Annotated in this window: 101 protein-coding genes, 1 tRNA gene, 1 other RNA gene and 2 pseudogenes (1 of these 105 running past the window's edge); 49 read left to right on the top strand and 56 right to left on the bottom strand. The window is 33.9% G+C overall.

The window, feature by feature from the left end:
- The 9 genes from FEZ18_RS12195 to FEZ18_RS12235 form a co-directional block, all read right to left on the bottom strand.
- A protein-coding gene (locus tag FEZ18_RS12195) for a TolC family protein (RefSeq protein WP_317164440.1) crosses the window boundary here: on the bottom strand, window positions 1-848 show its 5' portion. Its footprint begins 475 nt before the window's first position; only the first 848 of its 1323 coding nucleotides appear in the window; the start codon lies at window positions 846-848; its stop codon lies off the left edge, out of view.
- The gene (locus FEZ18_RS12200) at window positions 832-4014 is read right to left on the bottom strand and encodes an efflux RND transporter permease subunit (protein WP_153268573.1); all 3183 of its coding nucleotides are present in this window, start codon (window positions 4012-4014) and stop codon (window positions 832-834) included. Before FEZ18_RS12200 ends, FEZ18_RS12195 begins: the two co-directional genes overlap by 17 nt.
- 3 nt (window positions 4015-4017) lie before the next feature.
- Window positions 4018-5133: an efflux RND transporter periplasmic adaptor subunit gene (locus FEZ18_RS12205; protein ID WP_153268574.1), complete on the bottom strand. Its 1116-nt coding sequence runs from the start codon at window positions 5131-5133 to the stop codon at window positions 4018-4020.
- Between the two features lie 10 nt (window positions 5134-5143).
- Window positions 5144-5608: a MarR family winged helix-turn-helix transcriptional regulator gene (locus tag FEZ18_RS12210; protein ID WP_153268575.1), complete on the bottom strand. Its 465-nt coding sequence runs from the start codon at window positions 5606-5608 to the stop codon at window positions 5144-5146.
- Between the two features lie 436 nt (window positions 5609-6044).
- The gene (locus tag FEZ18_RS12215) at window positions 6045-7085 is read right to left on the bottom strand and encodes a hypothetical protein (protein ID WP_153268576.1); all 1041 of its coding nucleotides are present in this window, start codon (window positions 7083-7085) and stop codon (window positions 6045-6047) included.
- A 10-nt stretch (window positions 7086-7095) separates the two neighbouring features.
- Entirely contained in the window at window positions 7096-8103 is a 1008-nt protein-coding gene (locus tag FEZ18_RS12220; protein WP_153268577.1) for a hypothetical protein, read from the bottom strand.
- A gap of 7 nt (window positions 8104-8110) precedes the next feature.
- A complete protein-coding gene (locus FEZ18_RS12225) occupies window positions 8111-9184 on the bottom strand; it encodes a hypothetical protein (RefSeq protein ID WP_153268578.1) in 1074 nt (357 codons plus the stop codon).
- A 3-nt stretch (window positions 9185-9187) separates the two neighbouring features.
- Window positions 9188-10228, bottom strand: coding sequence for a hypothetical protein (locus FEZ18_RS12230; RefSeq protein WP_153268579.1), 1041 nt, complete (start codon window positions 10226-10228; stop codon window positions 9188-9190).
- A 169-nt stretch (window positions 10229-10397) separates the two neighbouring features.
- Window positions 10398-10883 (bottom strand): hypothetical protein, encoded by a 486-nt coding sequence (locus FEZ18_RS12235; protein ID WP_153268580.1) that lies wholly within the window; start codon window positions 10881-10883, stop codon window positions 10398-10400.
- 329 nt (window positions 10884-11212) lie between these two features.
- Here FEZ18_RS12235 and FEZ18_RS12240 point away from each other — a divergent pair, with 329 nt between their 5' ends.
- Window positions 11213-12961 carry a tetratricopeptide repeat protein gene (locus FEZ18_RS12240; protein WP_153268581.1) on the top strand — a complete coding sequence of 583 codons (1749 nt, stop codon included), beginning with the start codon at window positions 11213-11215 and terminating at the stop codon, window positions 12959-12961.
- Between the two features lie 5 nt (window positions 12962-12966).
- The gene (locus FEZ18_RS12245; protein ID WP_153268582.1) at window positions 12967-13701 is read left to right on the top strand and encodes a LytR/AlgR family response regulator transcription factor; all 735 of its coding nucleotides are present in this window, start codon (window positions 12967-12969) and stop codon (window positions 13699-13701) included.
- A 39-nt stretch (window positions 13702-13740) separates the two neighbouring features.
- Here the strand turns inward: FEZ18_RS12245 and FEZ18_RS12250 are convergent, their stop codons facing one another.
- Window positions 13741-15813 carry a hypothetical protein gene (locus FEZ18_RS12250; protein ID WP_153268583.1) on the bottom strand — a complete coding sequence of 691 codons (2073 nt, stop codon included), beginning with the start codon at window positions 15811-15813 and terminating at the stop codon, window positions 13741-13743.
- Between the two features lie 620 nt (window positions 15814-16433).
- Between FEZ18_RS12250 and FEZ18_RS12255 the strand changes: the two genes are divergently transcribed.
- From FEZ18_RS12255 to FEZ18_RS12270, 4 genes are all read left to right on the top strand, one after another.
- Window positions 16434-16507: transfer RNA gene (locus tag FEZ18_RS12255), tRNA-Arg, on the top strand.
- A gap of 166 nt (window positions 16508-16673) precedes the next feature.
- Window positions 16674-16781: a hypothetical protein gene (locus FEZ18_RS14735; protein WP_317164464.1), complete on the top strand. Its 108-nt coding sequence runs from the start codon at window positions 16674-16676 to the stop codon at window positions 16779-16781.
- Window positions 16782-16923: 142 nt separating this feature from the next.
- Window positions 16924-17592, top strand: coding sequence for a hypothetical protein (locus FEZ18_RS12265; RefSeq protein ID WP_153268584.1), 669 nt, complete (start codon window positions 16924-16926; stop codon window positions 17590-17592).
- A 7-nt stretch (window positions 17593-17599) separates the two neighbouring features.
- A complete protein-coding gene (locus tag FEZ18_RS12270) occupies window positions 17600-18001 on the top strand; it encodes a hypothetical protein (protein WP_153268585.1) in 402 nt (133 codons plus the stop codon).
- A gap of 355 nt (window positions 18002-18356) precedes the next feature.
- Here the strand turns inward: FEZ18_RS12270 and FEZ18_RS15000 are convergent.
- Window positions 18357-19489: pseudogene (locus FEZ18_RS15000) on the bottom strand (IS91 family transposase).
- A gap of 2 nt (window positions 19490-19491) precedes the next feature.
- Window positions 19492-20094, bottom strand: a complete 603-nt coding sequence (locus FEZ18_RS12280) for a tyrosine-type recombinase/integrase (RefSeq protein WP_228122749.1) — start codon at window positions 20092-20094, stop codon at window positions 19492-19494.
- 540 nt (window positions 20095-20634) lie between these two features.
- Here FEZ18_RS12280 and FEZ18_RS12285 point away from each other — a divergent pair.
- On the top strand, window positions 20635-21531 hold the full coding sequence (locus FEZ18_RS12285; protein ID WP_153268586.1) for a hypothetical protein: 897 nt from the start codon (window positions 20635-20637) through the stop codon (window positions 21529-21531).
- Between the two features lie 287 nt (window positions 21532-21818).
- Here the strand turns inward: FEZ18_RS12285 and FEZ18_RS12290 are convergent.
- Window positions 21819-22951 (bottom strand): annotated as a pseudogene (locus tag FEZ18_RS12290) (IS91 family transposase).
- Between the two features lie 2 nt (window positions 22952-22953).
- Entirely contained in the window at window positions 22954-23556 is a 603-nt protein-coding gene (locus FEZ18_RS12295) for a tyrosine-type recombinase/integrase (RefSeq protein ID WP_228122749.1), read from the bottom strand.
- A 1221-nt stretch (window positions 23557-24777) separates the two neighbouring features.
- Between FEZ18_RS12295 and FEZ18_RS12300 the strand changes: the two genes are divergently transcribed.
- The 7 genes from FEZ18_RS12300 (at window position 24778) to FEZ18_RS12330 (ending at window position 32028) form a co-directional block, all read left to right on the top strand.
- On the top strand, window positions 24778-25068 hold the full coding sequence (locus tag FEZ18_RS12300) for a helix-turn-helix domain-containing protein (protein WP_153268587.1): 291 nt from the start codon (window positions 24778-24780) through the stop codon (window positions 25066-25068).
- Window positions 25049-25912, top strand: a complete 864-nt coding sequence (locus FEZ18_RS12305; RefSeq protein ID WP_153268588.1) for a reverse transcriptase family protein — start codon at window positions 25049-25051, stop codon at window positions 25910-25912. The genes FEZ18_RS12300 and FEZ18_RS12305 overlap by 20 nt, the downstream gene beginning before the upstream one ends.
- Before the next feature lie 363 nt (window positions 25913-26275).
- Entirely contained in the window at window positions 26276-26506 is a 231-nt protein-coding gene (locus tag FEZ18_RS12310; RefSeq protein ID WP_153268589.1) for a hypothetical protein, read from the top strand.
- A 5-nt stretch (window positions 26507-26511) separates the two neighbouring features.
- On the top strand, window positions 26512-28188 hold the full coding sequence (locus FEZ18_RS12315; protein ID WP_153268590.1) for a hypothetical protein: 1677 nt from the start codon (window positions 26512-26514) through the stop codon (window positions 28186-28188).
- Window positions 28189-28193: 5 nt separating this feature from the next.
- The gene (locus tag FEZ18_RS12320) at window positions 28194-29033 is read left to right on the top strand and encodes a hypothetical protein (protein WP_153268591.1); all 840 of its coding nucleotides are present in this window, start codon (window positions 28194-28196) and stop codon (window positions 29031-29033) included.
- Between the two features lie 3 nt (window positions 29034-29036).
- Window positions 29037-30452, top strand: a complete 1416-nt coding sequence (locus FEZ18_RS12325; RefSeq protein WP_153268592.1) for a DUF6339 family protein — start codon at window positions 29037-29039, stop codon at window positions 30450-30452.
- A gap of 1012 nt (window positions 30453-31464) precedes the next feature.
- A complete protein-coding gene (locus tag FEZ18_RS12330; protein WP_153268593.1) occupies window positions 31465-32028 on the top strand; it encodes a hypothetical protein in 564 nt (187 codons plus the stop codon).
- Window positions 32029-32222: 194 nt separating this feature from the next.
- On the opposite strand, the gene hemG is transcribed toward FEZ18_RS12330, so the two are convergent.
- The 4 genes from hemG to FEZ18_RS12350 form a co-directional block, all read right to left on the bottom strand.
- Complete coding sequence (gene hemG, locus FEZ18_RS12335) at window positions 32223-32786, bottom strand: menaquinone-dependent protoporphyrinogen IX dehydrogenase (protein ID WP_153268594.1); 564 nt, start codon at window positions 32784-32786, stop codon at window positions 32223-32225.
- 104 nt (window positions 32787-32890) lie between these two features.
- Window positions 32891-33544, bottom strand: coding sequence for a peptide-methionine (S)-S-oxide reductase MsrA (gene msrA, locus FEZ18_RS12340; protein WP_153268595.1), 654 nt, complete (start codon window positions 33542-33544; stop codon window positions 32891-32893).
- A 352-nt stretch (window positions 33545-33896) separates the two neighbouring features.
- Window positions 33897-34676, bottom strand: a complete 780-nt coding sequence (locus FEZ18_RS12345) for a zinc ribbon domain-containing protein (protein WP_153268596.1) — start codon at window positions 34674-34676, stop codon at window positions 33897-33899.
- Window positions 34677-34679: 3 nt separating this feature from the next.
- Entirely contained in the window at window positions 34680-35774 is a 1095-nt protein-coding gene (locus FEZ18_RS12350) for a Nif3-like dinuclear metal center hexameric protein (RefSeq protein WP_153268597.1), read from the bottom strand.
- A gap of 54 nt (window positions 35775-35828) precedes the next feature.
- Here FEZ18_RS12350 and lpxK point away from each other — a divergent pair, with 54 nt between their 5' ends.
- On the top strand, window positions 35829-36836 hold the full coding sequence (gene lpxK, locus FEZ18_RS12355; protein WP_153268598.1) for a tetraacyldisaccharide 4'-kinase: 1008 nt from the start codon (window positions 35829-35831) through the stop codon (window positions 36834-36836).
- On the opposite strand, the gene FEZ18_RS12360 is transcribed toward lpxK, so the two are convergent.
- The 9 genes from FEZ18_RS12360 to FEZ18_RS12400 all read right to left on the bottom strand — a co-directional run bounded on the left by FEZ18_RS12360 (window position 36823) and on the right by FEZ18_RS12400 (window position 46321).
- On the bottom strand, window positions 36823-39006 hold the full coding sequence (locus FEZ18_RS12360; protein ID WP_228122752.1) for an ATP-binding protein: 2184 nt from the start codon (window positions 39004-39006) through the stop codon (window positions 36823-36825). The genes lpxK and FEZ18_RS12360 overlap by 14 nt on opposite strands.
- A gap of 102 nt (window positions 39007-39108) precedes the next feature.
- Window positions 39109-40107, bottom strand: coding sequence for a type I glyceraldehyde-3-phosphate dehydrogenase (gene gap / locus FEZ18_RS12365; protein ID WP_153268600.1), 999 nt, complete (start codon window positions 40105-40107; stop codon window positions 39109-39111).
- Between the two features lie 2 nt (window positions 40108-40109).
- Window positions 40110-40988, bottom strand: coding sequence for a lipoyl synthase (lipA, locus tag FEZ18_RS12370; RefSeq protein WP_153268601.1), 879 nt, complete (start codon window positions 40986-40988; stop codon window positions 40110-40112).
- Window positions 40989-41218: 230 nt separating this feature from the next.
- Window positions 41219-41770, bottom strand: a complete 552-nt coding sequence (locus FEZ18_RS12375) for an RNA polymerase sigma factor (protein ID WP_153268602.1) — start codon at window positions 41768-41770, stop codon at window positions 41219-41221.
- Between the two features lie 296 nt (window positions 41771-42066).
- Window positions 42067-42270 carry a membrane or secreted protein gene (locus FEZ18_RS12380; protein ID WP_153268603.1) on the bottom strand — a complete coding sequence of 68 codons (204 nt, stop codon included), beginning with the start codon at window positions 42268-42270 and terminating at the stop codon, window positions 42067-42069.
- Between the two features lie 444 nt (window positions 42271-42714).
- A complete protein-coding gene (locus FEZ18_RS12385; RefSeq protein WP_153268604.1) occupies window positions 42715-43509 on the bottom strand; it encodes an anti-sigma factor in 795 nt (264 codons plus the stop codon).
- 11 nt (window positions 43510-43520) lie between these two features.
- Window positions 43521-44051, bottom strand: a complete 531-nt coding sequence (locus FEZ18_RS12390) for an RNA polymerase sigma factor (protein ID WP_153268605.1) — start codon at window positions 44049-44051, stop codon at window positions 43521-43523.
- A 66-nt stretch (window positions 44052-44117) separates the two neighbouring features.
- Window positions 44118-45131 carry a UDP-N-acetylmuramate dehydrogenase gene (murB, locus tag FEZ18_RS12395; protein ID WP_153268606.1) on the bottom strand — a complete coding sequence of 338 codons (1014 nt, stop codon included), beginning with the start codon at window positions 45129-45131 and terminating at the stop codon, window positions 44118-44120.
- Window positions 45131-46321: a pyridoxal phosphate-dependent aminotransferase gene (locus FEZ18_RS12400; RefSeq protein WP_153268607.1), complete on the bottom strand. Its 1191-nt coding sequence runs from the start codon at window positions 46319-46321 to the stop codon at window positions 45131-45133. Before FEZ18_RS12400 ends, murB begins: the two co-directional genes overlap by 1 nt.
- A 113-nt stretch (window positions 46322-46434) precedes the next feature.
- On the opposite strand from FEZ18_RS12400, the gene FEZ18_RS12405 reads away from it, so the two are divergent.
- Window positions 46435-47772 (top strand): aspartyl protease family protein, encoded by a 1338-nt coding sequence (locus tag FEZ18_RS12405; RefSeq protein WP_153268608.1) that lies wholly within the window; start codon window positions 46435-46437, stop codon window positions 47770-47772.
- A gap of 58 nt (window positions 47773-47830) precedes the next feature.
- Here FEZ18_RS12405 and FEZ18_RS12410 read toward each other — a convergent pair whose 3' ends face one another.
- A complete protein-coding gene (locus FEZ18_RS12410; RefSeq protein WP_153268609.1) occupies window positions 47831-48214 on the bottom strand; it encodes a DUF1573 domain-containing protein in 384 nt (127 codons plus the stop codon).
- 235 nt (window positions 48215-48449) lie between these two features.
- On the opposite strand from FEZ18_RS12410, the gene FEZ18_RS12415 reads away from it, so the two are divergent.
- Window positions 48450-51083, top strand: a complete 2634-nt coding sequence (locus tag FEZ18_RS12415; RefSeq protein ID WP_153268610.1) for a valine--tRNA ligase — start codon at window positions 48450-48452, stop codon at window positions 51081-51083.
- Between the two features lie 278 nt (window positions 51084-51361).
- On the opposite strand, the gene FEZ18_RS12420 is transcribed toward FEZ18_RS12415, so the two are convergent.
- The 7 genes from FEZ18_RS12420 to rsfS all read right to left on the bottom strand — a co-directional run bounded on the left by FEZ18_RS12420 (window position 51362) and on the right by rsfS (window position 57080).
- On the bottom strand, window positions 51362-52102 hold the full coding sequence (locus FEZ18_RS12420) for a YoaK family protein (protein WP_153268611.1): 741 nt from the start codon (window positions 52100-52102) through the stop codon (window positions 51362-51364).
- A 122-nt stretch (window positions 52103-52224) separates the two neighbouring features.
- On the bottom strand, window positions 52225-52491 hold the full coding sequence (locus tag FEZ18_RS12425) for an acyl-CoA-binding protein (protein WP_153268612.1): 267 nt from the start codon (window positions 52489-52491) through the stop codon (window positions 52225-52227).
- Window positions 52484-53140 (bottom strand): phosphatidylserine decarboxylase family protein, encoded by a 657-nt coding sequence (locus FEZ18_RS12430; RefSeq protein WP_153268613.1) that lies wholly within the window; start codon window positions 53138-53140, stop codon window positions 52484-52486. Before FEZ18_RS12430 ends, FEZ18_RS12425 begins: the two co-directional genes overlap by 8 nt.
- A complete protein-coding gene (locus tag FEZ18_RS12435; protein ID WP_153268614.1) occupies window positions 53130-53951 on the bottom strand; it encodes a phosphatidate cytidylyltransferase in 822 nt (273 codons plus the stop codon). The genes FEZ18_RS12430 and FEZ18_RS12435 overlap by 11 nt, the downstream gene beginning before the upstream one ends.
- 6 nt (window positions 53952-53957) lie before the next feature.
- On the bottom strand, window positions 53958-54566 hold the full coding sequence (locus FEZ18_RS12440; RefSeq protein ID WP_153268615.1) for an LUD domain-containing protein: 609 nt from the start codon (window positions 54564-54566) through the stop codon (window positions 53958-53960).
- 129 nt (window positions 54567-54695) lie between these two features.
- On the bottom strand, window positions 54696-56702 hold the full coding sequence (ftsH, locus tag FEZ18_RS12445) for an ATP-dependent zinc metalloprotease FtsH (protein WP_153268616.1): 2007 nt from the start codon (window positions 56700-56702) through the stop codon (window positions 54696-54698).
- Window positions 56703-56708: 6 nt separating this feature from the next.
- The gene (rsfS, locus tag FEZ18_RS12450) at window positions 56709-57080 is read right to left on the bottom strand and encodes a ribosome silencing factor (protein WP_153268617.1); all 372 of its coding nucleotides are present in this window, start codon (window positions 57078-57080) and stop codon (window positions 56709-56711) included.
- 93 nt (window positions 57081-57173) lie between these two features.
- Between rsfS and FEZ18_RS12455 the strand changes: the two genes are divergently transcribed.
- Window positions 57174-57902: a biotin--[acetyl-CoA-carboxylase] ligase gene (locus tag FEZ18_RS12455; protein WP_153268618.1), complete on the top strand. Its 729-nt coding sequence runs from the start codon at window positions 57174-57176 to the stop codon at window positions 57900-57902.
- On the opposite strand, the gene FEZ18_RS12460 is transcribed toward FEZ18_RS12455, so the two are convergent.
- The gene (locus FEZ18_RS12460) at window positions 57899-58294 is read right to left on the bottom strand and encodes an SRPBCC family protein (protein WP_153268619.1); all 396 of its coding nucleotides are present in this window, start codon (window positions 58292-58294) and stop codon (window positions 57899-57901) included. The two genes, FEZ18_RS12455 and FEZ18_RS12460, sit on opposite strands and share 4 nt — an antisense overlap.
- A gap of 74 nt (window positions 58295-58368) precedes the next feature.
- A complete protein-coding gene (gene pyrE / locus FEZ18_RS12465; protein WP_153268620.1) occupies window positions 58369-59013 on the bottom strand; it encodes an orotate phosphoribosyltransferase in 645 nt (214 codons plus the stop codon).
- Between the two features lie 128 nt (window positions 59014-59141).
- Here pyrE and FEZ18_RS12470 point away from each other — a divergent pair, with 128 nt between their 5' ends.
- Entirely contained in the window at window positions 59142-59723 is a 582-nt protein-coding gene (locus tag FEZ18_RS12470; RefSeq protein WP_153268621.1) for an NUDIX hydrolase, read from the top strand.
- Window positions 59724-59819: 96 nt separating this feature from the next.
- Here FEZ18_RS12470 and yajC read toward each other — a convergent pair whose 3' ends face one another.
- From yajC to nusB, 3 genes are all read right to left on the bottom strand, one after another.
- Complete coding sequence (yajC, locus tag FEZ18_RS12475; protein WP_153268622.1) at window positions 59820-60116, bottom strand: preprotein translocase subunit YajC; 297 nt, start codon at window positions 60114-60116, stop codon at window positions 59820-59822.
- Between the two features lie 110 nt (window positions 60117-60226).
- Complete coding sequence (locus tag FEZ18_RS12480) at window positions 60227-60700, bottom strand: DUF1573 domain-containing protein (protein ID WP_153268623.1); 474 nt, start codon at window positions 60698-60700, stop codon at window positions 60227-60229.
- An 80-nt stretch (window positions 60701-60780) separates the two neighbouring features.
- Entirely contained in the window at window positions 60781-61725 is a 945-nt protein-coding gene (gene nusB, locus FEZ18_RS12485; protein ID WP_228122932.1) for a transcription antitermination factor NusB, read from the bottom strand.
- Window positions 61726-61993: 268 nt separating this feature from the next.
- On the opposite strand from nusB, the gene FEZ18_RS12490 reads away from it, so the two are divergent.
- The 4 genes from FEZ18_RS12490 (at window position 61994) to FEZ18_RS12505 (ending at window position 67559) form a co-directional block, all read left to right on the top strand.
- A complete protein-coding gene (locus FEZ18_RS12490) occupies window positions 61994-63757 on the top strand; it encodes an ABC transporter ATP-binding protein (RefSeq protein ID WP_153268625.1) in 1764 nt (587 codons plus the stop codon).
- Between the two features lie 158 nt (window positions 63758-63915).
- A complete protein-coding gene (locus FEZ18_RS12495; protein ID WP_153268626.1) occupies window positions 63916-64299 on the top strand; it encodes a PUR family DNA/RNA-binding protein in 384 nt (127 codons plus the stop codon).
- Window positions 64300-64380: 81 nt separating this feature from the next.
- Window positions 64381-66885, top strand: a complete 2505-nt coding sequence (locus FEZ18_RS12500) for a M14 family metallopeptidase (RefSeq protein WP_153268627.1) — start codon at window positions 64381-64383, stop codon at window positions 66883-66885.
- 116 nt (window positions 66886-67001) lie between these two features.
- Window positions 67002-67559 carry a thioredoxin family protein gene (locus FEZ18_RS12505; RefSeq protein ID WP_153268628.1) on the top strand — a complete coding sequence of 186 codons (558 nt, stop codon included), beginning with the start codon at window positions 67002-67004 and terminating at the stop codon, window positions 67557-67559.
- Between the two features lie 216 nt (window positions 67560-67775).
- On the opposite strand, the gene FEZ18_RS12510 is transcribed toward FEZ18_RS12505, so the two are convergent.
- From FEZ18_RS12510 to FEZ18_RS12520, 3 genes are all read right to left on the bottom strand, one after another.
- Window positions 67776-69131, bottom strand: coding sequence for a transposase (locus FEZ18_RS12510; RefSeq protein ID WP_153266853.1), 1356 nt, complete (start codon window positions 69129-69131; stop codon window positions 67776-67778).
- A gap of 223 nt (window positions 69132-69354) precedes the next feature.
- A complete protein-coding gene (locus tag FEZ18_RS12515; protein ID WP_153268629.1) occupies window positions 69355-69774 on the bottom strand; it encodes a hypothetical protein in 420 nt (139 codons plus the stop codon).
- A gap of 114 nt (window positions 69775-69888) precedes the next feature.
- Window positions 69889-71517 carry an acyl-CoA carboxylase subunit beta gene (locus tag FEZ18_RS12520; protein WP_153268630.1) on the bottom strand — a complete coding sequence of 543 codons (1629 nt, stop codon included), beginning with the start codon at window positions 71515-71517 and terminating at the stop codon, window positions 69889-69891.
- 591 nt (window positions 71518-72108) lie between these two features.
- Here FEZ18_RS12520 and FEZ18_RS12525 point away from each other — a divergent pair.
- The 12 genes from FEZ18_RS12525 (at window position 72109) to FEZ18_RS12580 (ending at window position 85421) form a co-directional block, all read left to right on the top strand.
- A complete protein-coding gene (locus tag FEZ18_RS12525) occupies window positions 72109-72639 on the top strand; it encodes an NADPH-dependent FMN reductase (protein WP_153268631.1) in 531 nt (176 codons plus the stop codon).
- Window positions 72640-72870: 231 nt separating this feature from the next.
- Window positions 72871-73053: a CAL67264 family membrane protein gene (locus tag FEZ18_RS12530; protein WP_153268632.1), complete on the top strand. Its 183-nt coding sequence runs from the start codon at window positions 72871-72873 to the stop codon at window positions 73051-73053.
- Between the two features lie 50 nt (window positions 73054-73103).
- Window positions 73104-74795: an energy-dependent translational throttle protein EttA gene (gene ettA / locus FEZ18_RS12535; protein WP_153268633.1), complete on the top strand. Its 1692-nt coding sequence runs from the start codon at window positions 73104-73106 to the stop codon at window positions 74793-74795.
- Between the two features lie 367 nt (window positions 74796-75162).
- Window positions 75163-77616 carry an endopeptidase La gene (lon, locus tag FEZ18_RS12540; protein WP_153268634.1) on the top strand — a complete coding sequence of 818 codons (2454 nt, stop codon included), beginning with the start codon at window positions 75163-75165 and terminating at the stop codon, window positions 77614-77616.
- A gap of 248 nt (window positions 77617-77864) precedes the next feature.
- A complete protein-coding gene (cmk, locus tag FEZ18_RS12545; RefSeq protein ID WP_153268635.1) occupies window positions 77865-78560 on the top strand; it encodes a (d)CMP kinase in 696 nt (231 codons plus the stop codon).
- 435 nt (window positions 78561-78995) lie between these two features.
- Window positions 78996-80828, top strand: coding sequence for a 30S ribosomal protein S1 (gene rpsA / locus FEZ18_RS12550; protein ID WP_153268636.1), 1833 nt, complete (start codon window positions 78996-78998; stop codon window positions 80826-80828).
- A gap of 304 nt (window positions 80829-81132) precedes the next feature.
- Entirely contained in the window at window positions 81133-81672 is a 540-nt protein-coding gene (gene pyrR / locus FEZ18_RS12555; protein ID WP_153268637.1) for a bifunctional pyr operon transcriptional regulator/uracil phosphoribosyltransferase PyrR, read from the top strand.
- A 66-nt stretch (window positions 81673-81738) separates the two neighbouring features.
- On the top strand, window positions 81739-82668 hold the full coding sequence (locus FEZ18_RS12560) for an aspartate carbamoyltransferase catalytic subunit (RefSeq protein ID WP_153268638.1): 930 nt from the start codon (window positions 81739-81741) through the stop codon (window positions 82666-82668).
- Between the two features lie 3 nt (window positions 82669-82671).
- Complete coding sequence (locus tag FEZ18_RS12565) at window positions 82672-83004, top strand: ribonuclease Z (RefSeq protein ID WP_153268639.1); 333 nt, start codon at window positions 82672-82674, stop codon at window positions 83002-83004.
- Window positions 83005-83072: 68 nt separating this feature from the next.
- On the top strand, window positions 83073-83978 hold the full coding sequence (locus FEZ18_RS12570) for a ribonuclease Z (protein ID WP_153268640.1): 906 nt from the start codon (window positions 83073-83075) through the stop codon (window positions 83976-83978).
- 130 nt (window positions 83979-84108) lie between these two features.
- Window positions 84109-84756, top strand: a complete 648-nt coding sequence (gene pdxH, locus FEZ18_RS12575; RefSeq protein ID WP_153268641.1) for a pyridoxamine 5'-phosphate oxidase — start codon at window positions 84109-84111, stop codon at window positions 84754-84756.
- Between the two features lie 170 nt (window positions 84757-84926).
- The gene (locus FEZ18_RS12580; protein WP_153268642.1) at window positions 84927-85421 is read left to right on the top strand and encodes a CAP domain-containing protein; all 495 of its coding nucleotides are present in this window, start codon (window positions 84927-84929) and stop codon (window positions 85419-85421) included.
- 208 nt (window positions 85422-85629) lie between these two features.
- On the opposite strand, the gene FEZ18_RS12585 is transcribed toward FEZ18_RS12580, so the two are convergent.
- Genes FEZ18_RS12585 through FEZ18_RS12600 form a run of 4 tightly spaced genes read right to left on the bottom strand, consistent with a single transcriptional unit; the run spans window position 85630 to window position 92385 of the window.
- Complete coding sequence (locus FEZ18_RS12585; RefSeq protein ID WP_153268643.1) at window positions 85630-87546, bottom strand: OmpA family protein; 1917 nt, start codon at window positions 87544-87546, stop codon at window positions 85630-85632.
- An 18-nt stretch (window positions 87547-87564) separates the two neighbouring features.
- Window positions 87565-88494, bottom strand: coding sequence for a type IX secretion system membrane protein PorP/SprF (locus FEZ18_RS12590; protein WP_153268644.1), 930 nt, complete (start codon window positions 88492-88494; stop codon window positions 87565-87567).
- Between the two features lie 11 nt (window positions 88495-88505).
- Window positions 88506-91844, bottom strand: a complete 3339-nt coding sequence (locus FEZ18_RS12595) for a gliding motility-associated C-terminal domain-containing protein (protein WP_153268645.1) — start codon at window positions 91842-91844, stop codon at window positions 88506-88508.
- A gap of 31 nt (window positions 91845-91875) precedes the next feature.
- Window positions 91876-92385, bottom strand: a complete 510-nt coding sequence (locus FEZ18_RS12600; protein WP_153268646.1) for a hypothetical protein — start codon at window positions 92383-92385, stop codon at window positions 91876-91878.
- 378 nt (window positions 92386-92763) lie between these two features.
- Here FEZ18_RS12600 and FEZ18_RS12605 point away from each other — a divergent pair, with 378 nt between their 5' ends.
- The 4 genes from FEZ18_RS12605 (at window position 92764) to FEZ18_RS12620 (ending at window position 97893) form a co-directional block, all read left to right on the top strand.
- Window positions 92764-93249, top strand: coding sequence for a SixA phosphatase family protein (locus FEZ18_RS12605; RefSeq protein WP_153268647.1), 486 nt, complete (start codon window positions 92764-92766; stop codon window positions 93247-93249).
- Between the two features lie 83 nt (window positions 93250-93332).
- Complete coding sequence (gene ppk1 / locus FEZ18_RS12610; protein WP_153268648.1) at window positions 93333-95396, top strand: polyphosphate kinase 1; 2064 nt, start codon at window positions 93333-93335, stop codon at window positions 95394-95396.
- A gap of 1 nt (window position 95397) precedes the next feature.
- Window positions 95398-96303 (top strand): Ppx/GppA phosphatase family protein, encoded by a 906-nt coding sequence (locus FEZ18_RS12615; protein WP_153268649.1) that lies wholly within the window; start codon window positions 95398-95400, stop codon window positions 96301-96303.
- Between the two features lie 234 nt (window positions 96304-96537).
- The gene (locus FEZ18_RS12620) at window positions 96538-97893 is read left to right on the top strand and encodes a transposase (RefSeq protein WP_153266853.1); all 1356 of its coding nucleotides are present in this window, start codon (window positions 96538-96540) and stop codon (window positions 97891-97893) included.
- A gap of 283 nt (window positions 97894-98176) precedes the next feature.
- Here the strand turns inward: FEZ18_RS12620 and FEZ18_RS12625 are convergent, their stop codons facing one another.
- Window positions 98177-98758 carry a tRNA-(ms[2]io[6]A)-hydroxylase gene (locus tag FEZ18_RS12625; protein WP_153268650.1) on the bottom strand — a complete coding sequence of 194 codons (582 nt, stop codon included), beginning with the start codon at window positions 98756-98758 and terminating at the stop codon, window positions 98177-98179.
- A 589-nt stretch (window positions 98759-99347) separates the two neighbouring features.
- The gene (gene dnaX / locus FEZ18_RS12630) at window positions 99348-101081 is read right to left on the bottom strand and encodes a DNA polymerase III subunit gamma/tau (protein ID WP_153268651.1); all 1734 of its coding nucleotides are present in this window, start codon (window positions 101079-101081) and stop codon (window positions 99348-99350) included.
- Between the two features lie 468 nt (window positions 101082-101549).
- Here dnaX and rnpB point away from each other — a divergent pair.
- Window positions 101550-101875: RNase P RNA component class A (rnpB, locus tag FEZ18_RS12635), an RNA gene on the top strand.
- A 47-nt stretch (window positions 101876-101922) separates the two neighbouring features.
- Here rnpB and FEZ18_RS12640 read toward each other — a convergent pair.
- The 4 genes from FEZ18_RS12640 to FEZ18_RS12655 form a co-directional block, all read right to left on the bottom strand.
- Window positions 101923-102441, bottom strand: coding sequence for a hypothetical protein (locus FEZ18_RS12640; RefSeq protein WP_153268652.1), 519 nt, complete (start codon window positions 102439-102441; stop codon window positions 101923-101925).
- Window positions 102442-102608: 167 nt separating this feature from the next.
- Entirely contained in the window at window positions 102609-103148 is a 540-nt protein-coding gene (locus FEZ18_RS12645; protein WP_153268653.1) for an RsmD family RNA methyltransferase, read from the bottom strand.
- Complete coding sequence (locus tag FEZ18_RS12650; RefSeq protein ID WP_410505153.1) at window positions 103148-103975, bottom strand: DUF3822 family protein; 828 nt, start codon at window positions 103973-103975, stop codon at window positions 103148-103150. The genes FEZ18_RS12645 and FEZ18_RS12650 overlap by 1 nt, the downstream gene beginning before the upstream one ends.
- Entirely contained in the window at window positions 103959-104696 is a 738-nt protein-coding gene (locus FEZ18_RS12655; protein ID WP_410505119.1) for a hypothetical protein, read from the bottom strand. The genes FEZ18_RS12650 and FEZ18_RS12655 overlap by 17 nt, the downstream gene beginning before the upstream one ends.
- Before the next feature lie 131 nt (window positions 104697-104827).
- On the opposite strand from FEZ18_RS12655, the gene FEZ18_RS12660 reads away from it, so the two are divergent.
- From FEZ18_RS12660 to FEZ18_RS12700, 9 genes are all read left to right on the top strand, one after another.
- Window positions 104828-106252 (top strand): ATP-dependent RecD-like DNA helicase, encoded by a 1425-nt coding sequence (locus tag FEZ18_RS12660; RefSeq protein WP_153268655.1) that lies wholly within the window; start codon window positions 104828-104830, stop codon window positions 106250-106252.
- 107 nt (window positions 106253-106359) lie between these two features.
- Window positions 106360-107088: a 3-deoxy-manno-octulosonate cytidylyltransferase gene (gene kdsB, locus FEZ18_RS12665; RefSeq protein ID WP_153268656.1), complete on the top strand. Its 729-nt coding sequence runs from the start codon at window positions 106360-106362 to the stop codon at window positions 107086-107088.
- Entirely contained in the window at window positions 107079-107786 is a 708-nt protein-coding gene (locus FEZ18_RS12670) for an HAD family hydrolase (RefSeq protein WP_153268657.1), read from the top strand. Before kdsB ends, FEZ18_RS12670 begins: the two co-directional genes overlap by 10 nt.
- A gap of 79 nt (window positions 107787-107865) precedes the next feature.
- Entirely contained in the window at window positions 107866-108948 is a 1083-nt protein-coding gene (locus tag FEZ18_RS12675) for an iron-containing alcohol dehydrogenase family protein (protein WP_194269478.1), read from the top strand.
- 1 nt (window position 108949) lies between these two features.
- Complete coding sequence (locus tag FEZ18_RS12680; RefSeq protein ID WP_153268658.1) at window positions 108950-109498, top strand: 1-acyl-sn-glycerol-3-phosphate acyltransferase; 549 nt, start codon at window positions 108950-108952, stop codon at window positions 109496-109498.
- A 487-nt stretch (window positions 109499-109985) separates the two neighbouring features.
- Window positions 109986-110495, top strand: a complete 510-nt coding sequence (locus tag FEZ18_RS12685) for a hypothetical protein (RefSeq protein ID WP_153268659.1) — start codon at window positions 109986-109988, stop codon at window positions 110493-110495.
- Between the two features lie 83 nt (window positions 110496-110578).
- Complete coding sequence (locus FEZ18_RS12690) at window positions 110579-111052, top strand: hypothetical protein (RefSeq protein ID WP_153268660.1); 474 nt, start codon at window positions 110579-110581, stop codon at window positions 111050-111052.
- A gap of 7 nt (window positions 111053-111059) precedes the next feature.
- Complete coding sequence (locus FEZ18_RS12695; RefSeq protein ID WP_153268661.1) at window positions 111060-111770, top strand: hypothetical protein; 711 nt, start codon at window positions 111060-111062, stop codon at window positions 111768-111770.
- Window positions 111763-112581 carry a sensor histidine kinase gene (locus tag FEZ18_RS12700; protein WP_153268662.1) on the top strand — a complete coding sequence of 273 codons (819 nt, stop codon included), beginning with the start codon at window positions 111763-111765 and terminating at the stop codon, window positions 112579-112581. Before FEZ18_RS12695 ends, FEZ18_RS12700 begins: the two co-directional genes overlap by 8 nt.
- Before the next feature lie 40 nt (window positions 112582-112621).
- On the opposite strand, the gene FEZ18_RS12705 is transcribed toward FEZ18_RS12700, so the two are convergent.
- From FEZ18_RS12705 to FEZ18_RS12715, 3 genes are all read right to left on the bottom strand, one after another.
- Window positions 112622-113320 (bottom strand): RluA family pseudouridine synthase, encoded by a 699-nt coding sequence (locus tag FEZ18_RS12705; protein WP_153268663.1) that lies wholly within the window; start codon window positions 113318-113320, stop codon window positions 112622-112624.
- Between the two features lie 6 nt (window positions 113321-113326).
- Complete coding sequence (gene panB, locus FEZ18_RS12710; protein ID WP_153268664.1) at window positions 113327-114145, bottom strand: 3-methyl-2-oxobutanoate hydroxymethyltransferase; 819 nt, start codon at window positions 114143-114145, stop codon at window positions 113327-113329.
- A 299-nt stretch (window positions 114146-114444) separates the two neighbouring features.
- The gene (locus tag FEZ18_RS12715; protein WP_153268665.1) at window positions 114445-115302 is read right to left on the bottom strand and encodes a DUF5694 domain-containing protein; all 858 of its coding nucleotides are present in this window, start codon (window positions 115300-115302) and stop codon (window positions 114445-114447) included.
- Window positions 115303-115343 lie beyond the last annotated feature (41 nt).

Genomic DNA, 115343 nt, shown 5'->3' on the forward strand with positions numbered 1-115343 from the left:
GCTGTTGGTAAATAACCTGCTTTATTTGCTTTTATGTTAAATTCGCTAATTGCAATGTTTTTTTTGTTCTGCTGAAGGATGACATTGTTTTCTTTTGCTTTTTCAAGTAAGGCTTCATAAGACATAAGCGTTATAAATTCAACATCGGTTTCAACCGAATAATCAATATTTTTTTGAACACCTAAAATAATATTCAAGTCTCTTTTTGAGTTAGCAAACAATTGTCTTGAATTAATAAGACTGATGCTATCGTTATTAACATCTACTTCTGCATTGAGCAGTTCTAATCTGTCCGATTGACCGTATTCGTATTGATATTGCGCTCTTTTTAATCTTTGTTTTGAAATCTTCAATGCCTCTTGAAGGTTCTTGGTGTTTTCTGATAATCTGGCAATTTGAAAATACACACTAAATAACTGCAAGTACATATTTTCTATGGTTTCCCTGGCTTGTAATTCTGATAAATTATACGTTTCCTTTAATTGCTTGTAATTGTATTTTCTCCCCAAACCATCAAAAATGGTATAATTTACATTAACCGACGCATTATAGGTTTTGGTTACAGCACCGTTTACATTGGTAATAGTGCCATCTTGTCTTTCAATTTCTTGGTTACTATTATTGTAGTTGGCCCCAGCGTTGGTGGATAGCGTTGGCAAATGTCTAGAATTGTATATGCTGGAGTTGTTTTTTGCTATCGCCAAGTTATTGTTAGCAATTTTTACACCGTAATTATTTTCTAAAGCAATTTGTAATGCTTCTTTTTTAGTCAATATAGTTTGAGCATTAGCTTGTATTGCAACTAAAACAAGCAGTGCGGTTATTATGTTTTTAATGTAAATCATCATGTTTGTATTTTGATTCAATAATGGCTCTTTCTACTTCTTCTTTGGTGATATTTTTACCTGTCATCATCCACTTAATAAATACTTTAAACGTATTCGAAACAGAGAGTAAAAGAGGTAGCATGACTAAAGTTAAAACTGTGGCAATGGCCATCCCGTAAGAAATAGAAACCGCCATGGGCTTTAAAAATTGTGCTTGCCTGCTGCCTTCCAGCAATAAAGGGGCTAATCCAGCAATTGTGGTTAAGGTTGTTAAAAAGATGGCTCTAAAACGGGATTTTCCTGCTCGTACCAAAGCTTCATTGTATGGCATGCCTTCTTTTAGGTAGCTGTTAAACTTGCCTATTAACACCAGACCATCGTTAACCATAATCCCTACTAATGCGATAATGCCTAACCACGATAAGATATTAATTTGGAAACCATGAGCCCAATGGCCAAAAGCAACCCCAATTAAGCTAAACGGAATCATCATCATTAACAATAATGGCTGACTATAGGTTCTGAATGTGAAAGCGATTATCATATAAATGAGTATTAAAATAATGGGCCCCACTAACTTTAAAGACGTTAAGGTTTTTTGAGCCTCTCTATTTTGTCCTTCGTAAACTGCAGAAACCGTGGGGTATTTAGAGAGTATTTCGGGCATAATTCTAGATTTAATATCATCTAAAACATCGGTTGCACTGTCGTCTAGAGATTTTAAATCTGCCGTTACTTGTATTTCGCGGCGGCCTTCTAAATGATTGATGGCCACATCGCCACGTTCAATTTTATAGGTTGCAATTTCAGAAAAAGGCACTTTGTTTCCCGATGAGGTGTTTATCCACATATCATCTAAATCTTTTATAGACGACCTGTCTTCACGGTTATATCTTACCCAAACTCTAATTTCATCCTGCCCGCGCTGAAAACGTTGTGCTTGAAATCCAAAGAAACCAGAACGCACTTGAGCCATGACACTCTGTAGGTTTAATCCTAAAATATATGCTTTATCCTTAAGTTGAATTTGAATTTCCTTAATACCCGCTGGGTCATTATCAGAAATGTCTTTTAGTATGGGATTAAGACTCAATTCAGATTTCAGTTCCTCTTTTACAGCCTTAAGCTCTGAGATGTTATTGCCTAGTAATGATACAGCAACAGGACTGCCTCCAAAATTTCCTCCAGAACCAAACACCAGACTTTCCACACCGTAAATTTTTCCCGTTAAATCACGAATTTTATTAGTGACTTCTTGTGAAGCTAAATCACCTCTTAATTCTCCTGGTAATAAGTTAACTGTCAAGGTAGCGTTCGATGTTCCTGGGCCAATACGTTTAATAACATTTTGAACTACCGATTCTCCGTTAAATTGTTTTGTGTCATATTGGTTATTCACGATCCAAACCTTTTCTTCAATGCTTGAAATGATAGAATCTGTAATATTCTCATTAGTGCCTTGTGGCATTTTAAGGTTTATGGACACTCTATCGCTGGCAATTCTTGGGAAAAATGAGGTGCCTACAATACCGCCACCAATGGCGCCAATACTAAAAATAAGTAGGGCTATCGGGATGGCAAACCCGAGGAACTTATGCTTTAAAAAGAAGCGTAAATAAGGCACATAAACCGCATCTCTAAATTTAACCAAATAAGAATCGGCAGCTTTGTTTATTTTGGTTAGAAGAGCACTTATTTTGCTAGGGCTTTTGTTCTCTCGTTGCAAGGCTTTAGAGTGTGCGATGTGCGCTGGTAAAATGATTAAGGCTTCAATCATGGAAACCAATAAGGTTAAGATAACAATGGTTGACACTTCACTAAAAAACTCGCCCATTCTTCCGTCTAGAAAGAAGAATGTTGAAAAGGCAATCATGGTCGTTAATAATGCTGATACCACAGGTGGCAACACTTCAATAGTACCGTCAATAGCCGCTCTAATTGGAGATTTTCCTTTTTCGTAATGCTGATAGATATTCTCACCAATTACAATACTATCATCTACTAAAATCCCGATAACGATTATCATTCCGAAGAGCGATAGTACATTAATAGTAACGCCCACTTGTGCGGCAATAATAAACATACCAAAAAATGAAATTGGTAGACCAAAAGCCACCCAAAATGCTAAGCGTGCGTTTAAGAATAGGGCTAGAAAAAACAGCACAAGACTAATACCCATAATGGCGTTTTTAACCAATAACTCGGTACGCTGATTTAAGGTTATTGAAGAATCGCTAGAAACATCTAAGGTAACATTATCATATTGCTGATTAAATTTGTTAATGTAAGCTTTAATAGCATCTGCAGAGGCTATTAAGTCTTCGTTGTTTGTGTTGCTAACTGTTATGTTAATAGCTTCCTTACCATTAAAAAAGATGCGGTCTGGGGTTTCAGACCACGTGTCTTTTACATCGGCAACATCGCCTAACCTGATGATGTTTCCGTTAGGCTCAGCTCTCACAATAATATTGTACATTTCGTTGCCGTAGTAAGCCCTGTTTCTTGCTCTAATAAGATAATCTTCTTCACTGGTTTTTATATTGCCACCCGTAATTAAAATGTTGGTTCTGCTCACGGCATTGGCAACATCTTGAAATGATAGATTATAGGCTCTTAAATCGTTTTCACGTACAGAAATGGCAATTTCTTCAGCAGGGAAACCAGAAATTTCAACTTGGGAAATGCCGTTAATTCCTCTTAAATCATTTTCAATTTCTCTAGCATATTGCTTTAAGGTTACCAGTGGAATATTTTCGCCACTTAAAGTAAAACTAATGGTGGGTCTTATGGTTTCTACTTTTGCAATAATTGGAGGTTCCATTCCTGTTGGAAACGACGGTACTCGGTCTACAGCGTTTTTAACATCGGCCAAAACCACATCAATGTTTTTACCTTTTTCTGTTTCTATACTTATTGTTGCAGCGTTTTCTTGAGAAACAGAGGTGACACGTTCTATGCCAACAATGCCTTTAAGGTTGTCTTCAATTTTAAAAACAACGCCTTCTTCCATTTCAGATGGCGAGGCTCCAGGATAAATTAGGTTTATTCTAATTAATTTTGAATCGGTTAAGGGGAAAAAAGAAGATTTAATAGTGCTTACCCCAATGGCTCCAAATATGATGAATGCCAAAATTAACACATTAACGGCAACCGGAAATTTTATAAAATAGCTTAGTAACTTTCTCATCGGTTATTGTTGGTCTTTAGAGATTTTTACTTGCATGCCATCGTATGCGCCAGGTATGGGTTTGGCTACTATTAAAGTGCCATTTTCTAAGCCTTTAACCACAGCGTTTTCTGCGGAAAAATAAACAGGATTAACATCTTTTAAATGTAAAACAGAGTCTCTTACAACGTACATTTGTTTATTGTCGACCAAAAGTTTTCTGGACACTTCAATGGCATCACTTTCACTTCTTGCAGTGAGGTAAGCCTCTAAATAAACCCCTTCTCTTAAGTCTGTATTAGCCAACTCAATGTATGCCTTAATGGTTTGGGATGTGGCGTCAACTTTAGCATTTATTCTGATGATTTTTCCAGTGTATTCCTTGGTTTTTTCTAGATTGTGAAGGGTTACAGTATTGCCTTTCTTCAACAAATCTGCAAACTCTGCATTTACAGAGACTTCCATTTCATAAACGCTAGGGTCGATAAACTCGCCCAATTTTTGTCCTGCTCGAACCAACGAGCCTGGTGTTACTAAAGCTTCGGTTAAAACGCCATTAAATGGTGCTTTTAAATTGTATTTACCCAATTTAACTTCCAGGTTTTTTACATTGTAATACGCGGTATTGATGCCTCTACCTGAAATGAAATACTTTTCCTTGTCGGAATTCATAAGGGGAAGTTCAGGCGTTGTTTTATTAATGTCGAAGTTACTTAAGTAAGCTTGCCATTTTTCAAACTCGTTAGGATAATCCAATCTAATATCTGGCATAATGGCTGTGATGCTATTATAAAAATTACTTTTCTGTGACAGAAGGTTTGCGTAAAACTCATCACTATTTATTCTTATAATATACTCTCCTTTTGAATAAGATGTACCTGCTTTAAAATCTTTAGTCGATGGTTTTAAAACACCTTGAACTTCGGCATATAAATCAATCTTATTTTTAGCAGTTAAGTTACCACTTGTTACGATTACAATAGGTATATCTTTGTTTTCTACTTCTTCAACAAAAACTTTTTTTACAATTTTATCGAATTTCGGTTTTGGCTGCTTTTTATTATCAATTAAATATTTAGCAACAAAAATTGTGATTATTAATAATACGACACCAAGTGCGATAGATAATATTTTTCTCATTTAGGGTTGGTTATAACGATTGAAGGTCTGAATTAAAATTATGTTGAATTTTCTTTAAAGTTTGGATTGTTTGTTCTTTTTCTTCATTAGAGATATTGTGCTCCATAATTTCCATCATTTCTTTAATAGCTGGTTTAGATTTCTCAAATATTTCTTTGCCAAAAGAGGTTAAATACACATGATTGATGCGCTTATCTTCCGTACATTGTTTTCGAATTACATAATCCTTATTTTCCATGTTAGCAAGTAACCGAGTTAGGGATGATTTGTTTCTAAGGATTAAGAATGCCAGTTCGTTTTGACTCAATCCATCTTGGTCATGCAGGCGTTTTAGAACAATCATTTGCTCTTTAGTTAAGTCAAGACCGTGTGTGTTGAATTTTTCTTGTAGATGATATTCCAGCAGCTTTATAGTGCTACCTAACCAAGGGCCAATAGAGTTTTCAAAATCAATAACGATCTTTTTTGGTTTCATTTTGTAAATGTAAAACAAAATAATGATTAGTTGCAGACGCAACTATTTTTTTATGTTTTGTAATTTTTTGATTCAAACAACAAGCGTTTACATGGCTTAAACTTAATTGTTTCTTTTGGTTTAACGTCGATTTAGCCTGATAAAATAACGAATTTGAAGTTACAAATCCAAAATATTTCCCGCTGAAATATTGGTGTTTACACCCAGATTTATCAAGTTTTTTGTATCAAGTATAGTAGGAGCTAAGGTGGTAAATTATCTTGAAGTACTTCTTATTAGCAACAAGATTGCGAAAGAAAATGATTAAGCTTAAAACTAAATGATTATCTCATTAAGGATGTAAACCGATAATATGATTAGATTTAATGTGATTATATTTTATGGAAGACCGGCTTGTTTAGATGGTGAGATTTCTGATAGAAATATTGGTTTTTCATTATTCACTATAGGTAGGATTAAGTAAAGATATTTCTCCAATTTTTTCTGTCAATTCGATATTTTTAAAGAATTCTATTATGGGGTCTTCAAATTGATACGTAAAGTTAGGACTAGCAAAAGTTACATTATCTGTGTTTAATTCTTTAAAAACAATACGAACTTTTATAGCAGAATAAATATATTCGGACGACCTTTTGTCTGAGAAACTTACAACTCTAGTATTCAAAAAATCTTCAGCGTTTTCTGCTGTCATAGGTAGTAGTATTTTTGGAAATGTGGTTGAAATACTGTTTAAGTATTCATTCTCAAAAGATTCTTCGGGTAGGAATTCTTGGAAAAACAATTCGTCTAAAGGATTTAAACCAAAATATTCTTTATTATGTGGGGGTAATGTTACCCAAAAACCACTTTTATCGAAATCGTATGTTCCAAATTTGTGCCGTGTAACGTAATAGCCCGTTTCGTTATTATCTTTAAAAAAAGTACCACTCCATTTTTTTAGGTCTTCTAAGTGCGCAGAAACAAAAGAGGTATATATTTCTTGGGCTGTAAATTCATCTCTAATATTCCAAAAATAATTGGGTTTTGAGTCTTTGGAAACCAGTAATCTAGTTAATTTTAATAAATGTATTTGAGCGGCAGAGGAGTGCAGGGCTTTTTTATCATCTCTATTTTCGCGAGAGATTTGGGTTAAATATGTTTTATCAATATCCTTAAAATAACTTGCCATAAACTTCATTTTAATCATATTGCTGTAATTTAAAAAACCTTCTTTTATTAAGGTGTTTTTTGGTCTATGCATATCTAAACTACCATATTTATTTGTAAACTGATATTTATTATGTGCACCAAACCGAGGTAAGCCTTTATGAGCTTGAATGTGTATAGATTTAAATTTGTTTACGGGCGACTTGATTGTAATTACATCGGTCATGTCTATAGCTTCTTCGCCACCTTCTTGAGCGACAGTGTTTTGTGTTGATAATAAAAATAACACGCTAATTATGAGTGAGTAAACGAAATGGTTTTTATGGTGCATCTTGTTAGTTCTATTTAGTGATTATATTATCTAAAGAGATTTCTCCTATTTTTTGAGTTAAAGTTTTGTCTTTATAAACTTCAATTGTTCTATTTTCTAGTGAAAAAGATAGTTTTGGCCTGTTGTTTTTGGCATCTTCGGAAGCTTTTATTTTTACTTTATAAACTAAAAAAATTGGACTCCCTTTTTGAAGCTTTAGTGTTTTTGCTTTTTCAACGTCCATTGGTAAAAAAATACCACTTGTACTATATTTTAATTTTTTTTCATTTTCATCAAATGCTTCAAACCAAGACGCGTCTATAAATTGTTTTCCGTTCAAATGATTAAAAATATAATAACCTTTTTTCTGAAAATTATAAGGATTTTGACCAAATTGAGCTCTTATACCTGCTTTACTCACATAATAGGCGATAAGCTCGTCGTTAGGAAAAAAGGTTTTGCTCCAGTTTAGTAGTTCGTCCAAATGGTTTTTTGTAAAACTGGTATAGCTGCGGTGTTGTTTAAATTCGTTTACATTAATATGACGTACACTTCCCCAATAAGAGGGCGTTTGTCGCATGCCATACTTGCCTACAGCGTAAGAACAATTCGTGTCTGATTCGTCGCAAAAATAAGTCTCTAAAACTTCTTCGGAACCTACTAAACCCAAGAGTTTCAGCAAATGTCTTTGTGCTAAAATGGAATTTTTTAGTTTTTTATCGGCAACTTGAGAACGCTCGGTTTTTGAGAGTTTGTTTTTATCCATATCGGCATAAATAGCCGACATATATTTCATGTTCACCAGTTCTTCAAAAGCCTTTTGAGTGCTTAATTCTTTATTTATCTTACTAAAAAGCAGATTTCCAAACCTAGGTAAACCTTTATGCGCTTCTATTTCTACATCAATAAAATGAGGAGAAGGCGCTTTAAATGTTATGTAGCCACTTGTGGCGTTATTAGATTGCGCATTTAGTTGTATTGTTATCATCCAAAACGCACAGAATGTTAAAGATTTTAAGATGTTATTATAAAGTTTCATAGTGTAATTATTTAACCGTTAAGTTTTCGTCTATCGAAATTTCACCTATTTTAGTTTTTAAATCTTCGGTGTTGTACAATTCTATGATTGAATCATCTAAAGAAAAAGACGATTTAATGCCCGTTCTGTATGGGTCTATACCCTTTAGTAACACCTTTATTTTAAAAACCATATAAATCATCTTTGTTTTTTCAGAAAATTGTTCGGCGATGTGTGCTGGCATTTTATATAGAATAGATGAGGTATTCGAACTTGTTAGTTTTCGCTCGTAAGCTGTTTTAGGTATTAAATTGTAAAACCGAATAAAGAACCAACTACTTCGGCTGCTATGTAAACTTAACCAAAAGCCCTTGTTTTTAAAATCGTAAGTGCCAAGTCTAGATGTTAAAACCATATAAGCATCTATGGTATTATCTGTAAATAAACTAGCACTCCAATTTTGTAATGTTTCAAGATGTTGCGATACATAACTGGTATAGCTATTTAATTTTTTAAACTCGTTTGCACCTGAACCTCCCCAAGGTAATATATGGCGAGCTACTCTGTAATAATTTTCAGATGTGTAATTACAATCGTTTGTTTTAGGATTGCAAAAATATTTGTTAATAAGCTTTACACTGCTTATCGCATTTGCAAGTTTTAGCAATTGGTTTTGTGCTTGTAAGGAGTTTTTTTCGTTTTTATACATACTACTAGCTTGCACAGTGAAAGATTTTTTGTCTAAATCTTTGTAGGTTTCTGCCATGTATTTCATGAGCAATAGTTGCGTAAAAGCTAGCCTACTTTCAGATAGCTTCGCATTTTTTATATCTATACCTTTTGCTTGTACTACTTTATGGCTTAAATGGCTGCCGTCTGGGAGTAGGGCGTAACTGTTTTGATTTCCAAACCTTAAAAGTCCATGGTGCGTTTGTAAAATAAGCGGTATAAAGTTTTGAGAGGGCGACTCAAATGTTTTTGTATCGTGATAACCTATGGTCTTTATGGAGTCTTTTATAGGTTTAATTTGAGCATTTACTAAACCGTAAAATAAGACAAATTGTATCACAAATATTACTTTTATTCTTTTTGTGTTTAACATAATTTAATCTTCCGTTATTATTTTTTTTAAAGATAATTCGGCAACTTTTTCAGTTAAAGCGAGATCTTTGTAGAGGGTTATAATCGGACTTTCAAAATGATGTTCAAATTCTGGGATTTCTGGTGTTTTATTGCTTTTGTCTTCCGTAAAGGCTCTAAGGGTTACTTTTACTTTAGCAGTTGCATATAAAGGGTTAGGTGATGCCGTTCCTCTTTTAAATTTGGTGGGTTGTTGCAGCTTTTCGGCTTCTTCAGGTGAAATTTTAAATAAAATTTTTAAAGATGGAGTACTACTAGATCTGCTTTTTTCTCCCATTGAAAAGCTTTCGTAGCTATTTTTGGGAACATGATTTTTAAAGAAATTATACTGGGTTGAAAAGCGTGTATTGCGTTCGCGTATAGATGCGATTGGAATTTGTATCCAATATCCTTTTTTATCAAAATCGTAATTTCTCAGTCTAACTGTATGAACCCAATAAGCCGAAAAAGCGTTGTTTTTAAGTATGGTGTTGCTCCATGTTAGAAGTCCGTCAAGATTGTTATTTACAAAGGTTTTATAATTTCTTCTTCTTTCAAATTCGTTCTCACCCGCATTTATATTTCCAGCAATGTCAGTACAAACAGTATTGGTAAGTTTATAAAATTGCTGTTGAGCCTTATACGAGTTTTCCTCTTTTTTGTTTGTACCACTAGGCCTAGTTGAAGCGCGTACCTCTCTATTAAAATCGTTGTACATGGCTTTCATATAATCCATTTGAATTAGGTTTAAGAAATTCATATCGCCTGCAATGATTAACTCATATTTCTCTTTTAAATCAAGATTTCGACTTGCATTTGATGCTATATAGGTGTTTAAAACACCAAACCGCGGTATGCCATTATGACTTTGTAATACAATATCTTTATAGTTTTTAGAAGGAGATTTTATGATAAAAATATCATTGGTATCGAAATTATAAGTATTGCTTTGTGCGTATGCAGTAGTATGTAAAAGTAATATAAAGAGTATGGAATAAATTGTTTTGGCTTTGCTGTAATTACTCATAAGGTTGGTTTTAAGTCATTTAAGTTAGACAATATATGCTGCGTTTATAAACTATGGCAAATGCTTATTAAATTGGCAACTAGAAAGGCAAACCGCTATAAATGTGATTTCTAGCTACCACATTACGTTCGTTTTTGCTTTTTAATAAGGCCGAGTTTAATGCCTTAAATTAATTATTATCAGGTTTGGGCTCTGCGTTTTTTAAAGTAATAGACATACTGTGTTCTTCAATCGCTAAAACCTTAAATTTACTTTTAGTTTTTACGGGGAGGTTTTGCCAAAGCTCATCAGCACTTTTTTTAAATTCAACTAAAAAGGTAGCTGTATTATTTTTAAATTTTTTAGTGACACCTTTTACACTCTTTGTAGATTTTATGGCATTTTTCAACATTTCTAACGAAGAATTGCCATATTCAACATCAGTGATATTAATGTTTATGGTTTGTTTGGTCTTTTCTTTTTTAGATTTAAAAATGGACCCAATATCTTTTATAGTCTGCTTTGTCGTACTTAACGCCTCTTTGGTCTCAGTATTGGTTTTTTTAACTTTATCTGTTGTTTTAGAAATTTCACTTTCATCACTTTTATGTTGAGAGAGTGCCACATTAAAACATAAAATCAAAAGGATACAAGGGAGGGATTTTAAAGTTTTCATAGCTGAGATTTTAAAAATTAGTTTCCTTAATTTAATTATATTATTTTAAAATTCTTTTTTAGAATTGGTACGCGGTAAGTTTCAGTTTATATTCGGTAAAATAAGAAGAGCCTTCTTGTCGTAAATTGGTGATTAGACTAGAATAATTGACCATTAAACAATTATTTAACTTTATGTAGTCGTTTTTAAAAGCTTTTTTATAAATTACCTTGAGATGTTAATACACTGGTGTGTTTTGATGCATTCTTTTCTAAAAAAATATGCTAAAAAATTGCTTTAATGTATAACTATAGGGCTCATTCTATTAGAGCGTAAAAAACTGAGATTAAATGAGGATTTTAAATATAGTATTCGTTTTCTTTTTTTCTTTTCAATTTACTCTAGCGCAAGAAAAAGATTCTATAGCCATGCATCTAATGAGTTATGCTTCTTTAGATACGATAAGGAGTGAGCAACTCATTGAAGCCTCAAATTATTTTACTTATAGCAACCCAAAAAGAGCCTTAGACTATATTAATGAAGGATTGATTATTGCAAAAGAACAAAATTGGAAAAAAGGAGAGGCCTTGGCATTAAACCAAAAAGGAACTATCTATTATACCATGGCAAATAATCTAAAAGCATTAGATTATTTTTTAGAAGCCTTAGATGCATCAGAACAAATAAACAATCAAACCTTAACAATTAATGTCTATAATAATTTAGCTAATATTTATGCCGATATGAAAGACTTTGATAAGGCGCTAGAGAATTATAACAAGTGTTTAAACATTGCGACTCGGGCGCAGGACACCATCAATCAAATAAGGGCATTCAATAATATGGGTAATGTGTATAGTGAAACACAGCGTGTTGATAAATCGCTAACTTATTTTAATGAAGCTTTATTTTTAGCCCAGGCGTTAGATCATCCTTTTTTTGTGGCAGCCATTACAAATAATAAGGGACTCGCCTACAAAAGAAAAGCAGACTATAAAAATGCATTAAAATATTACGATGAGGCCTTAAGGCGTTCTCGAAAAATAAATAATAAATATATAGAAGCGACCGCATTAAACAGTTTGGGTAAAGTATCTATACTTCAACAAGAATTTAGCCAAGCCAAAATATATGCCAACAAAGCGCTGCAGGTTTCTAGAGCGATTGATGCTGTAGAATGGCAAGCAGATTCATGGCTAGTGTTAAATCAAGTTTATGAAAATGAGGGAAAGTATAACCAATCTTTATCGGCTTATAAAAATTATATAACATTAAGGGACAGCGTTTATAGTGAAGAAAAAAGTGCAGAACTTACTAAGAAAGACATGCAATACCAGCTTGACAAACAAGAAACGACAGCACTAGCAGAAATAAAACACCAAACTTTTATAAAAAACACGGCCATCGGTACTGGAGGAGTTGTATTGCTTTTTTTAGTTGGTGGTTATTTTTTGTACAATCGCAAACGCGATGCAGAGTTTAAAACAAAAATGGCGGAAACCGAACTAAAAGCATTGTGTTCTCAAATGAATCCGCATTTTATATTTAATGCCTTAAACTCTATAAGTCATTATTTACAAACTAATAATGTAGAAAAGGCAGATGCGTATTTAGCCAAATTCTCGACATTAACACGCGCTATTTTAGAAAATTCTGAAAAAAAATGGATTCCGATTTGTGAGGACTTAGAGCTCTTAAAATTATATATCGACATAGAATCATTACGTTTAAAAAACAAATTATGGTATCACATCTTAATTGACGAAAATATTGATATTGAGAACACTTTAATTCCGCCATTAATTTTGCAGCCTTTTATCGAAAACAGTATTTGGCATGGTATTTCAAATAAAGACGGTGATGGTTCAATTGTAATTGAAATTAAAAGTACTGGTAAAAAATTAATTTGTGCTGTTGAAGATGATGGTGCTGGTAGATCTCATAGTATTAAAAACTCTAATTCTATGGGAATAAAAATCACCAATCAAAGGCTGGACATTATCAATCAAATTAAACAGGTAAAAGGAACTATACGTTTTATTGATAAGAAACAAGGTTTGCGTGTTGAGCTTTCCTTGCCACTCGAGCTTAAATTTTAAACGGTATGATAAAAGCAATATTAGTAGATGATGAAAAGCATTGTACAGACAGGTTGCAGCATTTGCTTTTAAAACATTCGGATATTATTCATGTTATCGCTGTTTGCCACAACATAGAAGCTGCTAAAACGAACATTGAAAAATTAAATCCAGATTTAGTTTTTCTAGATATTCAATTAAATGAAAACACAGCCTTTGCGTTGTTAAAGCGTATTAAAGCGATAAAATTTCAAATTATATTTACGACTGCTTACAATAAATATGCAATCGAGGCCATTAAGTTTAGCGCCTTCGATTATTTATTAAAACCCATTAACAATGAGGAGTTAAAGCTCACTTTAACGAGATTAAAAAACATGACACTCCCAAACTTAAAGCTTGATGCTTTATTTTATAATACAGCTCATAGCGAAGAAAAAAAAATAATAATTGCTACTGAAAAAGAGACATTCTTTTTAAAAATTTCTGAAATTATCCGTTGTAAGGCCGAAGGAAGCTACACCTCAATTTTCGTGGCGTCGGGAAACCGTATTCTGGCATCAAAAACATTAAAGTATTTTGATGAATTATTAAGTTCGTATACCTTTTTTAGATCACACCAATCTCACTTAATAAATTTAAAATTTATAGCTAAGTACGTGAAGGGGACTAAGGCTTACCTCATTATGAGCGATAGGAGTGAAGTCCCTCTTGCAAAACGACGCAAAAACGATTTTTTAGATAAATTAAATGATTTTTAAAATATTTGTGCCCTAGCAGTAACTAGAGCTGTTGTTTTATTACTTTAATAAATCAGGATTGTCAAGAATTAGCTCTATCTTTTTTATAATTACAGTAATCTGGTTCATCTGTGTTTCAATATTTCTAAAATAGAGGCTAATATCGCGATTAACCCAACTTTCAGAAATAACTCTAGCGCCCAAACTTATTCTTAAAATAGCACTCTGTATATCATTACCATACTTGACATTAACGGCTTGGCCGATATGGCATTTCTGTGCTGCAAGTCTTATAGTTTCAAGCGGTGAGCCTTCAAATTTATCAGATAAATCAGAATTTAAGAGGGTATAGAGCTTTTTTACCTGTTCAACTGATAGTACTGTATTATCTTTAAGGATAAAAAACGGAAAAATCGTTCGAATATTTCTAAGACCTAATTCTTGGTTGTTAAAAGCATTACTTTTCTTCTCCTTTCCAAAAAGAGGCTCTAAAAAGGAGGCTTCGTTTATGGAGTCTTCAACAAAATTACAGAACATCTCAATACCTAAATTTCTGTACAAAATAGGCGTCTTAAAGTATCTAGTCATTTCAACTATGGCTGCATTCCAGCGCATGTATGATCCGAAATTAAAGCCTTCAGATAATTGTTTTGAGCAATACCAAGATGAAGGCCAATCAGAATAATTATAATAGGTATTTAAACCCTCGGGTAAGGTGTTTTTAACCATGTTAATGGATTCACTAACGCTTTTAGGAACTATTAAAGCTCCAGAATAAGCAGGTCCAGTAAAGTATTTACTACCAGTAATACTTACTATATAGTCTTTGCTTAAATAGTCTTTTAAATCTTTAGGATCTAGTCTAAGTTGTGCACTGTCTATAACGATTTGTATCGATAAATCATCGATTGTTTTTAGCTTTTGAATCATATCCTGACTAGGGGATTGACAACCTAGTTTAGATTGATCCATGACGTGCAATACAATGTGTTTGCCTAACGCCGTATTTTTAGAAACGGCATGATAAACTTCGTCGTCTAACTGCGACGCCGATTTTAATTTACCTTGATGATCTCTAAGAGGAATTTTAACTAAATCTACAGCTCTAAATCCTTCAATGTTATCACCTTTTTTCACCTTAAAGTTTAAGGCTGTGGTGTTTTCAAAATGCTCTCCTTTTAGCGCTGCTGGCACTCCACTGCCGGTCTCGTCTGAAGCTACTAAAATATGTGTTATTTCTTTTTTTGAAACAACCTGTGTTAATGCTGCAATTTGAAGTGAAGAGTCTGTTCCCGAAGGTGAAAAAATTATTTCATATTCCTGACTTAAGCTCAGTGCTTTTCGAAGATTGTTTTTTAGAGATTCCGAAAATTCTTGAGTGGCTTCTTTTAATCCTTTTTTTAAACTGTTTTGAATTAATATGGTTCTGGCTTTGTCTGTTTTGTCGAAAGCAAAATTAGATACACTGCTTGCCGTTGAAGATGCAAATGTAAAGGCTTCCGGTCTTGGGAATGGTCTGCAACCATATTTGTTAAGTAGTTGAATTTCGTCAATATTTAAACGAAGATCTCCACCAGACATTAATAAGTATTCGGTTGGTTTTGCTAGGTTTTCAAGAATTGGTTTCCAATCGTTATTAATTATTAATTTTGTATTGTTTGATCCATGAAAAGATTGAAGCTGCTCATATTCTTCTGTGTTTTCAGCACTTAAATCGGTATCTGTTTTTATAAGGTTGATTAAGAAATTATCTAGATTTTCTAATTTTTCCTTATCTTCTTTGGGGAGTAATTTATAAAATATTTGAGTCACTTTTAATGCGGCCAAATCACAAAGAGCAGTACCCGATTTGTCTTTACCCAAAGCTTTATACCATAATTGCCATTCTATACCATACCTAAGATATGTTAAAGCTAAAACAGGCGATTCTAAAAAAGAGGAACCAATGGTTATGGATTTGTTCGGGATTATTTTAAACAAATCAGGTTTACCACTAGAAGTAATGATAGTTATATTGTTTATTTTCGGTACGGTGTTAAATCTTTTTAAAACTCTAACCAGATAATTCACGTTTTCTTTTTCAAATAAATCGTTTCTTTTATATTGATTTTCAATTAGTGCATTATTTTTCATGTGCGCTTTAATTAGAATTAACAACCTGGATTGTCAACGTAAAATTTTATAGAATTAAATAATTATTTCAATTTGCAAAAGTATATATTTTTTGCTTATTATCTGCCCTTTATAGCGGGCATATAATTCAATTATGGAAACCTAATGAATTATTTTCGAAACACGGTATAATTTTCAAATAAAACATAGTTGTATGTTGACAGTATTATTTTAACAGAACCTTAATTTGATGATTTGTTTTTTCTTTTCAGGACGTACCTATGAAGCTGAAATAATTTATTTTCCGAACTAGCTTTTAGCCTTATTTTACTGGTTAATCGGATTTTTTATGAGTTTTTAACGAATTAATGAGCACATGGTTTTTTCTAAAAAAAACTTAAATTTTAGATTATTTGATTTTCAGTTGTTTAAGTTTGAAAACGGAATTGTTATCAAAAAAAAATAAAATTAAAGTGAAATTTATCTTGTGTAATAGTGAATAGCATATTATATTTGCCGAACCTTAAAAAAAGGTAAATAATAAAGTTCTAGTATCTCAAGTTAGAGTCATTTATTTTTATAACAGCTTGTAGATAGTTAAAATATATAAGATTTTGTTTTCGTAGAAACATTAAAACTACGGGCTCGTAGCTCAGCTGGATAGAGCACCTCCCTTCTAAGGAGGCGGTCATAGGTTCGAATCCTATCGGGCTCACTTAAAGCTTCACTCTTGTAGTGGAGCTTTTTTGTTTTTTATATGTTTGTTTTAATACTATTTAATGAATACTGAAGTTTTAGAGGATCAAGTCCAAAAGTTGTGTTTTAAATATTATTTCTAGAGCAGCAAAGAGAGCAGGTACTTTACAAAAGGTACACCACATATCTTAAGACACAGTTTCGCGACCCATTTACTAGAAAATGGCACAGACATCAGGCACATACAATTATTATTTAGGAGATACTTAGACCAAAACTACCGAAATATATAGGCATGTAGCGCGAAACTCTTTTATGAACATAAAAGTTTTATTATCTTAGAGCACATAAGTTGGATATAGACAATTGTCTATATCTCGTTGTTGGCTGTAATTTGAGAAATGAACATAAAATAAATAATTAAATAAATTTAAAATGAAAAAAGTCTTATTTTTAATTTCCTTGACATTAGTATCTTGTGGAGCAACAATGAATTCTGTGCTTCCTGAAAGATTAACTGAAAATGATGTAATTCTAGAAAAAGAATACACAAAAGAAATTGGTAGTCCATTAGTTACAAAAGGAGATTTCCTGCAACAAAAGGCTTTAAAAATTACTAATATGAAATCATTTAATATTAGTATGATGAAATTTCCTTACTCAATAGGTGAAAAACTTCCTCTTAATGGACAAAATAATTCATATTTTTTCTATTATGACAAAAATAAATCCAGAGATAATACTTATCAGATTGGAATTTCTGAAAATAAAAAGACTGGAGAATTTAAGTCATTTGTAAATTCTTATTCAGGTGGCTTTTACACAAAAGATATTCCTGAATTTGAATATCAGATAACACAATTTACACCTGATGATTGTGATAATTGCTTTAAACAAGAATTTATTTACAATGGTAGAGTTAATAACGATTTGAAATTTGTTTACCGTGAATATGTCGATAATTTAGCTCGTTCTAGTTTCACTCAGGAATTACAATATGACATTAACGATAGCAACGTAATTGGATTTAAAGGTCTAAGAATTGAAGTTCTTAATACAACAAACACATCAATAACCTATAAGGTATTAAGTCCATTTGAATAAAAATATTATGAAATTAAAAGGTTATCAATACAATACAAACGGAAAAACAAAACACGAACAATACCTTGATTGTACTTTAACCATTAAAAATAAAAACATAGTCAAAATTAAAATTGGTGATTTTATTGAACTTTATCCTAAAGAATATCATTCTGAATCATCAAATGTCATTGAACTAAATAAGTCTCATAGACCTAAAACCGATTTACCAAAAAACTGCAATTATTTCATAAAATATAAACATAAAGACAAATTAGAAAGCATTTATTTAAACATTAATTATTTAAAATATTTGCGCCTAAAATGGGAAATGAAAATGTTTTTAATTCAATCAAAAGACTTTATTTTAATTTTAATTTCAGCCATTATTGGTGGTGTCATAACTTATTTACTGACACCAAAATGTTAAGAATCCGAACAAAAAAACCTAAATGAATAAATTATAATTTTGACTAAATTTTACGAATTAAATAAAAAAAACTACAGCCAATAACTAAGCATTCGTGTGGTCGGTACGACCCAACATGAATGCCGTGTTGACTGAACCGGTGTTTGTCGGTTCGCCCTTATGGGGAATGGTCTGTTTTGGATTGGATTTTTAGGAGTTGGTTTTTTCTGTTTTTGGGAGTTTTGGCCTCCCTTTCTTTGGAATATTAAAAGAACATGGCAGATTTAGGACTTACTTTTCCTTGTTCATTACTGTTTTGATGTGTTTTCTTCAGTTTTGGCCATAGCAGTCCCGTTACGTCGGTTTTGCGTTTTTTTCATATTGGTCTGTTTAGGTGTTTCTCGATCTGTTCGCGCCAACCATTCGGTGGTCCACGAGCGGGGAAGGTTGCAATGGTAACCAGGTTTCCTTTTTTACAGCTGGGACACTTGCGGTGCTTTAAAGGTACTTTTTCCGCTAGTTCTGGCCTACCCAGATCTTTTTGTAGTTCTGGGATTAAGGTTCTTTTATAATAGCTGCTCAAGATACCATAGTGCCGGATGCGGGTAAACCCTTTGGGCAGGATATGCAATGAAAAACGCCTGATGAACTCGGCATCGGATAGTGCAAGTACCGACTTCTTACCCCCTTGGCGATAATCCTTTACCATAAACCGTACGTTTCCACTTTCAAGACTTTTTATACGATGGTTGCTTATCGCAATTTTATGGGTATAGCGCCCTAGATATTCCACTACCTGTGAAGGCCCAAAGAATGGGCGTTTGCAATAGACCACCCACTGGTTTTGAACAGGCTTTCGTAAAATGAAGCGGGTTGTGATTTTCCAAGCTCTTTGCGCAGCCCAGCAACAAACCGAGCCCTAAAAACTATGCTCATCGCCTTTACCGGAAACAGGTACTTTCCCTTGCTCTTGGTGTTCTTCCATTTGCCAGTCTTGGTAATCCCACCTCCCGGGACAATGCAGTGCAGGTGTGGGTGCAACGAGAGGTTCTGCCCCCAAGTGTGCAGTATAGCGACCATTCCCATCCTGCCACCCAAGAACTTGGGATTAGCGCCAAAATCCTTAACGATGCCCCAGGCCGTTGTGAACAAAAGGTTGTACACCAATTTTGGCTCGTACAGAGATAACCTGTTCAGCTCACAGGGCAGGGTAAAGACCACGTGGAAGTAAGAAACCTTTAATAAATCTGCCTCCCTTGCCTGGATCCATGCTTCCTTCTTGTGTCCCTGGCACTTGGGGCAATGACGGTTACGGCAACTGTTGTAGCTAAGATGGAGCTTATAACAGGCAGGATTATTACAACAATCAATGTGGCCGCCAAGGGCCGCGGTGCGGCACTTGCGCAGGGCATGCAGGGTGCGGACTTGCCAACTGTTGGCACAATGATTGGCAAGGTGCTCCCTGTTGCGCTCCAATACGTGCGCTACTTCATGATCGGGACAGCACATCCCTATTGACCATAAAGCCTATCCAGCGGACTGAACGGCTTTTGCCTACCTGATTGTGCCACATGGAGGTAGATAAGAGTGGTCTGAATATCTGCGTGTCCCAAGAGGTCCTTCACGCTCATAATGTCCAGACCCATTTCCAAAAGATGGGTGGCATAGCTATGGCGCAGGATATGGGCGGTAATCTCCTTTGTAATACCGCTTTGCTTGCGGGCCTCACGCACGATCCACTGTATCCCTTGCGAGGAAAGCTGCGCCGGACTGCCTGTTCTATCATTGCCGGTAAAGCACCAAGTGACCGGATTCTCTGCCTGTAGGTACTTCTTAAGGCCACGGATCTGTATCTCGGATAAGGGAACATAGCGATCCTTGCGCCCCTTGCCCTGGCGCACGTGCAGCAACTTCCTGTCAAAATCTAGATCCCTGCGTTGTAGGTTGCGAAGTTCAAAATTGCGGAGCCCACAGCCATAGAGCATGGCAAGTACCAATCGGTGCTTGAGCAGTCTTGGAGTGCGAAGCAGTTTTTTTACCTCCCTTTGGTTTAATACCACGGGGAGCTTCTTGGGGCGTTCAATAGAAGGAAGTATGACCCGCATTTCTTTCATCCCAAAGATGCGATAAGCATAGCGAAGCCCATAAACAGTGTGCTTGAAAAAACTATCTGAGGGGGTCTTATGTTGTGACTTTAAAACGTGTAGATAATCTAAGATCTGTTCCTCATCGAGCTCAAGCGGACTACAGTTAAAATGGAGTGCGATGTGCGCCAGACAGCGAGCATAGTTGGTAAGTGTGCTCTGGCTTTTACCAGCGAGCTCAACGGAGCGCTTGAGTTTGTGGTAGAGTATTGCAAACTCTGGAACGGAAATAATGGCTCTTTCAATGAGAGTGTCATTTTTTTTTCATAATATTGAGTATTAGATTAAACCTTGATCCTAAAGGTAGTGAATCGTGATGTAACTGTCTCGTGAAGCTACCTTTAGGTTTAGTTCAACAATGGCTATAAGTAATTGCTTGTTCTCGTCTACTTCTGAAAATCCTCGCGGATTTTCAGTTTGGTGTGTACTTGCAAGGTTAAGTGCTAACCCACGCAACTACTCATAGCCGAGACCGTTGTGCCCAATTTAAGAAACAGAAAACTATAGACTATGCCATTTCAAACAGGAGCAGCAATGGTTGGAGGAAATTTAGACGATGAAATCCAACAAAAAATAAATAAAATCTTAAGCCTTTTAGATAAAGAAATAAGAGAACAATCAAGAACAAAAGGTATTAAACCCAAATTTGTAAAGCTCTTACATCCATTAAATTATGCTGTCATTGCTACAACAAATGAAATTCATATAGTAGCAACGAATCAGAATGTAGGCGGAATGCCAAACATACAATTCATAGATTTACAAGACAAGCCTTTAAACTTGCAAACTGCGATATATTTAGCAGAAAGAGATTTAATGTATATAAATCCTTTTGGCTTTTCTTTTCCAAAACAGTTTTTAGAATTATCAGAACCAGAGAAAGAGCAAAAGGCTAAAGAAATTACAGAAAAATATCTAGAAGACGAAATACTAACAATCGAAAAATTAAACAGAATGGTTAGAATAAACCCAATTTTTCAAGGGAGAGATTTTATGATAAACGATAAGTTAGTTTTTATGTTATCGCCTTTTAGTGAACCATATAATACAATTTATGATGACCATATTAAACCAACAGTTGAGAAAATAGACAGTTTAAAATGTTTTAGAGCAGACAACATATATGATAATAAACCTATAATCGAAGATATTTGGAAAAGCATCAATGAAGCTTCAATCATTATATCAGAATTGACAGGTAGAAATCCAAATGTTTTTTATGAAACTGGAATTGCTCATACAGTTGGTAAAGAAGTAATTTTAATTACACAAAATATTGACGATGTTCCATTCGATTTACGTCATTTAAGATGTATAGTTTATGAGTATACACCACGTGGAATAGAACTGCTTGAAACTAATTTATCGAATACTATAGAAAGTATTAGAAAAAGAATAAATAAATAAAAACTGGGCACAATAACTAAGCATTCGTGTGGTCGGTACGACCCAACATGAATGCCGTGTTGACTGAACCGGTGTTTGTCGGTTCGCCCTTATGGGGAATGGTCTGTTTTGGATTGGATTTTTAGGAGTTGTGTTTTTTCTGTTTTGGGAGTTTTGGCCTCCCTTTCTTTGGAATATTAAAAGAATATGGCAGATTTAGGACTTACTTTTCCTTGTTCATTACTGCTTTGATGTGTTTTCTTCAGTTTTGGCCATAGCAGTCCCGTTACGTCGGTTTTGCGTTTTTTTCATATTGGTCTGTTTAGGTGTTTCTCGATCTCTTCGCGCCAACCATTCGGTGGTCCACGAGCGGGGAAGGTTGCAATGGTAACCAGGTTTCCTTTTTTACAGCTGGGACACTTGCGGTGCTTTAAAAGTACTTTTTCCGCTAGTTCTGGCCTGCCCAGATCTTTTTGTAGTTCTGGGATTATGGTTCTTTTATAATAGCTGCTCAAGATACCATAGTGCCGATGCGGGTAAACCCTTTGGGCAGGATATGCAATGAAAAACGCCTGATGAACTCGGCATCGGATAGTGCAAGTACCGACTTCTTACCCCCTTGGCGATAATCCTTTACCATAAACCGTACGTTTCCACTTTCAAGACTTTTTATACGATGGTTGCTTATCGCAATTTTATGGGTATAGCGCCCTAGATATTCCACTACCTGTGAAGGCCCAAAGAATGGGCGTTTGCAATAGACCACCCACTGGTTCTTGAACAGGCTTTCGTAAAATGAAGCGGGTTGTGATTTTCCAAGCTCTTTGCGCAGCCCAGCAACAAACCGAGCCCTAAAAACTATGCTCATCGCCTTTACCGGAAACAGGTACTTTCCCTTGCTCTTGGTGTTCTTCCATTTGCCAGTCTTGGTAATCCCACCTCCCGGGACAATGCAGTGCAGGTGTGGGTGCAACGAGAGGTTCTGCCCCCAAGTGTGCAGTATAGCGACCATTCCCATCCTGCCACCCAAGAACTTGGGATTAGCGCCAAAATCCTTAACGATGCCCCAGGCCGTTGTGAACAAAAGGTTGTACACCAATTTTGGCTCGTACAGAGATAACCTGTTCAGCTCACAGGGCAGGGTAAAGACCACGTGGAAGTAAGAAACCTTTAATAAATCTGCCTCCCTTGCCTGGATCCATGCTTCCTTCTTGTGTCCCTGGCACTTGGGGCAATGACGGTTACGGCAACTGTTGTAGCTAAGATGGAGCTTATAACAGGCAGGATTATTACAACAATCAATGTGGCCGCCAAGGGCCGCGGTGCGGCACTTGCGCAGGGCATGCAGGGTGCGGACTTGCCAACTGTTGGCACAATGATTGGCAAGGTGCTCCCTGTTGCGCTCCAATACGTGCGCTACTTCATGATCGGGACAGCACATCCCTATTGACCATAAAGCCTATCCAGCGGACTGAACGGCTTTTGCCTACCTGATTGTGCCACATGGAGGTAGATAAGAGTGGTCTGAATATCTGCGTGTCCCAAGAGGTCCTTCACGCTCATAATGTCCAGACCCATTTCCAAAAGATGGGTGGCATAGCTATGGCGCAGGATATGGGCGGTAATCTCCTTTGTAATACCGCTTTGCTTGCGGGCCTCACGCACGATCCACTGTATCCCTTGCGAGGAAAGCTGCGCCGGACTGCCTGTTCTATCATTGCCGGTAAAGCACCAAGTGACCGGATTCTCTGCCTGTAGGTACTTCTTAAGGCCACGGATCTGTATCTCGGATAAGGGAACATAGCGATCCTTGCGCCCCTTGCCCTGGCGCACGTGCAGCAACTTCCTGTCAAAATCTAGATCCCTGCGTTGTAGGTTGCGAAGTTCAAAATTGCGGAGCCCACAGCCATAGAGCATGGCAAGTACCAATCGGTGCTTGAGCAGTCTTGGAGTGCGAAGCAGTTTTTTTACCTCCCTTTGGTTTAATACCACGGGGAGCTTCTTGGGGCGTTCAATAGAAGGAAGTATGACCCGCATTTCTTTCATCCCAAAGACACGATAAGCATAGCGAAGCCCATAAACGTGTGCTTGAAAAAACTATCTGAGGGGGTCTTATGTTGTGACTTTAAAACGTGTAGATAATCAGATCTGTTCCTCATCGAGCTCAAGTGGACTACAGTTAAAATGGAGTGCGATGTGCGCCAGACAGCGGCATAGTTGGTAAGTGTGCTCTGGCTTTTGCCAGCGAGCTCAACGGAGCGCTTGAGTTTGTGGTAGAGTATTGCAAACTCTGGAACGGAAATAATGGCTCTTTCAATGAGAGTGTCATTTTTTTTTCATAATATTGAGTATTAGATTAAACCTTGATCCTAAAGGTAGTGAATCGTGATGTAACTGTCTCGTGAAGCTACCTTTAGGTTTAGTTCAACAAAGTGTATAGCTCATTGCGGCTGAATTCCTAATCGGAATTCATTGCAATTTGCTATCTTTCGGTCACGCCGGAAAATCCTCGCGGATTTCCCGCAACGAGCCATACACAAGACCGTTAGCTGCAACCTCCAACAAACTTACTTCAAAATTTAACAATCTGAATTTCAGTTTTTTAAGAAATAATTACCACAGAAAATAAAAATAATTACACTTTTTATTAACTCTCTGCTATATTTTATGTATATTTGCATTAATAAATAGTTCTTTGAAAAGATGTTTTGAAGTCGAATTGCTAAATGGAGTTCACTTGACAGCCTGAAAAGGCAACCCAATTGGGTATTTTAACGGCACACATACCTCGCCCTATATATCAACTGATACATTAGGAGAGAATTATAAATGCAGTTATCTATTGCTTCTTATTTTATGAGGAGCAGGGAATTTTAAGTGAGTGTAAGAGAACATTGTTTACACATTTAGTAACAGGCAAATTTAGGCGAAGGAGCAGGGCCAACAATAATGTTGTCCTGTAACTAAATATTTTTTATTATGTCTAGATTAAAACAAAATCGAAACATTGATAGTTTGATACAAAGTATCGAGACTATTAGAAAGAGCCAGTGTTCTCTTTCGGAGGAAGACGTAAAAGTCTTAAATGAAGCATTAGAAATTCTAGTGGTGCTTAAAAGAAAAAAGGGTAGAACGAACGAGCAAGTCCTAACGGAAATTGTGAAAGTCGTTGAATTATTATCTAAATTTTTCCTTTAAAAACAGAAGCTATGAACGCACAATGTAAATCAACAATCCGAACACTCCTTAATTTTTTACAATAAAAAAATGGATTTAGGTATAACTATAAAAAATATTAGAAAGCAAAAAAAGCAAACTCAATCCGAGTTTGCTGCTTCTTGCGGTATAACTCAAACTTACCTCTCTCAAATAGAGAGTAATCAGAGAGAGCCAAATCTTTCAACTTTGAAATTAATAAGTAATGGACTTAATGTACCATTGCCAATTTTATTTTTCTTGTCGTTAGACAAAGAAGATGTTCAACAAAACAAGAGAGAAGCTTTTGAAATTATTAGTCCTTCAGTAAAATCTCTTGTCAATGAATTCTTTGCAGTTTAAAAAAAATGAATTCAAAAAACTATGTGCTATTATTGGTTATAAGCCTTCGATAGTTTCAGAAGTAATTGCGAATATTGACAAGTACTACTACGAAAAGATTGAAGTCAAAAAGGATAAAAAAACTGGAGAAGTTAAAAAGTATAAGGATGGAACTGTCAAGAAAAGAACAATCCATCCTTCTACTAAAGAATTAAAAGCAATTCAAAAATCTATTAAAAAGAATATTCTTGCACCTATTCAACTTCCGAATGAAATACACGGTGGAGTAAAAAAGAGAAGCAACATTACAAACGCTAAACCGCATAAGGGTAATAAGTACATATTTACAACAGACCTACAGGATTTTTATCCAAATATTAGTCACAGCTATGTACACAAAACTTATTTAAGTCTTGGATTTTCAAATCACTTCTCTAATTCATTAACAAAACTTACAACTTGGAAATTTGCCCTTCCACAAGGGACTCCAACGAGTACACATATTTCTAATTTGGTTTTCCTTCAAACAGACCTTGAATTAATACAATTATGTAATGCTAATAACATTACATATACAAGATACGTGGACGACCTGACATTTTCATCTCCTATTGATTTTAAACATCTCCTCAACGATATTCTAGACATCGTTAGGAATAATAATTTCAATTTGAGCTATCGTAAAACTAAATATAAAGGAAATCAAACAGTAACAGGAATTAATATTTTCCTTAATAAAATAGAAGCTCCGGAACATATTATAGAAAAGTCGAAAATTGAGTTGGAAACTAATGCTGAACAGAAACCATATTCAATCTATTTGAATAATATTTCGAAAGAAAATAAGAAAAAAGGCAGCAGCTAACAATGTATAAAAAAAATAGGGCAAAAAGCGTTTAATCGAAAGGTCTGTGAGTGTTTGCCAAGTCACCAAATTTTTAAATTTGGTATAATTTAAAGAGAAAAGATAATTAACAAAATTTAAAAATTCGGCTTTAGCTTAATCCGAAAAGTAACGCATACTACTGCCCTACTTTTCTTATACTAGACCGTTCTCTGCAAGCTGAATCCATCCGCACAAACAGCACATTTGGTTTTTGCCAACACATAAACCAAGCTTAAAAAACCAAAAGAGCTGTTCTTTCAAAAACAAAAATGTATACTATATATTGTTTTTTATAGTATTTATTTTATATTTGTAATTATATTTAATTATTTATATGAAATAATGGATAATTCTGAACTAAAAAAAGATAGATTTAAACGAGTTGCATCTCGCAGAGTAGATAATATCCTTAAAGGAATTAGAAGTCTCTCTAAATGTTCAAATACCAATAATTACGAGTATAACGAGGACGACTTGAACAAAATGTTACGAGCTATCAGAGATGAAATTAGAACAATGGAAACTATTTACAAGAAGAACCTAAGTAAAAACAATGACACCTTTAATTTCTAGATAATATGAAATGGAATTTTAACAAATTAAGGCTTGGAGACGAAAAACAAGGAATTAGAGATGGTGATATGTCTGATTTCAGTAAAACACACTATAAGTCTGTCGTGCGAGAAAGCATACAAAATTCACTTGACGCAAGAAATGATTATAGCAAACCCGTTATTGTTGATTTTTCATTTCATTCATTTGAGAAAAATTTTTTAGAGAATTTCTCTAATATAGAAGATAGGATTAGGAATTGTTTGGAGTACGCAAATAATCCTGACGACAAAGAATTTTTATCTACAATGATTTCAAGTTTTGAAAGTGTTGACAGGTATGAGTGTATGGAAATATCTGATTACAACACTTTAGGTATGGATATGGAGTATTCTTATGATTCATTTGCAAATTCCAGAAACATTTCAAGTAAATTTTCAAAAGGTTCTGCTGGTTCAAAAGGAATGGGTAAAGCTGTTTACTTCGCTTCATCCTACTTACAATCAATTGTAGTCTCGACTAAATCCTCAAGTGAAACAGCTATTTTTCAAGGCATAAGTAAGATTGCTACCCATAATTTTGATGAGTTAGAATATTCACATAAAGGATTTTATGGAAATGGTATGGAAGCAATACAAAATGAGGATGAAATACCTGAAAATTTCAAAAGAGCAGAAATTGGAACATCAATTTATATTATAGGATTAAAGCCTGACCAAAATAGAATTGAAGAAATGACCAAAGAATTACTTGCAAATTTTTGGTTAGCTATATATGAAAGTGACCTTATAGTCAAAATTGATGGGAAGGAATTCAATAATGAAACTCTTCAAAATGAAATAACTCAACGTTATGCAGAATTAGACGAATCTGGTCAGTATAATAAGTTTCCAAATCCGAGACCTTATTTTGAAACTTACAAAGGCATTCAAAACACAAATAAAGAATATTCTGATAGAATAGATATTTTAGGTCAAGTTCGTTTGATACTTGGTAGAAATAATAATTATCCTGGAAGAATAGCTTTTTATAGAAAATCCAAAATGCTTATTTACAAGGACTCTTCTTACATCTACAAAGGTTATTGTGGACTATTTATATGTGATGACGATGAAGGTAATGAAATTCTTAAGAAACTAGAAAACGCCAAGCACAATGAATGGAACTCTGGTAATTGGGATAACCCAATGGCAAATCAAGCAATTAGGTCTTATCGAAATTTTGTACAAAAATGTGTGAACGATTTTACAGAGATTGAACAAGGTTTAGATATTTCTATTCCCGAGTTGGACCGGCTATTGGGTATAATGGAAACAGGGAAAGGTGTTGGTGGAACAGTTCTAGATAATGGCAGAATTAAAACGAAAGAAAAACCAAAGCCTATAAAACAAAAATCAATTCCAACCGATAGGATTCCCAAAAATTTTAATTGGCTACGATGCAAGGTTGAACCATTAAGTAACTCTTTCGAATATAAAGTTTCCATAAACTCTAAAGTTAAAGACAATAACGTAAGTTTTGAGGTACTAGTTGGTTCAGATGACAAAAAAGGTAAAAACAAAGTAGACCTACTTTCTATATCTGAAGGGTCTTTTAAGAACAACGTTATAACCTTGAATCTAAAAAAAGGGTTAAACGAGCTGTCGATGGTTTTAAAGGATAATTTAAAACACACAATCAGATTAAAGGAATATAATAGTTAGAGCATATGAAAATAAGTGGTTACAAATTTGGTCATCCTGTTTTTGGTCTTGAAGACTACTACGACTTTAGACCTGACATAAATATTGAACAAAAAGTTGAAAACGAAGATTTAGTTATTTCATCTTCACGTTTTGATTTAGGCGATAATCAAAAGCTTCGAGAACTAATTGAAAATGAAGATGCTCACATAGTGACTGAAGTTTTCTGCTCTTACACAATGTATAGAAAAAGTTTCAATTCAAAGGACGGAATTAATGTCCGTATTCCATTAAAAAACTTAAAAAATAGGCTTGAAATACTCTATTTCATAATTGCGAATAAAGACATTGAAAAATATTCTAACGATGCAATTAAACCAAGTCTGCGTAAGCAAAACTTTTATATTGAAAAAGGTGATATACTCGGAATGCTTGGAGAAGAAATAGTAACATTAGATGTTTCTACTTCAATGGATAGTATTGTAAAAATTAGAAAAAGTGACAATAATGAGACACCAACTTTCTACTGGAACGAATCTAGTATTATTATCAATTTGCCAAATTCATCATTCACAAAATTAAATAAGTTTAAGGCAAGTTTAGATTATCAAAAAATACTGGTTTCTTCAATTTTGCAATCTGCTCTAATTCACGCTTGTTACAAATTAAAGATAGATGGTCAGTATTCAGAAAAAAATTGGCACAAAGCTTTACTTATAAATTGGCAGAAATACAACAAGCAAAGTGAATCACCTTCCGAAGAAGAAATACCTGAATTTGTTGAATATATGCTAAAAAAACCATTCAGACTTTTAATTGATACCATTGAAGAAGTTGACGATAAAATTAGAAATACTCAAGCTTAAACTATGAATTACAAAATATTTAAACCTAGCTTAGTTGGCGAGTTTCTTGACAAGTTATTACAAGAGGATGCTGATTTCATAAAACTTTATGAAAACCAAGAGGAATTTTTATACGATTTCAAGGAAACTGACATAATTGAATCTAATATTCCAATAATAAATGAAACATTAGGCGAAGATATGTTAGATATTTTTAGTTCCAATCAAGCTGATAGTCAGAAAGCAGATTTTGAATGTGCAAAGCTTCTATACGAAAACTTAGATTTATCACCTTCGCAGGCAGGTAATGCCGATTTTTGGAATTATCTGCATCATTTTGATATGTATAAATATATTCATAGGAGATGGAAGAATCAAGGTAACATTATAACTCATATTAAACGTCATTGGTTATTAAATCTCACATCTCAAAAGCATCTTATAAACTTCCCTTTAACTACATTATGGTGGTCTATACATTTAACAATTGATGATTCAAGAGAGGATAAATACGAATTGAGCAAAATTTATTTCAGCAATAACAGATTTAGAACGGTGAGTCTCGGTGGTATGTCTTTTGTGAGACATAAACCAGCTATTCTAAGTGTTTTGAACTTTATGCACAATTATCGCTCAGAGCTTACTAAAAAGATTAACTACACAGATTTAGGTGATGAAATTTCCAAATTCATAAATCTATTAGGAGGAACAAAACCATTATCTTATTTTGAAGAGGAGTGGTTTACAGCCAAGTTAATGGAAAGGTTCAAAATCGGAATTGAGAGTGAAACAAATGAAAAAGAATTTGAACAACTCGTAAGTGATATTAAGAAAAGTGAAAATGAAAAAGTGCTTTGTTATTTCTGCCTAAACAATTCGGGAAATCCTAATTATATGGTCTCTGATACAAAAAGAGAGGATTTTGATTTTTGCATTGAAATAAATGGTGCAAATCGGAATGGATATCTAATACATTTTTATGAAGAAGGAAAAATCAAAAAATCTAAAATAGATTCTTCACTTCTAGATAGAAATCGAAATCAAATGTATTCAAACGGAAAATGCAATAACCTAAACCTAGTAGGCATAAAAATTATTAGTAATAACGTGTTGTTCGGAATTGCTTATACCAAGAATGGCATTACAAAATTTAAAGCTATGGACGAATCCGACACATCGCTATTTAGAGAAGACAACAACAGCTTACACCAAGAAGGAAAGAAAATTTTATATGCAAAAAATTATGAGAAAATAAAGTATAAGCTATTACCCTATTCTATAAAAAAAGACCTAGGAACACTAGTTCAAGGACCTTTAGGCAAGGGAGCTGATATAACCAATAATTACCATTCCCCAAAGTGGTCTATTTTAAAAGAATTTTGGCCAGAATTGTTTCAAAGAGAACAACAAGCAATAAATTTTGGGGAATTGCCGAGTTAAAGCCATACACATTTGCAATTCGCTGAAGCCAAGCAAAAGCCCAAAATTGCAAAAGAGTATGGCTTTGCCAACGCTGATTGACAATAGGAATGAAAAAAGCCAGCAGAGAACAATGTGTATAAGTAATAGCGGTTTAAGTGATAGAACAAAAGGAAAAACATAAAACAAAGGTCAGTACAAAACCGAAAGGTTTGTGAGTAGAAATCCGCTACTACTCATACACGAGAACGTTGTGCCCAATGGTTGAAAATCCGAGCTGAAGAGATTAAGTCATTGGCTGACAGTAATGGAGAATTTCAGCAAAATAGCCAATTTATTGATTGACAATCTATTTCACGATTGAGGTTTTGCCTTGGTTTGACTGTCATCCGCCGACTTAAAATATTTTTTTTGGCTTGACTCTCAACGATTGAATGGAAAACGGGCTGAATTTAAGCTTCACTGAAAACTGAAATTTAGCAAAGCGGGTTTGAATAAAAGGGTTGAATTGAAATTCTGAATGCAATGAATGTTTTCGGTTTTTTGGGGTGTCGAACGACGAGGAAAGTATCTTGATTAATTTATCCGAAAACCGAATTTTAATGTGCTAATTTCAATCTGAATATTCTTAAGATTAACCCGTTCGGAGAATTGAATTACATACTTAAATCAGCCCTTGAAAGAGTTGGATTAAAGAATTCCTCGGCTGGAAAAAAATATTAGAGCGACCACGAAATCCTTGCGCTGAATATATTGGATAGAATCTGAATTTACGGTGGCAGGTTTTGCGTAGTCTTTGAATTTATCGACAAATGTTCAATCGCTCGTATTTATTGACGAAGAAAAGAAACCACAGGGCACAACAAAGGGTGTAAAAAATGCTGGTTTCTAGGCTGTAATCGGTAACTTTTCGTTCCAATTTAGCTTTTTACTGTGGGATAATGACGATGTTCCAATCTCCAGCACTTTCCACACCCTCAGCCGTTGTGCAACATTTACGAAAAAACTTACATTAGAACAAAAAATAAACTGAATGAAAAGAATATTATTTACAATCGCTTTGTGCGGAATGACTTTAATCGCTAAATCTCAAACCGCAAGTGTGGAAAAATCTACTTATGGAATTCAAACTGGATTTTTAGGAATTTGGGCTCATAACGAATCTAAATTGACTAATTCCATAGCGTTACGAACTGAAATTGGATTTGATAGCGGAATTTGGGGTGGAGATTTCTACGATGGAACTGGATTTTTAATGACACCTGTTATCACTCTCGAACCACGACTTTACTACAACCTGAATAAAAGAGTGAAAAAGTCACGTAGGATTGACGGAAATAGCGGTAATTTTATTTCATTGAAAACGAGTTATCATCCTGATTGGTTTGTTATTTCTAATACTGATAATGTTAGTGTAATAAGTGATATTTCGATTGTACCAACTTGGGGAATAAGAAGAAACATCGGAAAACATTTTACGTACGAAACTGGCATCGGAATTGGATATCGCTACATATTTGCGAAACAAGCTGGATTTTCAGAAAACGAAGGCGAAGCAACTGCGAATTTACATTTAAGAATAGGATATAGATTTTAGACCGAATAAAAAACGTTGCACAATAACTAAGCATTCGTGTGGTCGGTACGACCCAACATGAATGCCGTGTTGACTGAACCGGTGTTTGTCGGTTCGCCCTTATGGGGAATGGTCTGTTTTGGATTGGATTTTTAGGAGTTGGTTTTTCTAAAATTTGATGCACCAATTTATTGAGAATGATCCGATTTTTCGTACTAGTTGATTATTGCTTGATTGGCTTTATCTCTTATAAGATCTTTGCTTATTTTTAAAGCAAATTCATCTACTTTCTTCCATGACGTATACTCTATAGCTTTATTGGTTTTTGTAGGGCCTTTTGTTAATTTCATAATGAATTTAATCATTAATTTATCTAAAAAAGAGTATGCGCTATAGTCTAATTTACCAGCAAATACTTCTGTGTAATCTGGATTCCAACTCGTGTTTTTAATAAATTTTATAAAATACGGATTGGTGTTTGGTGAATTTTTATCCGCTTTTCTAGCGACTAGATTTACTGAGAAAAAAGCCGTTTTAATGTTTTTAAAATAGGGTTTATTTTCTTTAACAAACTTATATACTTGCTCATTATGTTTACCGTACCTCACACTAGCTCCAATTATTAAGGTGTGAAATTTTGACAAATCGGCGTTAAAATTTTCGATTGGAAACCACGTTGTCTCTATTTGTTTATCGTTAAAGGATTTGTATAATCGTTCACAGATTTTTTTTGTTTGTCCATCTACAGAAGAATAAATAATTCCAACGTTTTGTTGCATGTTTTTGTTCGTTATTTTAAGGTATTTAATAATTTTTTTAAGTATTCTTACAACTTCATAAGATGAATATCTTACTTCATGTATAAAACTTAAATAAACTACATTTAATTTTTTAACAAGGTGTCTGGGAAATTCGCTTTAAACTTTTTTAATCGAGGTATAGACACATTTTTTATATAGGAATTATTTGGGTTACGTTTTTCGTAATCTTGATGATAGTCTTCAGCTATCCAAAATTTTTGAAAAGGGTAGACCTCTGCGGCAATAGTAACATTAAGTTTTTTAGCTAACGTATTCTTTTTGTTTATAATAATTTGTTTTTGAGATTCATTTTGATAAAAAATTATTGACCGGTATTGCGAGCCGTGATCTGGCCCCTGTCCGTTTACCTGGCTAATATTTTGAGAAGCGAAATACACGTCTACTAAGGTTTCAAAACTCACTATTTTTGGGTCGTAAATAACTTCAACAGCCTCTGCATGGCCAGTAGTACCCGTATTACTAGATTGGTATGTTGGGTTTTTTGTATATCCTCCTGCATATCCCGAAACAGCCTCATGAACGCCCTTTACACTCTCATAAATGGCCTCAACGCACCAAAAGCATCCGCTGGCAAAATAAGCACGTGCTTTACCATTTTTAATTGGAACTTCTATAGGTTCTGCATTAATTATAGCTTGTTGTTTTTTGTTGATTTGTGCCGAATTCTGACAGCTAAAAAATAAGCTAATAATAGCTAAGCACGTTAATTTTTTCATGGTTGTAATTTATTTGCTTTTTAAAATAGTTTTATAAAAATACAAAACCTTATTTGTAAGGGTTTTAAAATTAACATAATGTTTATGTTGTTGGGATATCGAGGAGGTGGCTCAATAACATAAGTGAATGTAACCCATAGCATTTTACAAGAAGAGTAAACCTGTTAAAATCTGCTTCTTGTGGGTTAAAGATTACAAATTATTTTGTCTTTATCATCTTTTAGTTGATTGTCCTGCCGCTCAAAACGATTTCAACTAATACTCGAATCGACCATAGAGGGATAAAACCACTTATAGGGCATAAAAAAAACCTTCGAAAGGAAGGTTTTTAGAATATAGGTTTAGAATGGAACTAAAGTTTTGAGAACATTTTTTCCATTTTTGCTTTTTGCTCTTCTGCTAAAGCTGTATCAACTAAAATTCGTCCACTATGCTCGTCTGTAATCACTCTTTTACGAGAAGCGATCTCCACTTGAACTTGCGGTGGAATTGTGAAGAACGATCCTCCTGAGGCACCTCTTTCAATAGGCACAACAGCTAAACCGTTTTTAACATTTTTGCGAATTCTATTATATGCAGCAACTAATCGGGCTTCGATTTGTTTTTTGTAGTCTTCTGATTTTGAAATTAAAGCTTGTTCTTCTTTTTCAGTTTCTGCTAAGATAGCATCTAATTCATCTTTCTTGTGTTTTAGATGACTTTCACGCTGTTTAACACGCTCTTTAGTTTCTGCAATAACTTGCTTTTTCTGCTCTATTTGAACTTTAAATTCTTTTATATGTTTTTCTGCTAATTCAATTTCTAACTCTTGGAATTCGATTTCCTTACTAAGCGAATTAAACTCTCTGTTATTTCTAACATTTTGTTGCTGCTCAGTATATTTTTTGATTAAAGCTTTAGATTCTTCAATAAGATTTTTCTTAGCGGTAATGTCGTTATTTATTACCTCTAAACTAGCAACTAGTTTATCTAATCTAATGTTTAGTCCAGCAACTTCATCTTCTAAATCACGAACTTCTAATGGAAGTTCTCCACGAACGTTTCTTATTTCGTCTATACGAGAATCGATGAGTTGTAAATCGTATAGAGCTCTCAAGCGATCTTCTACAGTTATTTCTTTCTTTTTAGCCATACATTAAAAATACTTAACAGGATTGGTGTTTGTGTTTGATAAAACGATTGCAAAATTAGTGATTTTTTTTGTAAGATATGCTACTAAAAGATTTTTTGTGTATTGTTCGCTTTCATAATGTCCTATATCTGCCAAAATTATGTTATTTTCTGCCATAAAAAAATCGTGGTATTTTAAATCGGCTGTCACAAAGGCATCAGCACCAGCGGCTTGTGCTGCTTGAATTGCAAAACTTCCAGATCCACCCAAAACAGCTACTTTTTTAATAGACTTGTTTATTAATGCGGAGTGCCGAATACATTCGGTATTCATTTTAGCTTTTAAATGTTCTAAAAAACACGGGCCATCCATGGGGTTTTCTAATTCACCAAGCATCCCCATACCAATATGTTGGTTTTTATTTTCTAAAGTTGTTATTTCGTAAGCAACTTCTTCGTAACTGTGCGTCTTAAAAAGGGTTTTAAGTATTTTAGATTCTAAATGTTTGGCATAGGTGATGGTTATTTTGGTCTCGGCTTCGGTGTGTAATATTTCTTTTTCACCAACGACAGGATTAGAGTTCGCGTTCCCTTTAAAAGTGCCAAAGCCATCTACATTAAAACTACAATTGTCGTAATTGCCAATATTCCCAGCACCAGCATTAAACAAAGCGGTTCTTAATTGTTGGGCTTCTTGTTTTGGCACGTAAGTGGTTAACTTTTTTATAGTGTTGCTTTGGGGTATTAAAACTCGTTTGTTAACGAGTTTTAATTGGTCGCAAATCATATGGTTTACGCCTTGCCAAGCATTATCTAAAGCAGTGTGTATGGCGTAAATGGCAATGTCGTTTTTTATAGCTTTTAATACCACGCGCTCCACATAATTCTTGCCTGTGATTTTTTTTAGGCCCTTAAAAATAATAGGGTGGAAGCTCACAATAAGATTACATTTTTTATCTATAGCCTCGTCTACAACGGTTTCGAGTGTGTCTAAAGTGACTAAAACTCCAGTGATTTTTGCGTTTTTATCGCCTACAAGCAGGCCTACGTTATCAAAATCTTCAGCGTAAGCCAAAGGTGCAAGTGCTTCTAAATGATTTATAACGTCTTGAACTATCATATTTATTTTATGGTATTGATTTAAAACAAATATAAATATTATATTTTCGTGGCTGTGAAGCTAATTAGAAAAATATTATTCCCAGTTGTCCCAATTTACTACGTGGTAACTTGGTTGCGAAATAAATTGTATGATCTGGGAATTAAAAAATCCGTTTCATACGATTTCCCTGTGATATGTGTTGGTAATTTAAGCGTTGGTGGCACCGGTAAAACACCAATGATTGAATATTTAATTAACTTGCTTAAAGATGATTTTAAAGTGGCCACTTTAAGTAGGGGGTATAAGCGAAAAACTTCTGGATTTCAGTTGGCCGGTGGGTTATCGGATGCTGACACTCTTGGAGATGAGCCTTTTCAATTTTACAATAAATTTAAAAATGATATTTTGGTGGCTGTTGATTCTGATAGAAATAACGGTATTAGAAACCTTAGAAATTTAGAGGGTAAGCCTAATGTTATTTTACTCGACGACGCTTTTCAACATCGCAAGGTTAAAGCGCGTTTCAATATATTATTAACAACTTACAGCAGTATTTATACTGACGACATGGTTTTGCCTACTGGTAATTTAAGAGAACCCAAAAGTGGTGCAAAACGTGCCGATGTTATTGTGGTGACAAAATGCCCTTATAATTTAGAAGTAAACACTCAAAACGAAATTATAAAGAAGATTAAACCTGAAAATGATCAGCACGTATTCTTTAGCCATATTACTTATTCTAATGCGGTGTTTTCTAGTAATACCTCAATAGAATTAAAAACTTTGCCAAATTTTACTTTAGTTACCGGAATTGCAAATGCAAAGCCTTTAGTTGATTTTTTAGCGACTTATAATTTAAATTTTAATCATTTGAATTATAGTGATCATCATGACTTCTCGCAGCAAGATATTCTTGAATTGCAAAAGCATGAATTAATTATTACTACCGAAAAAGACTATATGCGCTTGAAAAAATACGACATTTTAAGACCAAAGTTATACTATTTGCCCATAACAATTGGTTTAAATGATACTCAGGTGTTTAATAAGTTAATTAAAGATGTGGTTACACCAATTTAGTGTTGCTGTTCTGTAAAGCTAAAGCGTTATAAAGCTTTTTTTCGAATTCTTCTTGCTTGAAGGGTTTGGGTATAATATCTGTAAAACCCGCATTTTTAAATTCAACCATTCTATCTTCTATAGTTACGGCTGTTAATGCAATAATAATGATATCGTTATTAAATTCTCTAATTAATTTGGTGGCTTCGATACCGCTTATACCTGGCATATGAATATCCATTAAAACAACTTTATAATGGTTTGTTTTTACTAGTTTCACGGCTTCCTTACCATTGTCAATTACATCACAGTCCAGATTCAATTTGCTTAAAATCTTCTTGGTAATCATTTGGTTTATTTTGTTGTCTTCAACAATTAAAATTTTTACACCAGTAAGATCTAGCTTTTCGACATCTTTGCTAAAATAAGTGGGTGCTTTTTCTGGAACCTCCATTTTGGTTGTATATTCCATTGGTATTTCACAATAAAAAATGGTGCCTTTGCCTAACTCACTTTTTAAATAAATTTTACCTTTTAAAAGATTTACTAGGCCTTTTACTATATAAAGCCCTAAGCCTGTACCGCCGTACATTCTATTAATTTGTACAGAACCTTGTGCAAAGCTATCAAACAAATTATTTTGCTTTTCTTGGCTAATACCAATACCATTATCTTCTATTTCAAATCGCAAGGTACAGGTGGTATCGTTTTGGTTAATTTTATAAACTCTAATCCAGATATCCCCATTTTTTGTAAATTTAATGGCGTTACCTATTAAATTTATGAGTATTTGAGATAATTTTAATTGATCTGCTATAAAATTTTCAGATAATTTCGAGTCGTATTCGAGATGAATTTGACTGTTGTTCTCTAAAGCGGAATTGTTTAAAGCTAAAATAATGTTGTTTATTTTATCTTTTAAATTAAAAACTTCTTTCTCAAACTCAACTTTATTGGCTTCAATTTTATTAATTTGAAGAATATCATTAATAAAGGTAAGCAAGTAATCGCCTGAAAACTTGAGTGATTTTAAATGCGGAATTTGCTCTGGTTTTGGATTCTCTTCTAAAAGCAGATTACTTAAACCTGTTACGGCGTACAGCGGAGTTCTTAATTCGTGAGTTATTGTTGATAAAAAATTAGTTTTTGTTTTAGTCGCTAATTCTGCTTTTTCTTTGGCTGTGACTAATTCTTTGTTTTTTACTTGAAGTACATTATTTGTTTTTATGCGAATGTTGTTGTTTCTATAAAGCGATAGGGTTAGCAAAGAAAGCATAATAATTAAAGCAACACTTAGTATAGATATAAAGGTGTTTAACTCGTTTTTGTTTTCAGCTTTTTTTAACTCTTCAGCCTGCTTTCTGTTTTCTTCTATTTTACTATTAATAAAAGATTCTACCTTTTGGTCGTAATATAGTTTTTCGTGATTTATAGACCTCAACGAATCAGATAGTTTAATATGTTCTTTTAAGTAGGCGTTGGAGGCTTTATAATTACCAATATTATTATTAATTTCACTCAGGTTTAAATAGGCGCCGTTTAAGATACGGGCATAATTATTTTCTTTAGCAATTTTGATACCTTCTTGAGTGAATTCCAGAGCTTTTTTATTATCACCTAAAAGACTGTAAATTTGACCTTGTCTTACTAGCGCATCACTTTTAGTTTTAAAATAACCGTTCTCTCTTGCCAATAAAATGGCTTGCTCGTTGGTTGCTTTAGCTTTTTCTAAATCGTTTAATTTTAAATGTATTTTAACTTCAGAAAGTAAAACTAGCCCTAAACATTCGTTTAAATTTTCGTTTTGGAATATGGACTTAGCGTGGTTGTATTTATCTAAAGCTTTGGAAAATTCTTTGTTTTCAGAATATATATGTCCAAAAATTTTATAAGATTTTCCAAGATTTTCATAATCGGAGATCGATTCTTGTATTTTTATAGCTCTATTAATTGATGTGATAGCACTATCTTCTTGTTGTACAATAAGTTTTAATTTGGCCTTTAGGGCATAGAGGACACCTTCCTTTTTCTTATTGTCTGCATCGACTGCAATTTTTATTGCTTTTATAAGTTGTTGTTTGGCTTCGTAATAATTGTGCTTATTTATATTAAGCTGGGCTTGTTCAATATAATAATCAATATTAGCATCAACAAGTGCGCGGTCTTTTCCGGCCGTTCTTTGTGATGACACAAGGGTAGTAAACAACAAAAAAATTATAAAGATGTATTTTTTCGATATTCTCATCTTTAAGTTTGAAATTATCACTAAATATAAGTATTTTATGTATAAAATTTAATTTTTATCAGATAATTTGCGAATTAAGTCAATTATACGCTGAGAATATCCTGTTTCGTTATCGTACCATCCTATTATTTTAACCATATTACCAATAACCGAGGTCATTTGAGAGTCGAAGATACAAGAGTGTCTGTTTCCAACAATATCTATAGAAACGATGGGGTCTTCAGTGTATTCTATAATGTCTTTATATTGATTTTGTGAAGCCTGTTTAAAAGCGTCGTTTACTTGTTTAATGGTAATTTCTCTTTTTACATTAAATGTAATATCTGTTAGTGATCCATTTATAACAGGAACTCGAATTCCGCAGCCTCCAATGGTTTGGGCAAGTTCTGGAAAAATCTTTGTAAGTGCTTTTGCTGCCCCCGTCGTTGTTGGGACGATAGACTGGGATGCTGCTCGTGCTCTACGCAAATCGCGATGGGGCTGATCGTGTAAACTTTGATCTGTTGTATAAGAATGTACAGTTGTAATATAAGCTTGATTTATACCGCATAATTTATTGATCACATCAATCATTGGAGCCGCATTGTTTGTGGTACATGAAGCGTTAGAGATTATGGTTTCGGTACCATCAAGAATCGTGTCGTTTACACCAATAACAATAGTTTTGATGTCGTCTTCAATTGGGGGAACACTTAAAATTACACGTTTTGCACCGTTAATAATATGGTGTTTTAAATCGTTTCTTGTTTTAAATTTACCAGAGGCTTCAATTACAAAATCAATCTTAAAGGGATTCCAATCGATGTTTTTAGGATGGTTTATATGTAAAAGAGGAATCTCTTTTTTATTTACAATAATACCGTTTTCATTATGAGAAACACTTCCGTTAAAAACTCCATGGACACTGTCATATTTAAGTAAATGACCTAAGGTTTTATTGTCTGCTAAATCGTTTATTACGACAATTTCTATGTTTTTGTGGTCTTGTAAAAGTCTAAAAACACGTCTGCCAATTCTTCCAAATCCATTAATGGCAACTCTAATCATATTTAAAGTATGTGTTTTTGAGCCCTATATGATGAGCGCACTAAAGCACTACTTTCTACATGGCGAAATCCTAATTCTAAACCAATATCTTCAAACTCTTTAAACTCTTCAGGATTGTAAAATTTATTTACAGGGAGATGTTTTTTACTGGGCTGAAGGTATTGACCAATAGTCACAACATCCACATTATGTGCTTTTAAATCGTGAAGGGTCTCAATGACTTCCGCTTTAGTTTCTCCTAAACCTAACATAATACCTGACTTCGTTCTGCGTTGCCCTTGCGATTTTAAATATTTTAATACACCTAAACTTTTTTCGTATTTAGCTTGTATACGCACTGCTCTGGTTAAGCGTTTTACGGTTTCTATATTGTGAGAAACAACTTCTGGAGCGACATCTATAATTCTATCCAAATGGCGCTCTACACCTTGAAAATCTGGAATTAGGGTTTCAAGGGTTATTTCAGGATTCATTCGCCTAACGGCTTTAACGGTTTCTGCCCACATGATACTTCCCATATCTTTTAAGTCGTCTCTATCTACACTGGTTAAAACGGCGTGTTTAATTTTCATTAATTTTATAGAGCGGGCTACTTTTTCTGGTTCGTCCCAATCTACTGTTTCTGGACGTCCTGTTTTAACCCCGCAAAACCCACAAGAGCGTGTGCAAATATTACCTAAAATCATAAAGGTAGCCGTACCTTCTCCCCAGCATTCGCCCATATTCGGACAGCTTCCAGAGGTGCAAATAGTATTTAGTTTGTATTTGTCTACCAAGCCTCTAAGCTCAGTATATTTTTTTCCTGTTGGTAATTTAACGCGTAGCCATTTTGGTTTGGCTTGTCTTTCTGGTAGTATATTTGAAGTCGTATCTGTGTTCATTTAATATAAAATTTCAGAGGGTAAAGATACAAAGTATTCTATTAAATTAGTTTATAAAATATGTAGAAACCCAGGGCTATAGTTTGGGTTAAACCAATGGCCAATATATTTGATTTTATGCTGATGAATATAACCTGTTAAATATGTTCCTTTTTTATAATCGTACTAATCTAAATTCGACAAATGAAAATGCCAACAAAGTTTTGGTTTTCAAGGATATATATGAGGGGTTAATCGTTACTTTTGTTAATTATTTCTGCCAATAATTTTTTGGCTCGCAACAACTTAACTTTTACATTATTTATAGGTTCTTTAAGTTCTGCAGAAATTTCTTTGTAACTCAATTCTTGAAAATATCTTAAGTTTATAACTTCTTGATAATGCGGTTTTAGCTTTTTTATATCACGGAGTAATTTGGCTAAATGTTGCTCTGTAATTAGTTTGTCGGCTGGGGAAGGCGATTCGTCTACAACCTGAAAGGCATCGCCATTATCTCTAGAAATAACCTGAGAAATAGAACGTTTTTTCTTGCGAATCAAATCGATATGTATGTTTTTAGAAATGGCAATTAACCAGGTTTTAAAATTATAGGACTCATCAAAAGTATCAATTTTATCAAAAGCTTTAGAAAAGGTTTGAATGGTGATATCTTCAGCATCATTTTCGTTCTCTACACGTTTTAATTGAAAACCATAAACACTATCCCAAAACCTATCCAATAGATAATTGAATGCTTTTTGGTCGTTTTGTTTAGCTTGTTTTATAGCGTCTTGTATTTTCAAGGTTTAGATTTTGAAGTAAGATTGGTTATAAAGATAGTTAATTGGGTTTTAATATGAAAGAGCTCTAAAGAATAGCACAAAACAGTACGTGCTAATTAAATGCAATTTTAAAAATCAGTTAATTTTACAACATTCCAGACAGAAAGCATATTTTTAAAATTTCGACATCGGTCTTTACCATAGGTTGGATTTTTTGATGTTAAACAGAAAATTGGTTTCATATAATATGCCAAATAACTGAAAGCGAAATTACAACAATACAGATGTTGTATAAAGTTGAGATTAACCGTAAATAACTAAGAGTGTTGAGCGTCGTTACAGTTTTTGTATTGATCTGGTGTTTTGCCACAAAAACCACAAGACTCTCCTTCTTTGTTTAGCATGGGGTTCTGACTGGCACAGGTTCCAGCAAACTTACCATCTTTTTTTGCCCAAATTTTTATAGCAATTCCAGCAACTCCAAGACCAAGTATAATTAAAGTTATTAAAAGTAGTTTCATTTCGAAAATTTAAGTTATACAAAGATAATGCTTTTAACTTTAGTTTTAAAAGCGTTTAACACATCGAATATTTCTAAATACACCTATAATGCTCTTTATTATACCAATTTAGTTTTGAAATGTCGTATTATTAATTTGAATTATTTTTTGTTCAGATGATATAGAAATCGCAGATTCACGAACTCATTATTTTACTATAATATGGGCGTGAGCTAAAATCAAAGCATAGCCTGAGTTATGGTTTTATTTTATACCGAAATATGGGCGAAAAAGAACTGCGAAGCACATCACGAACACCTATTTATAACATAGAAAAATGTGAGTAAACGAATTATATGTGGCATGACATGGCTAATTTGGTATAAGCCCATATATAAAAGCAAAAAACGTTGTTTTAGTATTTTCTAAAACAACGTTTTTAATTCAGTTACTATGATTTCAATATTAATGCAATGTAATATCTGCTACGGCATTATCTAAAGATGCTGTATTGTCTGTGCTTCCTCCTTTAGGCTCAATAGTTATTTTTAGAGCTAAAGCGTCTTCTGTGTAAGGCAATGATTTAAGCTGTCTGTCGGTTTCACTTAAAATACCTAAACTAACCATTTTTCCTTGTAACTCTGCCCAAATTTGGTAGCATTGTTCTTCTGGTAATTGCGGTAGTGAAACGACATCAATCATAGATGTTTTTTCTTTAGAGTTTATGTAAGCAACCGTTTTTAAATCTTTAGCACGCTCGTTTCCTTTAATAATATATTTTTCTGTTTCTGGATTGTTTAGATTTAAAAGTTGTCTCATCACACTATCTAATCTAAGGTTGTTTTGTGCAATATCGTCTCGCAAATCAAAAATTTCTTCAACAACAATTTGGTTCTCCTTCGATAGTTTTAAATTTTGCGTATAAAACAAATACGAAGTGCTGGCAAAAATTATAGCCGCTATACTCGCCGCAACAGAAAATCTATACCATTTCTTGTATTTGTATGTGGGCTTTAATTTTATAACAGGTTTGTCATCCAGTGTTTCTAAAATATTATTTAACACACTTTTTGGTGCTTCAATAGCGTTGCTTTTAGCCACTATCTCCAAATGGTGTTGTAGTACGTTGTAAGCGTTCTGTACTTCTGGGTATCTCGCTATGTAGCTTTCAACCTGCGCTGTTTCGGCAGAAGTTGTATCCCCTAATAGATATCTTTCTAAAAGGTCAGAACTTAAAAAAGTATTTATTTTCTCATTCATGACGTTGTTTATTATGGGTTGTAAATTTTTTTTAATTCTCGTAATCCTATTTTTAATCTTGATTTTATAGTCCCTAGCGGAATGTCTAATTCGTCGCTAGCCTCTTGCTGTGTCATGCCCTCAAAGAAGAGTGCGTTTATTACTATTTGATATTTTACATCTAAACTACTTAAATGTTTTTGTATATCTAAAACATCTTGATTTAACTCTCCCGACGTTATTTTATATACGGTAGAAGTTTCAATTTGGACTTCTTTTTCTGTTTTATTTTTTAAAGATCTTACCTTATCAATAGACGTATTATAAGCAATTCTATAGAGCCATGTAAAGAGTTTAGCTTTGCTAGCATCGTATTTTTTAGAATATTTCCAAACCTTTACAAAGGTTTCTTGTAATACGTCTTGGGCGATATCGTCCTCAGCTATTACTTTTTTAATAACACCGTACAAGGCATCTGCATAGTTTTCGTACAATAACGTTATGGCCTTTTTATCTCCTTTTTCAAGAAGATTAACAATGTCTTTTTCTATGGCTGAAATCAAAATAAGTTTGTTTATTAGGTAATGATTTGTTTGATAAGAATGTCAAAGTTAGAAATTTCTTTTAGATTATAAGATGTTTACTTCGGCTTCAATTGAAATATTAAAAAGTCTTTTCACCGTTTTCTGAATAAGTTTAGATAGTTTTAAGATATTCGAACCATCGGCATCGCTATAATTTACTAATACCAATGCTTGTTTTTTGTGCACGCCATAATTCCCGAAACATTTACCTTTAAAACCTGCTTTTTCTATTAGCCAGCCGGCAGGAATTTTTACCTCATTCTCCGAAATGACGTAGCTTGGAATTTCAGGGAAATTGTTAACTAAATCCAGGTAATGCGTTTTTGTAATTATTGGGTTTTTAAAAAAACTGCCGCTATTTCCAATGTCTTTTGGGTTTGGTAATTTGCTTTCGCGGATAGCTATTACGGCTTTCGATACGTCTTGAATGGTTGGATTTGATATATTCATTAATTCAAGTTGAGAGGCAATACTACCATAGTTTATATTTAGTTGGTGTGCTTTTTTGCTGAGTTTAAAAGTAACACTAACAATAACGTATTTTCCTTTCTCTTGTTGTTTGAAAATAGAATTTCTGTAACCAAAATCACAATCGGTTTTCGAAAAGGTTTTAATTTTATGAGTTTCTATACACAGCCCTTCGCAAGACACGAAAGAATCTTTTAATTCTACGCCATAAGCCCCAATATTTTGAATAGGAGCAGTACCTACATTACCGGGAATTAGCGATAAATTCTCAAGTCCTCCAAAATCATGTTTTAAACTCCACAGGACAAACTCATGCCAGTTTTCACCAGCATTTACTTTTATGGTAGCCGTATTTTCGTCTTCAGAAATAATAGAAATTCCCTTTAGGTTAACATGAATTACGAGGGCCTCTATGTTTTTAGTAAGCAACATATTACTACCACCACCTAGCACAAATTTATTCGGGTAGTCTTTTAATTTTAAAACGGTTTTTAATTCGTTAATGCTGGAAACTGTTACAAAGTGATTTGCAAGAACATCAATACCAAAAGTATTGTACGGTTTTAGCGATATGTTTTTTGAAATTTGCACTAGTCTTTGTAAATTTTTAAAGCCTCTTTAATAATGTTTACGGCTTTAATTAAACTTTCTTTATTAAGTACGTAGGCCATTCGTATTTGGTTTAATCCTTCACCAGGAGTTGAGTAAAACCCTGCTGCAGGAGCTACCATAACCGTTTCACCATTCACATCAAAATCTTCTAAAAGCCATTTCGCAAAATGATCTGAATTTTTAACAGGTAATTCGGCAATACAATAAAAGGCACCTTTAGGTTTGGCCACTTTTACACCTTCTATTTTCTGCAATTCGGTAATTAAAGTATTTCTTCTTTCTGTATACTCTTGTTTTACGTCATCAAAATAACTTTGTGGGGTCTCTAAAGCGGCCTCACTTGCAATTTGTGCTAGTGTTGGCGGACTTAAACGTGCTTGTGCAAATTTAAGAGCAGTTTGTATAACTGCTTTATTTCTAGATACCAAACAGCCTATTCGTGCCCCACACATGCTGTAGCGCTTAGAAACAGAATCTATCATAATAGCATGGTCTTCTAAACCTGCTTCTTGCATAATTGAGTAATGCGAAACACCATCGTAAGTAAATTCTCTATAAACTTCATCAGCTATTAGAAACAGATCGTGTTTTTTAACAATATCAGCAAGTTTTTTAATTTCTTCTTTAGAGTATAAATAGCCTGTTGGATTGCCTGGATTACAAATTAAAATAGCTTTTGTTTTTGGAGTAATTAGTTTTTCAAAAGCTTCAATTGGAGGTAGGGCAAAATTATCTTCAATTTTAGATATTACAGGAACAACTTGTATGCCCGATGCTCTTGAAAACCCATTATAATTAGCGTAAAATGGTTCTGGGATAATAATTTCATCATCCACATCCATAATACTTCCAAAAGCAAACAATAAGGCTTCACTGCCACCAGTAGTTACGATTATATCGTCGTGTTTTACGGTAATATCATGTTTTTTATAATAATCTGAAATTTTTTCTCTGTAAACTTCAGAGCCTTCAGAACGCGAATAAGCCAAAACCTCAATATTGCTGTCTTTTACCGCTTGCATGGCGATTTCTGGCGTTTTTATATCGGGTTGTCCAATATTTAAATAGTAAATAGATTTTCCATTTTTTTCAGCTTGTTCTGCAAATGGAACGAGTTTTCGTATTGGAGACTCAGGCATTAATTGCCCTTTTTTAGATATTGATGGCATGAAAATAAAGTTTAACTAGCAAAGTTGAGAAAATTATCTTAAAGTTTATTTAAAAACCATTATAAAAGATGAAAGATGTCTTAATTTGTTGTAAATTAATAAGAAAATTTTGAATGCGTAAATGCTTATCGCTTTTTTTAATCTTCTTATGCCTGAGTAACTTCACCTACGCTCAAGGGAAATTTGTAGTTCAAAATAAAAAGGGATCTGACAAAATAAAATTTCAGCTCATAAATAATTTAATCATTATTCCTGTGGAAATTAATGGTGTAACGCTATCATTTTTGTTAGATACTGGGGTTAGCAAACCCATAGTTTTCAATTTTATAAATGTTTCCGACACCTTGGAAATAAAAAATGCAAAAAAAATATTTTTAAGAGGACTTGGTGAAGGCACTTTAGTTGAAGCGTACAGATCTAAAAATAATGTTTTTAAAATTGGGGATGCCATTAAGTTTAACCAAGATTTATATGCCATACACGAAAGTAATTTAAATTTTGCGCCTAGATTGGGTGTGCCTGTTCATGGTATTTTAGGTTTCGATTTGTTTAAAGATTTGATTGTAGAGATTAATTATGCCAATAAATTTATAAGGGTTACAGCACCTAATAAGTTCCAATATAAAACCTGCAAAAAATGTGTAAAATTTCCACTAGAGTTTTTTAATAATAAACCCTATATTAATGTAAAAGTTAGTATTAACGACAGGCAAATTCCCGTAAAACTCCTTATTGATTCTGGTGGTAGTGATTCCTTATGGTTATTCGAAAATGATTCCCTAGGTATTGTGTCCGACAAGAAATATTTTAATGATTTTTTAGGGTACGGACTTAGTGGCAGTGTTTATGGTAAACGCTCTAAAATAGACGAAATAATATTAAATAAGTATAAGCTTAAAAATGCCAATGTGGCTTATCCAGAGCCGAATTCTATTGTGTTGGCAAAAAAAATAACGGGCCGAAATGGAACCTTAGCTGGTAATGTTTTAAAACGATTTAATGTTATTTTCGATTATAGGAATGCCATAGTAACTTTTAAAAAAAACAATTATTTTAAAGACGCTTTTAGATATAACAAAAGTGGCATTGAGATAGCCCATAGTGGTGTGAGATTGGTAAAGGAAAGCGACCGTTCTGTAGTAAATAGAAATGCTTTAGCAAATGACAATCACAATAACGGAACACGAATTGTAATTGATACTGGATATAAATTGACTTTAAAACCAGCCTATAAAATTGTCGAACTTAGAAAAGATTCACCAGCCTATCATGCTGGACTACAAAAAGGAGATATTATTTTAGCGATTAATGGAAATTCGGCTTTTAAATACGCTTTGCAGGAATTGGTACAGATGTTTTCTGCAGAGCACGGAAAAAAAATGAAACTGAAAGTAGAACGTAACGGTATGGTCTTAAATTTCACGTTTTATCTCGTCGATTTTTTCAAATAAAAAGGTCTGTGTTTTAAAAACGCAGACCTTTTTGTTAAAACCAGTATTTTTAGCTGGCTTATTTCTTCGATTCTACAACTAACCCTCTAATTTTTAAAGCCACTGTAGGTGTTTCGGCGTTAGAGATTACAGTTATTGTTTTTCTTATAGGCATTACTCTGTTAGTATCGTATTTTACAGATATTTTACCAGTTTCTCCAGGCATAATTGGACCTTCAGGTTTTTCAGGTATAGTACAGCCACAAGTTGAGGAAACTCTTGAAATTATAAGAGGAGCATCTCCTGTATTTGTAAATTCAAAAACTCTTAGGCCATCGGCACCTTTTTCAATTGTTCCGTAGTCAATGGTGTCCGATTTAAACTCAATTTTTGCTACTTTATCTTGAGCATTTACTGAGAGGCTAATCAGACCGATAAATAAAATTGTAATTAAATGTTTCATTACTTTTTAATTTTAAATTCATGTCAAACATACTCACTTTTTACACAACATACAAAAATTATTGTCATATTACCATTAAAGTGTCTACCCTCAACTTTTAATAAAGTACCAAATATTTTCACTAAACATCTATGAAAATGCTTAAAATTCATCACGATCATTAGGCATTATAACTTTCACAGAAAAAGAAATATAAGTACTTTTGCAGATTAATGTTCAAAAACTATTCCAAAGTATGCAAATTCCATCAAAATACGATGCTAGAGAGGTAGAAGGTAAGTGGTACAACTACTGGATGAAACACAATTATTTTCACTCAGAGCCCGACGAAAGAGAACCGTATACCATTGTAATTCCTCCACCAAATGTTACCGGTGTATTACATATGGGGCACATGCTTAACAATACCATTCAAGATGTATTAATAAGACGTGCACGTTTACAAGGCAAAAACGCTTGTTGGGTACCTGGTACAGATCATGCCTCGATTGCTACCGAGGCTAAAGTTGTGGCCAAACTTAAAGAGCAGGGCATTGATAAAAATGATTTGTCTCGTGATGAATTTTTAAAACATGCTTGGGATTGGACTCACGAATACGGTGGCGTAATACTTGAGCAACTTAAAAAATTGGGATGTTCTTGTGATTGGGACCGCACAAAATTTACCATGGATGAGGATATGAGCGCGGCCGTAATTAAGGTTTTTGTTGATTTGTATGAAAAAGGTCATATATATCGCGGCTATCGCATGGTAAACTGGGATCCTGAAGCCAAAACTACCTTGTCTGATGAAGAAGTAAACCATGTAGAACGTACCGATAAATTGTACTATGTGAAGTACAAAATTGAAGGTGAGAACGATTATATAACTATTGCAACCACACGTCCTGAAACCATTTTAGGCGATACCGCAGTGTGTATTAATCCCGTAGACGAACGTTTTACAAATCTAAAAGGTAAAAATGTAATAGTACCTATTTGTAATCGGGTTGTTCCTATTATTGAAGACGATTATGTAGATATTGAATTTGGTACTGGTTGCCTAAAAATAACCCCAGCACACGATGTTAACGATAAAGAAATAGGCGAGCGCCACAATCTCGAAATTATTGACGTCCTTAATGATGATGCGACCTTAAATAGTTACGGATTGCATCATGAAGGGAAAGATAGGGTAGTAGCCAGAGAAGATATCGCCAAAGAGCTTGAAGCCATGGGTGTTTTGGTAAAAACCGAAGCGATTACCCATAAAGTGGGTACAAGCGAGCGTACACATGCTGTTATAGAACCACGTTTAAGCGATCAATGGTTTTTAAAAATGCAAGAGTTGGCTAAACCAGCTTTAGAAGCTGTTTTAGGGGAAGATCCAGAAATTAAACTGTTCCCTAAAAAGTTTGAAAGTACCTACCGCCATTGGATGGAAAATGTGCGCGATTGGAACATTTCGCGTCAGTTAATATGGGGTCAACAAATTCCCGCTTTTTATTATGGCGACGGTAAAGAAGATTTCGTAGTTGCCGAAACTATTGAAGCGGCTTTAGTAAAAGCTAAAGCAAAGACCAACAATCAAGAACTAACAATACAAGATTTAAAACAAGAAACCGATGCTTTAGACACTTGGTTCTCCTCATGGTTATGGCCAATTAGTGTTTTTGATGGCATTAGAAACCCCGAAAACGAAGACATAAACTATTATTACCCAACGAACGATTTGGTTACTGGACCCGATATTTTATTTTTCTGGGTAGCACGAATGATTGTTGCTGGTTACGAATATAGAGGCGAGAGACCTTTCGAAAATGTATATTTAACAGGTTTGGTACGCGATAAGCAACGTCGAAAAATGAGTAAATCTTTAGGCAACTCGCCAGATGCCTTAAACCTTATTGAAACCTATGGTGCCGATGGGGTTCGAGTGGGACTTTTATTGAGCTCTGCCGCAGGAAACGATCTCATGTTTGATGAAGCCCTATGTAACCAAGGTAAAGGGTTTGCCAATAAAATCTGGAATGCCTTTAGGCTAATTAACGGTTGGGAAGTGGCCAATATTGAACAACCAAAGTCGAGTGCTATCGCCATAAATTGGTTTGAAGCTAAATTTCAAAAAGCTTTAATCGAGATTGAGGATCATTTCAGTAAATACAGATTAAGCGATGCTTTAATGAGTATGTATAAGTTAATTTATGATGATTTCTGTGGCTGGTTCTTAGAGATGATAAAGCCAGCATACCAGCAACCCATCGATAAGAGAACTTACGATGCCGCTATATCGATTCTAGAAAATAATTTAAAGATATTACATCCGTTTATGCCATTTTTAACTGAAGAGATTTGGCAGCATATAACCAAAAGAACACCAGAAGAAGCTCTAATTGTATCAAAATGGCCAGAAAATAAAACTGTAAATACGGCGCTTATTTCCGAATTTGATTTTGCAGCCGAAGTGATTTCTGGTATCCGTACCATTAGAAAACAGAAAAACATTGCTTTTAAAGACGCCATTGGGTTCTCTGTCATTAATAATGAAAACGCGAGTAAGACCTTTGATGCTATTATAGCGAAATTAGGTAATCTTGAAACGGTTAATTATGTAGACGAGCCTATTGAAGGGGCGCTAACGTTTAGAGTAAAATCTAACGAATATTTTGTGCCAATGGCAGGGAATATTGATGTTGAAGCAGAGGTTAAAAAACTAACCGATGAGTTAAGTTATACTGAAGGCTTTTTAAAATCGGTACAAAAGAAACTTTCAAATGAACGTTTTGTTGCAGGTGCACCAGAACAAGTTGTGGCCAGCGAAAAGAAAAAAGAAGCCGATGCTATGGCTAAAATTGAAACTTTAAAAGCGAGTTTGGCGAGTTTGAAGTAAGATAGTATAAGGTTTTATTGTATTTGAAAAATATTTTAGCTTAAAAAACAAAACAGCTAATCATGAAATTTATTTTTACGATTAGCTGTTTTTATTGAAACACATTTCAGTAAATTACCTTTAGGTAGTAGTACAATAAAGCTTCTTAACATCGAGTTTTTAAGACGATTTGCACAAAAACTTTAATCGATTGATTTAAAAGCTATTATAAACTTCAGAATAAAATATTGTATAAAATTAACTTGATTTACAATTAATTAAAAAAATTTAGAATAGTCCTATATTTTTCTTCGCTCTTTATACTCTTTTAGTCTTTTAATTAGGGCATCCTCCATGTCGTCATAGAGCAAACTTAAAAGTAAGATTAGCCCGCCAAAAATTAAAGTGTTTATTTTTAAGTTTAACTCCGAATAAAAATAACCTCCAATAAAGCCTCCTAAAAAAAAGAAGGATATAATATAAATTCTTAATTTAATATTGGATTTTAGCTGCGTTCTATTGGTGTATAATTTTGGAAAGAAAAGTTGAGACAGTTCAATGCCTAAATCGGTAAATAAGCCTGTTAGGTGTGTTGTTCTCACTACAGCATTTGATATTTTGGTTACAAAGGAATTCTGAAGTCCCATAGCAAAAAGTAACAAACAAACAACTATATCAGTATATTTTAACGCTATAAAATTACTTAGTAGACCGATTGAAATTAAAATCAAACATTCAATTAATATGGGTATAAAATATACGTTTAATCGTTTGTTCTCTTTGAATTTTGCAATAAGAAAACCAGAAAAAAAAGAACCAAAAAGAAATGAAAAGATATACAGAAAATAGACAGTACCTCGCCAGAACTTCAAATTAGCAACGTCGTTAATGAATAGCGCAAAATGCCCGGTTACATTGGTTGTTAGTTGGTTATAAGCCAAAAACCCCGTCACATTTACTATCCCAGCCACAATAGAAAGCACAGATGCTATTCGAATATTATGCTGTAAAGTCCTATTTTCTCCTTGGTGTCTAAACATCTTACTTCCAATTACTTCAGTCTATAGAATTCAGCATTAGCTTTGTATCTAAAAACAGCAAGTATTGGAATGTGCTATGCCATTATCGCTTTATTTTAGATAAACAAAAATGTAAAAAAAGTTTACTTCCGGTATAAAAAATAATCATTTACCAAGGTAATGTATTCTTTTTTTGCTTGTTCTTTGCTAATATTTTTTGCTTGAAATAATGCATTAGTTTTAAATGCGTTAATTATGGGTTTTTTACTCTGTGGAGGACCATAATCGTCTGTTGCTCTTTTATAGAAAGCATATAACTTTAAAAGCGTATCAGCAGGAAAAAGACCAGTGTACGAATTTACTCGGTTTACGGCTTCTAAAAACTCTATATCTAACTTTTTATTACTCATTAATTTCTGCAATTATACTTTCCCCACCTCTAACTTTCTGGTTAAGTTTAACTTTAATTTTGGTATCAATGGGTAAAAACAAATCTACTCGCGATCCAAATTTTATAAATCCAGAATCTGCGCCTTGCTGTGCTTGGTCGTTTTGTTTGGCGTAATTTACAATACGTTTGGCTAGTGCACCAGCAATTTGCCTGTAAAGAACTTTACCATAAGTTTTATTTTCTACAACTACAGTTGTTCGTTCGTTTTCTTCACTGGCCTTAGGATGCCAAGCCACTAAAAATTTTCCAGGATGGTATTTACTAAATACAACCTCACCGCTAATAGGGTATCGTGTTACATGCACATTTATTGGGGACATAAATACACTTACTTGAATTCGGTTTTCTTTGAAATACTCCTTCTCGAAAACTTCTTCAATAACAACCACTTTACCATCTACTGGAGCAAGTACTTGTTTATCATTAGGTTTTGTATGGCGTTTGGGATTTCTAAAAAATTGGAGCACAATTATTAAAAAAGCTAATATTAACACTAAAATAAGTGTTCTTAACCAATAAATAGAGACAAAACTGTCTACTAGAAAGAATAACGATACAACAATTACGAGTGTTGCAAAAATAATTTTATGACCTTCTTTATGAAACATATTGTATAATTCTTAAAAATAAATATATAAATGGAGCGGCGAAAATAATACTATCTAGTCTATCTAACAAACCGCCATGTCCTGGCATAATATTGCCGCTATCTTTAACATTAGATTGTCGCTTAAATTTAGATTCTACTAAATCTCCTAGGGTGCCAAAAACACTAATAATAAGGCTTAAAATAAGCCAGTGCACCATAGTTAATGTCTCGGTAAAGGTAGCAATAAAATAACTTGTAATAAAGGAAAAAAATAAACCGCCTAAAAAGCCCTCTATGGTTTTTTTGGGTGAAATACTTTCAAATAATTTATGTCTTCCAAAATTTTTTCCAACCAAATAAGCAAAGGAATCGTTAACCCAAACTAAAATAAAAGAACTTAAAAGAACAATGGGGTTAAAAACAGAGGAGTAATTTGCAATTAATACCAAAAACACAAAAGGGGCCGATGCATAAAGTGTCGTGTATATGTAGGCTTTAAATTTAGAGTACTTTTTTGTTTTTGTTGAAAACAAATTTTGAATTAGTAAGAGTTGCACCAAAATGGTCGCTGATAATAAAATTAGTGAAGCTTCGTTTAGTCCAACTTGGCTTTTAAATAGATATGGCCAATAGCCAAAGATGAGATAAAGCAGACTGAAATTGACATAAAAAAAATAGCTTTTAACCTGTGTGAGTTTTTGAAATTCTGCAATACAAATTAAACCAAAAATAAAGAACAGAATGATTACAGCATGTGCATTAAATAAGCTACCTATTAACAAAATAACGTAGAGCAAACCAGAGGCTGCCCGTATTAAAGTTTCTCTCATATCTGTTTATAAATCCTCTAGAAGGAGTAAGTAAAGGTTTTTTGCACTACTGCCGTAACTTAAGAAATCTTTATCTTCTTCAGACTTGAAATGTTTTATTGCAGTGATATTAGTTGGGATTTTGGTTTTGTTTTTAGCTTTTATGCCGCGTAGCCCTTCACCTATACTTTCTACAATCTGGCTGGTGGTTGCAAATACAATGAAATTTACAGGAAGCTCGATGAGTCTTTTTTCAAATATTTGTTTGGATGAAATTAAAAGAGAGCCATCGTTAGCAATTAAATTTTCGCAGGTGGTTAAGAAAAATGTAGACTCGCTTAATTGGGAAGTTATTTTTAAATCACAATCTTTAAATTTATCCTTCAAATACGCATTCAACAAAAGTACTTTTTTATTTTTCCACTGGTTTTCAAGAAGTATACTTTCTAAATTTTTAAAAACTTCGTTTAAATCTTCACAATATAAGAATTTACCACCATTGGCTTTAAAATTTATAGTAAACCTTTCATCTATAGGTAATTTTATCTCTGGCATGTATTTACCTCTATCGTCAGATTTTATTTCTTTCTGTTCGCTATCGGACTTTTTACCAAAAATTTTTCTGAAAAGACTCATTTAAAATATTACTATTAGCTTGTTTCTTTGAACTTATCAAATATAAAAAATCTTAAACTAAACTAAGGTTTAATTTAAGATTTTTACTAAAAGGCTATTTATAATAAAGCAAGCTTAAGGCTTCATTCGTCATTCTGGACTATCGTGTTTTATAGATTCTTCTTCTTGTCCTGCTTCTTGTTCTACTGTGTTATTAGTAGCCGTTTTTACTTCAGTGTTTTTAATAGGCGTCTCTTTTTCAAAAGGACGTTTCCCAAATATTTTCTCAAGATTATCTTTAAAAATAACTTCTTTTTCTAAAAGCACTTCGGCAAGTTCTGTTAACTTGTCTTTGTTTTCTTCAAGAATTTTAATTGCCCTTTGATATTGTTCTTCTATAATAGCAGATATCTCGTCGTCGATTAACTCTGCGGTTTTTTCAGAATAGGGTTTCGAGAAACCAAATTCGTTTTGTCCGGAAGAGTCATAATAAGTTAAGTTACCTACTTTATCGCTAAGACCGTAAACGGTCACCATAGCACGTGCTTGTTTGGTAACTTTTTCTAAATCGCTTAAAGCGCCAGTAGAAATTTTATCGAATATTACTTTTTCTGCAGCACGACCGCCAAGGGCAGCACACATCTCGTCAAGCATTTGCTCGGTTCGAACAATTAAACGTTCTTCTGGTAAATACCAAGCGGCACCTAATGATCGGCCACGAGGCACAATAGTTACTTTAACTAAAGGTGCAGCGTGCTCAAGCATCCAGCTTACAACGGCGTGTCCGGCTTCATGAAAAGCAACTGCTTTTTTCTCGCTTAGTGTAATAATTTTATTTTTCTTTTCTAGACCACCAATAATTCTATCAACAGCGTCTAAAAAGTCCTGTTTGTCCACTGCTTTTTTGCCATTTCTGGCTGCAATTAGGGCCGCTTCGTTACAAACGTTAGCGATATCGGCACCAGAGAAACCTGGAGTTTGTTTTGATAGAAAATCTAAATCTAAATTCTCTGCTTTTTTTAGCGGACGTAAATGGACTTCGAAAATTTCTTTACGTTCGCGTACATCTGGTAAATCGACATAAATTTGTCTGTCGAATCGACCAGCACGCATCAAGGCTTTATCAAGAATATCGGCTCTGTTGGTTGCAGCAAGCACAATAACGTTTGTGTTCGTACCAAAACCATCCATTTCGGTTAATAATTGGTTTAAGGTGTTTTCTCGCTCGTCGTTACTTCCAGACATCGCGTTTTTACCTCTTGCACGCCCAATAGCATCTATCTCGTCTATAAATATTATTGATGGTGATTTTTCTTTAGCTTGCTTAAACAAGTCACGTACTCGTGATGCACCAACCCCAACAAACATCTCCACAAAGTCTGAACCAGATAAAGAAAAGAACGGTACTTGAGCTTCACCAGCTACTGCTTTTGCTAATAATGTTTTACCCGTTCCTGGAGGTCCTACAAGTAAGGCACCTTTAGGTATTTTACCTCCTAGAGTTGTGTATTTTTCAGGAAACTTTAAAAAGTCTACAATCTCTTGAACTTCTTCTTTAGCGCCTTCTAAACCAGCCACATCTTTAAAGCTCGTTTTTACTTTGGTGTTTTGGTCAAAGAGTTTGGCTTTCGATTTTCCAATGTTGAAAATCTGCCCACCAGCACCTCCGCCGGCACCGCCAGACATTCGGCGCATGATAAATACCCAAACACCAATTAAAAGTATAAACGGCAATATGCCTAATAAAAGATCACCCCAAACGTTTTCCTTGGTTTCTAGACTTAGGATATCGTACTTTCCAATGTCCTTTAAATCATTTTCGAAATTTTGAAGATCGCCTATTTCGAACTTATAATTAGGTAACTTCGTTGCCGAGGGTATAAATGTTTTAGGTTTAGAGTTTTTATGTATTTCTTTTTCCTGAGCCTCTCTGGTTAGATAAACTTGAGCCACACGTCGGTTGATAATTTCGACTTTTTCAACGTCGTTATCTTTAGCGTATTTAAAAAACTCGGCCGGTGTTATTGTACCACCGTCTTCATAGCTGCCACTATTTATTAATTGAAATCCTAAAAACAGTGCTAATACAATACCGTAAATCCAGTACGGGCTAAACTTAGGTTTCTTCTCGTTTAAATTTTTATTATCTTTTGCCATATTTTTTTAGTAACTCGTTTCTATAACTGTTGTTTTTGCATCTCCCCAAAGACTTTCAATATCATAATATTCTCGAACCTGTTTTTGAAATACATGTACAACAACATTTACATAATCTATTAACACCCATTCTAGGTTTTCTAAACCTTCGGTGTGCCAAGGATTATCTTTAAGTTCTTTACTTACCTTTTTTTGAATTGAATTTGTAATAGCACTAACTTGTGTATTTGAGTTGCCTTCGCAGATTATAAAATAATCGCAAACGGTGTTTTCAATATCTCTTAAATCTAAAATATTTATTGCTTTACCTTTAACATCTTCAATGCCATCTATTATCACAGATATTAACGCATCTGGACTTGTATTTTCTTTCGTCATTAATTTATTTTAATTTGTGCAAAGTTATTATTTTTTTAGTTCTTTATACTTTAAATTAATCATAAGATTTTTAAGGTTTAAAACAACTTGTAAATGCGTATAATCAAACTTAATGCCATCGACTCTACAAACTCTTATTTAAAGGCCATGCTTTTAAACAAAGTAGTATGCGATTATACCGTAGTTACCGCAAAGTATCAAACAAACGGACGCGGACAAATGGGGACTTCTTGGAATTCTGAAAAGGGGAAGAACCTCATGTTTAGTATGTTTAAGGATTTAAGTAAGCTGGATGTAGAGTATCCGTTTTATATTAGTATGGCGGTTTCTTTAGCGGTTTTAAAGACTTTAAAATCTTTAAATATACCTAAATTAAGTGTAAAATGGCCTAACGACATTTTGTCAGCAGATAAAAAGATTTGTGGTATTTTAATTGAAAATGTCATAAAAGACAAACTTAACTCTACAATTGTGGGTGTTGGAATTAATGTGAATCAAACTAAATTTGGAAACCTTCATCAGGCTTCTTCATTAAAAAACATAACTGGGGTTCATTATAATTTAGATGAAATTTTAAAAAGCATCATCGAAAACACCAAATTCTACTCCAAACTTTTACAAGATGGGGGGCAAGAAGAAGTTAAGGATACGTACGAAATGAATTTATTTAGAAAAAATAAACCTTCAACATTTAAAAATGCCGAAGGTGTGTATTTCTCTGGATTTATTGTTGGTGTTACCAGGTATGGTGAGCTAAAAGTTTTATTAGAAGACGAAATTCTTAAAACATTCGATCTTAAAGAAGTCACTTTAATGTATTAAATGGACTCTGGGATGCGTGTTGCTAAGGTTTCAATAAATTTACTTATTGGTCCTTTAATCATCATCGCCATCATAGGATTAAAGTCTCCACTAAATTGCAATTGCACTTCGCTAGAATTATTTTCTGTCTCAACAATATGTCCAACCAACGAGAAATCTAACTTCCCGCCAGCTGCACCCAAAACAATTTTATTTGGGGCTATAACTTCTTTCTTTTTTAATACAATTTCGGGCATGCCTTTTAGGGCAAAAAGAAATTTATCGGTATCTAAAACTTCAAATTTGCTGATATTTTCTGGCATTAAAGATTCGAAATTCTTTATATCGGCTAAGAAATCGAACACTTCTTGAGGTGATTTACTTACGTTTATTTTTGATGATTCTAAATTCATAATAGTGTTTAGTTTTGCTACTAGTTCGTGTGTGTACTTGATTAGAGTTTTAAACTAAAAAGACTTCTTTTTTATCATTCTGCAGTCCATTCGCTTGGATTGGTATTCCATTCTGCTAAAATCTCTAACTCTTTTTGCGAGATATAATTAGTTGCTAAAGCTTGTTCTAGTAAGTTTTCGTAATTGCTTAAGGTTAGCAATTCTATGTTTTCTTTTTTAAAATTTTCTAAAGCCACATTAAAGCCATAAGAGAAAATGGCAATCATACCTTTTACCTTTATGTTAGCGTCTTTTAAAGCCTTAACAGCATTTAAACTACTTTTACCCGTGCTTATTAAATCTTCGATAACGACCACATTCTGACCATTTTCGATATAGCCTTCAATTTGGTTTTTACGTCCGTGCCCCTTGGCATCTGGTCTTACGTAAATAAAAGGTAAACCCAAATATTCTGCCACTAAAATGCCAATCCCAATGGCACCAGTAGCAACTCCTGCAATAACATCGGGTTTACCGTAATGTTTTTCGATTTGCTTGGCCATGACTTCTCGTATATAATTACGAATAGGCGGATAAGACAACACAATTCGGTTGTCACAATAAATAGGTGATTTCCATCCCGAGGCCCAGGTAAAAGGCTCTTTCGGACTAAGTTTTATGGCATTGACTTGCAATAAAACTTCGGCGGTTTTTCTAGCAGTATCTTTATTAAAAATCATACGCAAATCTAAGCATAAATTTATTTTTATTTAAAGGAACAACCACGAATAAAATAATTTTTTTTAACAGGGGTTAAAATGTGTTTAAAAATGATATTTTTACCCCCACTAAATGAAGTACAAATTATATGCACAAAATTTTTTTTAACGATAAGCCTATTATTTTAACTACCAAACTAGAGCAGGAGGAAGGCTTTAAAAATTACTTGCTTAAAACGGTAGATATGGGTGAAGTTATTAGAAAGCTCAATAAATCGAAGGTTAAAGCTGTACGACTTATTGGTAAGAATGAAGATAAGTTACTTCGAAAATTTTTAAAAAAGCTCCCCAATGTGGTTGCCGGTGGGGGTAAGGTGTACAATGATCGTGGCGAGATTTTATTTATTTACCGAAACAATAAATGGGACTTACCCAAAGGCAAAATAGAGGGTAACGAAACTATTGAAAGCACGGCTATTCGTGAGGTTACTGAAGAGACTGGTGTTTGCGGTTTGGAAATTACTAAACCGTTAGAAACGACCTATCATATTTTTAAACGTAACGGACGATATAAAATAAAAATTACCTATTGGTTTGAAATGAAAACTAGTTTTAAGGGCAATTTGTATGCTCAAGAAGAGGAGGGTATTACTAAAGTAGAATGGCTGGACAAAGCACAGGTTGAAAAAGCATTAGAAAATAGTTATGCAAACATAAAATTATTGATTTAGATGTTTTTTCCTCTGGAACACATGCCATGTTTATTAACTAAAAACAAAACGCCTGAAAAAAATTTCAGGCGTTTTGTTTTGTAGTATAAGGGTTGTTTATTTTGTCTTTTCTACAGATGTTGGGTTTAATTTACTGCTCATTTCCATAGAAATTGCAGAACGGTCAAATTTTATTTTACCAGACATAGTTTCTATTACACAACTATTATCTTTATCGTTTAATTCTAAAATTTTACCGTGCATACCACTTTTTGTGATTATTTTATCACCGCGTTTTAGTTCGGCAGCAAACTTTTTTTCTTTTTTAGCGCGTTTCATTTGCGGTGCAATCATAAAAAAATATATAACTACAAACATTAATACAAATGGCATAAATTGTCCTAAATCTCCCATTAAAATTGTTTTTATTTAATTTATTATTAGTTCTGGTTATGACCTTCGTGGTCATATTCTTGTAATAGACTTATCTTATCTTATCTTAGTTGCTAGGCGATGCATCAACTTTAAGAATTGTCGGCCGCAGATACATTAGGGTCTGGCTTAACAAAAGCCGATATTTTAACCACTTCTGTACCTTTTTCTGTGTTCGTTGTAAGTGTTACTGTTTTTGTTATTTTATTTTGACCTACGCCATTAAATTTTACAGTAAACTCTCCAGAATCTCCCGGTGCTAAAGGTTCTTTGCTCCAATCTTCTGGTACGGTACAACCGCAAGAACTTTTAATTCCAGTAATTACTAAAGGAGCATTACCCGTGTTTTTGTATTTAAAAACGGTTTCTACATTCTTTTTTGCTTCAATTTCACCAAAATCGTGTTCTGTTTTATCAAACTCTAATTTTGGATATTTTGAAGAGGCCGCGTCTCTTTCTGCAGCAGCTTTTAAATTTGTTTCTTCAATTTTATTAACTGCATTATCTTTACAAGATGTAAGCGCAATTAAACACAGTGCGCTAAGTCCTAATACTATTTTTTTCATTTTTAAATGTTTTCTTTTGCAGCAAAAATAGCAAATATTTTTTCGATTAAAAGGTTTTAATAACGCATCTTAGTGCGAAATTACATTAAACCCCGGCCTATTTTGTTTAAATTGCCATTGACCGTATATTCTTTTACCAACTTATCTAAAATACCGTTTATAAAAATACTACTTTTAGGAGTAGAATATTCTTTCGCAATTTCCAGATATTCATTTATCGTTACTTTTACGGGAATAGAAGAGAAGTGCTGCAACTCGCAGATTGCCATTTGTAGCAAAACATAATCTACATTTGCAATACGATCGGCATCCCAGTTTTGGGTTTTTAGCTCTATCTCTTTATTAATTGCCGATTTATTTAATAAGGTTTTTTTAAACAAATTTATTGCAAATTGTTTGTCCTCAAGGTCTTTGTATAGTTTAGGAGTAAAATGAGCGTCGTCAGAGCTATGTTTTACTTTTCGTAATAATTTTAAAATGGTTGTGTTTACTGTAGGAAGATCGTCTAGCCAAGTCAGGTTTTTATCTTCCATATAATCGTAGAGTTTATCGTTTGGCGCAATAATTTCTTTGAAGACATCTACTATAAACTCTTTATCTTCTTTAAAGCTAGAAACTTTAGTTTGCATATAGTCGGTGTACAAATCACTAGATATAATGTCTTTAAAGATAATGTCTACATACTCGTCATCGAGATTCCAATTGTTTATTTTATGCTGTTCAAATAGAGCTTGAAGTTGTGCATTGCCTTTAAGCATAAGCAATACTTCATTGTTCACAAACTTCTTGTTAGGGTCTTTATCTTCTTTGGTAGCTAGATGTTTATTTTGTTTTTTTTGTAAATTACTGGCTGCTTTTTTTTGTACTTCAACCATTAAAGCCATTAGCAGTAGGTACAAATTATACATATTATCGATGCTGTAGAGCAAAAACTTTTGGTCTTTACTAAAGTCAGCACTTTCCCCACCTTTAAACGCATATAAGGTTTGCATTACTTTTACGCGAATATGTCTTCTGTTTAACATCATTTTACAAAGAACTTTAAAATTTAAAACGAAAGTTATTAGTTTTTCGAGCGGCAAAAATAATATTATTTTCATAATAATAGCTAGCATATCTAAACTATTTATGGCAATATTATTTTAGTTGGTTTCGCTATTAATCAGCAAAAACTAAAATTGATTAATGGTTTTAATCTTTTATCTTTGTTGTGGTGAAAAGCATTAAGCTTTTTTTCTTGTTTATTACAAACAAACCAGTTTTATTAAAAGCGTTATCGCATTAAACCTATAAATGAAAGAACTTCAGCATTTAAACAAATACTTTTTAAAATATAAAACCAACCTGATTATAGGGGCTATAATTACTATTGTTGCAAGAATTTTTTTATTGTTTACACCGCGTTATGTAAAAGAAATTTTTGTTGCCATAGAGCGGTATTCAGAAAATCTTATTTCTGAAGATGTTTTTAAGTTTGAATTAACACAGGCTATTCTCTATATATTGGGTGCGGCTTTAATTGCTGGTATTCTTACTTTTTTTATGCGTCAAACCATGATTACCGTGTCGCGATATATTGAATACGATTTAAAAAACGAAATTTTTGCGCAATACCTGCGGCTCTCTTTAAATTTCTACAAACAGAATAGAACAGGTGATCTCATGAATCGTATTACTGAAGATGTCACGCGTGTTCGAACCTACACTGGGCCAGCTTTAATGTATAGTATTAATACGTTTACCCTTTTTGTTATCGTATTAATTTACATGTTTAGTACCGCCCCAAAGTTGGCCTTATACACCATTGTTCCATTACCTGTATTATCTGTTGTAATATATAGTTTAAGTAAAGAAATCCATAAGCGCAGTACTATAGTACAACAGTATTTATCTAAACTTTCAACGTACACACAAGAATCTTTTAGTGGAATTTCAGTTATTAAAGCTTACGGTATCGAGCCTTTAACCTCTAAAACCTTTAAAACACTTTCTAGTGCAAGTAAGGAAAAGCAGATTAATTTAGCTAAAGTTCAAGCGCTGTTTTTTCCTATGATGGTCTTACTTATTGGGACTAGTAATTTATTAGTTATTTACATTGGAGGTTTACAGTATATAAACGGAGAGATAGAAAGCTTAGGGGTTATTGCAGAATTTATAATTTACGTGAACATGCTTACTTGGCCTGTGGCAACTGTGGGTTGGGTAACTTCAATTGTACAGCAAGCTGAAGCCTCCCAGAAACGTATTAATGAGTTTTTAAAGATCGTTCCAGAAATAAGAAATAATACGGAGGGCTCGACAGAAATAAGTGGAAATATTGTTTTCAATAACGTGAATTTTACCTATGCCGACACTAATGTGCAAGCTTTAAAACAGGTTAGTTTTAGTATTGATGAAGGGCAAACACTGGCCATTTTAGGAAAAACGGGTTCTGGTAAAACGACAATTCTAGACTTAATAGGAAGACTTTATGATGTGGATTCGGGGCCTATAACTCTTGGTAATACCGAGATAAAGGAACTTAATCTTATCGATTTACGAAATAGTATTGGATACGTTCCTCAAGATGCCTTTTTATTTTCAGATACCATAAGAAACAATATACAGTTTGGTAAAGAAAACGCTACCCAAGCAGAGGTTATTGCTGCTGCAAAAAATGCGCAGGTGCACAGTAATATTAGTAACTTTAGTAAGGGCTACGATACCGTTTTAGGTGAGCGGGGTATTACATTGTCTGGAGGTCAAAAGCAACGAGTATCAATAGCACGAGCGATTATTAAAGACCCTAAAATTTTATTGTTTGATGATTGCCTATCTGCCGTAGATACCGAAACCGAAGAGAAAATACTTAAGAATTTAAATAAATTATCAAAGGGGAAAACCACCATAATTGTCAGCCATAGAATCTCTGCATCAAAAAATGCAGACAAAATTATAGTGTTAGATGCTGGTAAAATTGTTCAAGAAGGAACTCACGATACTTTGGTAAATACTGAAGGATATTACAAAGATTTGTACTTAAAACAAATTAGCGAATCGCACTCTAAAAAGCATTAGAACATCTCATTTTTAATGATATAGCTCGTTTTTTTAATCGATTAACCGCATTAAAAAGAGCTATTTTAAAAAGAAAATTCATTATTTGTTGGTTAATAGATGTTTTTTTTAGATTTTTGATTCAAATAATTTACAATTCTATAAATTTTTAAACAATTATGAATATTAATGATATGATGGAGAAAGAGGAAATTTTTTCTAAAGTGCTAAGAGCTGGAAGACGTACATATTTTTTTGATGTAAGAGCAACAAAGGCGGAAGATTATTATCTTACTATCACAGAAAGTAAAAAGTTTACAAATGATGATGGCTCATTTCATTACAAAAAGCATAAAATATATATCTACAAGGAAGATTTTGCAGAGTTTAAAGATATTCTTGCTGAAATGACGGATTATATTATTAAAGAGAAAGGTGATGAAGTGATAAGTGAGCGTCATCAAAAAGATTTTAAAAAAGAATTCGATAATGCCCCGGCGACCACAGAAAACGAATTGAAGAGTCCTAGTGACTTCACAGATATAGATTTCGAAGACATTTAATGTAAAGAAACCTTAAAAAGTAAAAACCGTTGCAATTAATTGTAACGGTTTTTTTATATTTAGCGTATAAACTAACTAACCATGAATAAGATTATATTTTTTTTACTAGTAGCGCCTTTAATGGTAATAGCGCAAAACAAAGACTTATCTTACTATCTTCCTCAAGATATAAAATACAACCAGAGTATTCCCACACCAGAAAGTAGTATTGGGTTTCCTGTTGGTAAATGGCACGTCTCGCACGATAAGTTAGTTCAATATATGTATGCCCTAGCCGAAGCATCAGACAGAGTAACCATAGAAGACCGTGGCAAAACTTTTGAGGATAGACCGCTATTATTATTAACAATAACTTCGCCTAAAAACCATCAAAACCTTGAGGCCATTCAAAAAGAACATATTGAGGCCACAAACCGTAATACCGCTGATGTGGCCAATAGACCCATTGTGGTTTACCAAGGCTTCTCAATTCATGGTAATGAACCTAGTGGCTCTAATGCGGCTTTATTGGCAGCCTACTATTTAGCAGCAGCAGAGGGTGATTACATAACTGAATTATTAGATAATACGGTTATTTTGCTTGATCCTTGTTATAATCCCGACGGTTTACAGCGTTTTGCGTATTGGGCAAACACGAATAAAAATATAAACTTAAATCCAGATCCAAACGATAGAGAATATAGTGAGGTTTGGCCAGGAGGTAGAACAAATCATTATTGGTTTGATATGAACCGAGATTGGTTGCCTACGCAATTGCCAGAATCGAGAGCGAGAATTAAAACATTTCATAAGTGGCTACCTAATATTTTAACCGATCACCATGAGATGGGAACCAATGCTACGTTTTTCTTTCAGCCTGGTATTCCTTCAAGAACACATCCGCTAACCCCCAAATTTAACCAAGAACTCACACGAAGAATCGCCGATTTTCATGCCGAAGCCTTAGATAAGATTGGATCTTTATATTACAGCGAAGAAAGTTTCGATGATTTTTATTACGGTAAAGGGTCGACATTTCCAGATATAAATGGCAGTATCGGGATTCTGTTCGAACAAGCCAGCTCGAGAGGTCATATGCAAGAAAGCGAAAATGGTATTTTAACTTTTCCTTTTACTATTAGAAATCAGCTTACTACGGCCTTGTCGACCTTGAAGGCGGCAAAGCATATGCGTGAAGTTATTTTAAACTACCAACACGATTTTTATAAAAAAGCTAGACAAGAAGCGGCAAAACAAGCATCTAAAGCTATCGTTTTTGGTGACGAAAAAGATGCTGCAAAAACCTATCATTTAGCAGAAATACTAAATAGACATAACATTAAATTCCATGACATAAAGCAAGATTTTACTGTAAATGGAAAGCGTTTTAAAAAAGGATACAGTTATATAGTTCCTAAAAATCAGAAAAACACGCGATTAATCAATGCCATGTTTGAAACCCGTACTACGTTTCAAGATAGTATCTTCTACGATATTTCAGCCTGGTCTTTTCCACTGGCGTTTAATGTTGATTATGCCGAAAATGTCTCAACCAATAATTTAGGAGCCCAAGTTATTAATTTACAACCTAAAGAGGGCCATGTGTCTAGTACGAGCAGTTATGCTTATGTCATGGAATGGCATGAATATTACGCACCAAAAGTGCTTAACGAATTATTAAATAAAGGTGTTCGAACAAAAGTGGCCTTAAAAAGGTTTACTATAAATAATAAAGATTACGACTATGGTACATTATTAATTCCAGTGCAAAATCAAGAGTTAAATCAAGCCGAGTTATTTAGTTTTTTAAACAAAATAGCTAAAGAAAGTCATGTACAAATCGATGCTTTAAATACGGGTTTAGCCGAAGGTGTAGATTTAGGCAGTAGAAATTTCAGGACCCTAAAAAAACCAAAGATTGCCTTGTTAGTTGGCAGCGGTATAACATCTTACGATGCTGGAGAAATCTGGCATTTATTCGATACACGTTTTAATATTAAAGCCACAAAGTTAGATACCAAAACGATTGCCCGTGCAGATTTAAATCGATACAATACCATTATTATTCCCAACATGAATTCTCTTAGTAAGTCTAATACTGAAAAGATTAAGACCTGGGTAAAAAATGGAGGAACTGTAATCGGTTACAGAAATACGGTAAAATGGCTTAAAGAACAAAAATTCATTGATTTAGAATTTGAAAAAACCAATATTGAGGCAAAAAATATAAGTTTTGAAGAAAAAAGTGATTTTAAAGGAGCTCAGGTTATTGGCGGTGCTATTTTTGAAGCAAAAATAGACAGATCTCACCCTGTAAATTTTGGTTATAAAAACGACAAGATCTCTTTGTTTAGAAATACTACCGTTTTTATAAAGGCAGATTCTATAAGTTATAACAACCCTATTAAGTATACTAAAAATCCACTTTTAAGCGGGTATATCTCTAAACCAAATTTAGAGTTGTTGTCTGAAACTGTTCCTTTTCAAACCAAAAATTTGGGCAAAGGAAAAGTAATCGCATTTACCGATAATACCAATTTTAGAGCTTTTTGGTATGGTACAAATAAGCTGTTAATGAACGCTGTTTTTTTTAGAAATGAATTATAATGGCCATCGAACAAAATCGGGGAGATCTAAAAAACTTTTCAAAAAGGATGTAATCATATTTTTTGAAAAGTTTTAATAACTTTAAAAATATAACAAAAACGATATAAACCAAAGTCATGGCACAAACACCATCAAATATGTTACCTCTGGAAACAACTGCTCCAGATTTTGAGTTGTTAGATACAGTATCTAATAAGACATTATCGCTTCAAGTTCTTAAAGGGGCAAAAGCGACGGTAATTATGTTTATTTGTAACCACTGTCCGTTTGTAGTACATGTAAATTCTCAATTGGTTTCTATAGCTAACACATACGCAGATAAGGGGGTGTCGTTTATTGCTATTTCTAGCAACGATGTGGTAAATTATCCTCAAGATTCAACTGAGAACATGAAAACGAAGGCAGAGAGCGAAGCTTATCCATTTCCGTATTTGTATGATGAAACTCAAGAAGTAGCAAAAGCTTATCAGGCAGCTTGCACCCCCGATTTTTATGTGTTCGATTCGGCTTTAAAATTAAAATACAGAGGGCAACTAGACGATTCTAGACCAGGCAACAACTTGCCTGTTACAGGAAAAGATCTAAGATATGCGATTGATTGTGTTATCGCTAATAAAGAAAACACAAAAGAACAAAAACCTAGTATAGGCTGTAATATCAAGTGGAAAAAATGAGCCTAAAGTTTTACAGATTGGCGAGTTGAAATTTGGTATTACTGTGCTAAATAGGCACATTCAGAATTTAACCCATGATGAATGTTATCGATAAAAAAAATCCAAGATTTAATTCATTTTTAAGTCTTGGGTTTTCTTTTTTAAGTTTTTGGGTCAAAAATTATATTTTTATTACCGACAAGGCATACTTATCCCATGATGTTTTAACTCTTAAATTTATGCGGCCATCTGGTTTAGATTATTTTGTATTCTCCTACCTATTTCCAGAGCATTGGCGGTATGTATACCAAAGAAGATCCATAGTTTTTCAGTAGCTTTCGTCTTGGCTTTTATTTTTTTGAGATGATAGTGCTCTTTTTCATTTCCAAAACTACCTTCTAGCCTAGTAGCTCGCTCTTTAGCAATTAATGCTTTGAGTTTTTTTTCTTGCTGATAGTTTTTAGGAAGCTTGCCTTTACGCTTGAAGTCCGTCTTGATATTGTTCTTGGTAACAAATTTGCGGTTCATATTGGTGGCATAAATAGCATCGGCTCCTACTATTTTTGTTTTTATTTTTGTAAGCGATTGTGCTTTGTAAATGGTTTTCTTTAATCTTGTACCTTCATTAAAAGCATTGAAATTTAAATGCTCTATAAAGCTGATACCGTCTATTTGCAGCTTGTTTACTTTGGCTCCGAACTCAACAGATTTTACTTCTTTTCCTCTCACTATTGGTCTAAGGTAACTTTTCGCAATACTTACTATTCTGTTTTTTGGTGATACGCCTGTTTCAAAGTATTGCTGTTGCTGCGCATATACTTTTTTGATAGTAGCGACTCTTCTAAAATAAGCTACACGACATTCAAGTTTATAAGAAGTGCGAAGCTCTTTTTCAAAGCCTATAAGCTTATTTAATAGGTGTAATAACGCCCTGGTAAGTGGCTTTCTTTTCTTGTTGGTTTTTCTGCGCATTTTACTAAATCCAAAATAGCGCTTTTTCCATTTTATATACTTGGTGCGCATCATTTTTAAACCTAAAACCTTACAGATTTTTTTTAGCTGCCTATACAACCAATCTACAGCTTCCCATAGGAGCTTTTGAGGCGTGGGATAACGGAGCTCGCTCTCATAGCAGGTGGCATCAACTGTGATTTGATTTTTATTTTCTATATGGGGTCGCCAATGTTTATAAAGTGACTTTTCTAATGCGTCAATCTTGAGTTTTTCTGCCAGTTCACAGCGTATTTGACTAACTATTTTAAAATTCGTAATCCTAGAAAACCCTAAATGAATATCACAAAAAAATTGGTAATCAATATTACTATTGAGCTGTTCTATCAGCTTCCTATCAGAACTGCATGTGTAATGCTTTAAAAACATCAGTGCGATTCTTCCCTTGGGGCTAAAGATCATTTTTGAACCAAATGCTTTTTCTTTAATCTGAAAAGCTTCGACTAAAGATTTCCAGGGAATAGCTAAGTAAATCTTCCCTAGGTCACTCTTTAAAAAACGGGTATAAAACGCATCAAAATTTTCAGTAGCAGATAAAAATGAAAATTCGTGCTGTAATTCACTAATTCTTTGTATTTTCATGATTGTAGATAAAAGAAAACCCCGTTTTTGGCTCTTAATGGCCTTTTTCGGGGTTTTTATTTACTTCAATTTACGAAAAAAATATCGGTTTTACTAAGGTTTTAACGTTTTATGAATGCGCCTAAATAACATGTGTTATTATGGCGGTTAAACCTTTAAAGTCCTGCCATTTATTAATAGGATGAAGTTCTTAAACGAGGAGTAAAACACAGTGTTTTATTTATTATAATATTTCAATAACCCCTTTTCTTATAAAGTTAACAGCTTCAAATATGCTATTAAAATGTTTAATTCTTTTAGCATAAAATAGGCTTTCTAACCTTGTGTTTAAAATGCTTCGTTTGTTTTGAGAAACCACGCAATAAGCCTTTAAAGTGTACTGTTGTTTATAAAATTTTAACCAATCTAAAGGGACTACCGAGTAGGAGTTAATTCTGTTTGAAATAAAGATGACATCTGCTCCATTGGTGTCTAAAAAAGAAAACACATCTTTAGCTATTAATTTCGCTTTTTCCCAATTAAAAACTTGACCTTCATTAATTTCTGAAACTACAAATTCTTTAAATACAAAAACATTGCCAAAGGGATAAGTAAATTCTTTAATTACTTCTGCATATAAATGCGTTTCTTTTATGCTTGTCATCTTACAAATATAAAAATAAGATTTATAAATACTAACAGAAAAACCCTACGTAAGAGTTAAAAAAAAGAGAGTGTTTCGAGTTAGTTGTGATAACCTGTTTCCTTTAAAATCTAATTACACTTGTAAGACGCCTAGGTTAAATGGTTTCTCAATTGGAGCGTGATTTGCAGCTTCAATTCCCATAGAAATCCAAGTTCTGGTCTCTAATGGGTCGATAATAGCATCAGTCCAAATTCTTGCGGCAGCATAATACGGTGATACTTGTTTATCGTATCGATCTTTTATTTTTTCATAAAGAGCATCTTCTTTTTCTTTCGTGATTTCTTCACCTTGTTTTTCTAACGAGGCTTTTTCAATCTGTAACAATACTTTTGCAGCCGAGTTACCACTCATAACAGCGAGCTCGGCACTTGGCCAAGCAACAATCAATCTGGGGTCGTATGCTTTTCCGCACATAGCATAATTTCCGGCTCCATAAGAATTACCAATAATAATAGTGAATTTTGGCACGACCGAATTACTAACTGCATTAACCATTTTAGCACCATCTTTAATGATTCCCCCATGTTCAGACTTGCTTCCAACCATAAAACCAGTAACATCTTGTAAAAATACTAGAGGTATTTTTTTCTGATTACAATTGGCAATAAATCGGGTGGCCTTATCTGCGCTGTCATTGTAAATAACCCCTCCAAATTGCATTTCGCCTTTTTTGGTTTTTACTAATTTACGTTGATTCGCCACAATGCCAACGGCCCATCCTTCAATTCTAGCATAACAGGTTATGATAGTTTTACCGTAGCCCGCCTTGTATTCGTCGTATTCTGAGTTATCAACCAACCGCTTTATAATATCATACATATCGTATTGATCTGCTCTAGACTTCGGTATAATACCGTAGATATCTTGCGGGTCTTCTTTGGGGTCTATCGTTTGGCTTCGGTTAAAACCAGCGGTATCAAAATCACCAATTTTATCTATTATACTTTTAATGGTATCTAAAGCATCAGCATCGTCTTTGGCTTTATAATCGGTTACTCCAGAAATTTCACAGTGGGTTGTTGCGCCACCTAAGGTTTCGTTATCAATGGTTTCACCAATGGCAGCTTTCACTAAATAGCTTCCTGCCAGAAAAATACTTCCTGTTTTATCAACAATTATAGACTCATCACTCATAATTGGTAAATAAGCACCTCCCGCAACGCAACTACCCATAACCGCAGCAATTTGAGTGATTCCCATGCTGCTCATTATGGCATTGTTTCTAAAAATACGTCCAAAATGTTCTTTATCTGGAAAAATCTCGTCTTGCATTGGTAAAAATACGCCTGCAGAGTCTACCAAATAAATAATAGGAAGTTTATTTTCTATAGCTATTTCTTGTGCGCGTAAATTCTTTTTTGCAGTAATAGGAAACCAGGCTCCAGCTTTTACGGTAGCATCGTTAGCGACAACTATGCATTGCTTACCTTTTACATATCCCATTTTAACCACAACACCTCCAGAGGGACACCCGCCGTATTCTTCGTACATGTTGTCTCCCGCAAAAGCCCCAATTTCAATTGCTTTTGTTTTCTTGTCTAAAAGGTAGTCTATACGCTCTCTAGCGGTCATTTTACCTTTGCTTCGGTGTTTTTCAGTTCGCGATTTCCCGCCGCCTTGTTGAACTTTTATCAGTCTTTTTTTTAATTCAGAAAGCAGTAATTTATTGTGATCTTCGTTTTTATTGAAGTTAATATCCATAGTGTTTTTTTAATGCTCGCTAATTTACAAAAGATATTTTTCAAAATAAAGGCACAATCTTTTTTTGATTGTCCGCTAAATTTCATCAACCTATAAATTAGTAACTTATGATGACAACTGTACACAATCACGAAAACAAATAATTAATTTTATTCTGGGTAAATCTGGGTAATCTGCGGGATAATTCTCCCGTATCTACTATTTGTTTTCTCGCTGATTTCGCAGACGAGCATAGATTTTTTCGTCGTATGACGAAAAACGGATATGCACAATTTTTTTTAATCATTAATGTCCAACAAAAGACATAAGACCGCTTCGCTAATAGACATAAGAACCAAGACTTGATTCTAACTAACTGATAAACAGAGGTACTTTAAATTAACAAAATAGTTCCTTTAAATCTTAATAATTATTTCAAATAAGCAAGGAGACATTTTAAAAAACGTGCAAAGTTCTTAATTTTAAAAGGATGGACAGCATTATAATATTTTTAATCGGACACTAGTGTTTTTTAATAAGAATTAAATACCTACTTAAAATATCAAGAAAATAAATTCACTATTTTTGTAGCTAAACTAAAAATTTACGTGAATGAAACATATAATTACCTTTGCAGGAAGTAATAGTAAAAATTCTATAAATAAAGCGTTGGCGATTTATGCCGCTAGTTTGATTGAAGATGTAAACATTGATGTTTTAGACTTAAATGATTTTGAATTACCACTTTTTGGAATCGATTTAGAAGAGAAAGAAGGGATTCCAGCGCGCGCGCAAGATTTTTTAAAGTTGATAAAAGAATCTGATGGGGTGGTACTATCTTTAGCCGAACATAATGGGGCTTATACCACGGCGTTTAAAAATTTGTTTGACTGGATGTCTAGAATTGATGTGAAGGTATTTAATGGAAAACCAATGTTACTAATGGCGACATCACCGGGTGCAAGAGGTGGTGCATCGGTATTAGCTATGGCGCAAGAACGCTTTCCTTGCCATGACTCTAATATTGTTGAAGTGTTTTCGTTACCTTCTTTTTCAGATAATTTTTCAGAAGGAAAAATCATCAACGATACTTTGAATTCTGATTTAAAAGCGAAAGTAGAAACGTTTACAAAAGCCTTGTAGTTTTATTCTAGTACGTCTCTACATATTAATGCATTTAATTTAAAAGAGAATTTTGTATATTATCAGTTATAAATAGAGGCTATTTTAAAGGTTTATCACAACAAAAACTTCTAATTAAACACAAGCTACCCCGTGGCTTGTTTAAAAAAGCATCCTACAAAAGAAGTTTTTTTTATGTAAAAAAAGCGATATTTGCTTCCAGACTAAACAACACAAAAACAAAACGAAATTATGTCAATGAATAAAAATACGGTTTTAGCTTGGGCTACCACAATAATGATTATAGTAGGATTAGGATTAATTGCTTTAGGAGCATTTAGATATGATGATGTCGCTGGTTGGGGGTTTGCCTCTGTAGGTATTGGCTTTTTTGCTATCGCATGGGTGTTTAATGCTTTAAAGGGTAGAGTGTAATTAAGAGTACGCTAAAGCCAAAAAATAAATAATAAAATAAGATTAGTTTTATGAGTGACGATAAAAAAATTATATTCTCAATGTCTGGGGTTACTAAGACATTCCCGAGTGCAAATACGCCGGTATTAAAAAATATACATTTAAGTTTTTTTTATGGAGCTAAAATAGGAATCCTTGGGTTAAATGGTTCTGGAAAATCTACTTTACTTAAGATTATCGCAGGTGTAGATAAAAATTACCAAGGCGATGTGGTATTCTCCAAAGATTATTCTGTAGGTTTTCTTGAGCAAGAACCGCAGCTTGATGAGACTAAAACTGTTATGGAAGTTGTACGAGAAGGTGCGGCAGAAACCGTTGCCATATTAGATGAGTATAACAAAATAAATGATATGTTTGGTTTAGAAGAGGTGTATTCTGATGCCGATAAGATGGAGAAGCTTATGGGCAGACAGGCCGAACTTCAAGATCAAATAGATGCTTCGAATGCTTGGGAGCTAGACACCAAATTAGAAATTGCTATGGATGCCTTGCGTACTCCAGAGGCCGATAAAAAAATCGGGGTATTATCAGGAGGAGAACGACGCCGTGTGGCATTGTGCCGTTTACTTTTACAGGAGCCCGATGTGTTACTGTTAGATGAGCCTACCAACCATCTTGATGCCGAGTCTGTGCATTGGTTAGAACATCACCTAGCACAATACAAAGGTACTGTAATTGCGGTAACGCACGATAGATATTTTTTAGATAATGTAGCCGGTTGGATTTTAGAATTAGATCGAGGAGAAGGTATCCCTTGGAAAGGAAATTATTCGTCTTGGTTAGATCAAAAATCGAAACGAATGGCACAAGAAGGAAAAACGGCTTCTAAGCGTCAAAAAACCTTAGAACGTGAGTTAGAGTGGGTGCGACAAGGGGCTAAGGGCCGTCAAACCAAACAGAAAGCACGTTTAAAGAATTATGACAAGCTTATGAGTCAAGACCAAAAGCAATTAGACGAAAAGCTTGAAATTTATATTCCAAACGGGCCACGCTTAGGTACAAATGTTATTGAAGCCATCGGTGTGAGTAAGGCTTATGGTGATAAATTATTATACGAGAATTTAAACTTTAATCTTCCTCAAGCTGGAATTGTGGGTGTTATTGGTCCTAATGGCGCTGGTAAAACCACTATTTTCCGAATGATAATGGGGGAAGAAACTCCAGATAAGGGAGAGTTTATTGTGGGTGAAACGGCTAAAATTGCTTATGTAGATCAGAGTCATTCAAATATCGATCCTGAAAAAACGATTTGGCAAAATTTTAGTGATGAGCAAGAATTAATCATGATGGGTAATACCCAAGTAAATTCTAGAGCTTATTTAAGTAGATTTAATTTTTCTGGTAGCGAGCAAAACAAAGCCGTAAAATTACTTTCTGGAGGAGAACGTAACCGATTGCATTTGGCTATGACACTAAAAGAAGAAGGCAACGTTTTACTCTTAGATGAGCCCACCAATGATCTTGATGTTAACACCTTAAGAGCGCTTGAAGAAGGTTTAGAAAACTTTGCTGGATGTGCTGTAGTAATAAGTCACGACCGTTGGTTTTTAGATAGGATATGTACACATATTTTAGCTTTTGAAGGCAATAGCGAAGTGTACTTCTTCGAAGGTAGCTTTAGTGATTATGAAGAAAATAAAAAGAAACGCTTAGGTGGCGATTTAATGCCAAAACGTATAAAGTATAAAAAACTAGTGCGATAATGAAATTAAAAAAACCTGCTCCAGCAGGTTTTTTTATACCTACTTTCTTTAATATGTTGTTAAAATAGAGACATTATAAAGCCGTCTTAACGTTTTGTGAGTCCTTTAAATATACAGCTCAAGCAAAAGATTTTAAAAAATAAGCACAGTAAAAATTGTTTTTATGTTTAGCAAAAGTTTTTAAGACTTAAAAAATATGAGATACTTTTAAGGTTGGTTTTATTCTGGCATAGCTATTGATTTAGGATAGTAAGATTGAAGACTAATTACGGTATATGTAGTTGGTTTACCATAGTTTATAAGTTTAATAAATTACAAAAAATAGAAGCAATTTGTTTTTAATGACAAATTGACTTAAATAATACATATGAAGAAATCTAATTTTATATCACTTGACAGTTTGTCATTGCAGGAATTTGATGAGAATTCAGAATTAATTCCATTAATGACTCCTGAAGATGAAGAGCAAATAAATAATGAAGAGTTGCCAGAAACGCTTCCTATTCTATCTTTACGTAATACCGTGTTATTCCCAGGGGTAGTAATTCCTATTTCAGCTGGTCGTGACACGTCTATAAGGTTAATAAACGACGCAAATAAAGGTAGTAAAGTTATTGGAGTAGTCGCTCAAAAAGACGAAACAGTAGAGAATCCAACAGCAAAAGACATTCATGAAACGGGAACAGTAGCTAGAATACTACGTGTTTTAAAAATGCCTGACGGAAACGTAACGGTTATTATACAAGGAAAAAAGCGCTTTAAAGTAGCTGAGGTTATTACTGAGAAACCTTATATGAATGCTACGATAAGAGCAGTTCCAGAAACCAAACCATTTTTAAAGGATAACGATGAGTTTCTGGCCATTATAGAATCTATTAAAGATTTAGCACTTGCAATTATTAAGGAAAACCCTAATATTCCAAGTGAGGCTTCTTTTGCCATTAAAAATATTGAGAGCAGCTCGTTTTTAGTGAATTTTGTATCCTCCAACATGAATCTTTCGGTTCAAGAAAAGCAATCGCTTTTAGAAATGAACAACTTGAAAGAACGCGCTTTGGCAACGCTTAAATTTATGAGTGTTGAGTTACAAAAACTGGAGTTAAAAAATGATATCCAATCTAAAGTACAGATGGATATGAATCAGCAACAGCGTGAGTACTTTCTAAATCAGCAAATGAAAACCATTCAAGAAGAATTGGGTGGTGTAAATCATGACGAAGAGCTAGAGGAGATGAAGGCGCGAGCCTTAGAGAAAAATTGGGATGACAAGGTCGCAGAGCACTTTGATAGAGAGATTGGTAAGTTGCAGCGCATGAATCCTCAAGTCGCAGAATATTCTATTCAGCGTAATTATTTAGAGTTAATTTTAGATCTGCCCTGGAATGAATTTAGTGAGGACAAGTTCGATCTAAAAACGGCTATGAAAATACTTGACCGAGACCATTTTGGTTTAGAAGATGTAAAACGCAGAATTATAGAGTACTTAGCGGTGTTAAAGCTTCGTAAGGATATGAAATCGCCCATACTTTGTTTATATGGACCTCCTGGAGTTGGTAAAACCTCGTTGGGTAAATCTGTTGCAGAAGCCTTAGGGCGCGAATACGTTCGTATTTCGCTAGGTGGTTTAAGAGACGAGGCAGAAATTCGTGGACACCGTAAAACGTACATCGGTGCCATGCCAGGACGAATTATCCAAAGTTTAAAAAAGGCTGGAACCTCAAACCCAGTTTTTGTATTAGACGAAATAGATAAATTATCAAATTCGCATCAAGGTGATCCCTCATCGGCAATGTTAGAAGTTCTAGATCCTGAACAAAATAGTGAGTTTTACGATAACTTTTTAGAAATGGGCTACGACCTCTCTAAAGTGATGTTTATCGCGACATCTAATAGTTTATCGACCATTCAACCGGCATTGCGCGACCGTATGGAGATTATAAATGTAACCGGCTATACCATCGAGGAAAAGGTAGAAATTGCAAAACGTCATTTATTACCAAAACAAATAAAAGAACACGGTTTAACCGATAAAGATATTAAGATAGGGAAGCCTCAATTGGAAAAAATTGTAGAAGGTTACACCCGAGAATCTGGAGTTCGTGGTTTAGAGAAGCAGTTAGCAAAAATGGTGCGATTTGCTGCAAAAAGCATTGCTATGGAAGAGGAGTATAACGTTAAAATTTCTAACGATGATATTATTGAAATTTTAGGTGGGCCAAAATTGTTACGCGACAAATATGAAAATAACGACATTGCTGGAGTGGTAACGGGCTTAGCGTGGACTAGTGTTGGTGGTGATATTTTATACATTGAATCTATACTTTCTAGAGGAAAAGGAACACTTACCATTACTGGAAACCTTGGTAAAGTTATGAGAGAATCGGCAACTATTGCGATGGAATATATTAAATCTAACGCAGAAGAATTTGGTATCGATCCTACAGTTTTCGAAAAATACAATGTGCACATTCACGTGCCCGAAGGTGCCACACCTAAAGATGGACCAAGTGCTGGTATTACTATGTTTACTTCTTTGGTTTCATTATTTACACAGCGCAAAGTGAAGAAGAATTTAGCTATGACGGGCGAAATTACTTTACGAGGTAAAGTGTTGCCTGTAGGTGGAATTAAAGAAAAAATTCTAGCGGCAAAACGCGCAAGAATAAAAGAAATTTTACTTTGTGAGGACAACCGTAGAGACATTGAAGAGATTAAGCCAGAATACTTAAAAGGCTTAACATTTCACTATGTTACAGATATGAGTGATGTTATTAATTTAGCCATTACAAATCAAAAAGTAAAAAACCCTAAAACATTATAACATTATAAACTAAAAAAGCCTCGACATTGTTCGGGGTTTTTTTAATTTGAATGGGTGTCCCATCCTAAAATGTCTGATTCTTTATGTGTGTTTTGAACATAATAAAGAACTTGGTAATTTGTAGCCGATACCAATTTAATTTTGAAATGAGGCAAGGTTAATTTGGTATTAAACACGTTTGCTTTATCTCAGTTTAGTTATTTTAGCAACTTTTAAATCATGTACAAGTATTTATTCCAAAGTATCAAATGAATAAAATCACGATAGCGATAGATGGTTTTTCCTCAACAGGAAAGAGTACCGTAGCAAAACAAATTGCAAAACATTTGGGGTATGTTTATGTAGACTCTGGCGCCATGTATCGGGCAATTACCTATTTTGCTATGCAAAATGGTATTATTGGCGAAAACTATTTTAAAGTCGAAGATTTAATTGCGCAACTACCAAACGTTAATCTTCACTTTGAGTTTAATAAGCAGCTTGGATTTGCCGAGGTGTATTTAAACGGAATAAATATCGAAAAAGAGATACGCACTTTAGAGGTTTCTCGATTTGTGAGCAAAGTAGCCACGGTATCTCAGGTTCGTGAGCAATTGGTTAAGCAGCAAAAAAAATTAGGTCAAAACAAAGGTGTAGTTATGGATGGTCGGGATATAGGAACTGTTGTTTTCCCAGATGCCGAGCTCAAGATTTTTATGGTCGCTTCCGCGGAAAAAAGAGCAACCAGACGCTACAAAGAACTATTGGCTAGAGGCGATAAAGTAAGTTACGAAGATGTTTTAAAAAATGTTGAAGAAAGAGATTTTACCGACACTAATAGAAAAGATTCTCCTCTAGTGAAAGCACACGATGCTATAGAGATTGATAATTCGGACCTAACTTTAGAAGAACAATTTAATAGAGTTTTAGAATTGGTGAACACCACCTTAGCAGAAAATAAATAGTTTTTAAGCCTGACGTCGTTGCACTCAAGTTTTTCTTCAGCACGACTTAATTTTATATGGTCTTGGCAGAAGAAGGTGCAATTAAGAAGCGCTATAAACCTATTTTTAAAATCACAAGATTTCTCCTGTCGTCGAAAAGACAAAGCACGAATACAACACAAAAAACCGTAAAAACCACATTTTATTCAGTTTATTTAGAGTTCTAAGTCACAGATGGTTAAAATAATCCAATCAAATTAGGCTATTTTATTGAAAATATGTATTTTTGCACTCCTTTTAGCGAATTATTGGAAAGATAAAAGGAACGAAATGATACTAAAAATAACACTTCTGTGTGTTAATTGCTTAAATCTTCCAAGGCATGCAGAATACAAAAACCGTAATGTACTTGTGTTTCCGCGAAAGCGAAAAACAAACATTACTTAATTATCTTAAATGGCTGACAAAGCAAAACAAGTAGAGGTTGAAGCAACAGACGCTCCAACAGTTGAAGCTCCAGTAGTATCTGAAGCGCAAGCAAACCCTGAAAAATTTTTAAAAGAGTTTAACTGGCACAATTACGAAGAAGGAATTGATGAGGTTGACGACAAACAATTAGAGGAGTTTGAAAAATTAGTAGCAGAGAATTTTGTGGACACTTTAGACGACGAAGTTGTAGAAGGTACTGTAGTTCACATTTCTGATCGCGATGCAATTATCGATATTAATGCAAAATCTGAGGGTGTAATTTCTTTAAACGAATTTCGTTACAACCCAAATTTAGCAGTTGGCGATAAAGTAGAAGTATTAATTGATGTGCGTGAAGACGCTACAGGTCAATTAGTGTTATCTCACAGAAAAGCACGCGTTATCAAAGCATGGGATCGTGTAAATAAGGCACACGAAACTGGCGAAATCGTTAATGGTTTTGTGAAGTGTAGAACAAAAGGAGGTATGATTGTAGATGTTTTTGGCATCGAAGCATTCTTACCAGGTTCTCAAATCGATGTGAAACCAATTAGAGATTACGACCAGTACGTTAATAAAACTATGGAGTTTAAAGTGGTTAAAATTAATCACGAATTTAAAAACGTAGTGGTGTCTCATAAAGCTTTAATTGAAGCTGATATTGAAGAACAAAAGAAAGAAATAATTGGTCAATTAGAAAAAGGTCAAGTACTAGAAGGTGTGGTTAAAAACATTACGTCTTACGGTGTATTTATTGATCTTGGTGGCGTTGATGGTTTAGTTCATATCACAGATTTATCTTGGTCTAGAATTAATCATCCAAACGAAATCGTAGAATTAGACCAAAAATTAAATGTGGTAATTCTTGATTTTGACGAGAACAAATCTAGAATCCAATTAGGTTTAAAACAATTAAGCAAACACCCTTGGGAAGCTTTAGCCGATACTGTACAAATTGGTGATAAAGTAAAAGGTAAAGTGGTTGTAATTGCAGATTACGGTGCGTTTATTGAAGTGGCTGATGGTGTTGAAGGTTTAATTCACGTGTCTGAAATGTCTTGGTCTACGCATTTACGTTCTGCTCAAGATTTCGTTTCTGTAGGAGACGAAGTAGAAGCACAAATTCTAACGTTAGATAGAGAAGATCGTAAAATGTCTCTTGGTATTAAGCAATTAACTCCAGATCCATGGACTGATATTACTGCGAAATACCCATTAGGTTCTAAGCATACCGGTGTTGTACGTAACTTTACAAACTTTGGTGTTTTTGTTGAATTAGAAGAAGGAATTGACGGGTTAATTTATATCTCTGATTTATCTTGGACTAAGAAAATCAAGCATCCATCTGAGTTCTGTGCTGTTGGTGATAAGTTAGATGTGGTGGTATTAGAGTTGGATGTTGAAGGCCGTAAACTAAGCTTAGGTCATAAACAAACTACTGAAAATCCTTGGGATAAGTACGAAACAGAATTTGCCGTAAATACAGTTCATAAAGCTGCTATTACAGATATGGTAGATAAAGGTGCTACTATCGAATTTAATGAAGATATTGTGGCGTTTGTACCTTCTCGTCATCTTGAGAAAGAAGATGGTTCTAAACTTAATAAAGGTGAAGAAGCAGAATTTAAAATCATTGAATTTAACAAGGAGTTTAAACGTGTTGTAGCCTCTCATACTGCTATTTTTAGAGAAGAAGAGATTAAAAACGTAAAAGCTGCTGCTAAAAAAGCTGCTAGTGCTGCTGCAGAAGCAAAACCTACTTTAGGTGATGCTAATGATGCTTTACAAGCGCTTAAAGATAAAATGGACGGAAAGAAATAATTAAATTTATGATGTTCCCTTTTCCTTAACAAAGGAAATTCATTTTTAAAATTTGAAGCCGTCTCAAAACCTGAGGCGGCTTTTTTATGTTCAATTTTTTGGAAAAAATCTTGCGGTCGTACTACGGCCGTTGCTAAAGCCCGCGCAAGGGATAGTAGCGGAAAGCCCACAGCGAGGCACGAGCGCGGACTTGCAGTGTATAGCCCGACCCTTGGGTTGCGCCCAAATAAAGATTGATATTTATGGTTTTAACTTATAAATTTTTGCACTACCTTTGCGCTTATAATACCTTTTGGATAGAAATATGAGTCAAAAAGTTTTACTTAACGCAAAAGAGGTAAACATTATTCTGCATCGTTTGGCTTGTCAACTTATTGAAAAACACAACGATTTCACTAATACGGTTTTAATTGGACTGCAGCCTCGTGGTATTTTTTTAGCGGATAGATTGGCTAAAATATTAACAGAGCATTACAATATTAAAAACATAAAATTAGGGTATTTAGATATTACGTTTTTTAGAGATGATTTTCGTAGAAGCGGAAAACCCCTAGAGGCCAATACTACAAAAATTGATTTTTTAGTTGAAGATAAAAATATTGTGTTTATAGACGATGTTTTATATACAGGACGGAGCATAAGAGCGGCTTTAACCGCCATTCAATCTTTTGGAAGACCAAACGAAATAGAATTATTAACTTTAATAGACAGGCGTTTTAGCAGACATTTACCTATTCAACCGGATTATAGAGGACGACAAGTGGATGTTATAAATAATGAAAAAGTTGTAGTAAACTGGAAATCAGAAGATAATGAAGACTCGGTTTATTTAATTGATAAATAGAAAAAATAACTAAAGTTTAAGTAAAGTACGACGCTTAACTTTAACTTTTAATCTCTAACTTTTACAATGAGCACACTAAGTGTAAACCACTTATTAGGAATTAAGCAGCTTAACAAGGCAGATATTAATCTTATTTTTGAAACTGCCGATCAATTTAAAGAGGTCATTAATAGGCCTATTAAAAAAGTACCATCGCTTAGAGATATTACGATTGCTAATCTTTTTTTTGAAAATTCTACACGTACCAAACTGTCTTTCGAACTGGCAGAAAAACGTTTATCTGCCGATGTTATTAATTTTTCATCTTCACAGTCTTCGGTTAAAAAAGGCGAAACTTTAATAGATACTGTAAATAACATCTTGTCTATGAAAGTCGATATGGTGGTGATGCGACACCCCAATCCGGGTGCTGGTGTATTTCTGTCAAAACATGTCGATGCCAGTATTATAAACGCCGGCGATGGCGCCCACGAACACCCTACACAAGCTTTACTGGACTCGTATTCTATACGAGAAAAATTGGGAAGTGTTAAAGGAAAAAAAGTAGTTATTGTTGGCGATATTCTGCATAGTAGAGTGGCTTTATCTAATATATTTGCCTTGCAGTTGCAAGGCGCTCAGGTAATGGTTTGTGGGCCAAAAACTCTTATCCCAAAATATATAGATAAACTTGGCGTAAAAGTTGAAACGAATTTACGCAAGGCTTTAAATTGGTGTGATGTTGCCAATATGCTTCGTGTACAGAACGAGCGAATGGACATTAGTTATTTTCCTTCTACTAGAGAATATACTCAACAATTTGGGGTCGACAAACCATTGTTAGATTCCTTAGATAAAGAGATTGTAATTATGCATCCAGGTCCCATAAATCGGGGCGTTGAAATTACCAGTGATGTGGCAGATTCTAAACAAGCCATTATTTTAAATCAGGTTGAAAATGGCGTTGCTATTAGGATGGCAGTTATTTATTTATTAGCTTCGAAAATAAAACAGTAAGTTATGATTATAGATAAAAACGGAAACATTTCTGTAATTACTCAGGAGAAAGCATCGCCAATCGAATTGGTGAAAAAAATTCAGGCCTTGTATCCTAAATTTAAACATGACAATATAATTGTTTCTCTAACGGCTCTAGCCCCCATTAGCACGGAAGAAATTGCCGAGTTTATAGAGATTTCTAACCTACATAAAGCATCTAAACATTCTTTTGTTTTGGTATCGAACAAAGTAGATCTCGATACTTTACCCGATCAATTAGACGTTGTGCCTACCCTTCAAGAGGCTTATGATATTATAGAGATGGAAGATATAGAACGCGATTTAGGATTTTAACCGGGTGTATGCTATAATTAATTTGCCTTAAGTCTCAATTACAACCAATTTAATGACATTCGATAGAAATGAAATTAACCATTTTAGGGTGCTATAGTGCGACACCTCGTGCTTTAAACAATACAACGTCTCAAGTTTTAGAAATAAATAACCATATGTTTTTAATTGATTGTGGCGAAGGAACGCAGGTGCATCTGCGCAGACATAAAATTAAATTCAATCGTATAAAACACATTTTTATCTCGCATTTGCATGGCGATCACTTTTTTGGTTTAGTGGGATTAATTTCAACATTTAGGTTGTTAACTCGCGAGGCAGATTTGCATATTTACGGTCCTAAGGGAATTAAAGAAATTGTTACCCTACAAATGAAATTGGCTGATTCTTGGACTAATTACAAGATTTTCTTCCATGAATTGACTTCAAAATCTTCCAAATTAATCTTTGAAGATGATAAAGTAGAAGTACACACCATACCCTTAAATCATCGTATATATACCAACGGGTATTTGTTTAAAGAAAAGGAGGGAGAACGTAAATTAGATATTGTCGCTGTTGAAGAAGCTAATATAGATATGGCTTATTTTAGAAAGCTAAAACAAGGTTTTGATGTTAAAAATAGAGATGGCGTCTTAATCGACAACAAAAAAGTAACCAAACCAGGTAATAAACCTAAAAGTTATGCCTTTTGTAGCGACACTATGTACAAGGAGGATATCGTACCTATTATTAAAAATGTAGATGTATTGTATCATGAATCTACCTTTTTAGATATGCACCAGAATTTAGCCTTAAAAACCAAGCACTCAACAGCAAAAGAGGCTGCTAAAATTGCTAAATTGGCGAATGTGGGCACTTTAATTTTAGGCCATTACTCTACGCGCTACGACAATCTATTGGCTTTTAAAGAGGAAGCTCAAACAGTATTCGAGAACGTAGAATTGAGTGACGACGGAAAATCTTTTAGTTTTTAATTCGCTTTAAGCTGAAGGTATTATAAGGTTTTATAGAATATCGCGATGAATAGAATTGCTCTAATTACTCAAACCTTACAATTTTGTAAATTGTGGATTAAATTTTAGTAACTGTTTATATAATAAGATTATGCAAAAAGATTTAGGAGATTACAGAAAATCTTACGAAAAGGATAAATTACTATTATCTGATGTTCCCGAGAACCCCATGGAATTGTTTCAAAAATGGTTTTATGAAGTCGATAGGTATTTTGCAGAAGACGAAACCAATGCGATGACTATTGCTACAATAGGGCAGGACGGTTTTCCGAAAAACAGGGTCGTGCTTTTAAAAAAATACACCTATGAAGGTTTTATATTTTTTACAAATTATAACAGTGATAAAGGTAAGGCTATCGCTAAAAATCCAAACGTGAGTCTATCTTTTTTTTGGCAAGGTGCAGAGCGGCAAATAATTATTAAAGGTAAAGCTGAAAAGATTGCCGAAAATTTAAGTGATGGTTATTTCGAGTCTAGACCAAGAGGCAGTCAACTCGGGGCTCTAGTATCTAATCAGAGTACACCTATTAAAAGTCGTGAATACCTTGAGGATAAATTACAAAAACTGGAGCAAGAATATGAAGGTAAAGAGATTTCACGACCTGATTATTGGGGTGGTTATATTGTAAAGCCTATTGAAATAGAATTTTGGCAAGGACGCCCCAATAGGTTGCACGATCGAATTTTATATACACTACAAAAAGATTATAATTGGAAAATCGATCGATTATCTCCTTAATTTATTCGATTAAAATGAGGATATTTTACTACAAAAATTGTAAGATATACCGATTAAATACTTACAAAATCCGATTAAAACCCCATTTTTATCGTTTTTTAACATTTAATTAACACTCGTATATCATTAGCTTGTTAGATTTGCGTTGTTAAATCTTAATTAACCTAATTATGGTGGTACTAAAAAAATTACCAATTGTGGTATTAATTAGTTTTTTGTTGTTTTCTTGTTCAACAGAGAACATCGACAATAATTTTGAGCCCCTTGTGGAAGAAGTGGTTGCTCCAACGACTAAAACCATTGAAAGCGAAATTCTATACCTAATTAACAAGCATAGACAATCTTTGGGTTTAAATACTTTGGGAAATCCCGAAATTATAAAATCTGTAGCCTACAGCCATACTGAATATATGGTAAATAAAAATGAAATTTCTCATGATAATTTTCCAACACGTAGTAGTTATTTAAAGGAAAACGCGGGTGCGAAAAAAGTGGCTGAAAATGTGGCCTACGGACATACTAGTGCAGAGTCTGTGGTTAAGGCATGGATTAAAAGTGAAGGGCATAAACAAAATATTGAAGGCGATTTCTCAGACTTTAATATCGCTGCCGAAAAGGGCGCAAATGGTAAATGGTTCTACACTAATATTTTTATAAAAAAGTAAATTCTTAGTTTATAAAGCTTGAGATAGACCTGAGCTTCAATAGATTCGATGGCAATTAGTACTCGAGGTATAGACGACATGTTTTCTATACCTTTATTTAACCAAACCAAAATATATTTTCATTTCATAACGCGTTTTATCAAATAATAAAAGCACCCCAAAAAGACGTATTTTTTGGGGTGCTTTAGTTTATTGAGTAGAAGTTCGTTTATTGCATTCGAATTACAATAAATTGTGTACGTCTGTTTTGTTGGTGTTCTGTTTCCTTACATGGTGTAGAATCATCACAATTATTAACTAATTGACGCTCTCCAAAACCTTGGTATTCTGTTATTCTAGATGGATTTATGCCTTTTGAAACTAGGTAGTTATATGTAGATTTTGCTCTATTCATGGACAATTTGTCATTATAGGAAAGGGCGCCTCTAGAATCGGTGTGAGATTCTATTCGAATACTCATTTCGGGATATTCGTTTAACATTAAATGCACTATTTTGTCTAATTCTAAAGCAGCATCTTCTCGAATGTTATATTTATCAAAGTCGAAATAAATGGTGTTCAATTTAGCTAAGGTGACAACGTCTTGTATAGGGTCTAGAAGAATATCAACTTCTATCTTTGTGGTGTTAAAAGCTATGTTTTTTGAGCTAAAGGTTTTAAAATTATCGATGTATTTCTCGTGACTACCAACCAGCTTGTAATCTTTGTTTCTATCGATGTTTATTTGATAATATCCGTTTTCATCTGTGATTAAATAGGCGGTTTCGGCTCCCATATCATTAAATAACGTAACTTTCGATTGAGCAATGGGTTTTAAATTAATGGCATCGGATACTGTGCCCTGAACTTTTAAAATTGGTTTTCTATGATAAACATAAATATCGTCGTCACCAACACCACCATCTCTATTTGAAGCAAAATAGCCTGTTATACCGCTTGGATTCATGGTGAATGAAAAGTCGTCTTTATGGGAGTTAACAGGCACACCCATATTTATAACATCTGTAAATTCGTTGTTTTTGTCTCTAACCGTTGCGAATATATCCAACATGCCTAAACCTACATGACCTTCAGAAGCAAAGAATAAAATGTTTTCATTGTTTACAAAAGGAAAACCTTCGGCACTTGGTGTGTTTATAATATTTCCCAAGTTTTGTGGCGTACCTAATGTGCCATCATCGTAAATGTCGACATAATAAATGTCTGATCCTCCAAAACCTCCTGGCCTGTCTGATGTGTAATAGAGTCTAGAGTCGTCGCTATTTAATGCGGGGTGCTGAGTTGAAAAATCATCACTATTTATAGAGAGCTCTTCAATGTTTGTCCATTTGCCGTCTTGCAGTGTAGCTCTATAAATTTTCATGCCTGTTAAGCCGTCACCATCCTTTTTTCTCACTTTATTTAAAAAATTATTTCTTGAGAAATACATAGTGCTTCCATCTTTGGTAATGCTAATGGGACCATCGTGGAATTTTGTATTCACATCGCCCAGAAGCTTTTTAGTTTGGTGTGTAGTGCCATCAGGATCGACCTCGGCGACATAAACATCTAAAAAAGGTTGTTCGTTCCAACCGTACAATCGTTTAATGGCTACGCCTTGATCTCTTGACGATGTAAAGTAAATTTTTTGGCCATGTTCTATAGCACCAAAATCACTATATTTAGAATTAAACGGTACGTCGTCTAAAAAATACTGTTGTTCAGCACTAAAAATATTGCTAACAAAATTAGCGTCTTTACTAAAATTGTTGGTATGCACAATACCGCCAGAATCTATATAGCGTTTAAGCCATAATCTGGATTCGTCATATTGTTTAATACCGCGAAGTGCTTGAGCATATTTGTAATAATACGATATGGGTACGTTGTTTTGTTCCATAGCTTTTTTGTAATGCATGGCAGCCTTTTTCGGATCTCTTAATAAGGCATAACAATCGCCTAATTTTCGTAAAGCGTATTCGGCATTATAATTTTTCTCAATAAGTTTTTCGTACACTTCGGCAGCCTTCACAAATGCGAATTTATTAAATAAGGCATCTGCTCTTTTTTGTTTGCCTTGCTGGGAGAAAGCAACTAAATTTAGAGTTAAAGCTAAACAGATGGATGCGTAAATTTTTATAGTCATAAATAGGCGTTTTTAATATTAAAAATATCTAGGTGATTTTAGTCTAGAGCTTAAAAACTTAAATTCATAAATTAAAAGTATTTCATGTGTTCCGGTCGTGTACCTAGCAATATCAGAGATTGGTTTCTCGTAGGCATAACCCACTCGTAATTGTTTGGTCACTTGAAAATCTGCAAAACCACCTAGGGCTTCTGCTGCTCTGTTGACTCTATAAGAACCTCCCAACCAAAACCTCTCATAAAACAAGAAGCTAGCCGTAAAATCGTATGAAATAGGGGCACCGTTGGTGGCTTTAAAAAGCATTGCGGGTTTAAGTTTTATGTTTTCGTTTAGGTTAAATACAACTCCACCGGTAAAGTAGTAACTAACACGCTCTAAGGCTTCAAATTCATCTAGGTTATTGCTAAAATCGTTTGTAAATATTCTTGGCGCAGATGCTCCCAGGTACCATGTGTTTGAGTGCCAAAAAATGCCTGCACCTAAGTTTGGCGTCCATCTATCTTCTGTACCAAAAATTACAGGATCGTTAATAACACCGGGGTCATTGCGAAAATCTGAATCGAAACTAAATTGTGTAAATCCTGCTTTTAAACCAAAAGCAAGTTTGGAATTTGTTCCCGTAGGGATGGTATATGAAAAGTCGCCGTATAAGTAGGTGAAATTTTGAGGGCCTAAATCGTCTTTAATAAAAGATAAACCCAAGCCTATTCTTTCATTTCTTAGAGGTGTGTGTATTGATAGTGTTTGTGTTACTGGGCCGCCTTTAAAACCAACCCATTGGCTTCTATGAAGCCCTACTACACTTAAAGCTTCCCTACTTCCGGCATAAGCTGGATTAATAGAAATGGTATTGAACATGTATTGTGTAAATTGTGGTAATTGCTGGGCAATACCTACCGAAGCCCATAGTAAGGCAACAACTAGTAAGTTATGTTTAATAATTTTCATAGGCTATAGTTTTATTTGGTACCTAAGTAAACTGGACCAGTGATTGGTTTTAATCCACTATTTTCTAAATTGATGATATAATAATAAGTACCGCTTGGTAATTTTCCAGCACTTCCTATAGACGATTTGGGCGCGCTCCCATCCCAGTCTCCTCTTGAGCCCAAGGTGTAATTGTTCGAACTGAAAACTAAAGCTCCCCAGCGGTTAAATATTTTTACGTTTGCGGTAAAGCCACATAATTCAATGCCTTCGATATTAAATGTTTCATTAAAATTATCTCCATTTGGTGTCACGGCTTTAGATATGACAATATCTCCCGCGCCACAAGGAAGCACAGTGCAATCGGCATTGATATTAAGGATGAGATTATAGGTGTTTATACAACCGTTTTCGGTAACGGTATATCTAAATACATAATCTATTCCGCCACTATTAGGAAAGAAATTTTCATCTAATTCTAAGCCAGAAGGGTCAAAAATGTTAGCGTTAAGGGTAGCTCTTGAATCGCCTTCAATTAAGCTCCAATTGCCGTTTGTATTTGGAGAGTCGATGAGATTATTTAAGTCTATGAGGCCATCATCAAAGCATCGCGGACTTGCAGTAATCTCTGTAATAGTTTCGTCTAGAGATACGTTTAATGTTTGGGTAAAAATTTCTTGATTATCACAAGCATCGGTTACGATCCAGGTTCTAATAATTTGATAATCGCTTGGTGTGTTGTCATTAAAGGAGCTTACTTCTTCAAAAACGACTGTTAAATCGGTGTTATTAGAACAATTGTCTGAAAACTCTAAATTAGGTACATTAGGAATATCAGCACAACTTATATTTAATACATCATCGAATGCGGTTGTTAATATTGGTTTTGTTGTATCGACAACAGTAATTATCTGGGTATGGGTAGTACTTAGATTGCTATTGTCTGTAGCCGTCCAAGTACGGGCAATGGTATAGTTATTTGAGCAGCTGCCATTGGTAATACTCTCGCTAACGCTAACTGTAGCATCACCACAATTGTCGGTTGCTGTTAGGGGTTCTGCATTGGGAATGGCATCACATTCTACAGTAATATCAGTAGGTAAAGCCTCCACAAATGTTGGTTTTTGGGTATCTTTTATGATGACGTTTTGTTTAGCACTAACACTATTTCCGTTGCCATCATCAAAAATCCAGGTAATTATAAATGTTCCTTGTTCATTATAAGTTAAGGGGTCGTTTGTGGTACCGGTTATAATTCCCGAACATAAATCAATTGTTTCGGGTGCCACAGCCGTTACCGAACATTCACCGGTTAAGTCGGCTAAAACCGGTAAAACTGGTGGGAGGGTATCTTTAATCGTGATCTTTTGGGTCACGTATATTATATTTCCACAATCATCGATTACGCTATATGTTCTTGTAATAACCCGAGGAATAGTATCATTGTCAGGAACATCAGAAACCCAGGCTACTGTAGGGGGATTGCCAGAATTATCAGCGGCATCCGTAACCACTAAAATATTAGGCTCTGGTATAGGGTCTCCGCATTCTAATATGATGTCGTCTGGATTACTTGCCGTTGGTGGTTCACTGATGTAGTCTGAAACATTAATGGCAATAATAGGTGCTGGTATAGGGTTGTTTGTACAAGCTCCAGATTGAACAAAACCTTGAATAAAAGGTAAATTGAAAGTGGCGTTAGAGATGGCACCAATACCAACTATCGATCCATTAAGCGTGATATTAGAAACAAAATTTGAATCTTTAAGTATCGAACAATCTGTAATAACTGTGAGTTTAAAATTGATTTTTGCCAGTACCGTGTTTGGATCATCGGGTACAGGAAGTGTTCCTAAATCCCACACAATAAAACCATTTTCTACAACAGGAGCTGGTGTGTTTGGTTGTACAAAGGGAGGGAACGTATTATACGAGGTTATGATATTATTTAGGTTTGGGTTGACACTCTCGGGTAGAGGAATTTGTATTATCGTGTTATTTGTGGCTTCGCTGCCAGCGTTTTTTATTTCTAAACTGTATTCTACATAATCTCCTGGCTCTAAAACATCTGTTGGTGTGGGCGTATTTCCATTAACAGAGGTTATATTAATTAAAGCTTGTGTTTCTGGAGTATAAGCATTTAAAGAAAAGGTTAAATTAAATATGGTATAAGTGTCTCTTGAACTGCCATATCTAAATCTAGTGAATGCTTTGCTGTTGGGAATTAGTCTATTGTCTGTGTTATCTATATTAAACATAGCGATATCTATTCCAGTATTGTTTAATAAACCGGGATTTCGCTCTACGGGAGGCGTTGGAATTGAAGATTTAAAGAAGTTATTAACGTCATTTCCAGAGTGACTTAAACGTTGGTAGCTATTGTTATTTAAAGACGACGTATTATTTATGTCGTCATCTCCATCTGGTATTAGCATTTCAAAATAATCACCCGTAAGTGAACTATCACCTTCACCAGCCATTAAACCGAGTTTTAATTCGACATTACCACTTTGAGAGGCGTTAAAACCTTCAACATCAATGCTGTATTCAGATGGATCTCCAGAGCTTGTTCTGGCCACAAAAGCATGACCATCAAAAACAGTAACATCTCTTCTGTTCATTAGAGAGTTCTCATATACGACAACCATTCCCCATCCGCCGTAAAAACCAGCATCGTCGTTAGATTTTCCTTCATTTAAGGCGATATCGGCAACATAATAATCACCAATACCATGCGTTCTTACATAATTGGTAATCTCGGCGTAGCCCACATACATGTTGCGTTCATCTCCATTTGTGGGGTATGCGATATTAATGGGATCTATTGGATTGCCTGAGTTTGAGGCAAAAATATCTGTATATCCAGAAGCAGCGGGACCTTTAATGCTAACTTTATATTTATTAAAATTTTTTGTTACGCCATTTTTAGTTACAGAAAATGTATTGGGGTTGTTGTCGCCATCCAGATTAGGGTCGGTATCAATTTCAGATCTGCCCGTCCAATATAAGCCAGCATAAATAATATTGGAGCATTCGGGAATCGCTCCATTTTCTGTTGAAAAACTTAATTTGGCCGAGGAGGAGTTAAAAGTACTGGCATTGTCATCAATATCAACATACATCATATCTCTGTTATTACCAGCGGTGTTGCTATAATTAACCAGTGTTAAATTGGTATTACCAATCATGGTAAAGTCGCCATTAATATTGTAAGAGGTTTTTGTAGGCGATTGTTCTGATGCTCTCGGTGCGAAAGGCACTCGCACTTGACTATGGCTGTTTAAACCACATATTAATAGCAAAACGACATGAAAAACTAGGACGTTTAACCGTTTATAAGTAGTATGTGGTTTGGTGTAAAGTTGTTTCATATGAATTCCTTTAAATTAATCGGATACGTTATTACGATGGCGTTTCGATTTTGTGAAAAACTCTTATGTTTGGGATTGGTGTAATAAAATCTGCTATTTGCTCAGCCGAACATTCAAAATAGCAGATAATAAAAACATATTTTAAGCTTTCCAGATTGTTGATTTTATTAAGGTTTAATACAGTTTTCAAGTCACTGGCTTGACTTACATTTATAGTGATTAATTCTACTGTGTTATATTGGTTGGCGCCGAGAAGATTAAAAGATTGAGTATCGTTAAATGTTATTTTTTTAATCTTACCTTCACCATAAACATGATTTACTGCATTATTGCTAATGTAAACCGTTGTATGAAGCTTTTGTGACAACTCGTAGAAGTTGAATCTATCTTGCTGCAGATTTAATTTTGACGAATTACTTTTGACAGCACTATGACTATTACGAAGTTCAAAAATACCCTTTTGTTGGGCTGTAGCTGTTTCTAAAAATAATAATGAGATAAAGCTAAATATTAATATTATTAAAGTAGATTTAGTGCTCATAAGTACATTTTTTAGTTTAGTTTTTTATCATAAAACAATATTTTTACAATATAATTTTGTGAGTTAAGACCTTAGTTTTTAATAGGTTTGATTAACGTCATAGTAAAAAAAGGCTTCAGGCTAAGTATTTCCAAATAAATGTGATGAATTGTTATAAAAAAACGATTAAAAGATGCTTTTGTTTGTTTTTTTTATAAGCAGATGAGATTTTATTAAATCTTAAGAAAACAAGAAGTAGAATCGCCAAATAATTATTTTATTAATGGAGATTCGAGATGAGGCTGTATTTTTTTTATATTATAAATTAGCAGTTTAAAACAAGTTGTTTTCATACCGAAATTTGGTTTAAATCAATAAAAATTTAAAAAAAAAATCATAATGAAAAAAATAATCTTAGTTCGACACGCAAAATCCTCATGGAAACACAATGTGATAGACCACGAAAGACCTTTAAACGAACGTGGTTTAAGGGACGCAAGTATGGTGTCTAATCATCTTAAATCAAAAAATTTAAGTGTCGATAAAGTACTTTCTAGCGATGCCATTCGTGCAAAACATACGGCCGAAATTTTTATTTCTAATCTGGAAATTTCTAATGATTTATTCGAGTTAAACCATAACCTATATGATTTCTCTGGCGAAAACTTAATAGCCAGCATTAAGCATGTCGATTCAGTTATTAATAATTTAATGGTTTTCGGTCATAACCATGCCATTACAGAATTTGTAAATACTTATGGTAATAAGTCCATAGACAATGTGCCAACCTGCGGTGTCACCATTATAAATTTCAATATTGATAATTGGGCAGATTTAAACAAAGGGGAAACCGTTTACACACTGTGGCCTAAAGAGTTAAAATAAGCTTCAATTTATGTCTTCATTTTGACCCACACTATTCGGGTAAAAAGAATATATTTGTTTTTACATCACTTTTAAATAAACGCATGGTTAAAACTGAAAAACATAATAATGATTATATAAATCGAGAAATAAGCTGGTTACAATTTAATGCCAGAGTTTTGCAAGAGGCATCGGATGAAACGGTACCTTTAATTGAGCGTTTACGTTTTTTGGGGATTTTTTCGAATAATTTAGATGAGTTTTTTAAAGTAAGATACGCGACCGTTAAACGTATCGTTCAAGCCGGAAAAGGTGGTAAACATGAACTTGGAGGCATTAAGGCCAAAGCATTGCTAGAGATTATAACCCAAACAGTAATTACTCAACAAAGCGAGAGTTTGGTTGTTTTAGATACCATTAAAGCAAAATTAGAAGACGAAAATATTTATATTATTGATGAAACTCAAATCAATACCTTACAACACGATTTTATAAGAAAATACTTTGTAGAACATGTCAGTCCAGCGCTTGTAACCATTATTTTAAACGATTCCATTCAGCTTCCAAACCTAAAAGATACGGGGGCTTATTTAGCAGTTAGAATGATAATGGCGGATGACAAAAAACAATTCGCCTTAATCGAAATACCCAAAACTATAAATCGCTTTGTCGTGTTGCCAAAGCAAGACGGTAAAAACTATATTATTTTAATAGACGACCTATTACGCTATTGTTTAGGATATATCTTTAATATTTTTGATTTTAAACGTATTTCGGCACATATGATAAAAATATCGCGAGATGCCGAATTGGATTTCGAGAGTGATTTAAGTAAAAGTTTTATAGAGAAAGTAGCCGATAGCGTAAAAGACCGGCAAATAGGAGAACCCATAAGATTTGTGTACGATAAAACGATTGATGTCGATACCTTGGAGTATTTAATGTCTAAAATGGGAATAGACGAAACAGACAGTATTATTCCAGGTGGTAGATATCATAATAGAAGAGATTATATGAACTTCCCGAGCTTAGGAAGAACAGATTTAATGTACTCTAAAATAGAACCATTACCTATTAAGGGCCTAAGTTTTGAATCTAGTATCTTCGAGGCCATTGCCGTTAAAGATTATTTACTTTACGCGCCCTATCATACATTTTCTTATATTGTTAAGTTTTTAAGAGAAGCCGCTCTAGATCCTCAAGTAAAAACCATTAAAATTACAATATACAGATTGGCAGAAATTTCGCACGTAGCAAGTTCGCTTATTAATGCTGCAATTAATGGTAAAACCGTAACGGTTTCTATTGAGTTACAAGCACGTTTTGACGAACAAGCCAATATTAATTACGCCCAACAAATGGAAAATGAAGGTGTTCATTTAATTTTTGGAGTTCAAGGGTTAAAAGTGCACAGTAAGATGTGTGTTATAGAGCGTGAAGAAGATCATAAAATTAAACGTTACGGCTTTATTAGCACTGGTAATTTTAACGAGTCTACCGCTAAGCTTTACACCGATCATACGCTTTTAACTTCAGATCAAAGTATTTTAAAAGATGTAAATAAAATCTTTAGTTTTTTTGAAGCCAATTATAAGATTTTTAAATATAAACATTTAATCACCTCACCTCATAATACTCAAAAAGAAATATTTAAACTGATTAATGCAGAAATTGCAAAGGCAAGAAAAGGAGAGAAGGGAAGAATACGCTTAAAAATGAATAGCCTTTCGAGCTATGTGATGGTTGACAAATTATATGAGGCCAGTAGAGCTGGAGTGAAAATACAGATGATAATTAGAGGGATTTGCTGTTTAATTCCTGGAGTTCAAGGTATGAGTGAAAATATAGAAGTAATTAGTGTGGTAGATAAATTTTTAGAACATTCTAGACTTTATATTTTTGGGGATAAGGACGAGACGAAAGTTTTTATTTCTTCAGCAGATTGGATGACTAGAAATATTTATCACAGAGTTGAGGTGACTTGTCCAATCTACGATCAAGAGTTAAAACAGGAAATTATTGACACCTATGCCATTTGTTGGAGCGATAACGTGAAGGCGAGATTAGTTAACGCTATCAATGAAAATGAATACCGAAAAAATGATAAACCAAAAGTAAGGTCGCAAATTGCTATTTACGATTATTACCTAAAAAAGTTACAGAACTAGTATGCTTTCAATAAAAAAATATGCAGCTATCGATATCGGATCCAATGCTGTAAGATTACTTATATCTAATATTATTGAAGAGAAAGGAAAACCTGTGCGATTTAGAAAAAACGCCTTAGTGCGTGTCCCCATTCGTTTAGGTGCCGATGTTTTCATTAAGGGAAAAATATCTAAAGAAAACACCCAACGTCTTTTAGATACTATGTTGGCTTTTAAGCTTTTAATGAAAACTCATAAAGTAGAGAAATATAAAGCTTGTGCCACTTCGGCGATGCGAGAATCTGATAATGGTAAAAAAGTGGTCGATTTGGTACTTGAGCAAGCTGGTATTAGTATAGATGTTATTGCAGGAGAGGAGGAGGCTGCTATTATTGCCGCAACCGATTTAAATAAATTTATAGATAAAAGTAAAAACTATCTCTATGTAGATGTGGGTGGCGGAAGCTCAGAGTTTAGTTTTATCCACAAAGGCAAGCAAGAAGCTTCAAAATCTTTTAGAATTGGAACCGTAAGGTTGCTTAATGACATTGTTAAAAAGGAGACCTGGGATGAATTAGAGCAGTGGATTAAAACCAATGTTAAAAAATATGAAAAAATTGATGTCTTAGGTTCTGGCGGAAACATAAATAAAATCTTTAAAATATCGGGTAAATCGATGGGTAAACCACTTAATTACTTTTATTTAACCTCCTACTATCGATTACTACAAAGTTACTCTTACGAAGAGCGTATCACAGAGCTTTCCCTTAACCAAGATAGAGCCGATGTTATTATTCCTGCAATGCGTATTTACCTTTCTGCCATGAAATGGAGTGGCTCAAAATACCTCTATGTTCCGAAAATAGGTCTAGCCGATGGTATTATAAAGAGCATATATTATGAAACCGTTTCTAGTAATTCGCAGTAAGAGCCGATAGTAGCATGATGATAAACGACGTTAAACCAGTAAAGGTTGGTTTACCAAAATTTCGCTGCATTTGGTGTACTTGCCATTAGCATTAAAGTATTTCTTCTAATAAGGCGCATTCATAAAACGTTAAAACCTTAGTAAAACCGATATTTTTTTCGTAAATTGAAGTAAATAAAAACCCCGAAAAAGGCCATTAAGAGCCAAAAACGGGGTTTTCTTTTATCTACAATCATGAAAATACAAAGAATTAGTGAATTACAGCACGAATTTTCATTTTTATCTGCTACTGAAAATTTTGATGCGTTTTATACCCGTTTTTTAAAGAGTGACCTAGGGAAGATTTACTTAGCTATTCCCTGGAAATCTTTAGTCGAAGCTTTTCAGATTAAAGAAAAAGCATTTGGTTCAAAAATGATCTTTAGCCCCAAGGGAAGAATCGCACTGATGTTTTTAAAGCATTACACATGCAGTTCTGATAGGAAGCTGATAGAACAGCTCAATAGTAATATTGATTACCAATTTTTTTGTGATATTCATTTAGGGTTTTCTAGGATTACGAATTTTAAAATAGTTAGTCAAATACGCTGTGAACTGGCAGAAAAACTCAAGATTGACGCATTAGAAAAGTCACTTTATAAACATTGGCGACCCCATATAGAAAATAAAAATCAAATCACAGTTGATGCCACCTGCTATGAGAGCGAGCTCCGTTATCCCACGCCTCAAAAGCTCCTATGGGAAGCTGTAGATTGGTTGTATAGGCAGCTAAAAAAAATCTGTAAGGTTTTAGGTTTAAAAATGATGCGCACCAAGTATATAAAATGGAAAAAGCGCTATTTTGGATTTAGTAAAATGCGCAGAAAAACCAACAAGAAAAGAAAGCCACTTACCAGGGCGTTATTACACCTATTAAATAAGCTTATAGGCTTTGAAAAAGAGCTTCGCACTTCTTATAAACTTGAATGTCGTGTAGCTTATTTTAGAAGAGTCGCTACTATCAAAAAAGTATATGCGCAGCAACAGCAATACTTTGAAACAGGCGTATCACCAAAAAACAGAATAGTAAGTATTGCGAAAAGTTACCTTAGACCAATAGTGAGAGGAAAAGAAGTAAAATCTGTTGAGTTCGGAGCCAAAGTAAACAAGCTGCAAATAGACGGTATCAGCTTTATAGAGCATTTAAATTTCAATGCTTTTAATGAAGGTACAAGATTAAAGAAAACCATTTACAAAGCACAATCGCTTACAAAAATAAAAACAAAAATAGTAGGAGCCGATGCTATTTATGCCACCAATATGAACCGCAAATTTGTTACCAAGAACAATATCAAGACGGACTTCAAGCGTAAAGGCAAGCTTCCTAAAAACTATCAGCAAGAAAAAAAACTCAAAGCATTAATTGCTAAAGAGCGAGCTACTAGGCTAGAAGGTAGTTTTGGAAATGAAAAAGAGCACTATCATCTCAAAAAAATAAAAGCCAAGACGAAAGCTACTGAAAAACTATGGATCTTCTTTGGTATACATACCGCCAATGCTCTGGAAATAGGTAGGAGAATACAAAATAATCTAAACCAGATGGCCGCATAAATTTAAGAGTTAAAACATCATGGGATAAGTATGCCTTGTCGGTAATAAAAATATAATTTTTGACCCAAAAACTTAAAAAAGAAAACCCAAGACTTAAAAATGAATTAAATCTTGGATTTTTTTTATCGATAACATTCATCATGGGTTAAATTCTGAATGTGCCTAATAAGTGATTCAAACCGACTTTATTTTTATCAGATTTGGACTTAAGTTGTAATTGTGATTTTAAGGGGCTTTATTTTGAAAAGTAAAAAGACCAAAACCCTTTATATGTCCTGCCAAATTATCCGTGAATGGTTTCGCTTTTTCCTAAATTAGCCATTATTTTACTTTCATAATCAAGCAATTGTTGCCATTTCCGATTTACTTCTTCTTTATTGCCATACTGTCTGGCAAATCCTAAAAACATGGTATAATGGTTGGCTTCACTCACCATTAATTTCCTGTAAAACTCGGCTAATTCTTTATCTTGTAATTCCTCCGAAAGTAATCTAAAACGTTCACAACTCCGAGCTTCAATTAGTGCAGCGTAGAGTAAACGATTTACCAATTGTGTGGTTCGACTCCCGCCTTTAGGGAAAAACTTTAGTAGTTGTACCACATAATCATCACGTCGATCTCTGCCTAAGGTCCAACCGCGTTTAATAATAATGTCATGAACCATTTTAAAATGGCTAATTTCTTCTTTAACTAAGGCGACCATTTCTTGAACTAAATCGGTATACTCTGGGAAACTAACAATCAATGATATGGCAGTGCTCGTCGCCTTTTGTTCGCAAAAAGCGTGGTCTGTAAGAATGTCTTCAATGTTTTTTTCTACGATGTTTACCCATCGTGGATCAGTTGGCAATTTTAATCCGAGCATATTGCATTAGGTTTTAATTAGGCTTAATATATTTTAAGCTCCTTAAATATATTGATAATAATGCGAAAATGGTTTAAAAATGTTGTTTTTATAGATATAGATAAAAAATTGTACACAAAATACAAAAAGCTATAATTTGGTTATTTCATTGGTGGTATTTTTTACCGACAGGAAATACATCTGTTTTTTTATGCTGTGTAAATCTCATGTATAATTCCAAATTAGCAATGCAATGTCGCCTATAATTTGTTCTTTTACGCCCATATTTCGGAATAACATAAAACCATAACTTGGGCTATGCTTTGATTTTAGCTCACGTTCATATTATAGTAAAATAACGAGTTCGTGAATCTGCGATTTCTATTTCAACTGAACAAAAATTAATTCAAATAGAACATACCATATTTCAAAATTAAATAGGTATAACTAGAGTTCTTCTTAAGTATTTTCCAAACAGAATACGCAGGCGAACAACAATTTGTAAAATTTAAACTGTTGAAATTATTTATATTTTTTTTGGGAGTTTCGTTTTGTAAGAGAACACCTGAGTTGTTGTTAAGCTAAAACATACAATCTAAATTTAGACTTTTTAAATATCTAAATTAAATGTTTTCCGCAGTAGATCAATATTAGGGTTTTTAGATTTTAATTTTTCATATTTATCCATATCGGTATAAACATATTGTTTTTCTAAAACTTCGTTTACTGTTATGGATAGGTTAATATTATAATTATTTAATGTTTTTCTAATAAATGCTAATAAATCGTACTGCTGGCGTTCTACTTCCAGCTTATTGGTTGCGTTGGGAAATTCTAAATGAATGGTTGTTTCTTTTAGTTTTGGAGTATCTATAGATAAGACTGAGGCTAAGTTATGCTGTCCTTTGTCGCGTAGGTTTTTAATATACGTATTCCAGGTTTCTATTAATTGTTTTTCTGTAAAGTCTTGCGTAGGTAAATTTTCTTCATCTACCACAACATCTATTTGTCGTAATTGATGTTCTTTTTTAGCTTTTATACTACTTAAAGATAGTCCCGAAGTACGTTTATTACTTAGGTTTAAAGAAATTTTTGGTTGTTCTTTTACTTGTAAATGGGCTCCCTTGCTTGTCAAGTTTTCTTTTTCTGCATGATTATTTGATACTTTAGCTTTTAAAGTATCGTTAGCAGTTTGTTTTGACTGGACATTTACAGGAATAGGCGTGATCCCTTTATCTTTAAAATACGAGGGCGGTATTATATAATGTTTAGTGTTTTTTTTTTCTCCATCGAAAGTGATAGAGGCAAGCTGCATTAAACAAAGTTCAACGAGTAAGCGTTGGTTTTTGCTGGTCTTGTACTTTAAGTCGCAGTCGTTGGCGAGATTTATGCCATGCATTAAGAATTCTGGAGTGGCCTTTTGAGCTTGCTCTAAATATTTCTTCTTGGTCCGTTCGCCAACCTCAAGAAGGTTGATAGTTTCAGGAGTTTTACTAACCAATAAATCTCTAAAATGCGAAGCTAATCCAGCAATGTAATGCTGACCATCAAATCCTTTTGATAGCGTATTGTTAAATTGAAGTAACAAATCAGGTATTTTGTTTTCTAAAATAAGATCTGTACTTGTAAAATAGGTCTCGTAATCTAATACGTTTAAATTCTCGGTTACAGCTTGCCTGGTAAGGTTTTTACCAGAAAAACTAACAACACGATCGAAAATAGATAAAGCGTCACGCATAGCGCCATCAGCTTTCTGAGCTATTATGTGTAGCGCATCATCATCGGCAGTTATATCTTGCTCTTCAGCAATATATTTTAGGTAAGCTTTGGCATCTTTAACCGTAATGCGTTTAAAATCGAAAATTTGGCAACGCGATAAAATGGTTGGAATAATTTTATGCTTTTCGGTAGTTGCTAAAATAAAAATACAATGTTTAGGAGGTTCTTCTAAAGTCTTTAAAAAAGCATTAAAAGCGGCTTGAGAGAGCATATGTACCTCGTCGATAATATACACTTTATATTTACCAACTTGTGGTGGGATACGCACTTGATCGGTTAAACTTCTAATATCATCTACCGAATTGTTTGAAGCCGCATCTAATTCAAAAATATTAAAAGCAAAATCTTCATCGCCAGTTTCACCGCCATCACTGTTAATCATTTTGGCTAAAATACGAGCACAAGTTGTTTTGCCAACGCCACGAGGACCAGTAAATAAAAGGGCCTGCGCTAAATGATTGTTTTCTATAGCATTTTGTAAGGTGTTTGTAATAGCCTGTTGCCCAACCACGTCTTTAAACGTTTGGGGTCTGTACTTACGGGCCGATACTACAAAGTGTTCCATTGAAATTATCTATGTAACAAAGTTAGAAATTCAATTTGGATTATTCAATTTTAGCGTTAGAATTTAAGGTGAGTTATTAACAAAATTCAATAATTGAATTTGTAAATTTTTTATTTGATTGTTTTTATTTATCAAAAAAATAAAAAGTATTTGAGTATTGAAAATGGTATGATAAAAATAAACAGTCCTTTTGGAAAAAAAACTAGAGATTGAAGAAATAAAACAGATTAACAAATTCGCGGGCGACTATATTTTAAAATCAGATAGCAAGGAACTTGTAATTAATACGCTCATAATCGATTCAAATTCTCTTAGTTTATTGGATGCGGAATTGGAAAAACTTAACATAGAATGGCGTTAAAGTTTGAAGAAAAACAGTTTATATATTTAAACGAGACTATTATTTCCCAAAAAAAAAAAAAACATATATTCTTAGATTTTAGCATTAGTTTATTGTAATTTTGTATTGAAGTAAATCGCCTTATCGCTGTCTCGATTTTTCGAGGTGGAGGAAAGTCCGAACACCAAAGTGCAACATAGTGGTTAACAGCCACCAGTCGAGAGGCTAGGAAAAGTGCAACAGAAAGAATGTACAGGTTATGCTGTAGTGAAATCAGGTAAACTCTATGTGGTGCAATGCCATGTAAACCAGTGCTTGAGAGTGGCACGTTCGATGCTGGAGGGTAGGCAGCTAAAGTGTTTTGGTAACAAAACACGCAGATAAATGATAAGGAGGTCTTGTTTTTTTTTAAACTTTAGACTTACAGAATTCGGCTTATAGATTTGCTTAATTATAAATAACCCTTCTTAATCAGTTAAGAAGGGTTTTTTAATAAGCGTTTTATTCTACGGCTAAAGAGGTGTTTTGTTCGAGTTGTTCGGCCTCTAATTCGATAAATGCAGCCGTTAGTTTTGCAGTGTCGTAATAACCGTATTCTTTTAATATTTTTCCATCTAAAAACTGGGTGGTTAAATGCACCGGAAAAGTTATTTCTTTACCATTAGCTTTTAGTTTACCACTCCAAACCGACCAGTAGTTTACCCATTTATTATTGTCCTTATCGATAACCATTTCTAAAATGGTCTTGTCTTCAACAAAACCATAAGAAGCGAAGTTAGCGATAATATCTTGTTGGCGTTTTAAGCTTTCTAAATAAGGAATTCCTGTATTTTGGTTGTGAAATACTTGTGCGCTGTCTAAAAATTGCGATTTATAGGTGGTCCAATCTTGATTTTCGTATGCCTTTATACGCGTTTTTATGGCTTCAATTTCTTGAGATTCAGAAAAATACTGCTGTGGTTTGTTATCACAAGATAAAATAAGACTAAAAATGAGACCTAAGAGGAAGAGCTTTTTCATTATGTTTAAGGTATTGGTTCATATTAATTTCCCGCAAATAACCCTAAACAAACGTCATGGTGTATAAGACTTCGATGTGCTGTTAAGTATAGTAATAGAGTTTAGTAGTTTTTGCTGAATACTAATATATTAAAAAAATGGCAGTTATTAGCTTAAAAATCAAAAAACTAGTCAGCTTTGAAAAAACTAAATATATTTCCGCCATAACTTTTGGAGTCGCTAAAATTGTCGAGATGTGATAAATCGGTATGTTTGGAATGCTCAATAATAAGCCAACCGTCTTCTAACAAGAGCTCATTCTTAAAAACTAATACCACTATGTTTGCAAACTGATCTACAGTGAAGTCGTAAGGCGGATCTGCAAAAATAATATGGGCTTGTTGCGTAGCTTTTTCTAGATATGTAAACACATTGCTTTTAACAGTATGTATGGGCATACTAAAGGCTTGGGCCGTTTTATTAATGAATTTAATACACCCAAAATTTTGATCTACACTAGTGATGTGCTCGGTGCCACGTGAGGCGAATTCGTAACTTATATTACCTGTTCCAGCAAATAAATCGACCACGGTAATGGCTCCAAAGTCAAAGTTATTGTTAATAATATTAAATAACGATTCCTTAGCCATATCTGTTGTAGGACGCACAGGTAAGTTTTTTGGGGCAATAATTTTTCTACTTTTATGTGTTCCTGATATAATACGCATTAAAAACTATGTATTAAAGTGAAATTACTATGATTGTATTGTGGCTGAGCATTTATACTATATTTGTAGTTGTCTTCTCGGTCTCCAAGAAAAACAAATCCAATATATTTATAAGCGATGATGTATAAATCATCCTTATTATCTATTTCCCCAATAAAAACTAAAGTTAGCGTCTCTGGGTTTATCTGCAGTTGTTCTGCTGTAAAAAGTACATAATAAATAAAATCTTCTTTGGTACTGTAATGGAATGTATTATACAATAGTAATTTCCCACTTTTTACTACAATAATTTCAAAGCGATCGTTATCAATATTTACAAAAAACTTAGTGTTTGTACTTTGCTTCTCCGATGTTAAAATACGTTCTATTAAAATAGTCGAAAAGTGTTTATAGGTAAAGCTTCCAAACCTATCGTATATAAAATTATTAATATTTATGTACGGCACATATACATTTACGCTATGGTTTGTTGGTATGTCATCGTAAGCGATAAAATCTGATTTAAGAATTTTAGAGTTAAACTTTAAATAATCGGCTAAGCAATCTTCTCTAAAAAATTTCTTAGGAACTAGGGTAGAGAGTTCGTTATCGTGAATTACATTTACCTTATTAAAGGTAGTTTGCAGTACAGCTTCTTCACTAAACTGGTATTCTAGTTTGTGTAAGACTTCAAACGGATTTAATTTTTTTTCGAAATCAAGCTGTTTTAGCGCCGTTATTGTATTGGTACTGTGATTTAGGATACAAAAAGAAAGTCCACTCAAGCTTATTTGAATGGACAATTCTAGATGATTATCTTTATGGTATGTTTTAGTTGCTGCCAACACCAAATGTTTGTGGCCAGTTACCAGACGTATTAATTTGATCCATAGAACCTACTCTTAAGGCGTCACCATTAACACCGTCTACAGATATTACTTGGTTTTCTTGAACGAGCAAATCTTTGTCTTGATCAAACAAAATAACATCTTTTTTAACAAAAACTTCAAATACTGGAATTTTAGTATCGTTTTGTTCCAAATACCCCGCTTTAAGCTGAAATTTAGCACCTTCTTGTCCCACAGGAACATTCATCATGGTTTTATAACGATCTGAGTTCTTAAATAAAGAATCTTTAACAGAAACAAAAGCTAAGGTGTCAATAATAACCTTATCTTCATACATATCTACGCCAAATTGTTTGGTTAGTATCGGGTCGATAACACTGGTGTCTCTACGCTGTGTAATGGTAAATTTAGCCGTGTCAATAAATTTCACCAAATTATCGAAGTTGTCGGAGAAATTACCAGATACTTTACGGTGTGCTAATTGCGCATCTCTAATATCGTTTAAACTTTTAATAACTTCTTGGTAACGCTCATTCTTCACTTTATTAAATTCGATAGGTGCATAAATAGATTGGAATGTATTATAACCCAAATAAGCAATAAGTATCCACAGTACAATTTGTAACAAAGGTTTAAGTTTAGATGGGATAAATTTGTCAACTAACTTAACCAAGCCAATTGTAACAAGAATTACAGCAATTAGAATTAGAATTAATTTCATGATACGTTATTTAATTAGTAAAATTATTAAAAGGTCAATCGCAAATCTACAATTTTTTTTTAATCGTAAAAACCAAAGTTCGTAAAAATCATTTCTATATTTGAATAATTTCTTAAATATTATTCATTTACATGACAGCAGCACAATTTTATAATGAAATTAAAAATGATTTTCCTTTTCAACCGACATCAAAGCAAAACCTTGTTTTGCAGCAACTTAGCGCGTTTGTATTTAGTAAAAAAGCTAACGCGTTGTATTTGTTAAAAGGTTATGCAGGTACAGGTAAAACAACCATTATAGGCTGTATGGTAAATAATTTATGGAAAGCCAAAAAAAGTGCGGTTTTAATGGCTCCAACGGGTAGGGCAGCCAAGGTGATTTCAAATTATTCAAAAAAAGAAGCTTTTACGATACACAAAAAAATATATTTTCCGAAAAAAGATAAAGGAGGAGGCGTAAAATTTGTTTTGCAACCCAATAAACATAAAAACACGATATTTATTGTAGACGAGGCTTCTATGATTCCAGATACACCTGAAGCCTCCAAATTATTTGAAAATGGTTCTTTATTAGACGATTTAATGCAATACGTATACTCTGGATACCAATGTAAATTATTACTAATTGGCGATACAGCACAGTTGCCCCCAGTTAAACTCGATTTAAGTCCAGCCTTAGACGCCGATAAATTAGCTTTAAATTACAATAAAGAGGTTACTAAAATGGAACTCGATGAAGTGATGCGCCAAGATAGCGATTCGGGTATTTTAGTAAATGCCACCTTGCTTCGAGAAACCTTAGCCAACCAGTGTTTTGATCATTTTAAATTCGATTTAAATGGCTTTAAAGACATTGTACGACTTGTAGACGGTTACGAGATCATGGATGCCATAAATGACGCCTACAGCAGTTTAGGAAACGAAGAAACTGCCATTATTGTTCGCAGTAACAAACGGGCTAACCTATATAACCAACAGATAAGAAGTCGTATTTTGTTTAACGAGCATGAGTTATCGGCTGGGGATTATTTAATGGTGGTGAAAAACAATTATTTTTGGATTAAACCCACAACCGAAGCCGGATTTATTGCCAATGGTGATATTATAGAAGTTTTAGAGATTTTTTCGATTAAAGAATTATATGGTTTTCGCTTCGCGGAAGTGAAAGTGCGTATGGTCGATTATCCTAAAATGCCCCCCTTCGAAACGGTTTTATTGCTCGATACCATTGAAGCAGAAACCCCTTCATTACCTTACGAAGATTCTAACAGATTGTACCAAGAAGTTCAAAAAGATTACCTTAATGAATCCAGCAAATACAAGCAGTTTTTAAAAATAAAGAGCAATAAATACTTTAATGCTCTGCAGGTTAAGTTTTCTTACGCCATAACTTGTCATAAATCACAAGGCGGTCAATGGCATACTGTTTTTATAGAGCAACCCTATTTACCAAATGGCATAGATAAAGATTATCTGCGTTGGTTATATACTGCGGTGACTCGGGCGCAAAAAAAACTTTATCTCATAGGCTTTAAAGAGGATTTTTTTGAGGAATAAAAGTGGTTTAGCACTGCTTTTTGTCTGAAAACAAATATTAAACACGCTAAATTTTATAAGCTATAATATTTAGCCTATTTTTGAAGCTGTAATTTTTTGATATTAAAATGAAAATAATTTCGATGATTCCTGCCCGTTATGGTGCTTCTAGATTTCCTGCAAAATTAATGCAAGATTTAGGTGGTAAAACCGTTATTCTTAGAACCTATGAAGCTACTGTGGCTACCAATTTGTTCGATGATGTGTTTGTAGTAACCGATAGCGACATCATATACAAAGAAATTGTAAACCATGGGGGTAAAGCCATTATGAGTGTTAAAGAACACGATTGTGGTAGTGATAGAATTGCCGAAGCTGTTGAGGATATGGATATCGATATTGTTATCAATGTTCAAGGGGATGAACCCTTTACAGATAAAGCTTCCTTAAAAAAACTAATTGAGGTATTTAAAGATGACGATAAAAAAAATATCGACTTGGCTTCCTTAATGGTTCATATTACAGATGAAGAAGAAATAAACAATCCCAATACGGTAAAAGTTATTGTAGATAAAACAAACTTTGCCTTGTATTTTTCAAGAAGTGTAATACCGTATCCAAGAGAAAAAAATGTAGGAGTTAAATACTTTAAGCACAAAGGCGTTTACGCCTTTAGAAAGCAGGCCATTCTAGATTTTTATAAATTACCCATGTTGCCGCTCGAGGCTTCAGAAAAAATTGAATGTATCCGGTATTTAGAGTATGGAAAGCGTATAAAAATGGTTGAAACAAATGTGGAAGGGGTTGAAATTGATACACCAGAAGATTTAGAGCGCGCAAATAAACTATGGAAATAAGTTATAAAGACATAAAAGTAATAGGATTTGATGCCGACGATACGCTTTGGGTAAATGAAACTTTTTTTCGCGAAGCCGAAGGGCAAATTCAACAGTTGTTGTTAGAATATGAAACTCCAAATAAAATAGACCAAGAGTTATTTAAAATGGAGATGAAAAACCTACCACTTTATGGTTATGGTGTAAAAGCGTTCATTTTATCTATGGTTGAAGTGGCTTTAGAACTTTCTAATTACAATATTTCAAGTAAAAAAATAGAAGCTATTTTAAAAATAGGTAAAAATATGCTTGAAAAACCCGTAGAATTACTTGATGGTGTTGAAGATGTTTTAAGTGTGATGTCTAAAAAGTATAAAATTATATTGGCCACTAAAGGCGATTTGCTTGATCAAGAACGCAAACTGGAAAAATCTGGGTTAATCAAGTATTTTAATCATATTGAAGTATTAAGTGACAAACAGGAGTCTAATTATTCGAATTTGTTAAATCAGTTGGGCGTTAAACCCTCAGAATTTTTAATGATAGGAAATTCCTTAAAATCTGATGTGCTGCCCTTGGTTAACATAAAATCTAACGCCATACATGTACCATTTCACACCACTTGGGTACATGAGCAAGTAAGTGAAAAAGAAACCAATGGAAAAACATATAAAACTATTGGTAGCTTAAAAGAATTATTAAATGTTATGGAATATTAAAATCGTATTTCATGGCATGTCATCGCGTATAATTAAAAATAGTACTCAATATTAAACGAGTACAAAAAGAAAATTTTAAATGAATTACAGAAACTTTCCAATGGTACCAAGAGTTGTTTTTGGTAGAGGCAGTTTTAGTCAGTTAAATGATATTATTACCCCAAAAAGAAAAAGCATTAATGCCCCTTTTATTTTTTTGGTGGACGATGTGTTTAGAAACAACACATGGTTAACCTCAAGAATTGCATTGGCCTACGACGATAGGGTTATGTTTATATCTGCAGATCAAGAACCTACAACATCTCAGGTAGACGATTTAGTTGAATCTATTATTTTAAGTACAAAAGAACGGCCTTCTGGAATTATAGGAATAGGCGGTGGTACCTTATTAGATTTAGCTAAAGCTGTATCCATAATGCTTACAAATAAGGGAGAAGCCAAAGATTATCAAGGCTGGGATTTAGTAAAAAATCCTGCGATATACCATGTTGCGGTTCCTACGATCTCAGGGACTGGAGCAGAGGTTTCTAGAACAACCGTGCTTACGGGGCCGGAAAGAAAATTGGGCATAAATTCAGATTACACTCCTTTTGATCAAGTTATACTCGATTCAGAATTAACCAAAGATGTACCTACAAATCAATGGTTTTACACGGGTATGGATTGTTATATTCATTGTGTAGAGTCACTTACAGGAACGTATTTAAACGCGTTTAGTCAAAGTTATGGCGAGATGGCTTTACAGCTTTGTGAAGAAATATTTTTAACCGATAATTTATCGAAAGTCGATGCCCAAGAAAAACTAATGATGGCCTCTTGGCACGGCGGTATGAGTATTGCATATTCGCAAGTTGGGGTAGCTCATGCTATGAGTTATGGCTTATCTTATTTGTTAGGCACAAAACACGGTATAGGCAATTGTATAGTTTTTAATCATTTGGAAGAGTTTTATCCTGAAGGGGTAAAGACGTTTAAAGCCATGAAAAAGAAACACAATATTTTACTACCTGAGGGTATATGTGCCAATTTAAGTGATAAGGAGTTTGATATCATGATTAATGTATCGTTAAGCTTAGAACCGCTTTGGGAAAATGCGCTTGGTAAACATTGGAAGAAAACGATAACACCAAAAAAGTTAAGAAGTCTTTACGAAAAAATGTAATATGAGTGGCTTGTCCAAATTTATTTATTTTAAAATTTTAGGATGGAAAATTGTGGGTAACACCAACTTTTCAAAAGATACCGTAAAAAAAGCGGTTATTATAGCAGCACCTCATACCAGTTGGCACGACTTTTATATTGGCGTTTTGTTGCGATCTGTTACCCAGGTTAAAACGAATTTTGTAGGCAAAAAAGAGTTGTTTCGATTTCCTTTCGGATGGTTTTTTAGAGCTCTAGGTGGGGCACCTATAAATAGGGGAGTTAACGAGAGCAAAGTTGAAGCTATTGCGAAATTATTTTCTGAAAAAGCGGAGTTTAGAATGACGTTGGCACCCGAAGGCACTAGAGAAAAGGTTAGCGAATGGAAAACGGGTTTTTACTACATCGCTAAAGCTGCTAATGTACCCATCATTATGTTTACCCTAGATTTTGAAAATAAACAAAATAAAATTTCACAACCATTTTATCCAACTGATGATATCAAGGCAGATTTCCAGTTTATATATAATTTTTATAAAGGGGTAAAAGGGAAAGTGCCAGCTTACTCTTAACAAAGTTTTTTAAAAGATACGACCATTAAAAGTTCTGGTTTTGGCTGAATGCTCAAAAATAAAAAACAAAGTTCAGTATATAATAAGTTACATACTTCTTCCAAAATAGTTAGCCGACTAAGGTCTGCATGTTAGAGCCAACAGTACAAGTTCTAAAAGAAAAACTTGTGCTGACTAATGAATTTCATGACCGCCTTGGGCCCTTCAAAATCTAAATGTTTGCGCATTTCAATACCAAATTTATTTTAAATTATTCCAATTTGGTATATTTAAGAGTGACGTTTATGGACCGTAAGTAATTATTTTGAACGACACCGCACATGTCTATTTTTCTTGCAAGAAAAATACTAAAAAGACTATAAATTTCTGATTTTTAGTCTCTTTTGTTTTAGTTGTGCTTAGGTTTTTTTTAAGAAATCTTTAAAATCATGATATCTTTTCATATTTTTAGTACCGTTATTACCAAATCTATAATTAAACTAATCTTATGAAGAATTTAATTTACATTATTCTAGGCATTATTATTGGTGCCGTGACAACCTATTATGTTGTCCAAAAAAACCTTACGGACGATATTAAAATCACCAAGCCAAAAGGCGTTATTACTCCAGAACAAGCCAAAGTACTAGCGAACAATTGGACAAAATACCGACAAGCAGCCGTAGATTCTGCAGCACAAAGACAAGGTCGAGAAAAAGACGATCGTTCTGTTTGGTGGTCTATAGAAGATATTGAAAACTATATTGCCTTTTCGAAGAAGCAAACCGATAGCCTCAAATACAGTTTAACTGGTATGCGCATGTATTTAGGGGTTTATGGCAAAAATGCAGGCCAAGCTAAAAAGAATTTAACCACCATGTTTTTAGTGCCTACCGTTAAAAAATTAAATTCTAAAGGAAGCATGATACCTTTTGTTTTTCAAGAAGATGGCGCTAATTGTGATGAATGTGACCCTTTGAATGATGGACATGGAGGAGGAGGTAGTTATCCTCAATAAAAAGTATATTTTAACTAGAAGACTAATCTTATTACCATATTTTTAAACCTATTATTTATGAAAAATTTATTAAAATTTAGTGTATGCATATATGTATGTTGAGTTATAGTTGTTCTAAAGAAGAAACAACGGGGCAAGAAAAAACAGTTTCTAATGAAGATTTTTACAAACCCTCTGGGGTTATCACTCAAGAAGAGGCTGAAATACTAAGTAATACTTGGAATTTAAAAAACACAAGCACGCTAAGTAAGGCTAGTAGGGTTAAATTCGAAGACGATGACCTGTCGTTTTGGTGGACTATAGAGGACATTAGAAATTATTTAGATTACTCTGAGCAAGTTGCTAAAGAAAATGGAAATTCTTTAAACGGCCTAAGAATATATTTGGGTGCATATCCAAACACAGGTAAGACTACTTTATTTATGGTGCCAACCGTTAAAAAATCGAGTTCTAAGGCGGGTATGGTACCATTTATTTTTCAAGAAGATGTTGCTGATTGTGGCGAATGTCCCCCTTTGAATAACGGAGGTGGAGGAGGTAATGGATATCCTCAATAATTTTTAAGTGGAAGATTTTTTATTAAAAAACTATGTTTTATTAACCCACCTTGTTGAAGTAATGGCTGCTTTAACAGGTGTGTTTTTGTATAAAAAATATAATAAAACAGAGGTTAAATATTTTATATGGTTTCTAGTGTATTTAACGATTTGTGAATTTATTGGAATTTATAAGTATTACGTACATAGCGAAGGCTTTCTTAGTTTTTTAGAAGGTACTATTTTTAAAACAAATCATTGGTGGTCAACATCTTTTTGGAAAGTAGGAGCTATACTTTTTTTTGCTTTTTATTACTCAAAAATCTTAAAAACGAAGCTATTTAAAACTATAATTAAGACTAGCGCTTATGCTTTTTTAATATTTTCAGTTATCTATATTGCCCTAAATTGGAATGCGTTTTTTTATCAGTTTTTCCCAATTTTAAGTGTTTTGGGTGCATTTATAATATTTTTATGTTCTGTGTTTTATTTTATTGAGGTTTTACAAAGTGATAGCATTTTAGTCTTCTATAAATCAATTAATTTCTACATAAGCTTCGCTATATTTATTTGGTGGTTAATTATTACACCTTTAGTTTTTTATGACTTGTACCATTCAAGTGGTGATTGGAATTTTATTTTTTTAAAGTGGCAAATCTATTTATTTGCCAATATATTTATGTATTCAACCTTTACATTTGCTTTAATCTATTGTAAACCAGAACGTAATAATGATTAATTCCTTCCATATTTTTTTAACACAAACCCAACCTGTTTCTACAGCTTCAGAGCGCTATTTGCTGGTATATATGGTTATGGTGTTATTAATTATTACCGTATTAGTTATTGTGTTTTTTGTAGTATTTCAAAAACGAAAAAACAAATTACTTCTAGAACGTATAAAGCAACAACAAGCTTTAGAAGAAGAAATAATATTAGCCCAAACCGAAAGCCAAGAACAAACCTTAAAAAACATTGGCTGGGAATTACACGATAATATTGGTCAGCTCTTAGCTTTTGCAAGTATGCAACTAAGTGTTTTAAAAACTCAGGTTTCCGATGATGTAAAAGATAAATTTAAAGATACTTCTAATGCACTTAACGAAAGCTTAAAGGAAGTACGCGCACTTTCAAAAACATTAAATAATGACGTGGTGCTTAACATTGGCTTAGAAAAATCTATCACTAATGAATTAAACCGATTAAATAAGATGAAATTCACCAACGCCCAATTGGTTATTAAAGGCGAAAAAGTAGATTTTGAAAACCGAAAACACGAAATTATTATTTTTAGGATCCTGCAAGAGTTTTTGTCAAATTCGGTTAAATATTCTGGAGCTAAAAATCTTAAAATAATTTTAGAATATCAGCCAAATAATTTAATAGTTACGGCTTCAGACGACGGCGTAGGTTTCGATATGCACACCGTAGAAAAAGGTTCTGGTTTAATTAATATGCAAAGTAGAGCGGCTTTAATTCATGCAAAATTAGATTTGTACGCTAAACCAAACGCAGGGGTAACGCTAAGTTTAAATTATCCGAGGTCTTAAATTCTGATTGTGATTTGTTGAATTTTTTAAGGATTTTAAATTATGACGAACAAGCATCCCATAAAGGATCTTCAGGAAGGGGAGCTGTAACATGAATCTTGTTTTTAGAAACAGGATGAGTAAATTGGATGGCTCTGGCGTGTAAGCTTATCCCAGCATCATTATTACTTCTGTTAAATCCGTATTTTAAATCGCCTTTAATCGGACAGCCTATAGCGGCTAATTGACAGCGTATCTGGTGATGTCTTCCGGTTTCTAAATTCACTTCTAATAACAGGTAATTATTTAGAGTTTTTAGCGTTTTGTAATGTAAAATGGCTTTTTTACTATCGGTAACCTCTTTATTGTGGGCATAAGACTTATTGTTTTTCGGATTTTTTTTAAGCCAATGAATTAAGGTGTCCTCTTTTTTTTGTGGTGCCGTTTTAACAATAGCCCAATAGGTTTTACGAATGTCTTTAGAAACAAATAGTTTATTGAGTCGAGGTAAAACTTTACTGGTTTTTGCAAAAATAACAAGTCCAGAAGTGGGGCGGTCTAAGCGGTGTACAGTACCTAAATAAACATTGCCGGGTTTGTTATATTTTTCTTTTATATAGGCTTTAACAATATCACTTAAGGGTTGGTCGCCAGTTTTATCGCCTTGAACAATATCGCCCACACGTTTATTTATAATAATGAGGTGATTGTCTTCGTAGATTACTTGTAGGTTTGTTTTATGAGATCGTGTTTTAGGCATTTCTAATCAATATTGCTCACTCTCATTAGGAAAATCTACAGTTTTCACGTCATCCACATATTGAGAAATAGCAGTAGTCATGTCTTCATACAAATTCATATACCGACGTAAAAACCGTGGATTAAATTCATGTGTCATACCAAGCATATCATGTAAAACTAAAACTTGCCCATCAACATCACTTCCTGCTCCAATACCAATAATAGGAATGCTAACACTTTCAGCCACTTGTTTGGCTAGTTTTGCCGGTATTTTTTCGAGTACGATAGCAAAACACCCTATTCTTTCCAGCATTTTGGCATCGGCGATAAGCTGTTCAGCCTCCTGTTCTTCTTTCGCACGAACCGTGTAGGTACCAAATTTGTAAATAGATTGTGGTGTTAAACCTAAGTGACCCATAACTGGAATTCCAGCATGTAAAATACGTTTTATAGACTCTTTTATTTCTTTACCACCCTCTAATTTTACGGCATGAGCTCCACTTTCTTTCATAATTCTAATAGCAGAGCGCAGAGCTTCTTTAGGGTCGCTTTGGTAACTTCCAAAAGGCAAATCGACAACAACTAAAGCTCTTTTAATAGCTCTAATTACAGAAGATGCGTGATATATCATCTGGTCTAAGGTTATAGGTAATGTGGTTTCGTGACCCGCCATAACATTACTAGCCGAGTCGCCAACCAGTATCACATCAACCCCTGCGCCATCAACAATTTTAGCGGTAGTGTAATCGTAAGCCGTGAGCATCGATATTTTTTCGGTATTGGTTTTCATTTCAACCAACGATTTAACGGTTATGCGTTTGTACTCTTTTTTTGCTGTAGACATAGATTTAGATGCTAATTTTTATAGAGTGTAAAAGTAATGAATTATGTAGATACTGTTAAATTTTTTCTTTTTGAGTTGCGTATATGGTTTGGTTTTGGTGTTTTTCCAGATGTCATGTGCTTATACATGATTCGCAATCGCTTTGCAGTGCTGATTTTAAACAGCTTGTTTTAAAGTTTTTTGTTGCCTTAAGCCACCAACCAATACATCGGGGGCACAAAGATACCATGTAAAAATGTTTTTGAATGATGGCGGTAGTTTTACAGGATTATTTTCTAATTATTCGGATAGGTTTAAGACTATTGTTTTGACTTCATTATTTCTTTTAATTCCACGGTTTTCCATTCTGGATTATAATCCATAAAATTTTTAAAAACGCTAATATGACTGGCTCCTAAAAGGATCATAATTTTTTTATCCGCTTTTGTGATTTGTTTTTGAATGTTAGCGTACATGTATAAATTTCTTTTATACCATTCTGAAGCCAAATAGGAGCCAATAGTATCGGTTGGAGATCCCGCTTGATTAGCTAAATTTAAATACCAACCTAGATCGTCTTTTCTGTTTTGTTCCTCATTTAAAAAATATAAAATTTGTGTGACTGATTGTGTAGATTTTACAATCGCATTGTATTGGTTTTCATACTTGGTTAAATCTGTATTTTCTTTTTCAAGCAATTTGCTTTGTTTCGCTTTTCTCATAGTCTCAAGCATTTGGTTATAGGGAAATGAGGACTCACGATAATCGTAAGCAAATATTTTATCGTGATTTAATTTTTTTCCGACTCTAAAGGCTAATTGTACAGTTTCACTTCTTTTTAATTCAGCATAGTTATTTGGAGAAAACGATTGGAATATGGAATCTAATTTTTTTTGTTTCCTAAAAGGATATTCAACAAAAATTTTATCAGGATTAAATTGTGCAATTTTATTACTTATGGTTTCTAGTTCTTTTTGGTTTTTTGCACTTAACACATCAACTTCATTAGTTTGAGCAACATCCAAATTGTTTTTTGGATTATAATTTGCAAAATGAAAAGTTCCAATTAGAAGGACTTCAAGTTTGTTTTCCTCTAAATCTGCTGCTTTTGTCATGTCTTTTTGCTTGGGCTGGCAAGCAACAAAGGCTAGCATGAGTAATCCTAAAATGTATTTCATGTACTGCGTTTTAATAGGGTTAAAATTATTAATAGGGGTAA

Source organism: Oceanihabitans sp. IOP_32 (genome assembly GCF_009498295.1).
Taxonomy (GTDB): Bacteria; Bacteroidota; Bacteroidia; order Flavobacteriales; family Flavobacteriaceae; genus Wocania; species Wocania indica.

Bases quoted from the DNA above. Each gene is read 5' to 3' on its own strand.
- FEZ18_RS12200 (WP_153268573.1), bottom strand. From the start codon at position 4,014: ATGAGAAAGTTACTAAGCTATTTTATAAAATTTCCGGTTGCCGTTAAT.
- FEZ18_RS12205 (WP_153268574.1), bottom strand. From the start codon at position 5,133: ATGAGAAAAATATTATCTATCGCACTTGGTGTCGTATTATTAATAATC.
- FEZ18_RS12210 (WP_153268575.1), bottom strand. From the start codon at position 5,608: ATGAAACCAAAAAAGATCGTTATTGATTTTGAAAACTCTATTGGCCCT.
- FEZ18_RS12215 (WP_153268576.1), bottom strand. From the start codon at position 7,085: ATGCACCATAAAAACCATTTCGTTTACTCACTCATAATTAGCGTGTTA.
- FEZ18_RS12220 (WP_153268577.1), bottom strand. From the start codon at position 8,103: ATGAAACTTTATAATAACATCTTAAAATCTTTAACATTCTGTGCGTTT.
- FEZ18_RS12225 (WP_153268578.1), bottom strand. From the start codon at position 9,184: ATGTTAAACACAAAAAGAATAAAAGTAATATTTGTGATACAATTTGTC.
- FEZ18_RS12230 (WP_153268579.1), bottom strand. From the start codon at position 10,228: ATGAGTAATTACAGCAAAGCCAAAACAATTTATTCCATACTCTTTATA.
- FEZ18_RS12235 (WP_153268580.1), bottom strand. From the start codon at position 10,883: ATGAAAACTTTAAAATCCCTCCCTTGTATCCTTTTGATTTTATGTTTT.
- FEZ18_RS12240 (WP_153268581.1), top strand. From the start codon at position 11,213: ATGAGGATTTTAAATATAGTATTCGTTTTCTTTTTTTCTTTTCAATTT.
- FEZ18_RS12245 (WP_153268582.1), top strand. From the start codon at position 12,967: ATGATAAAAGCAATATTAGTAGATGATGAAAAGCATTGTACAGACAGG.
- FEZ18_RS12250 (WP_153268583.1), bottom strand. From the start codon at position 15,813: ATGAAAAATAATGCACTAATTGAAAATCAATATAAAAGAAACGATTTA.
- FEZ18_RS12265 (WP_153268584.1), top strand. From the start codon at position 16,924: ATGAAAAAAGTCTTATTTTTAATTTCCTTGACATTAGTATCTTGTGGA.
- FEZ18_RS12270 (WP_153268585.1), top strand. From the start codon at position 17,600: ATGAAATTAAAAGGTTATCAATACAATACAAACGGAAAAACAAAACAC.
- FEZ18_RS12280 (WP_228122749.1), bottom strand. From the start codon at position 20,094: ATGAAAGAAATGCGGGTCATACTTCCTTCTATTGAACGCCCCAAGAAG.
- FEZ18_RS12285 (WP_153268586.1), top strand. From the start codon at position 20,635: ATGCCATTTCAAACAGGAGCAGCAATGGTTGGAGGAAATTTAGACGAT.
- FEZ18_RS12295 (WP_228122749.1), bottom strand. From the start codon at position 23,556: ATGAAAGAAATGCGGGTCATACTTCCTTCTATTGAACGCCCCAAGAAG.
- FEZ18_RS12300 (WP_153268587.1), top strand. From the start codon at position 24,778: ATGGATTTAGGTATAACTATAAAAAATATTAGAAAGCAAAAAAAGCAA.
- FEZ18_RS12305 (WP_153268588.1), top strand. From the start codon at position 25,049: ATGAATTCTTTGCAGTTTAAAAAAAATGAATTCAAAAAACTATGTGCT.
- FEZ18_RS12310 (WP_153268589.1), top strand. From the start codon at position 26,276: ATGGATAATTCTGAACTAAAAAAAGATAGATTTAAACGAGTTGCATCT.
- FEZ18_RS12315 (WP_153268590.1), top strand. From the start codon at position 26,512: ATGAAATGGAATTTTAACAAATTAAGGCTTGGAGACGAAAAACAAGGA.
- FEZ18_RS12320 (WP_153268591.1), top strand. From the start codon at position 28,194: ATGAAAATAAGTGGTTACAAATTTGGTCATCCTGTTTTTGGTCTTGAA.
- FEZ18_RS12325 (WP_153268592.1), top strand. From the start codon at position 29,037: ATGAATTACAAAATATTTAAACCTAGCTTAGTTGGCGAGTTTCTTGAC.
- FEZ18_RS12330 (WP_153268593.1), top strand. From the start codon at position 31,465: ATGAAAAGAATATTATTTACAATCGCTTTGTGCGGAATGACTTTAATC.
- hemG (WP_153268594.1), bottom strand. From the start codon at position 32,786: ATGCAACAAAACGTTGGAATTATTTATTCTTCTGTAGATGGACAAACA.
- msrA (WP_153268595.1), bottom strand. From the start codon at position 33,544: ATGAAAAAATTAACGTGCTTAGCTATTATTAGCTTATTTTTTAGCTGT.
- FEZ18_RS12345 (WP_153268596.1), bottom strand. From the start codon at position 34,676: ATGGCTAAAAAGAAAGAAATAACTGTAGAAGATCGCTTGAGAGCTCTA.
- FEZ18_RS12350 (WP_153268597.1), bottom strand. From the start codon at position 35,774: ATGATAGTTCAAGACGTTATAAATCATTTAGAAGCACTTGCACCTTTG.
- gap (WP_153268600.1), bottom strand. From the start codon at position 40,107: ATGATTAGAGTTGCCATTAATGGATTTGGAAGAATTGGCAGACGTGTT.
- lipA (WP_153268601.1), bottom strand. From the start codon at position 40,988: ATGAACACAGATACGACTTCAAATATACTACCAGAAAGACAAGCCAAA.
- FEZ18_RS12380 (WP_153268603.1), bottom strand. From the start codon at position 42,270: ATGAAACTACTTTTAATAACTTTAATTATACTTGGTCTTGGAGTTGCT.
- FEZ18_RS12385 (WP_153268604.1), bottom strand. From the start codon at position 43,509: ATGAATGAGAAAATAAATACTTTTTTAAGTTCTGACCTTTTAGAAAGA.
- FEZ18_RS12400 (WP_153268607.1), bottom strand. From the start codon at position 46,321: ATGCCATCAATATCTAAAAAAGGGCAATTAATGCCTGAGTCTCCAATA.
- FEZ18_RS12405 (WP_153268608.1), top strand. From the start codon at position 46,435: ATGCGTAAATGCTTATCGCTTTTTTTAATCTTCTTATGCCTGAGTAAC.
- FEZ18_RS12410 (WP_153268609.1), bottom strand. From the start codon at position 48,214: ATGAAACATTTAATTACAATTTTATTTATCGGTCTGATTAGCCTCTCA.
- FEZ18_RS12415 (WP_153268610.1), top strand. From the start codon at position 48,450: ATGCAAATTCCATCAAAATACGATGCTAGAGAGGTAGAAGGTAAGTGG.
- FEZ18_RS12420 (WP_153268611.1), bottom strand. From the start codon at position 52,102: ATGTTTAGACACCAAGGAGAAAATAGGACTTTACAGCATAATATTCGA.
- FEZ18_RS12425 (WP_153268612.1), bottom strand. From the start codon at position 52,491: ATGAGTAATAAAAAGTTAGATATAGAGTTTTTAGAAGCCGTAAACCGA.
- FEZ18_RS12430 (WP_153268613.1), bottom strand. From the start codon at position 53,140: ATGTTTCATAAAGAAGGTCATAAAATTATTTTTGCAACACTCGTAATT.
- FEZ18_RS12435 (WP_153268614.1), bottom strand. From the start codon at position 53,951: ATGAGAGAAACTTTAATACGGGCAGCCTCTGGTTTGCTCTACGTTATT.
- FEZ18_RS12440 (WP_153268615.1), bottom strand. From the start codon at position 54,566: ATGAGTCTTTTCAGAAAAATTTTTGGTAAAAAGTCCGATAGCGAACAG.
- ftsH (WP_153268616.1), bottom strand. From the start codon at position 56,702: ATGGCAAAAGATAATAAAAATTTAAACGAGAAGAAACCTAAGTTTAGC.
- rsfS (WP_153268617.1), bottom strand. From the start codon at position 57,080: ATGACGAAAGAAAATACAAGTCCAGATGCGTTAATATCTGTGATAATA.
- FEZ18_RS12455 (WP_153268618.1), top strand. From the start codon at position 57,174: ATGCGTATAATCAAACTTAATGCCATCGACTCTACAAACTCTTATTTA.
- FEZ18_RS12460 (WP_153268619.1), bottom strand. From the start codon at position 58,294: ATGAATTTAGAATCATCAAAAATAAACGTAAGTAAATCACCTCAAGAA.
- pyrE (WP_153268620.1), bottom strand. From the start codon at position 59,013: ATGATTTTTAATAAAGATACTGCTAGAAAAACCGCCGAAGTTTTATTG.
- FEZ18_RS12470 (WP_153268621.1), top strand. From the start codon at position 59,142: ATGCACAAAATTTTTTTTAACGATAAGCCTATTATTTTAACTACCAAA.
- yajC (WP_153268622.1), bottom strand. From the start codon at position 60,116: ATGGGAGATTTAGGACAATTTATGCCATTTGTATTAATGTTTGTAGTT.
- FEZ18_RS12480 (WP_153268623.1), bottom strand. From the start codon at position 60,700: ATGAAAAAAATAGTATTAGGACTTAGCGCACTGTGTTTAATTGCGCTT.
- nusB (WP_228122932.1), bottom strand. From the start codon at position 61,725: ATGTTAAACAGAAGACATATTCGCGTAAAAGTAATGCAAACCTTATAT.
- FEZ18_RS12490 (WP_153268625.1), top strand. From the start codon at position 61,994: ATGAAAGAACTTCAGCATTTAAACAAATACTTTTTAAAATATAAAACC.
- FEZ18_RS12495 (WP_153268626.1), top strand. From the start codon at position 63,916: ATGAATATTAATGATATGATGGAGAAAGAGGAAATTTTTTCTAAAGTG.
- FEZ18_RS12500 (WP_153268627.1), top strand. From the start codon at position 64,381: ATGAATAAGATTATATTTTTTTTACTAGTAGCGCCTTTAATGGTAATA.
- FEZ18_RS12505 (WP_153268628.1), top strand. From the start codon at position 67,002: ATGGCACAAACACCATCAAATATGTTACCTCTGGAAACAACTGCTCCA.
- FEZ18_RS12510 (WP_153266853.1), bottom strand. From the start codon at position 69,131: ATGAAAATACAAAGAATTAGTGAATTACAGCACGAATTTTCATTTTTA.
- FEZ18_RS12515 (WP_153268629.1), bottom strand. From the start codon at position 69,774: ATGACAAGCATAAAAGAAACGCATTTATATGCAGAAGTAATTAAAGAA.
- FEZ18_RS12520 (WP_153268630.1), bottom strand. From the start codon at position 71,517: ATGGATATTAACTTCAATAAAAACGAAGATCACAATAAATTACTGCTT.
- FEZ18_RS12525 (WP_153268631.1), top strand. From the start codon at position 72,109: ATGAAACATATAATTACCTTTGCAGGAAGTAATAGTAAAAATTCTATA.
- FEZ18_RS12530 (WP_153268632.1), top strand. From the start codon at position 72,871: ATGTCAATGAATAAAAATACGGTTTTAGCTTGGGCTACCACAATAATG.
- ettA (WP_153268633.1), top strand. From the start codon at position 73,104: ATGAGTGACGATAAAAAAATTATATTCTCAATGTCTGGGGTTACTAAG.
- lon (WP_153268634.1), top strand. From the start codon at position 75,163: ATGAAGAAATCTAATTTTATATCACTTGACAGTTTGTCATTGCAGGAA.
- cmk (WP_153268635.1), top strand. From the start codon at position 77,865: ATGAATAAAATCACGATAGCGATAGATGGTTTTTCCTCAACAGGAAAG.
- rpsA (WP_153268636.1), top strand. From the start codon at position 78,996: ATGGCTGACAAAGCAAAACAAGTAGAGGTTGAAGCAACAGACGCTCCA.
- pyrR (WP_153268637.1), top strand. From the start codon at position 81,133: ATGAGTCAAAAAGTTTTACTTAACGCAAAAGAGGTAAACATTATTCTG.
- FEZ18_RS12560 (WP_153268638.1), top strand. From the start codon at position 81,739: ATGAGCACACTAAGTGTAAACCACTTATTAGGAATTAAGCAGCTTAAC.
- FEZ18_RS12565 (WP_153268639.1), top strand. From the start codon at position 82,672: ATGATTATAGATAAAAACGGAAACATTTCTGTAATTACTCAGGAGAAA.
- FEZ18_RS12570 (WP_153268640.1), top strand. From the start codon at position 83,073: ATGAAATTAACCATTTTAGGGTGCTATAGTGCGACACCTCGTGCTTTA.
- pdxH (WP_153268641.1), top strand. From the start codon at position 84,109: ATGCAAAAAGATTTAGGAGATTACAGAAAATCTTACGAAAAGGATAAA.
- FEZ18_RS12580 (WP_153268642.1), top strand. From the start codon at position 84,927: ATGGTGGTACTAAAAAAATTACCAATTGTGGTATTAATTAGTTTTTTG.
- FEZ18_RS12585 (WP_153268643.1), bottom strand. From the start codon at position 87,546: ATGACTATAAAAATTTACGCATCCATCTGTTTAGCTTTAACTCTAAAT.
- FEZ18_RS12590 (WP_153268644.1), bottom strand. From the start codon at position 88,494: ATGAAAATTATTAAACATAACTTACTAGTTGTTGCCTTACTATGGGCT.
- FEZ18_RS12595 (WP_153268645.1), bottom strand. From the start codon at position 91,844: ATGAAACAACTTTACACCAAACCACATACTACTTATAAACGGTTAAAC.
- FEZ18_RS12600 (WP_153268646.1), bottom strand. From the start codon at position 92,385: ATGAGCACTAAATCTACTTTAATAATATTAATATTTAGCTTTATCTCA.
- FEZ18_RS12605 (WP_153268647.1), top strand. From the start codon at position 92,764: ATGAAAAAAATAATCTTAGTTCGACACGCAAAATCCTCATGGAAACAC.
- ppk1 (WP_153268648.1), top strand. From the start codon at position 93,333: ATGGTTAAAACTGAAAAACATAATAATGATTATATAAATCGAGAAATA.
- FEZ18_RS12615 (WP_153268649.1), top strand. From the start codon at position 95,398: ATGCTTTCAATAAAAAAATATGCAGCTATCGATATCGGATCCAATGCT.
- FEZ18_RS12620 (WP_153266853.1), top strand. From the start codon at position 96,538: ATGAAAATACAAAGAATTAGTGAATTACAGCACGAATTTTCATTTTTA.
- FEZ18_RS12625 (WP_153268650.1), bottom strand. From the start codon at position 98,758: ATGCTCGGATTAAAATTGCCAACTGATCCACGATGGGTAAACATCGTA.
- dnaX (WP_153268651.1), bottom strand. From the start codon at position 101,081: ATGGAACACTTTGTAGTATCGGCCCGTAAGTACAGACCCCAAACGTTT.
- FEZ18_RS12640 (WP_153268652.1), bottom strand. From the start codon at position 102,441: ATGAAAAAGCTCTTCCTCTTAGGTCTCATTTTTAGTCTTATTTTATCT.
- FEZ18_RS12645 (WP_153268653.1), bottom strand. From the start codon at position 103,148: ATGCGTATTATATCAGGAACACATAAAAGTAGAAAAATTATTGCCCCA.
- FEZ18_RS12655 (WP_410505119.1), bottom strand. From the start codon at position 104,696: ATGAAATTAATTCTAATTCTAATTGCTGTAATTCTTGTTACAATTGGC.
- FEZ18_RS12660 (WP_153268655.1), top strand. From the start codon at position 104,828: ATGACAGCAGCACAATTTTATAATGAAATTAAAAATGATTTTCCTTTT.
- kdsB (WP_153268656.1), top strand. From the start codon at position 106,360: ATGAAAATAATTTCGATGATTCCTGCCCGTTATGGTGCTTCTAGATTT.
- FEZ18_RS12670 (WP_153268657.1), top strand. From the start codon at position 107,079: ATGGAAATAAGTTATAAAGACATAAAAGTAATAGGATTTGATGCCGAC.
- FEZ18_RS12675 (WP_194269478.1), top strand. From the start codon at position 107,866: ATGAATTACAGAAACTTTCCAATGGTACCAAGAGTTGTTTTTGGTAGA.
- FEZ18_RS12680 (WP_153268658.1), top strand. From the start codon at position 108,950: ATGAGTGGCTTGTCCAAATTTATTTATTTTAAAATTTTAGGATGGAAA.
- FEZ18_RS12685 (WP_153268659.1), top strand. From the start codon at position 109,986: ATGAAGAATTTAATTTACATTATTCTAGGCATTATTATTGGTGCCGTG.
- FEZ18_RS12690 (WP_153268660.1), top strand. From the start codon at position 110,579: ATGCATATATGTATGTTGAGTTATAGTTGTTCTAAAGAAGAAACAACG.
- FEZ18_RS12700 (WP_153268662.1), top strand. From the start codon at position 111,763: ATGATTAATTCCTTCCATATTTTTTTAACACAAACCCAACCTGTTTCT.
- FEZ18_RS12705 (WP_153268663.1), bottom strand. From the start codon at position 113,320: ATGCCTAAAACACGATCTCATAAAACAAACCTACAAGTAATCTACGAA.
- panB (WP_153268664.1), bottom strand. From the start codon at position 114,145: ATGTCTACAGCAAAAAAAGAGTACAAACGCATAACCGTTAAATCGTTG.
- FEZ18_RS12715 (WP_153268665.1), bottom strand. From the start codon at position 115,302: ATGAAATACATTTTAGGATTACTCATGCTAGCCTTTGTTGCTTGCCAG.